85 protein-coding genes (1 of these 85 cut by a window edge) are annotated in these 94829 nt (G+C 54.4%); 36 read left to right on the top strand and 49 right to left on the bottom strand.

What is annotated here, in order from left to right; all coding sequences use genetic code 11:
* Positions 1–153: 153 nt before the first annotated feature.
* Positions 154–2877 (bottom strand): preprotein translocase subunit SecA, encoded by a 2724-nt coding sequence (gene secA / locus E1N14_RS02095; RefSeq protein ID WP_025010898.1) that lies wholly within the window; start codon positions 2875–2877, stop codon positions 154–156.
* A gap of 58 nt (positions 2878–2935) precedes the next feature.
* A complete protein-coding gene (locus tag E1N14_RS02090) occupies positions 2936–3835 on the bottom strand; it encodes a M23 family metallopeptidase (protein ID WP_028781130.1) in 900 nt (299 codons plus the stop codon).
* A 28-nt stretch (positions 3836–3863) separates the two neighbouring features.
* Between E1N14_RS02090 and E1N14_RS02085 the strand changes: the two genes are divergently transcribed.
* Entirely contained in the window at positions 3864–4316 is a 453-nt protein-coding gene (locus E1N14_RS02085; RefSeq protein WP_025010897.1) for a DUF721 domain-containing protein, read from the top strand.
* Positions 4317–4324: 8 nt separating this feature from the next.
* Here the strand turns inward: E1N14_RS02085 and lpxC are convergent, their stop codons facing one another.
* From lpxC to mraZ, 15 genes are all read right to left on the bottom strand, one after another.
* A complete protein-coding gene (gene lpxC, locus E1N14_RS02080) occupies positions 4325–5245 on the bottom strand; it encodes a UDP-3-O-acyl-N-acetylglucosamine deacetylase (protein ID WP_025010896.1) in 921 nt (306 codons plus the stop codon).
* A 178-nt stretch (positions 5246–5423) separates the two neighbouring features.
* Positions 5424–6596: a cell division protein FtsZ gene (ftsZ, locus tag E1N14_RS02075; RefSeq protein ID WP_025010895.1), complete on the bottom strand. Its 1173-nt coding sequence runs from the start codon at positions 6594–6596 to the stop codon at positions 5424–5426.
* A 35-nt stretch (positions 6597–6631) separates the two neighbouring features.
* Positions 6632–7867, bottom strand: coding sequence for a cell division protein FtsA (gene ftsA / locus E1N14_RS02070; protein WP_025010894.1), 1236 nt, complete (start codon positions 7865–7867; stop codon positions 6632–6634).
* A gap of 3 nt (positions 7868–7870) precedes the next feature.
* Positions 7871–8635 carry a cell division protein FtsQ/DivIB gene (locus E1N14_RS02065; RefSeq protein WP_101058279.1) on the bottom strand — a complete coding sequence of 255 codons (765 nt, stop codon included), beginning with the start codon at positions 8633–8635 and terminating at the stop codon, positions 7871–7873.
* A 96-nt stretch (positions 8636–8731) separates the two neighbouring features.
* The gene (gene murC, locus E1N14_RS02060) at positions 8732–10201 is read right to left on the bottom strand and encodes a UDP-N-acetylmuramate--L-alanine ligase (protein ID WP_025010893.1); all 1470 of its coding nucleotides are present in this window, start codon (positions 10199–10201) and stop codon (positions 8732–8734) included.
* Entirely contained in the window at positions 10198–11301 is a 1104-nt protein-coding gene (gene murG / locus E1N14_RS02055; RefSeq protein WP_037437115.1) for an undecaprenyldiphospho-muramoylpentapeptide beta-N-acetylglucosaminyltransferase, read from the bottom strand. Before murG ends, murC begins: the two co-directional genes overlap by 4 nt.
* Complete coding sequence (ftsW, locus tag E1N14_RS02050; protein ID WP_028781127.1) at positions 11298–12515, bottom strand: cell division protein FtsW; 1218 nt, start codon at positions 12513–12515, stop codon at positions 11298–11300. Before ftsW ends, murG begins: the two co-directional genes overlap by 4 nt.
* Positions 12505–13824, bottom strand: a complete 1320-nt coding sequence (gene murD / locus E1N14_RS02045) for a UDP-N-acetylmuramoyl-L-alanine--D-glutamate ligase (RefSeq protein WP_025010891.1) — start codon at positions 13822–13824, stop codon at positions 12505–12507. Before murD ends, ftsW begins: the two co-directional genes overlap by 11 nt.
* Positions 13825–13830: 6 nt before the next feature.
* Entirely contained in the window at positions 13831–14913 is a 1083-nt protein-coding gene (mraY, locus tag E1N14_RS02040; protein ID WP_028781125.1) for a phospho-N-acetylmuramoyl-pentapeptide-transferase, read from the bottom strand.
* Positions 14914–16290: a UDP-N-acetylmuramoyl-tripeptide--D-alanyl-D-alanine ligase gene (locus E1N14_RS02035; protein ID WP_025010890.1), complete on the bottom strand. Its 1377-nt coding sequence runs from the start codon at positions 16288–16290 to the stop codon at positions 14914–14916. It lies immediately after the preceding gene.
* Positions 16287–17756, bottom strand: coding sequence for a UDP-N-acetylmuramoyl-L-alanyl-D-glutamate--2,6-diaminopimelate ligase (gene murE / locus E1N14_RS02030; protein WP_025010889.1), 1470 nt, complete (start codon positions 17754–17756; stop codon positions 16287–16289). Before murE ends, E1N14_RS02035 begins: the two co-directional genes overlap by 4 nt.
* A complete protein-coding gene (locus E1N14_RS02025) occupies positions 17753–19489 on the bottom strand; it encodes a penicillin-binding transpeptidase domain-containing protein (RefSeq protein WP_025010888.1) in 1737 nt (578 codons plus the stop codon). The genes murE and E1N14_RS02025 overlap by 4 nt, the downstream gene beginning before the upstream one ends.
* On the bottom strand, positions 19486–19800 hold the full coding sequence (gene ftsL / locus E1N14_RS02020; RefSeq protein ID WP_025010887.1) for a cell division protein FtsL: 315 nt from the start codon (positions 19798–19800) through the stop codon (positions 19486–19488). Before ftsL ends, E1N14_RS02025 begins: the two co-directional genes overlap by 4 nt.
* Positions 19801–19808: 8 nt before the next feature.
* A complete protein-coding gene (gene rsmH, locus E1N14_RS02015; protein WP_025010886.1) occupies positions 19809–20750 on the bottom strand; it encodes a 16S rRNA (cytosine(1402)-N(4))-methyltransferase RsmH in 942 nt (313 codons plus the stop codon).
* Between the two features lie 29 nt (positions 20751–20779).
* Positions 20780–21238, bottom strand: a complete 459-nt coding sequence (gene mraZ / locus E1N14_RS02010; RefSeq protein ID WP_025010885.1) for a division/cell wall cluster transcriptional repressor MraZ — start codon at positions 21236–21238, stop codon at positions 20780–20782.
* 603 nt (positions 21239–21841) lie between these two features.
* Between mraZ and E1N14_RS02005 the strand changes: the two genes are divergently transcribed.
* Entirely contained in the window at positions 21842–22141 is a 300-nt protein-coding gene (locus E1N14_RS02005; protein ID WP_025010884.1) for a hypothetical protein, read from the top strand.
* A gap of 31 nt (positions 22142–22172) precedes the next feature.
* Here the strand turns inward: E1N14_RS02005 and E1N14_RS02000 are convergent, their stop codons facing one another.
* The 10 genes from E1N14_RS02000 to leuA form a co-directional block, all read right to left on the bottom strand.
* Positions 22173–23753: a nicotinate phosphoribosyltransferase gene (locus E1N14_RS02000; protein WP_025010883.1), complete on the bottom strand. Its 1581-nt coding sequence runs from the start codon at positions 23751–23753 to the stop codon at positions 22173–22175.
* Positions 23754–23765: 12 nt separating this feature from the next.
* Positions 23766–24632, bottom strand: coding sequence for a ribose-phosphate diphosphokinase (gene prs, locus E1N14_RS01995; protein WP_051547040.1), 867 nt, complete (start codon positions 24630–24632; stop codon positions 23766–23768).
* A gap of 152 nt (positions 24633–24784) precedes the next feature.
* Positions 24785–25498, bottom strand: a complete 714-nt coding sequence (locus E1N14_RS01990; RefSeq protein WP_025010881.1) for an NUDIX hydrolase — start codon at positions 25496–25498, stop codon at positions 24785–24787.
* Between the two features lie 89 nt (positions 25499–25587).
* Entirely contained in the window at positions 25588–27093 is a 1506-nt protein-coding gene (gene glpK, locus E1N14_RS01985; RefSeq protein ID WP_025010880.1) for a glycerol kinase GlpK, read from the bottom strand.
* Between the two features lie 26 nt (positions 27094–27119).
* The gene (locus E1N14_RS01980; RefSeq protein ID WP_025010879.1) at positions 27120–27590 is read right to left on the bottom strand and encodes a nuclear transport factor 2 family protein; all 471 of its coding nucleotides are present in this window, start codon (positions 27588–27590) and stop codon (positions 27120–27122) included.
* A 212-nt stretch (positions 27591–27802) separates the two neighbouring features.
* Positions 27803–29149 (bottom strand): outer membrane protein transport protein, encoded by a 1347-nt coding sequence (locus E1N14_RS01975; RefSeq protein ID WP_062793509.1) that lies wholly within the window; start codon positions 29147–29149, stop codon positions 27803–27805.
* 508 nt (positions 29150–29657) lie between these two features.
* On the bottom strand, positions 29658–30263 hold the full coding sequence (leuD, locus tag E1N14_RS01970; protein ID WP_025010875.1) for a 3-isopropylmalate dehydratase small subunit: 606 nt from the start codon (positions 30261–30263) through the stop codon (positions 29658–29660).
* A 1-nt stretch (position 30264) separates the two neighbouring features.
* Complete coding sequence (gene leuC, locus E1N14_RS01965) at positions 30265–31674, bottom strand: 3-isopropylmalate dehydratase large subunit (protein WP_062793510.1); 1410 nt, start codon at positions 31672–31674, stop codon at positions 30265–30267.
* Positions 31674–32768: a 3-isopropylmalate dehydrogenase gene (gene leuB / locus E1N14_RS01960; RefSeq protein WP_044733535.1), complete on the bottom strand. Its 1095-nt coding sequence runs from the start codon at positions 32766–32768 to the stop codon at positions 31674–31676. Before leuB ends, leuC begins: the two co-directional genes overlap by 1 nt.
* A complete protein-coding gene (gene leuA, locus E1N14_RS01955) occupies positions 32765–34333 on the bottom strand; it encodes a 2-isopropylmalate synthase (RefSeq protein WP_062793511.1) in 1569 nt (522 codons plus the stop codon). The genes leuB and leuA overlap by 4 nt, the downstream gene beginning before the upstream one ends.
* Positions 34334–34812: 479 nt before the next feature.
* On the opposite strand from leuA, the gene E1N14_RS01950 reads away from it, so the two are divergent.
* The gene (locus tag E1N14_RS01950; protein WP_062793512.1) at positions 34813–36576 is read left to right on the top strand and encodes a diguanylate cyclase domain-containing protein; all 1764 of its coding nucleotides are present in this window, start codon (positions 34813–34815) and stop codon (positions 36574–36576) included.
* Here E1N14_RS01950 and recQ read toward each other — a convergent pair.
* Positions 36558–38345, bottom strand: coding sequence for a DNA helicase RecQ (recQ, locus tag E1N14_RS01945; protein WP_418070052.1), 1788 nt, complete (start codon positions 38343–38345; stop codon positions 36558–36560). The two genes, E1N14_RS01950 and recQ, sit on opposite strands and share 19 nt — an antisense overlap.
* A gap of 201 nt (positions 38346–38546) precedes the next feature.
* Here recQ and E1N14_RS01940 point away from each other — a divergent pair, with 201 nt between their 5' ends.
* Both E1N14_RS01940 and rarD read left to right on the top strand, forming a co-directional pair.
* Complete coding sequence (locus E1N14_RS01940) at positions 38547–39011, top strand: thioesterase family protein (protein ID WP_025010873.1); 465 nt, start codon at positions 38547–38549, stop codon at positions 39009–39011.
* A 106-nt stretch (positions 39012–39117) separates the two neighbouring features.
* Positions 39118–40002, top strand: a complete 885-nt coding sequence (rarD, locus tag E1N14_RS01935; protein WP_025888142.1) for an EamA family transporter RarD — start codon at positions 39118–39120, stop codon at positions 40000–40002.
* 54 nt (positions 40003–40056) lie between these two features.
* Here the strand turns inward: rarD and E1N14_RS01930 are convergent, their stop codons facing one another.
* The 5 genes from E1N14_RS01930 to radC form a co-directional block, all read right to left on the bottom strand.
* Complete coding sequence (locus tag E1N14_RS01930) at positions 40057–40587, bottom strand: PH domain-containing protein (RefSeq protein WP_044733530.1); 531 nt, start codon at positions 40585–40587, stop codon at positions 40057–40059.
* Between the two features lie 115 nt (positions 40588–40702).
* On the bottom strand, positions 40703–42022 hold the full coding sequence (gene argA, locus E1N14_RS01925; protein ID WP_028781111.1) for an amino-acid N-acetyltransferase: 1320 nt from the start codon (positions 42020–42022) through the stop codon (positions 40703–40705).
* A 478-nt stretch (positions 42023–42500) separates the two neighbouring features.
* The gene (gene rpmG / locus E1N14_RS01920) at positions 42501–42674 is read right to left on the bottom strand and encodes a 50S ribosomal protein L33 (protein ID WP_025010872.1); all 174 of its coding nucleotides are present in this window, start codon (positions 42672–42674) and stop codon (positions 42501–42503) included.
* A gap of 6 nt (positions 42675–42680) precedes the next feature.
* On the bottom strand, positions 42681–42917 hold the full coding sequence (gene rpmB, locus E1N14_RS01915; RefSeq protein WP_028769274.1) for a 50S ribosomal protein L28: 237 nt from the start codon (positions 42915–42917) through the stop codon (positions 42681–42683).
* 122 nt (positions 42918–43039) lie between these two features.
* Positions 43040–43717, bottom strand: coding sequence for a RadC family protein (gene radC / locus E1N14_RS01910; RefSeq protein ID WP_025010870.1), 678 nt, complete (start codon positions 43715–43717; stop codon positions 43040–43042).
* Positions 43718–43845: 128 nt separating this feature from the next.
* Between radC and coaBC the strand changes: the two genes are divergently transcribed.
* The 5 genes from coaBC (at position 43846) to folE (ending at position 49058) form a co-directional block, all read left to right on the top strand.
* On the top strand, positions 43846–45042 hold the full coding sequence (gene coaBC / locus E1N14_RS01905; protein ID WP_025010869.1) for a bifunctional phosphopantothenoylcysteine decarboxylase/phosphopantothenate--cysteine ligase CoaBC: 1197 nt from the start codon (positions 43846–43848) through the stop codon (positions 45040–45042).
* Positions 45039–45497, top strand: a complete 459-nt coding sequence (dut, locus tag E1N14_RS01900; protein WP_025888140.1) for a dUTP diphosphatase — start codon at positions 45039–45041, stop codon at positions 45495–45497. The genes coaBC and dut overlap by 4 nt, the downstream gene beginning before the upstream one ends.
* Before the next feature lie 24 nt (positions 45498–45521).
* Positions 45522–46115 carry a nucleoid occlusion factor SlmA gene (gene slmA / locus E1N14_RS01895; RefSeq protein ID WP_025010868.1) on the top strand — a complete coding sequence of 198 codons (594 nt, stop codon included), beginning with the start codon at positions 45522–45524 and terminating at the stop codon, positions 46113–46115.
* A gap of 129 nt (positions 46116–46244) precedes the next feature.
* Positions 46245–48215, top strand: a complete 1971-nt coding sequence (locus E1N14_RS01890) for an alpha/beta hydrolase family protein (protein WP_062793513.1) — start codon at positions 46245–46247, stop codon at positions 48213–48215.
* A 192-nt stretch (positions 48216–48407) separates the two neighbouring features.
* On the top strand, positions 48408–49058 hold the full coding sequence (gene folE, locus E1N14_RS01885; protein WP_025010867.1) for a GTP cyclohydrolase I FolE: 651 nt from the start codon (positions 48408–48410) through the stop codon (positions 49056–49058).
* A gap of 105 nt (positions 49059–49163) precedes the next feature.
* On the opposite strand, the gene pyrE is transcribed toward folE, so the two are convergent.
* Entirely contained in the window at positions 49164–49805 is a 642-nt protein-coding gene (gene pyrE / locus E1N14_RS01880; protein WP_025010866.1) for an orotate phosphoribosyltransferase, read from the bottom strand.
* Positions 49806–49910: 105 nt separating this feature from the next.
* Complete coding sequence (gene rph, locus E1N14_RS01875; protein WP_025010865.1) at positions 49911–50624, bottom strand: ribonuclease PH; 714 nt, start codon at positions 50622–50624, stop codon at positions 49911–49913.
* A 180-nt stretch (positions 50625–50804) separates the two neighbouring features.
* Between rph and E1N14_RS01870 the strand changes: the two genes are divergently transcribed.
* Entirely contained in the window at positions 50805–51668 is an 864-nt protein-coding gene (locus tag E1N14_RS01870; RefSeq protein WP_025010864.1) for a YicC/YloC family endoribonuclease, read from the top strand.
* 186 nt (positions 51669–51854) lie between these two features.
* Here the strand turns inward: E1N14_RS01870 and E1N14_RS01865 are convergent, their stop codons facing one another.
* A complete protein-coding gene (locus tag E1N14_RS01865; RefSeq protein ID WP_025010863.1) occupies positions 51855–52970 on the bottom strand; it encodes a multidrug effflux MFS transporter in 1116 nt (371 codons plus the stop codon).
* A 154-nt stretch (positions 52971–53124) separates the two neighbouring features.
* Here E1N14_RS01865 and E1N14_RS01860 point away from each other — a divergent pair, with 154 nt between their 5' ends.
* From E1N14_RS01860 to E1N14_RS01845, 4 genes are all read left to right on the top strand, one after another.
* A complete protein-coding gene (locus E1N14_RS01860) occupies positions 53125–53901 on the top strand; it encodes an AraC family transcriptional regulator (RefSeq protein WP_025010862.1) in 777 nt (258 codons plus the stop codon).
* A 265-nt stretch (positions 53902–54166) separates the two neighbouring features.
* On the top strand, positions 54167–54424 hold the full coding sequence (locus E1N14_RS01855; RefSeq protein ID WP_025010861.1) for a YjhX family toxin: 258 nt from the start codon (positions 54167–54169) through the stop codon (positions 54422–54424).
* Positions 54425–54434: 10 nt separating this feature from the next.
* Complete coding sequence (locus E1N14_RS01850) at positions 54435–55154, top strand: SAM-dependent methyltransferase (protein WP_025010860.1); 720 nt, start codon at positions 54435–54437, stop codon at positions 55152–55154.
* A gap of 23 nt (positions 55155–55177) precedes the next feature.
* Positions 55178–56020 (top strand): class I SAM-dependent methyltransferase, encoded by an 843-nt coding sequence (locus tag E1N14_RS01845; RefSeq protein WP_025010859.1) that lies wholly within the window; start codon positions 55178–55180, stop codon positions 56018–56020.
* A gap of 79 nt (positions 56021–56099) precedes the next feature.
* Here the strand turns inward: E1N14_RS01845 and E1N14_RS01840 are convergent, their stop codons facing one another.
* The gene (locus E1N14_RS01840; protein ID WP_062793514.1) at positions 56100–58415 is read right to left on the bottom strand and encodes a zinc/cadmium/mercury/lead-transporting ATPase; all 2316 of its coding nucleotides are present in this window, start codon (positions 58413–58415) and stop codon (positions 56100–56102) included.
* A 549-nt stretch (positions 58416–58964) separates the two neighbouring features.
* Here E1N14_RS01840 and E1N14_RS01835 point away from each other — a divergent pair.
* Together E1N14_RS01835 and E1N14_RS01830 are read left to right on the top strand one after the other, a co-directional pair.
* Positions 58965–59861 carry an acyltransferase gene (locus E1N14_RS01835; protein WP_223828889.1) on the top strand — a complete coding sequence of 299 codons (897 nt, stop codon included), beginning with the start codon at positions 58965–58967 and terminating at the stop codon, positions 59859–59861.
* Positions 59861–60799 (top strand): acyltransferase, encoded by a 939-nt coding sequence (locus E1N14_RS01830; protein WP_025010858.1) that lies wholly within the window; start codon positions 59861–59863, stop codon positions 60797–60799. Before E1N14_RS01835 ends, E1N14_RS01830 begins: the two co-directional genes overlap by 1 nt.
* 72 nt (positions 60800–60871) lie before the next feature.
* On the opposite strand, the gene E1N14_RS01825 is transcribed toward E1N14_RS01830, so the two are convergent.
* Positions 60872–61369 carry a 2-thiouracil desulfurase family protein gene (locus E1N14_RS01825; RefSeq protein WP_062793515.1) on the bottom strand — a complete coding sequence of 166 codons (498 nt, stop codon included), beginning with the start codon at positions 61367–61369 and terminating at the stop codon, positions 60872–60874.
* Positions 61370–61786: 417 nt separating this feature from the next.
* Here E1N14_RS01825 and E1N14_RS01820 point away from each other — a divergent pair, with 417 nt between their 5' ends.
* The 6 genes from E1N14_RS01820 (at position 61787) to E1N14_RS01795 (ending at position 73347) form a co-directional block, all read left to right on the top strand.
* Entirely contained in the window at positions 61787–62512 is a 726-nt protein-coding gene (locus tag E1N14_RS01820; RefSeq protein WP_025010857.1) for a GntR family transcriptional regulator, read from the top strand.
* A 12-nt stretch (positions 62513–62524) separates the two neighbouring features.
* Positions 62525–63400, top strand: coding sequence for a methylisocitrate lyase (gene prpB / locus E1N14_RS01815; RefSeq protein ID WP_025010856.1), 876 nt, complete (start codon positions 62525–62527; stop codon positions 63398–63400).
* Between the two features lie 180 nt (positions 63401–63580).
* Positions 63581–64705, top strand: coding sequence for a bifunctional 2-methylcitrate synthase/citrate synthase (gene prpC / locus E1N14_RS01810; protein WP_062793516.1), 1125 nt, complete (start codon positions 63581–63583; stop codon positions 64703–64705).
* Between the two features lie 101 nt (positions 64706–64806).
* Positions 64807–67398: a Fe/S-dependent 2-methylisocitrate dehydratase AcnD gene (gene acnD, locus E1N14_RS01805; protein ID WP_025010855.1), complete on the top strand. Its 2592-nt coding sequence runs from the start codon at positions 64807–64809 to the stop codon at positions 67396–67398.
* Positions 67399–67483: 85 nt separating this feature from the next.
* Positions 67484–68683, top strand: a complete 1200-nt coding sequence (gene prpF / locus E1N14_RS01800; RefSeq protein WP_025010854.1) for a 2-methylaconitate cis-trans isomerase PrpF — start codon at positions 67484–67486, stop codon at positions 68681–68683.
* 227 nt (positions 68684–68910) lie between these two features.
* The gene (locus E1N14_RS01795; protein WP_025010853.1) at positions 68911–73347 is read left to right on the top strand and encodes an EAL domain-containing protein; all 4437 of its coding nucleotides are present in this window, start codon (positions 68911–68913) and stop codon (positions 73345–73347) included.
* A 60-nt stretch (positions 73348–73407) separates the two neighbouring features.
* Here the strand turns inward: E1N14_RS01795 and E1N14_RS01790 are convergent, their stop codons facing one another.
* Both E1N14_RS01790 and E1N14_RS01785 read right to left on the bottom strand, forming a co-directional pair.
* Entirely contained in the window at positions 73408–74499 is a 1092-nt protein-coding gene (locus E1N14_RS01790; RefSeq protein WP_062793517.1) for a branched-chain amino acid aminotransferase, read from the bottom strand.
* A gap of 105 nt (positions 74500–74604) precedes the next feature.
* Positions 74605–75963, bottom strand: coding sequence for an esterase/lipase family protein (locus E1N14_RS01785; protein WP_062793518.1), 1359 nt, complete (start codon positions 75961–75963; stop codon positions 74605–74607).
* A gap of 236 nt (positions 75964–76199) precedes the next feature.
* On the opposite strand from E1N14_RS01785, the gene E1N14_RS01780 reads away from it, so the two are divergent.
* Entirely contained in the window at positions 76200–76754 is a 555-nt protein-coding gene (locus E1N14_RS01780) for an outer membrane beta-barrel protein (protein WP_025010852.1), read from the top strand.
* 277 nt (positions 76755–77031) lie between these two features.
* Positions 77032–77310 (top strand): Rho-binding antiterminator, encoded by a 279-nt coding sequence (locus E1N14_RS01775; RefSeq protein WP_028781134.1) that lies wholly within the window; start codon positions 77032–77034, stop codon positions 77308–77310.
* On the opposite strand, the gene E1N14_RS01770 is transcribed toward E1N14_RS01775, so the two are convergent.
* The gene (locus tag E1N14_RS01770) at positions 77307–77654 is read right to left on the bottom strand and encodes a RidA family protein (RefSeq protein WP_028781133.1); all 348 of its coding nucleotides are present in this window, start codon (positions 77652–77654) and stop codon (positions 77307–77309) included. The two genes, E1N14_RS01775 and E1N14_RS01770, sit on opposite strands and share 4 nt — an antisense overlap.
* 202 nt (positions 77655–77856) lie before the next feature.
* Here E1N14_RS01770 and zapB point away from each other — a divergent pair, with 202 nt between their 5' ends.
* Positions 77857–78060, top strand: a complete 204-nt coding sequence (gene zapB, locus E1N14_RS01765; protein ID WP_025010851.1) for a cell division protein ZapB — start codon at positions 77857–77859, stop codon at positions 78058–78060.
* A gap of 2 nt (positions 78061–78062) precedes the next feature.
* On the opposite strand, the gene E1N14_RS01760 is transcribed toward zapB, so the two are convergent.
* From E1N14_RS01760 to E1N14_RS01730, 7 genes are all read right to left on the bottom strand, one after another.
* Positions 78063–78275, bottom strand: a complete 213-nt coding sequence (locus tag E1N14_RS01760; protein ID WP_025010850.1) for a DUF1107 domain-containing protein — start codon at positions 78273–78275, stop codon at positions 78063–78065.
* A 352-nt stretch (positions 78276–78627) separates the two neighbouring features.
* Positions 78628–79239, bottom strand: a complete 612-nt coding sequence (locus E1N14_RS01755; RefSeq protein WP_025889862.1) for a thiol:disulfide interchange protein DsbA/DsbL — start codon at positions 79237–79239, stop codon at positions 78628–78630.
* A 159-nt stretch (positions 79240–79398) separates the two neighbouring features.
* The gene (locus E1N14_RS01750; RefSeq protein WP_025010849.1) at positions 79399–80400 is read right to left on the bottom strand and encodes a serine/threonine protein kinase; all 1002 of its coding nucleotides are present in this window, start codon (positions 80398–80400) and stop codon (positions 79399–79401) included.
* The gene (locus E1N14_RS01745; protein ID WP_025010848.1) at positions 80397–80690 is read right to left on the bottom strand and encodes a DUF3630 family protein; all 294 of its coding nucleotides are present in this window, start codon (positions 80688–80690) and stop codon (positions 80397–80399) included. Before E1N14_RS01745 ends, E1N14_RS01750 begins: the two co-directional genes overlap by 4 nt.
* A 16-nt stretch (positions 80691–80706) precedes the next feature.
* Positions 80707–82179, bottom strand: a complete 1473-nt coding sequence (locus E1N14_RS01740) for a protein adenylyltransferase SelO (RefSeq protein ID WP_062793519.1) — start codon at positions 82177–82179, stop codon at positions 80707–80709.
* Between the two features lie 5 nt (positions 82180–82184).
* Positions 82185–82517, bottom strand: a complete 333-nt coding sequence (locus tag E1N14_RS01735) for a hypothetical protein (protein WP_025010847.1) — start codon at positions 82515–82517, stop codon at positions 82185–82187.
* Between the two features lie 113 nt (positions 82518–82630).
* Positions 82631–83635 (bottom strand): hypothetical protein, encoded by a 1005-nt coding sequence (locus E1N14_RS01730; protein ID WP_082813106.1) that lies wholly within the window; start codon positions 83633–83635, stop codon positions 82631–82633.
* 270 nt (positions 83636–83905) lie between these two features.
* Between E1N14_RS01730 and E1N14_RS01725 the strand changes: the two genes are divergently transcribed.
* The 5 genes from E1N14_RS01725 to E1N14_RS01705 all read left to right on the top strand — a co-directional run bounded on the left by E1N14_RS01725 (position 83906) and on the right by E1N14_RS01705 (position 88615).
* The gene (locus E1N14_RS01725) at positions 83906–84265 is read left to right on the top strand and encodes a DsrE/DsrF/TusD sulfur relay family protein (RefSeq protein ID WP_025011924.1); all 360 of its coding nucleotides are present in this window, start codon (positions 83906–83908) and stop codon (positions 84263–84265) included.
* Positions 84266–84404: 139 nt separating this feature from the next.
* A complete protein-coding gene (locus tag E1N14_RS01720; protein WP_025011925.1) occupies positions 84405–84791 on the top strand; it encodes a nitrous oxide-stimulated promoter family protein in 387 nt (128 codons plus the stop codon).
* Positions 84792–84848: 57 nt separating this feature from the next.
* Positions 84849–85706, top strand: a complete 858-nt coding sequence (locus E1N14_RS01715; protein WP_044733502.1) for a hypothetical protein — start codon at positions 84849–84851, stop codon at positions 85704–85706.
* Positions 85707–85774: 68 nt separating this feature from the next.
* A complete protein-coding gene (locus E1N14_RS01710; RefSeq protein WP_062793520.1) occupies positions 85775–87835 on the top strand; it encodes a S9 family peptidase in 2061 nt (686 codons plus the stop codon).
* A gap of 201 nt (positions 87836–88036) precedes the next feature.
* On the top strand, positions 88037–88615 hold the full coding sequence (locus E1N14_RS01705; RefSeq protein WP_028780964.1) for a lipid-binding SYLF domain-containing protein: 579 nt from the start codon (positions 88037–88039) through the stop codon (positions 88613–88615).
* A gap of 48 nt (positions 88616–88663) precedes the next feature.
* On the opposite strand, the gene E1N14_RS01700 is transcribed toward E1N14_RS01705, so the two are convergent.
* Positions 88664–89233, bottom strand: coding sequence for a hypothetical protein (locus E1N14_RS01700; RefSeq protein WP_025011926.1), 570 nt, complete (start codon positions 89231–89233; stop codon positions 88664–88666).
* A 336-nt stretch (positions 89234–89569) separates the two neighbouring features.
* On the opposite strand from E1N14_RS01700, the gene E1N14_RS01695 reads away from it, so the two are divergent.
* The 5 genes from E1N14_RS01695 to E1N14_RS01675 form a co-directional block, all read left to right on the top strand.
* Positions 89570–90532, top strand: coding sequence for a LysR family transcriptional regulator (locus E1N14_RS01695; protein ID WP_025011927.1), 963 nt, complete (start codon positions 89570–89572; stop codon positions 90530–90532).
* Between the two features lie 32 nt (positions 90533–90564).
* The gene (locus E1N14_RS01690) at positions 90565–90732 is read left to right on the top strand and encodes a hypothetical protein (protein WP_164489371.1); all 168 of its coding nucleotides are present in this window, start codon (positions 90565–90567) and stop codon (positions 90730–90732) included.
* A 9-nt stretch (positions 90733–90741) separates the two neighbouring features.
* The gene (locus tag E1N14_RS01685) at positions 90742–92184 is read left to right on the top strand and encodes a disulfide bond formation protein B (protein ID WP_025011928.1); all 1443 of its coding nucleotides are present in this window, start codon (positions 90742–90744) and stop codon (positions 92182–92184) included.
* Between the two features lie 116 nt (positions 92185–92300).
* Complete coding sequence (locus tag E1N14_RS01680) at positions 92301–94502, top strand: molybdopterin-dependent oxidoreductase (RefSeq protein ID WP_025011929.1); 2202 nt, start codon at positions 92301–92303, stop codon at positions 94500–94502.
* Positions 94503–94513: 11 nt separating this feature from the next.
* A protein-coding gene (locus tag E1N14_RS01675; RefSeq protein WP_062793521.1) for a 4Fe-4S dicluster domain-containing protein crosses the window boundary here: on the top strand, positions 94514–94829 show its 5' portion. It continues 233 nt past the right edge of the window; only the first 316 of its 549 coding nucleotides appear in the window; it begins with the start codon at positions 94514–94516; its stop codon lies beyond the right edge, outside the window.

Here is a 94829-nt window from a genome sequence, read left to right as displayed (position 1 = left end):
TTGCGATCTTTTTTGAGGCCATAGGGTTAGTCACACGTTAAGCACTTTTTACCCCCAGAGTTATCCACATTTGTGAGTTTGTGGAGCAAAAAACGCGTTTTAAAAGCAACAAAAAAGGCAATCCGGAGATTGCCTTTAATGACTTACAGTGTGTTAGCTTAGTTTGCCATGACACTGTTTGTATTTTTTACCTGAGCCGCAAGGACAAGGATCGTTGCGTCCAACTTTCTCACCATCACGCACAACTGGAGTATGTGCAGCAACTTCAGCATCGTGTTCGGCTTCATTCAAAGCTTCAGATGTGGCGTGCTGATATTGATGTTGGATCCGTGCTTCTTCTTCACGACGACGGGCTTCCATTTCATCTACATCTGATTGAGCCTGTACCTGAACCTTGGACAGAATACTGATCACATCGTGCTTGAGTGACTCCAACATCTGCTGGAACAGCTCAAAGGACTCACGCTTATATTCCTGTTTGGGGTTCTTCTGAGCATAACCACGCAGGTGAATTCCCTGACGCAGGTGGTCCATGGCAGCCAAGTGCTCTTTCCACAAACCATCCAGGGTCTGCAGCATCACGGCCTTTTCGAACTGGCGCAGCACCTCAGGGCCTACCATCTGCTCTTTGGCTTCATAGGCCTTGAGCCAGGATTCAATGATCCGCTCACGCAGGGTCTCTTCGTGCAGGTCTTCTTCTTTATCCAGCCACTCTTGCAGCGGCAAGTCCAGAACAAATTCCTGCTTGAGTCGCTGCTCGAGGCCGGGAACGTCCCAGAGCTCTTCAACTGACTGTGGTGGAATGTATTGATCGATAACGCCTGTGATCACGTCTTCCTGAATAGTCTTGATGGTATCTTCAATGCTTTCGGCATCCATCAGTTCGTTACGCTGAGCGTAAACCACCTGACGCTGGTCGTTGGCGACATCATCAAATTCCAGCAACTGCTTACGAATATCGAAGTTACGGGCTTCCACTTTGCGCTGGGCATTCTCAATCGCACGAGATACCCAAGGATGTTCGATGGCTTCGCCTTCTTCCATGCCCAACTTCTTCATCATGTTGGCAACGCGATCTGAAGCGAAGATCCGCATCAGGCTGTCTTCCATCGACAGATAGAAACGTGATGAACCCGCATCGCCCTGACGGCCGGAACGACCACGCAGCTGGTTATCGATACGACGGGACTCGTGACGTTCTGTGCCCAGAATGTGCAAACCACCGGCAGCAACCACGGCATCGTGACGCTCTTGCCAGTCGGCACGGATCTTGGCGATCTGCTCCTCGGTTGGGTTTTCCAGTTCCTCAACTTCCGCTTTCCAGCTGCCACCCAAGACGATATCCGTACCACGACCGGCCATGTTGGTGGCTACGGTTACCGCTCCACTACGTCCGGCCTGAGCAACAATTTCAGCTTCTTTTTCGTGGAACTTGGCATTCAGTACCTTGTGAGGGATCTTTTCCCGGTCCAACAGGTTGGACAACAGTTCAGACTGTTCGATGGAAACTGTACCAACCAATACCGGCTGACCACGTTCACGGCACCCTTTGATGTCCTGAATAATGGCGGCGTACTTTTCTTTGGCAGTGAGGTACACCAAGTCAGCCATATCGTTACGGATCATCGGCCGGTTGGTGGGGATGACTACGGTATCCAAACCATAGATATGCTGGAATTCGAAGGCTTCGGTATCGGCAGTACCTGTCATACCGGCCAGTTTTTCATACTGACGGAAGTAGTTTTGGAAGGTGATAGAAGCCAGAGTCTGGTTTTCATTCTGGATCTTCACGCCTTCTTTGGCTTCCACCGCCTGATGCAAACCTTCAGACCAACGGCGCCCCTGCATGGTACGGCCAGTGTGCTCATCGACGATGATCACTTCGCCGTCCTGCACAACGTAGTCAACATCACGTTCAAACAGGGTGTGAGCGCGCAGCGCGGCGTTAACATGGTGCAACAGTGAGATATTAGCGGCCGAGTAAAGCGAATCCCCTTCGGCCAGCAGTCCGGCCTGGATCAACAGGAGTTCAATTTTTTCCTGGCCACGTTCAGTCATGTGAACTTGCTTGGCCTTTTCATCAACACTAAAGTCACCCTCGCCGACATAGTCGTCCGAGTCTTCTTTATCCTGGCGGATCAGATTAGGGATCAGTGTGTTGACCTTGATGTAGAGCTCAGAGCTGTCTTCCGCGGCGCCGGAGATGATCAGCGGTGTACGGGCTTCATCAATAAGAATGGAGTCGACTTCGTCTATCAGAGCATAATGCAATGGACGCTGTACCCGCTCCTGTGGTGAAAACGCCATGTTGTCGCGCAGATAGTCGAAACCAAATTCGTTGTTGGTGCCGTAAGTGATATCTGAGTTATAGGCAGCTTTCTTTTCCAGCTGACCAAGACCGGCGACGTTAACCCCAACCGTCATTCCAAGGAATTCAAACAGTGGACGGTTAGTGTCAGCGTCACGGCGAGCCAGATAGTCGTTCACTGTAATAACGTGAACGCCCTTACCGGTCAGTGCATTGAGATAGGCCGGCAGCGTGGCGGTCAGAGTCTTACCTTCACCGGTGCGCATCTCGGCAATGCGGTTGCTGTCCAGCACCATACCACCTATCAACTGCACGTCGAAGTGGCGCATCTCGAACACCCGCTTGGAAGCCTCTCGCACAGTGGCAAAGGCTTCGGCCATGATGTCGTCAAGGGTTTCCCCTTTTTCGAGCCGATCACGGAACTCCTGGGTTTTGGCCTTGAGCTGCTCATTGCTGAGTTGCTCATATTCACCTTCGAGCGCGTTGATCTTGTTGACTATCTTGCCCAGGGTTTTAAGGGTGCGGTCGTTACGACTACCAAATACTTTTGTCAGTAATTTACCTAACATCTGAATCACTTATTCTGTTGTAGGCCAAGCCTCTTGCGAGTCTGGCGGCCAGTTCCAATTAACCTGCTTTGCGGTAGACGTACTTCTTGGGATCTATCTGCTGTCCACCCCGCAACACTTCGTAATGCACATGAGGTCCTGTCGAACGCCCAGTGCTTCCCATGGTGGCAATTTTCTCGCCCTTGGCGACCACATCACCTACAGTTACTGACAAAGCTTTATTATGGCCATAGCGGGTGCGCAATCCGTTACCGTGATCTATCTCCACCAACTCACCATAGCCAAACATATTCCCGGCCCATGTCACCACACCACCACCGGTGGCGATCACATCGGCTCCTTCTGTACCCGCAAAGTCTATGCCTTTATGCACAGTTCTGCGGCCATTGAAAGGATCATTACGTAAACCGTAGGGCGAAGATAACCAACCTTTATTGATTGGCCGCCCTGATATATAACGCTCTTCATCTATATGGAGATTGGAAGCCACTGTTTCAAGCAGTGACAACTGAGCATTATTGCTATCAATTCCTGATGCCAGCCGATCCATATCAGAGATCAGCTGCTCCAGCTCTATGCTGGTACCCAGCTCGCTTAGACCACCCAGACCTACCTCGGCGCCGAAATCGAACTGTTCTTCAAGTTGGTAATTCTGGGCAAGAGTTTGCCCGAGAGCCTCAAGCCGGGTCAGTTTGGCCTGCATTCTGGCGACATGCGCCACCAGAGTTGCCAACTGAGTCTCTGTTGCTTGCTTGAGTTCTTTGACTTGTTTCTGTTGCTGCTCACGAGCCTGACGCTCGTTGTCGACGTTAGCCTGTTGCGACTCAAATCGCTCGGCGTTGTAATGATAGAGCCCTGTGCCCGCAGCGAGGAGCAAAATAGGCAACAGCAACCAGCGTTTGCCCGGTTGCCAGCGCGTCACGCCATTCCGACCTTGAATAAAAACTGTTACACTCATAGCCTAATTCAGCCATCTTATTATCGTAATGAAGAAGCTCCCTCAGCACCTCAGCCAATTACTGCATCAGTCGGGACGTTTGCCCGATCTGGCCGAGAAAGCGGAGCTTTTGTTGTATCTGAACCAGCATGTCAAACAACTGCTGTCAGGCCCTGTCAGCGAACAGCTGAAAGTTGCCAATCTGCGCCAAAGTGTGCTGGTTATTGAGACCCCTTCCGCCGCTTGGGCCGCCAGGATTAACTTTCAAAAAACCAAACTTCTTGCCCAACTTCAGGCAGAAACGCTCCCAATGCTTACCGCTATTGAGGTTAAAGTCAACCCGGCACTGGCAACATCGGGGGCAAAACCCCAAGTGGTTCACAGACAGCTGAGTGAAACTGCAGCTTCACATATTAATGCACTGGCCGAACACACCGAGGGCGAGCTGGGCCAGAAACTAAAACGGCTGGCTGCATTAGCCAGCCGTAAAAGGCAGTCCTAGTTTTACGATTAAGCCATCACGACATTGGATGGCATCATAAAGCTGACAGGCACATCCGCTTCTTTTTCGAAGCTGACCAACTCCCAGGCATCCTGCTGGGCAAGCAATGCCCGCACCAGCTGGTTGTTCAGGGCATGCCCCGTCTTGTAGGCACAGAATTCTCCGACTATGGCGTGACCCGCCACATACAGGTCACCAAACGCATCCAGAATCTTGTGCTTAACAAATTCATCCTCATAACGCAGGCCATCGGGGTTGAGGACACGATATTCATCAAGCACAACCGCGTTTTCCATACTGCCGCCCAATGCCAGGTTGTTGGCACGCAGATACTCGATATCACGCATAAAACCAAAGGTTCTGGCACGACTGATATCTTTCACAAAGGCAGAAGAGGAAAAATCCATCACCATATGCTGTTGACTACGGGCGATTTCAGGGTGATTGAAATCGATGGCAAAATCGACTCTGAAACCTTTGAAAGGTCGCAGTTCAGCCCACTTATCACCGTCTTCAACACGCACTGTGCGCTTGATTTTCAGATATTTCTTGGCCGCTGACTGATCTTTGATCCCCGCGCTTTGCAGCAGGAATACAAAAGGGCTGGCACTGCCATCCATGATAGGGATCTCGGGAGCATCCACTTCAATAACGGCATTGTCGATTCCCAAACCCGCGAGTGCAGCAAACAGATGCTCAATCGTTGAGATGCGAACACCTTCATCATTGACCAGAGCCGTACACATAGTCGTTTCACGAACCTGCTCTGCCTTGGCAGCAATCTCCACTGCCGGCTGCATATCGGTGCGCACGAGTACGATCCCTGTATTGACTGGTGCGGGCTTGATAGTCAAAGTCACCTTATTGCCGGAGTGCAAACCGACACCGGTGGTCTTTACCATTTTTTCAACAGTTCTTTGAAAAATCATTTAGTTACCCGTATTCATCTCAACAAAAAGCCCTGCCTTTGACGATAAAATCGACACTCGTCAGGCGCGGCTGGTCGGATATCCTAGCATAAATTGGTAATTTCACAAAAATTTACCTGCCTTTGCTTAACAGAAACAAAGGAGATCACCCAATTTACACCAGCGATAACCGCCAGTATCAGTCGGCTTGCTTACGCAAAAACGCCGGAATATCCAAATAATCAAGCTCGTTCTTGTGCGGGTTGGGCGCAGGCTGTGACGCAGGAACCGCATTGCTCTTGTGAGATACAGGCGCAACGGCTTCTTCCTGAGGCACGTAAGCTTCGACCTTAGGCTCTGGCACAGGTTCCTGACGTGGAGCAGGTTTGGATACCAGCTGAATGTCAGGTTTTCTTTCCGAACCTATGCCGGTAGCAACTACAGTGACTCGCAGCTCATCGCTCATTTCCGGATCGATAACAGCACCAACTACCACTGTCGCGTTGTCAGAAGCGTAAGCCTTGACGTGGTTACCCACAGTCTCGAACTCTTCGATGCTCATATCCATGCCGGCAGTGATGTTGACCAGTACGCCGCGGGCGCCTGCCAAGTCGATATCTTCCAGCAGCGGACTGGCTACGGCCGCTTCGGCAGCTTCTTCGGCGCGGTCTTCACCACGAGCCACCCCTGTGCCCATCATGGCGTTACCCATTTCGGACATAACGGTTTTCACGTCGGCGAAGTCGACGTTAATCAGACCGGGACGGGTGATCAGCTCAGCGATACCCTGCACCGCGCCCAAGAGTACGTTGTTGGCGGCAGCGAAGGCATCCAGCAGTGATGTACCACGGCCCAATACCTTGAGCAGCTTCTCGTTGGGGATAGTGATCAGCGAGTCAACATGTTTGGCCAGCTCTCCAATACCCTGATCGGCATAGGCCATACGCTTCTTGCCTTCGAATGGGAAAGGCTTGGTGACCACGGCCACTGTTAATATCCCTTCTTCGCGGGCAATCTGCGCCACCACAGGAGCAGCACCTGTACCCGTACCACCGCCCATGCCGGCAGCGATGAAGATCATATCCGAGCCCTTGATGGCCTCACGGATATTTTCACGATCTTCTTCGGCAGCAGCGCGACCGACTTCCGGGTTGGCACCGGCACCCAGGCCCTTGGTGACATCACGTCCCAGTTGAATTGTGGTGCCCGCGGCAGACTTACGCAGTGCCTGGGCATCTGTATTGGTGGCAACAAACTCAACACCTTCGATGTTGTGTTTCACCATATGTTCGACGGCATTACCACCGCCACCACCGACGCCGATGACCTTTATCACCGCCTCGTCAGAATGAGTATCCATGATCTCAAACATGGTTGAATTCTCCGTATTACCTGCGTTTACGTAAGTTAAAACTCACCTTTAAACCAGCTCTGAACCCGATTCCAGAGACTGGTCACCCCTTGACGCTCGGGTCGTTCAAACTGACGTTCGATAACCCTGCGCGCGCCGTAATGTAACAGCCCAACACCTGTGGAGTAGATGGGCTGATCCACATATTCATACAAACCTTTCACCGGCAGCGGTGATGCCACCCTGACCGGCATGCCGAAAGTGGCTTCGGCAACATCCACCGCCCCTTCGATAGAGGCTGTGCCACCGGTCAACACTATGCCGGCGGCAATTTGATCTTCCAGGCCACTGTCCTTGAGCTCTTTGAATACCAACTCGAACAGTTCCTGATATCTGGGTTCAACCACTTCGGCCAGTGTATGACGCGACATGGTTCTTGATGGCCGACCACCTACGGACGGCACCTCTATGCTGTCCTCACGGCTCACCATGGAGCTGCGGGCACTGGCATGCTGCACTTTAATCTGCTCGGCATGCGACAGCGGCGTGCGGAAAATTTTGGCGATATCACTGGTTACCTGGTTGCCGGCCACCGGCACCACGGCACAGTGACGCAGAGCGCCATTGGTATACACAGCGATATCTGTGGTGCCACCACCGACATCCACCAGACAAACACCCAGATCTTTTTCATCATTGGTCAGTACCGCATCGGCCGAAGCGATACCGGAAAACACCAGGTCGTCCACCTTGAGGCCACAGCGCTCAACACTCTTGGTGATGTTCTTGGCCATATCATTGGCGCAGGTGACTATATGCACCTTGGCTTCCATCCGCATGCCGGACATGCCAATAGGGCTGCGGATCCCTTCCTGAACATCTATGGCATATTCCTGCGGCAGTACGTGCAAAATGCGGCGCTCGGTGGGGATCTTCACCGAACGGGCCGTGTGAATGACGTTGTCCACGTCTTCCTGGGTCACCTCTTCATCATTGATGGAGACCATGCCGTTTTCGTTCTGACAATCGATATGCTTGCCGGAAATGCTCAAATACACCGAAGACACCTGACAGTCTGCCATCAGCTCGGCCTGATCCAGGGCCCGCTGCACACTGCGCACGATAGAATCGAGGTCGTTGACCCCGCCTTTATCCATGCCGCGTGATGGATGATTACCCAGACCGACGACACTGATTTCGCCATCGGGCAAGACTTCACCTATGATCACAGCGACCTTGGATGTCCCTATGTCCAATCCGACGATCAGATTTCTATCTTGGTTCTTGGTCATTAATTAACGGCTCTCTTCTTGTGCGTCTTCCCAGCCTACTGCCAGACCCGTGTCATAGCGTAGATCCACTCTGGCGACACTCTTTTCCTGTTTAACCAACTCGGGATACACGTTGATAAAACGCTGTATCCGCGCCATCTTGTCCTCTCGTCCCAACTCCAGCATGATGCCGTTGCCCAAAGTCGCCTCCCAGGCATGTCTCGGGCTGAGACTCAATCTATCCAGCTTGAAGCTGTTTATCCGCAGCAGTTCATCCATCTGCCGAAAGGAGATCAATACCTCCTTCGCCATAGGTTCAGGTCCCGCCAACCAAGGCAGATTTTCCAGCCCGGGTTGCGGTGGCGCCAGGAACACCTCGCCGTGTTCATTGAGCCATTCATCCTGATTCCAGTGCGCCACGGCGACCTGCTCCTGCAGATAAACCTTCAGCTTGGCCGGCCATTCGCGCCGAACCGAGGCCCTGTATACCCAAGGCAGGGCCTCCAGCGCCTGCTGCACCTCGGCCACATCAGCGCTGAAAAAGCTACGCTGCATCAAGTCCTGCAAGGCGCCACGGATTTCCGCATCCGTGGTGTACTGGCGCTCGCCTTTTATCGCCACTGCCTCAATGGGCAAGGCCTCGGCATCATTCAGCACCAGTCCCAATTTCCAAGCCGCCAAGCCGAATGCCGCCAGTACCAACAGCAGAAAGCCAATCCCGCTGCAGAGATACCAATTGACCCCGGCTAGCCTTGCCCGGCCCTTGTGCAACCTGTCCTTCAGCGCCATGGTCCTGCCCGTTAGCTTGGCGGAAAACCGGCCATTATATAGGGCTGGTTTTCTTGGTCAAAAGATACTGTTTTCAAGCCATTAAGCGGCGAAAATCTATTCAGTAATCGTATCTTTCTTATCATCACTAAACCCCAGTTTGCTGCTCGCCAGTTGGCGCGCCAGGGCGCCTATATTGCCTGCGCCTTGGGTCATCAGCAGATCGCCGTCCTTGAGCACATCCGGCAGTATCTCCTGCAACTGCTCCGGCGTAGCGACATAGATAGGGTCGACCTGACCACGCAATCTGATGCTGCGGCACAACGCGCGGCTGTCTGCTCCCGCGATAGGTGCTTCACCGGCGGGATAGACCTCCAGCAGCAATAGACCATCGACCTGAGACAATACTTCGACAAAGTCCTCGTACAGATCCCGGGTGCGGCTATATCTGTGTGGCTGATAAGCCATCACCAGGCGCTTATTAGGCCAACCGGCACGAGCCGCCTTGATAGTGGCGGCGACTTCGCTGGGATGATGGCCGTAATCATCAACCAGCATCACCTCGCCCTTGGGAGTATCGAAGGCCCCCAGATGCTGGAAGCGGCGGCCAATTCCCTGGAACTCCGCCAGCGCCTGCACTATGGCGGCATCATCTATATCATCTTCACAGGCCACGGCAATCGCCGCCAAGGCGTTCAGCACATTGTGCCGTCCCGGCAGATTCAGCAGCAGCTCCAAGTCGTCCCGCCCCTTGCGACGCACGGTGAAACGGCATTGATGTCCTTCTTGGCTAAAGTTGAGTGCCTGCACATCGGCCTCATCACTGAAGCCATAGGTCACCATGTGGCGACCAATACGTGGCATGATCTCTTTCACCACAGGATCATCGATACAGAGCACGGCCACACCGTAGAACGGCAGGTTATGCAGGAAGTCGACAAAGGTGGTTTTCAACTTCTCAAAATCGCCGCCATAAGTATCCATATGGTCGGCTTCAATATTGGTTACCACACTCACCATGGGCTGCAGATGCAGGAAGCTGGCATCACTCTCATCGGCCTCGGCGATAAGGTAACGGCTGTGCCCCAAGCGAGCATTGGTACCGGCACTATTGAGCAGACCACCTATTACAAAGGTCGGATCCCGCTCGGCCTGGCCATAAACACTGGCGATAAGGCTGGTTGTAGTGGTTTTGCCATGGGTGCCGGCAATCGCCACCCCATGACGGTAACGCATCAGCTCGGCCAGCATCTCGGCACGGCGCACTATCGGAGTGCGGCTGGCTCTGGCGGCCGCGACTTCCGGGTTATCCGCTTTAATCGCGGTGGAAACCACCACCACATCAACGTTCACCACAGCCTCGGCACTGTGGCCGATAATGATGCGAGCACCCAGAGCCGCCAAACGCTCAGTCACGGCATTTTCGGCAATATCCGAACCACTGACCTGATAACCTTCGTTGACCAGAACCTCGGCAATGCCCCCCATGCCGGCACCACCTATGCCAACAAAGTGAATACGACGCACCCGGCGCATTTCCGGGATCATGGCGCGAAGCTGGGCGTATTTCTCTGCTCTGTTATTCATCTATTTCCTTTCTCTGCCAGTTCGATACAGACTTGGGCGACTTTATCGGTCGCATCCAGCACGGCGGCCGCTCTGGCTCTCTGCCCCATCAGGGCCAATTCATTTCTATCACTGCCTAGCAGGGCCAGCTTATTCGCCAGCCTGGGCACATCGACAATAGGCTGCGGCAACAGGAAGGCCGCGCCCGCATCCACCAACACCTGGGCGTTGCGGGTCTGGTGATCATCCACCGCATGGGGATAAGGCACCAGTAGGCTTGGCAGGCCAACGGCCGCCAGCTCGGAAACGGTTAAGGCTCCGGCGCGGCAGATGACCACATCGGCCCAGCGATAGGCGGCTTCCATATCATCGATAAACTCAGCCACTTTGACTCTGCCGTCTTGTCCCAGCTGCTGATATTCGGCTTCCACCGGCGCCTGATTGCCCTTACCCACCTGATGCCAAACCGTCACCGACTGTGACTTGCTGACCTCGGCAACCACGGCCGGCATAAGGTCGTTGAATACCTTGGCCCCCAGGCTGCCACCGACGACCAGAATTTTCAGCGCATCCTGATGCTGGGCTCTGGGCTGCCCACCCAGAGTGATAAGCTCCTGGCGAATAGGGTTGCCCACCACTTCGGCCTTACCCGGCTCGAAGGTGTTGGCAAAGGCGCACAGCACCTTAGTGGCGATACGGGAAAGCAGCTTATTGGTCATCCCCGGAATGGCATTTTGCTCATGCAACACCAACGGAATACCACTGAGCTTGGCGGCAACGCCGCCCGGACCGCTGGCAAAGCCACCCATGCCCAACACCACATCCGGCCGAAATTCGCGGATGACCCTGCGCGCCTGAATAATCGAGCGCAGTACCTTGAAAGGCGCTGCCAGCTTGCGCACTATGCCGTTACCGCGCACGCCCTTGATGTCAATAAAATCTATGTCAAAGCCGTGTTGAGGCACCAAGCGCGCCTCCATCCGGTCTGCCGTGCCCAGCCAACGCACCTGCCAGCCCTGCTGTGCCAGGCGTCGGGCCACTGCCAACGCCGGAAAAACATGACCGCCGGTACCACCGGCCATCACCAAAATACGTTTGTTATTCACATTATTACCTTTCATGACTTCAGCCTCCCCTGCACCGCCTGGATCAGGCTGAGACGCCGCTCATGATCTATCCGGATCAGCATCATGACCGCAGCCGTCATCACCCAGAGACTACTGCCGCCATAGCTGATAAAGGGCAGAGTCAGCCCTTTGGTCGGCAAAATGCCGATACTGGCGCCCACGTTCACCACAGTCTGGAAACAGATCCAGATCCCTATGGCGTAGGCCAGATAACCTTCAAATGCCCGGTCCATGGCCAGGCATTGACTGCCGAGACGAATTGCCCGCAGCGCCACAAACAGCAGTACCGCCAGCACAGCGATAATGCCGATAAATCCAAGCTCTTCCCCTATAACGGCGAAGATAAAGTCAGTGTGCGCCTCCGGCAGGTATTCCAGTTTCTGGATACTGTTGCCAAGCCCCTGACCAAACCAGTCACCACGGCCATAGGCCATCAGCGACTGAGTCAACTGGTAACCACTGCCGAACGGATCCTGCCAGGGGTCGAGGAAGGAGGTTACCCGCCGCATCCGGTAGGGCTCCAGCAACACCAAAGCCACAAAGGCCATGACCCCGGTCAGGATCAGCGCAAAGAAGTCCAGCAAACGGGCGCCGGCCAAAAACAGCAGCCCCACAGTGCCGACAAATAGCACCACCACGGTTCCCAGATCCGGTTGCATCAGGATCAAGAAGGCATAGACGGCAAAAACCGCAATCGGCTTGTAAAAGCCCTTGGCGTTTTCACGCACTTCCTGATGCCGCCGTACCAGATAACCGGCCATGTAGACCGCAAAAGCAAACTTGGCTATCTCGGCTACCTGAATTCTCACCGGCCCCAGAGACAACCAGCGGGTCGCCCCGTTTACCGTGGTGCCTACTGCCAGCACGGCCACCAACATAACCCCAACCAGCAACAGCATCAGCGGACTCAGTTGCTGCCAGCGCTGCATCTCTACCTGCAACACCACTGCGGCTATCACCACGCAACCCACCAGATAAAACAGATGACGGGTCACAAAGTGAAACGGATTACCTGTCAGGCTCTGGGCTTCCGGCATAGAAGCCGACATCACCATCACAAAGCCAAAGGCGATCAACGACAAAACGGCAAGCAGCAAACGCCGGTCATACAGTTGCATGCCCTGCGATTGCTTCTCACCGAACCAGTCGGGCCAGCGCCACTTGAGGCTGGTCCCGAACAGGCTGAGTTGTCGTTCATCACTGCTCATCCAGCGCCTCCACCAGTTGGCGGAAATCATCGCCTCTGGCCATAAAGTTGCTGTACATATCCAGGCTGGCACAGGCCGGTGACAACAAGACTATGTCTCCGGAACTCGCCAGCTCGGCGGCCTTGCTCACGGCTTCTGCCATGGAGCCAACCTTGATGGCGCCCTCTTTCAATGCCGCAATCTTGTCACCGTCTCGCCCCAGGGTAATAAGGTGAGTCACAGAGCCGAGCGCATTGGCAAGCGGCCGGAAATCGGCTCCTTTACCATCACCACCGGCAATCAGGATCACATCACCGAGGTAGTCGCTGAGCCCTTCGAGCGCAGCCACGGTAGCGCCCACATTGGTGGCCTTGGAATCGTTGATCCAGGTGGCGCCATTCTTGACCGCCACCAGTTCACATCTGTGCGGCAAGCCTTTGTACTCGCGGGCCACTCTGGCCATGGCTTCCTTATCCACACCGGCCGCATCGGCCAACGCCATGGCGGCCAGCAGGTTGGCGTGGTTATGGCTGCCGAGCAGCGCCACATCCATCAGATTCATGATTTCACTGCTGCCGTGGAAAATCTTGCCGTCGGTGATCCCCCACTCATCCCCTTCGGGGTTACCCAGACCAAAGCTGTTGTTGTTCATGGGTGACATGGGCTGCGTTTGCGGATCATCCCGGTTGAAAATCGCCAGTCGGCTCAGTTCATAGAGCCGCAGTTTGGCCTGACGATAGGCTTCCAGGTCGCTGTATCTGTCCATGTGGTCTTCAGAAATGTTCAGGCAAGTTGCCGCCAAACATTTAAGACTATGAGTGGTTTCCAACTGGAAACTGGATAGCTCCAGCACATAGTGGCTGACGTTTTCGCCCAAAAGCTCCAACGCCGGTACCCCTATGTTGCCGCCGATGGCGGCTTGCTTGCCACCGGCTTTGAGCATTTCACCGACCAGAGTCGTCACAGTCGACTTGCCATTGGAGCCGGTAATCGCCAGCACACATGGGCCCTTGTCGGCGATGGCGCGGGCAAACAGTTCCACATCGCCGATCACTTCTATGCCCATATCCAACGCTGCCCTTACTTCGGGGGTATCCATGGGGATCCCTGGACTGATGATGATCTGCTCGGCCTGCACCAGACCACGGCAATCGAAACCACCGAAGCAAAACTCCAGATCCGGAAACTCATTTTTCAGCGCCTCAGCACCGGGTGGATTGCGGCGGCTGTCCATCACCATAGGGGCATGCCCCTGAGCCACCAGATAGCGCACCACAGACAAGCCTGTGGCCCCCAATCCCAACACTATGTGCGAACAGCGACTCATCATGACTGTTTACCTCAACTTCAGGGTGGCCAATCCCAGCAGAACCAGGAACAAAGAGATAATCCAGAAACGCACTATCACTCTGGGCTCGGGCCAACCTTTCAATTCATAGTGGTGGTGTATGGGTGCCATACGGAAAATCCGTTGGCCACGCAGCTTATAGGATCCAACCTGAAGGATGACTGACACAGTCTCCATTACGAATACACCGCCCATGATCACCAGCAAGATTTCCTGGCGTACCAGCACTGCCATGGTGCCGAGCGCCGCGCCCAGTGACAACGAGCCCACGTCGCCCATAAACACTTGTGCCGGATAGGTGTTGAACCAAAGGAAACCAAGACCGGCACCGACTATCGCGGTGCAGACAATCACCAGTTCACCGGCGCCAGGCAGATGCGGAATATGCAGATAGCCGGCAAATTGCGCATGGCCGGAGAGGTAAGCAATAAGCGCGAACGCCGCCGCAACCATAACGGTCGGCATAATCGCCAAGCCATCGAGGCCGTCGGTCAGGTTAACCGCATTGCTCGAACCCACTATGGTGAAATAGACCAGTACCACAAAAAATAGCCCCAGCTGCGGCATCACATCCTTGAAGAAAGGCACCACCAATTGGGTTTCACCGGGCAGAGATGCAGTAGCGTAGAGATAAAAGGCCACAGCAATCGCTGCAAGCGACTGTAAAATGTACTTCCAACGGGCTACCAGGCCCTTGGGATCCTTGCGCACCACCTTGCGGTAATCATCGAGGAAGCCGATGAGGCCAAAGCTGCCCAGAACGAATAACATCACCCAGACATAACGGTTACCGAGATCGCCCCACAGCAGGACACTGATAAAGATCCCCGCCAGCACCAGCAATCCACCCATTGTTGGGGTGCCACGCTTACTGAAATGTGACTCAGGGCCGTCATTACGCACTACCTGGCCTATCTGCAAAAGCTGCAAACGTTCAATCAACTTGGGCCCCCACCAGAGCGCGAAGCTGAGGGCGGTTAACAACCCCAGAATCGCTCTGAAGGTCAAATAGGAAAACACGTTAAACCCGGTATAAAACTGGGTTAGATACTCCGCCAGATACACCAGCATCTACACTAACTCCCCACGCCCGAAGGCTGATTTAAGGGCCTCGACCACACGCTCCATACGCATGCTGCGTGAACCCTTGACCAATACAGTGACACTCCCTGACAACTGATTGATATATTTGATTAAACTTTCCACCAAACGCCCTTGGGTATCCAGATGTTCCGTACCAAACCCCTGGCTGGTGTTCTGGGTTAATTGACCGCAGCAAAACAGGGCATCTATCCCGGCCTCCCGGGCATACTCACCCAGCTCGCGATGCAAAAGGGGGGCATTGTCGCCTAATTCCCCCAAATCGCCCAGTACCAGAATGCGATTTCCGTGAATTTCGTGAAGCCAGTTGATCGCAGCCTTGACCGAGGCCGGATTGGCGTTATAGCTATCGTCGATCAGCTGCACCCGCCCAAGCTCAGTGGGCAGCATGCGTCCCTTGACCGGCTGCATCTGTTGCAAGCCAGAGATAATGCTTGCCATATCCAGGCCCAGCGCCAGGCAAACCGAAGTTGCCGCCAGAGCATTGGCCACCTGATGTCGGCCGGCCAACGGCAGCGCCAGCAGATACTCCTGTTGCTGCCAGCAAAGAGTGCAGCGATAACGCCCCGAGGCATCGGCCTGTAAATCTTTGGCTGTCAACTCGGCTGCTGCGTCAATGCCATAGCTTAACTGACGGTAGCCTAACGCAGCCTGACGCATTACCTCGGCGTATCTGTCATTGGCATTGATAATGGCGCAGCCGTCCGGGGCCAAGTGATTGAAAATCTCGGATTTGGCCGCCGCCACACCGGCCTCTGAGCCAAACCCTTCGAGGTGGGCGCTGGCAACATTGTTCACCAGGGCAACATCCGGGCGCACTATGGCCGAGGTGTAATCAATTTCACCCTTGTGGTTGGCACCAAGCTCAAATACCGCGTATTCGTGTTCAGGCTCCAGTCGCAAGGCTGTCAGCGGCACGCCTATGTCGTTGTTGAAGTTACCGGCGGTGTAGAGCACCTTGGCATGTTGCGACAATATGGTCGCCAACATCTCCTTGACGCTGGTCTTGCCGTTGGAGCCGGTCAAGGCAACACACTTGGGTGATACCAGGCTGCGTACTATGGCCGCCAGTTGCCCCAGGGCCTGGTGAGGATCGGCCACCAGCAGCTGCGGCACATCGAGTGCCAACTCGCGGCTGACCAGGAGCGCTGCGGCGCCATTTTTGACCGCCGTTGGCGCAAACTCATGGGCGTCGAAGCGCTCGCCCTTGAGGGCGATAAACAAACCTTTGGTGCCTATATCGCGGCTATCTGTGCTGACACTCTCAATCAACTGCTCTGCGGCAGTCGCTGGAATCAACTTGGCATTTAGCGCCGTGGCTATCTGTTGCAGAGTTAAAGGGATCATGCCTTGCCTCCGCTAAGTTCCAGCGCCAAGGCCCGCTCATCGTAGTGATGACGGCTTCCTGCAACTTCCTGATAGGTTTCATGCCCCTTACCAGCCAATAAAATCACATCTCCCGCCTCGGCCTGGGCGCAAACCTGTTTAATGGCTGTCACCCTATCGACACAGGAAAGTGCCGCCTCGGGGCGGGTCAGCCCGGCCATGACTTCATCAATGATGGTTTGCGGCTCTTCGCTGCGAGTATTGTCGCTGGTGACCATCAAGCGGTCGGCAAAAGCCTCGGCAGCGCGGGCCATCAGCGGCCGCTTGCCCCTGTCACGATCGCCGCCGCAGCCAAAGACACACCAGAGGCGGTTGTCGGTATGCAGCCGCAGCGCCTTGAGCGCTTGCTCCAGCGCATCCGGGGTGTGGGCATAATCCACCACCAGCGAAAAACCTTTGTTCGACGGGAAACACTCCATCCGTCCGGGCACGGGCTTAAGGGCCGGTGACAACGTCAGCAGCTTTTGCAGCGGATACCCCATGGCATAGAGCGCCGTCAGCGCCGCCAACAGATTGGAGAGATTGAATTCGCCCAGCAGCGGGGTTTCCAGCACACCTTTGCCTTCCGGCCAGTGGATCTCGGCGCGCACGCCCTTGGCGTGATATTGAGGATTGACAGCAACAACTGCCGCTCTGGGATCTTGATTAATGCTATAGCCAAGCAACTTGGCCTTGGGCAGTTCCTCGAACCAGGCCTGCCCTGTGGCGTCATCCAGGTTAATCACCGCGTGTTTGAGACAGGCAAACCGCATCAGCCTCAATTTGGCGGCGGCATAAGCCTCCATGGTCAGGTGGTAATCCAGATGATCCCGGCTCAGGTTGGTAAATACCGCCACTTCAAAGGGTGCGGCTTCTACCCGCCCCTGCACCAAACCGTGGCTGGATACTTCCATGGCACAGACGCTGACATCCATCAGCTCAAAAGCCTTGAGCTGGGCCATTACGGCCAAGGCATCACTGGTAGTATTGGTCGCTTCCTGGAGTTTCCCCAGCAAACCGTTCCCCAAAGTGCCCATGACACCGGCCTTTTCGCCGAGCAAAGACACCCACTGGGCGATTAGCTGGCTGACAGAAGTCTTGCCATTGGTGCCGGTAATCCCCACCAGACGAGGCTTGACCGCGTGAATGCCATAGAACTGGGCCGCCAGCGCCGATAGCTGCCGACTCAGTTGAAAAAAGTAGATGGTTAAGCCTTGCTCCCGCTCCACCTTGCCGTGGGCATCCGGATCGTCCGTATGCAGCAAGGCAGCCGCGGCTCCCTTGTTGAAGGCGGCGGCAACATACTCCCGACCATCGGCCTGATGTCCGGGAACGGCCACGAAAAGGCCGCCTTCAACCACTTTCCGGCTGTCGAGACAGGGCTCGGCCACCGCCTCCGCGCCGGAGTAATGAAACCAGGGAGCCAGCAGATCCCGCAATAACATCATTCTGCTCTCCTAGGTACCTGAGCCAGTTGCACGCGAGTATCATCACTCACAGGCTCCACATTCAACATCTGCAACGCGCCGGACATCACCTTGCCAAACACAGGTGCCGCCACCACGCCGCCGTAATATCTGTCCCCTTTGGGCTCGTTGATCACCACTACCATGGCGAGCCTGGGGTTATTGGCCGGCGCGACACCGGCAAACAGGGCAACATAATCATCGCCATAGCCACCGGCTATCGCCTTACGACTGGTGCCCGACTTACCGGCAACCGGATAGCCTTCAATGTGCGCCCGAGTACCTGTGCCGCCCTTCTCGGTCACGCCCACCAGCATGTTGATCACATCGCGGGCCACGTCCGGGGCTATTACCCGGGTGCCTTCCGGCGGTTGCTTCAGTTTAAGAATCGATACCGGGTAAAGCATGCCGCCGCTGCCCAGAGTGGCGTACATACGCGCCAATTGCAGCGGGGTAGCGGTCAGGCCATAGCCGAAGGACAGAGTCGCCCGTTCAAAGTCGGACCATCTGTGTCTGTCCTGCACCAAACCGGCACTCTCGCCGGTCAGGTTGATCCCTGAATAGTTGCCGAGCCCCATGGACTGATAGGTGCCCAGCAGCTGCTGCACCGGCATTTCCAGTGCCAACTTACTGATCCCCACGTTACTGGACTTGATCAAAATCTTCGCCAGCGACATATCGCCATAGTTGCGGGCATCCCGCACCTGTCGACCACCGATACGCATCCAACCGGGTGATGTCGGGATAAGCTCATCGCTCTTGACGATTCCGGCTTCCAGCGCAGCCACCACCACAAAGGGTTTCACCGTCGAACCCGGCTCGAAGGTGTCTGTCAGGGCACGGTTACGCATCCTGTGGCTCTGCAGATTTTCCCGCGAGTTTGGGTTATAGGAGGGGGTGTTGACCATCGCCAGCACTTCACCCGTGTGCACATCCAGCACCACCACAGAACCGGATGTTGCCTGGTTCATTTCGGTGGCACGCTTGAGCTCACGGTAAGCTAACTGCTGAATACGCTGATCTATGCTGAGCACCAGATCATTGGGGCTCTCGCCCTCCTGGATAATATCCAGCCGCTCAACCACCCGGCCGTCACGGGACTTGCGCACCTTCTGCTTGGAGGGAGTGCCGGTCAGCCAGCTGTTGTAAGTGTTTTCAATGCCTTCGATGCCAACATCATCGATATTGGTGATCCCGACCAGCTGAGCGCTGATCTCACCGGCCGGATAGTAACGGCGTGATTCGGACTTGAGGTAGATGCCGGGTAGCTTCAGTTGTTCGATATAGTGCGCTACCGCCGGGGTAACCTGGCGCTTGAGGTAGGTAAAGCGTTTCTTGGGGTTGGACTGCACCCTTGCCAACAGGTCATCCAGCGGCTCGTGCAATACATCGGCCAGTGCCCGCCAACGGCGCATATCATTGAAGCCATCCTTGTCGTGAACCACCTTGGGATCGGCGTAGACGGCACGCACAGGCACACTGACGGCCAGCATCTCGCCGTTGCGGTCAGTGATAAGCCCTCTTTGCACCTCGTTGGAGGTGGTTCGCAAAGTACGCATATCACTCTCATGACGTAGTTTTTCCGGTTCTATCACCTGGATGTAGGCGGCACGTCCAACAAGCGAGACAAACAACAGGCAAACAAAAGCCACCACCACCTGCAGTCGCCAGTGGATCAGTTGGGGCTTTTGAATCCTTTTAGCCTGTTTTCTCATGGGAGTCTCACTACCACCTCTTCATTGGGTAAGGGCCTTATCATGTCCAATTCCTTGGTCGCAATCCGAGTTATCCGGCTGTGCTCTGCCTGCGACTGTTCTTCCAGCAACAGGTTGCGCCACTCAATGTCCAGGCGATCCCTTTCCTGTAACAGCTTGTCCAACTCACTGGTTTGGGTACGGCTGATGTGGCTGGTATATACCACGGCAACCGCATTACCCAGCACCAGCATGCCCAGCAAGAGGATCCATTTGTGCTGCCAAAGATCCTGCAGCACTATGCGCGCCAGATTGAGTTGCGACTTACTCACCGTCAACCTCAGTAAGGCAAACGCTCGGCAATTCTGAGTACAGAACTGCGGGCCCGGGCATTAACGGCAATCTCTTCATCCGATGGTTTCATCGCCTTGCCTATGGGCAACAGCTGCCGCGAGCGGTTGAGCTCGGCCTCGGTCACCGGCAAACCGTAGGGCACTTCCTCGCCTTTGCTGTGACGGCGGATAAAACGCTTCACCATGCGATCTTCCAGGGAGTGGAAGCTGATGATCGACAGCCGCCCCTTGGGCGCCAGTACTTGCAGTGCCCCTTCCAGCGCCTGATCTATCTGATCCAGCTCGCTGTTGATATAGATGCGAATCGCCTGAAACACTCGAGTTGCCGGATGCTTGTTGCGCTCTTTGTGTTTGGTGATCCTTTCGATCAAGCCGGCCAAATCTTTGGTGCGCAAAAACGGCTTCTCATCACGGTCGGCGGCGATACAACGGGCGATATGGCGGGCGTTTTTCTCTTCACCATAGGTCTTGAATACCCAAGCCATATCTTCGACTTCGGCCCTGGCGAGCCATTGAGCCGCCGTTTCGCCCTGGCTGTTATCCATCCGCATATCCAGTGGACCATCACGCAGAAAACTAAAGCCACGCTCGGCATCGTCCAGTTGCGGTGATGACACACCGAGATCCAGTAAGACACCGTCTATCTTGCCCACCAGCCCAAGTTGCTCAACATAGTCGGCCAACTGGCCAAAACCGCCATGGACTATGGTGAAACGCGGATCATCGGCAAACTGTTTGGCAGCTTCAATGGCCGCCGGGTCTCTATCGATGGCAATCAGCCGCCCCTGTTCTCCCAGGCGGGAAAGGATCTGACGTGAGTGTCCGCCTCGACCGAAAGTGCCGTCGATATAGATGCCATCTGGGCGGATATTGAGCCCGTCTACCGTTTCTTGAAGCAGGACAGACAGGTGGGCAAAGTTTTGGCTCATCACTCTCTTCTTTAATCTGGTCTCACTCATCAGAGTGAGAAATCAGCCAGCCGCTCACTGGCGGTCAATCCCTGGCTCTTAATCATCTCCAGGCTGTCGGCCAGCTGCTGCTGCCAGACCTGCTCATCCCAGAGTTCGAATTTGTTCAACTGCCCGACCAACATGGTCTTCTTTTCCAAAGAGGCGTATTGCCTGAGCGGCGGAGTCAACAAAACCCGGCCGTTGGCATCCAACTCACATTCCTGGGCATAGCCCAACATCAGGCGCTTCATCGCCCGCTCCTGTGGTTGAAAATCAGACAGACCGAGCAGCTTGTCGGCGACTTTGTTCCATTCGTTTATCGGATAGATCAACAGGCAGGGAGATTGGATATCCACAGTGATTACCAGCTTGCCTTGATGATCGGCATGCAGAGGCTCGCGGTATCGCGTTGGCATAGCGATCCGCCCCTTGGCATCCAGATTCAAAGCACTTGCGCCGGAAAACACTTGGTTTCATCCTTGCTCAGTTAATAGATCCACAAATATCCACAAATTCCCACAGATGCTAAGTTTAGGGATAGTCAACAAGGATTGTCAAGCAATGCAAACTCGAATAAAGCCAGTCACCAAGCGGGTTAGCAGCGTGTCACAACATTTTTTGAACAGCCGAATTCCAAGTGGCAAAAAGTGGTGCTACCGCCCCTGGCAGTGGAAAATTTCAACACTGACAGGGGAGATTTTCACAGTGAAAAGAAACGATTGTGGAGAAGTTTCCCGGATCCGGGCATTCAGGAGTGCGATCCAGTGCAAACTTCTGTGGCGGCAAAACTCGGCCAGGATAAACCACTATGCCAACCTTACAGCTGTATCTGAGGGTTAAATGTTAAATCATGGTTAACTAAAATTTCTTGCCCATATCAGAGCGACAGGCTTTTCCTAAATAGTGTTCAGAGCCTGAGTCAAAGATTTCAGCACTGTTTTGATACAGCCGGAACCCCAAAGGATAAATTCAGTCTAATTTTTAGGCTAAACAGGCCGATAAAGGATACATAATAGGCTAACAGTTAAAGCATCTAACCGGCGCAAAAGCCGCCGGCACGGGGAACTCTAATGGGATTGGACAGCATTTACGCCATGTTGGCGCGCCCGGTCAAGGCGGTATTTCAGCCCAAACGCGAAGTGGAGCAGGTCAAGACCAGCTCCGCCATAGCGCCCGACAGCCACGAAGCCCCGCAATCGCAACTGCCTCCCGAAATAGACAAGCGTGAAAAAGTCGCTGATCGCCGCAAAGAGCAGAAAGGCTTTGCCCACGAGCGGCGTAAACATAACCGCCGCCAGGAAGATGAAGAAAGGGATGAGTCCAGGGCGCAGGAAGAAGGCAAGGGTCAGATCATAGATATCGATGTCTGACCCTGCCGGTGAATGTCATTGAATCAAGGCTTCATAACTGCGCCGCCACCCGCTGACGTATCTCGGCCAGATTGGTTTCGCGAAGTAGTTTGCCATCCTCATAAACGGTTTGCAGTAGCCCCTGGGCTTCTTCAGTCACCGAAACATCGTCTCTCAGCACCAGCTCACCGTCTTGCATAACCACTTGCAGTAGCCCCTTGGCGGAACGCTTTTGGCTATCTGTCTTGGGCGCCTTGAAAATCGCCAGCGGCTCGCCGTCTTTTATCACGTGGGTCGCCTTGACTGCCGAGCCATGGGTATCTCGGGTGACATATTGATAGCTGTATGAGCCAATCCCCAGCACGACTTTGGAAGCAAAACCTTTATCCATCAAACGCTGCAGTATTTGTCGTTGGCGCTCGAGCGTGATGGCATCGCCATAAATGGCACCCACATGGTTATCCAATAACTTGTAACCCTTGTCGGTCAAGGTGCCACCAAAAATGTCCCACAGGCACTCGATAAGCCCCTTCACCTCGCAGGCCATCAGGGTTTGGCGCTGCAGACCGATAAACTCACCATGCCAACTTATCGCCTCATAACCGTTATCGGCCGCCTTTTGCAATGCTTCATCCAGGCCACATTCGCGGATAAGTGATTCAGGCGCCAGCTTATAACCGCTGAGAATGGTCACGGGATCGCCGGAATCGGGACGGATCACCAGGGTGCCGTCACGCTCGAGGATCTCCTGCTTGAGTTCAGGTAAGTACTGAGTCACCAGAGTCCAGAAATCCCAGGTATCGGACACCACACTGAGGATCCCCTTGGGAGACTGGGTCTGCATCAGATAACGGAAGAAGGCGATCTCCCCTTCGAGGATCCAGGAACAGGTCACCGAGTGCTCAGTGGCATCCACTGAGGCGCCGACCAACTCCTTATCGACATCGGCACCATAGTACTTCTCGGCAAACAGCACCGCCGGAATGGTGTCGGTTCCAACAAAACCGCTGGCCAAATGGCCAAAACCACTCATGGCAGCGGCCTGCTTACCGAACATGCCGCGAAAACTGAAGTCATGCCCCTGAAACGCTACCATCTCGGCAGGCAGGCCTGTCTTGTCGGCGAACTCTTTAAAGGTACGCAGGTAAGCAACGGCCGTGGTGGCACTGGTTTGTATCGGCCAGTTTTCACAACTGAGCACGGTTTCTATCATGTTGGTCAACCAGGGGAAATCCGGATGGGTGTTGACTATGGTCAACGGCGGCACCAGATAAGGCACCAGAGTACCCTCTTCCAGCGCCTTGATCCTCAGCGGTAAATACCCAAGGTCGTGGAGTTTTTCCAGGTAAGAGACATCGACACTGTACCCCAGCATGGCACTGAGTATGCGCTTATGGGCGGCCACGGCCTGCGCCTTCGGCTGACTAAAGAAGCTGTCCCACTCCTCCATCAAATAGCTCTTGATAAAATACTGCAGTCCAATAAAAGCGACTTTGTCATTGTCTGCTATGTTGGCATTGCGACCGCTGCGGGAAGTGAAGTTGGCATACACCTCGGTCACCTGAGGATGATAGGCGCGACCATGAAACTCTTTGTAGACATCCTTCTGCATTGAGGGGGCGATGATACTCATAATAAACTCCTTTTATTCAAACAGTTTCAAGGTGTGCAGCTCGACAATTTGCGACTCAAACGGATGCAATGGACACACAGAATCTGTGGTAAACACGGCATCAATCAAGCCTTCCAGCGGCTCTATTCCGCGGGAAAACAGACCATGGGTCACATAGAGTCCCACTCGGGCGGCGCCCTTTTGTTTCAAAAGCCGCGCCAGCTCGATAAAGGTTCTGCCACCGTCACAAATATCATCCAGGATCAGCAGACTGCGGCCAGCGACATCGGCGTTCAACTCGGATGCCAATATGGCGCCCGTCGCCGGATCCCGGCGTTTACTGGCCTGAAAGACTTCGGCCTCAATCCCGGCGGCACTCAGCGCATCGGCAACCTTGGCTATCTTGTGGCTGGCGCCCTTGTCCGGCGCAAGCAGTGCCGCCTGGTGGGTTTGCAGCCACTGCTTCAGCTGCGTAAACTGACAAACCAGCTGCGCCTGATGTACCTGCTCAGCTTCCAGCAGTTGCTCACTGACCACCGAGTGCAGATCCCAGCAGCGGATCTGGCTGAAGCCGGCATTTCGCAGCAACCCCGCCATCACGGCGGCGGAAAAGGCCTCACCGGCGACGCAAACCCTGTCTTGGCGGGCATAGGGGAAATAGGGAAGTTGCAGTGAAACCTGAATGCCGGGGGCGGCGCGGTCCAAAGCATCTTTGATCAGCAGCAGCTGCATGATGGCATCACTGCTCTGCAACCTGGCGTAGATAATCGCGCTCTGTACCTGTTGTCCATCAAAACCCGCCAGACGCACATGCTGCTCACCACCGGCAAACTGCCATTGCTCAACAGTCAAAGCCTGTCGGGTTGCATCTTTGTTTACTAGCTCAATACTGATATCCATATCTCTCACCGTTAAGTGTCTTAGTGACACTTAATCTAAAGCAACGAGCTGGAGTGGTCAAGCTTATTTTGAGTCAAAAGGACACTTATCTAAAAAGAAGATTTAAAACAATGAATAAGATAGTGGTAAACCAAAGAAGCTCTAATGGAGTTTCAAGCTTCCAGGTTACGTACAAAGCGATAATCGGCAGCTTCAGGCAATACCCGGTAGAGCTGGGGTGGGCGACCGACTTCGACCCGGCCCTCTCCACAGGGGGCGAGCACGCCGGCCTGCTCTATCCGCCGCCGGAAAGATTTCTTCTGCAGTGGCTTACCCAGAATGGCCTCATGCACTCGTTGCAACTCGGCCAGGGTAAACAATTCCGGCAGGGCAAAAGCCGCCACCAGGCTGTAAAGCGCCTTTTGCCGTAAGCGCTCCTGTGCCAAGGCTATGATATCGGCGTGATCAAAGGCCAAGTGTTCAGGCAGCGACTGCAAGCTGAACCAGCGGCTCTCTTCAGAACCTTCCATGACGGGTTCAAGATGAGGCATCAGCGCATAATAGCTGATGGTGACCGACCAGCCTCTGGGATCCCGGCGGCCATTGCCTATACTCTGCAACTGCTCCAGGTAGGGTGGCACTATCCCTGTCTTTTGCTTAAGTTTGCGCTTGGCCGAAGCATCGATATCCTCATCCTGCAGCAGATCGATAAAGCCGCCCGGCAATGCCCACATCCCTTTGCAGGGAAACCCGGAACGCTTGACCAAGAGCACACACAATTGCCCTTCTCGCACACAGAGCAGCACGCTGTCGACACTGGTCAACGGCAGCGGATAATCATGGATACTGTATTGCGCCAGATATTCGGCTTCGGTCGTCACAGTCATGGATGGCTCACTTTGGTGTCTTTGGGGCACTATTTTGAGTCACTATTCAATGGGAGACAATAACAGCCGACAAGAAACCGCCCGGCACATCACAGTTCGTCGGTTTCATGCCAGTGGCGACAACGGTCCACCGCCTTTTGCCAACCACGGTAATAAAGCTCCCGCCGTCCTTCATCCATGGCCGGCTCGAAGCAACGTTCAACATCGCTCCGGTGAGAAAGATCTTCCACCGAGTCCCAGAAACCACAGGCAAGACCGGCCAAAAATGCCGCTCCCATGGCGGTAGTTTCGGTCAAGGCCGGCCGCAGTACTTGAGTATCTGTGATATCGGCCTGAAACTGCATCAGGAAGTCGTTACTCACGGCGCCGCCATCCACCCTCAGCTGCTTGAGTGCAACAGCGCTGTCTTTACTCATGGCATCCAGCAGATCCCGGCTCTGATAGGCGATGGATTCCAGCGCCGCACGTATGATGTGGTTGCGGTTTACGCCGCGGGTCAATCCTTGCAAAGAGCCGCGGGCGTTGGCATCCCAATAAGGGGCTCCCAGCCCGACAAATGCCGGCACCAGATAAACCCCATTGGTATCTTCTACCTTGGAGGCAAAGTACTCTGTGTCCTGGGCATCACGAATAAGCCCCAATTCGTCCCTCAGCCACTGTATGGTCGCGCCGCCCATAAATACCGAGCCTTCCAGCGCGTATTGCACCTCGCCCTTGGGGCCTACAGCCACAGTTGTCAGCAACCCATGCTCTGAGCGCACCGCCTTGTCACCTGTGTTCATCAGCAAAAAGCAGCCTGTGCCATAGGTATTCTTGGCCATGCCGGGTTCAACGCACAGCTGGCCGAACAGCGCCGCCTGCTGATCCCCGGCCATGCCGGCGATGAGAATTTCACTGCCCTCACCGGCAATCCGGGTTGTGCCATAGACAGCCATCGACGGCTTGACCTCGGGCAACAACGAAGCTGGGATGTCCAGCGCCTGTAACAGGGTCTGATCCCAGCATTGTTTGTGGATGTTGTAGAGCATGGTGCGCGACGCATTGGTGGGGTCGGTCACATGCACCTTGCCCTCGGTCAGCTTCCATACCAGCCAGCTGTCGATAGTACCAAAGAGCAACTCGCCTCTTTCGGCCCGCTCGCGGGCACCCTCGACATTATCCAGCAGCCACTTAATCTTGGTGGCTGAAAAATAGGGATCCAGTAACAAACCTGTATTGTCGCGGACATAGTCCTCCAGCCCCTCGGCCTTGAGCTGCTCACAGATCTCCTTGCTGCGCCGGCACTGCCAAACAATGGCATTGGCAACTGGCTTACCTGTGAGCTTATCCCAGATGACAGTGGTTTCCCGCTGATTGGTAATGCCGATGGCCGCTACTTCGTCACTGTGGATCCCGGCGCGGGCGATGACCTCTATCAGTGTCGAACTCTGGGATGCCCAGATTTCCATGGGATCATGCTCGACCCAGCCGGGTTGCGGGTAGTGCTGACTGAACTCTCGCTGGGAGACGGCCACGATATTGGCCTGTTGATCGAAAATAATCGCCCGTGAGCTGGTAGTGCCCTGATCCAGGGCAATAATATATTTCTTTTGCACGTGAAAGCTTTCTTGGGTTGGCTGAATTAATTTTGCTGCCAAGGCTGATCGCCTCGGGGTAAGCCGATTTCCGCTTCGGGAATATCACACTCCTGCGCCGGGTAATACCAGACGGCGGCAATCTTATCGCCCCTCAAGGTATAAACGCCCATATTACATTGGCTATTTTGCTCGCCATCCTGCTGCCAGCTGACCTTTTCCAGGGTGCTGACATAGTTACCCGAGCTCAGCGAGCCAAGAATACTGGCCTTGGCCCCCGGCAAAGTTTGAAAATAGTCGGTCATAGCCGCGCCCAATTCCGAATGCCCGGAAGCCTGCAGATCGACCTTGGCGATGCTGACATTAAACCAAGTCACGTCTTCCGTGGTTTGCGCCAACATCAGCTCAATCTTTTGCTCATTGAAACCTTGAATAAACATACTGACAGGATCTGACTCGGCCAAACTCGGCATTGAAATCAGAGAGATAGCACTGGCAAACAGGAATGGATATTTCATGGGCTTATTATTTTTTGTTGGCAATAGCATGAATATAAGCCCTGAGCTCGGCCACGCCAAGTATAAAACAGCCCTGAGCTCGCGCCCACCAGCGATCAAACAGCCCAGAGTGCAGCCTCGCCAAGTTTAACACCTCCTTGAGCCAGACTTGGCCTGATATGAAAAAGCCCCGCTTGGCGGGGCTCTTGTCTCATTCCTTGGCCGGAATGGTATTACATCTTATAGGTCACTTGCAGACCCGCCAACCAGACGTGGCCGCTGGCATCGCCCTGGAAGGCAACCTGAGCCAGACCCATCAGATCCTGAGTCTCGTTGATAGGGGCATCACCGTGGGCGCGGATATAGGTCAGACCCAGATCCACTGTCAGGTTCTTGCTGGGGGCATAACCGGCACCCACGCTGAACCAGAGACGGTCGGTATCTGGAATAGTGATAGTACGGTATTCATCGTCAACCGCTGTCTTATCCAAGGCCACACCGGCACGCAACAACCACTCGTTGTTCAGCTGGTAGCTGGTACCCAGAGCAAAGCGCCAGTTGTCTTTGAAGTTTTCTTCCTTCACCAGATCGGATTCCAGGCCGCCAATAGGCTTCTGCTCACCAGGGAAATAAGCCACCAGCTTGTTGAACACACTCCAGTCGGTCCAGTTGATGCTGGCGTGCATCGCCCAGTTGTCAGTCAACTGATGGTAAGAAGCCAGCTCGGCAAATGCCGGCAGCTCCAATGGCAGGTAGCCTTCAACCTCGGCTGTACCGCCGGTATAAAGGGCGCCACGGGCTTGGCCGTCCAGATCCAGCTCAACGTGGCTGTGATAGGCGATACCCAGGCGGTGATTAGCATTGATCTGCCAGCTGGCACCTAGCTGCCAACCATAACCAAAGTCATCACCTTCCAGATGCTTGAGCTCGGTGCCGGCGGCAGGCAGACGAGAAGTCACCTCTGCCGGCAAGCCAGGGATAGCACGAACACCTTCTATCCAGCCAGGAACAGATGCGCCTATCTCACCGTCACCATACACACCGCGCAGACCGGCACCCACAGTGAAGTGCTCATCAATGCGGTAAGCAATATTGGTGTTCAGCTCTACAGTAGTCACCGCGGTCTTGTTACCAAAAATGGAGGCAGCATGGGCGGCCGGCAGTTCGGTAGACAAACCATAGTTGGAGTTCAGTGCCAAACCCCAAGTCCAGCTGTCGTTGAGCTGGTTGGAGTAATAGAAGTTAGGCACTAAAGCGTTGTCAGCCACATCCAATGCATCGGCATTCATGGTCATGGCCTGAGGCAATAAAGGCGACGCCAACGAAACCTGACCCAAGGCGTCAACTTCCGGCATCACATAGATGGCACCGGCAGAGATCTGACGACCTTCAAGATAGCTGAGCATGGCAGGGTTACGCCCCTGAGCCGCAGGGTTATCGGCCATGGCCGCTTCACCGGCGAAGGCACGTCCAAGTCCGGTCGCTGAAGATTCTGCCAGTTGGAAACCAGCTGCTTGAACCTGAGTCGTTGCTCCCACAAAGCTGGCCGCAATGGCGACAGCAATAAGTTGTTTCTTCATTGTTATTCTCTGTCTGTTTATTTAGCAATTTCTGAATAGAGTAATAACTCCATTTTGTTGCGGCGCAGTTTACTGACACAGAATATCTTTGCAAGCAGCAAGCAAAAAACAGGATAAACAACCACAAAAATCAACAAAGAAAGACAAAAAAGTGACACAAGTCACTCTATAGGTGCTTAAAACAGAGAGGAAACGGCATTAATGTTTGCTGAAAAGAATTGAAACCCAAAAGGAAACAAAAACTATTAACTTGAAAAATAAGTATAAATTATTAAGTAACCATAAAAACACTTGTTCACTTAATTTAAATCAGACAAACAGCATAAATCACTAAGCATTCAAGGTTGCAGTCTACCTCCCTATGAACAAAACCTATAACCAAATGTTTTTAAAAAATAAATTATAGGTAACTACAGTCAACATACTTGTTTGGAACACAAGAGAGCAGACCTGTTACCAAGCCACTGGTCTGCTCTTGTACATGTGTACGCTGAAATAACAGGCGGGACTAGGCGCGCCAGCCCGGCAGCCCGGCTTCATAATCGGCGATGGCCTGCTCATGGGACAGAGTCAGGCCGATGGCATCCAATCCATTGAGCAGCTTATGACGGGCAGATTCAGCCAGTTGAAATGCAAAGTGTTTCCCGGAGGGTGAAACAACCTGGCACTGCTGCAGGTCGACTTTGATTTCACTGCCTTCGGTCGCCGTTACCTCCTCAAACAACTGTTGCACCTCAGCGGCCTCAAGGATCACCGGCAATAACCCATTATTGATGGCGTTGCCGTAAAAGATATCGGCAAAGCTGGGCGCAATAATCACCCGCAAACCATAGTCGGCCAGGGCCCAAGGCGCGTGTTCACGGCTGGAGCCACAACCGAAGTTTTCCCGCGCCAGTAAAATAGAGGCTCCCTGATATCTGGGCTGGTTCATCACAAAGGCAGGATCCGGCTGCTCACCGGCATCATCCAGATAGCGCCAGTCGTGAAAGAGATGGACACCGAAGCCATCCTTGGTGACCTTGGACAGAAACTGTTTGGGGATGATCTGATCTGTATCCACATTGGCGCTATCCAATGGCACCGCAATTCCCTGATGAATAGTAAAAGCCTGCATTTTATTTCTCCTGGCCAGCGTGGCGGATATCGACAAAGTGCCCGGCAATGGCGGCAGCGGCTGCCATGGCAGGACTCACCAGATGGGTACGGCTGCCGCGTCCCTGCCGCCCCTCAAAGTTACGGTTACTGGTTGAGGCGCAGCGATCGCCGCTTTCCAGGCGATCATCATTCATCGCCAGACACATGGAGCAGCCCGGCAAGCGCCACTCAAACCCGGCCTCGACAAACAGTTTGTCCAAGCCTTCGGCTTCGGCCTGAGCCTTCACTTGTCCCGAGCCCGGCACCACTATGGCGGTCACGCCGTCAGCCACCCGCCGACCACGGATCTGCGCCGCGGCGCTACGCAGATCTTCGATGCGCGAATTGGTGCATGAACCGATAAAGACCTTGTTGATGGCCACATCCGTCATCAGGGTGCCCGGCGTCAAACCTATGTAATTCAGCGCCTTTTCCATACTGCCGCGCACTGTGGCATCGGCCTCATCGGCGGGGTTGGGCACAGGTTTATCTATGGCCACCACCTGGCCAGGATTAGTGCCCCAGGTCAGTTGCGGCGCGATTTCACTGCCTTCCAACTCCACATAAGCATCGAAGATGGCATCTTCATCGGACTTGAGCATCTTCCAGGCTGCCAGGGCGGCATCCCAATCGGCGCCCTTGGGCGCAAACTGACGTCCCTCAAGATAGGCGAACGTGGTTTCATCCGGCGCGACCATGCCGGCCTTGGCACCCATCTCAATCGCCATGTTGCACAGCGTCATGCGCCCTTCCATCGACAGGGCACGAATCGCGTCACCGCAAAACTCCACCACATAGCCGGTGCCGCCATCCATGCCTATCTTGCCGATAATCGCCAGCACCACATCCTTGGCGGTAATGCCTTCACCCAGTTGCCCCTTGACCTCGACTCTCATGGTCTTGGCCTTAAGCTGCCGCAGCGTTTGGGTGGCCAGCACATGCTCCACCTCCGAGGTGCCAATACCGAAGGCCAGCGCGCCAAAGGCGCCGTGGGTAGCGGTATGGGAATCGCCACAGACAATAACCGTACCCGGCAGGGTAATGCCCAGCTCAGGCCCCATCACATGCACTATGCCCTGATTGGGGTGGTGAATGTCATAAAGACGCACACCGAATTCGCGACAGTTCTGTGCCAGGGTTTCAACTTGAGTGCGCGCCATGGGGCTCAAGGCGTCCAGACTGGCGCTCTTGGTCGAGGTGTTGTGATCCATGGTGGCAAAGGTCTTGTCCGGTGCCCGAAGTTGGCGCCCGGCCATCTTCAGGCCACTGAAGGCCTGGGGTGATGTCACTTCGTGCACCAGATGACGGTCGACGTAAATAATCGGCGCTTCTCCCGCCGGCGTCGCCACCAGGTGGGCATCCCACACTTTTTCATACAATGTCTTGCCCATTACACCCCCTCCCGAATCGCATTGGCGATATAGTCGCCCATCTCTGCCGTGGTCTTGGCATTATCCCGCTGCTCCGGCGCCAGCAACTCACAGGTAAAGAAGCCATCTGCCAGCGCTTTGCCTACGGCGCGCTCTATCGCTGCCGCCGCCTCTTCCTGCTGCAAGCTGTGGCGCAACATCAAGGCCGCCGACAAGATCTGCGCTACCGGGTTGGCAATCCCCATGCCGGCAATATCCGGGGCACTGCCACCGGCCGGTTCATAGAGACCAAAACCACTGCTGTTGATGGAAGCCGATGACAACAGCCCCATGGAGCCGGTCAACATGGCGATTTCATCGGAAAGTATGTCGCCGAACAGGTTGGAGCACAGCATCACATCAAAATCCCAGGGACGACGCAGCAATTGCATGGTGGCATTGTCGATATAGATATGTTCCAGTTCTACATCCGGATACTCGCTCGCGACCTGCTCCACCACTTCACGCCAAAGTACCGAGCAAGCCAGCACGTTGGCCTTGTCGACCGAAGTCACTTTGCCGCGGCGGCCGCGGGCGGCCTCGAAGGCGATATGGGCGATACGGCGGATCTCGGCGCGGCTGTATCTCATGGTGTCAAACGCCTCTTCGCTCTCGCCCTCCCCTTGACGCCCCTTGGGTTTGCCAAAGTAGATACCGCCGGTCAGTTCACGCACGCACAGCACATCAAACCCTTTGGCCGAGATATCGGCGCGCAGCGGCGACAGATGTTCCAGTCCCTGATGTAACTTGGCCGGTCTCAGGTTACTGAATAAGCCGAAATGGCCCCTCAGTGGCAACAGCGCGCCGCGCTCGGGCTGTTCATTGGGAGGCAGTTTTTCCCATTTGGGGCCGCCGACCGAGCCAAACAGAATCGCATCTGCCGCTTCACAACCGGCCAGGGTCGATGCCGGCAACGGGCAGCCATGGTTATCTATCGCTATGCCGCCGACATCATATTCGGCGTACTCCATTGCCAGGTCAAAGCGTTGCTCTACCGCCGTCAGCACCTTACGGGCCTGGGCCATGACTTCCGGGCCTATGCCGTCGCCGGCCAATACCGCTATCTGATAACTCATACGCCACCCAACTCCTTTCTCTGTTGTATTTTCTGTTTATGATCCGCCACCTGGTCGGCGCGCTGAATAAGGTTCATCACATGCACCAGGGCCGCGGCCGAAGCCTCGACCACATCGGTAGCCAAGCCGACACCGTGGAAATTGCGCCCCTGGTACTGAGCCGTGATATCCACCTGCCCCAGCGCATTCTGGCCTTCGCCTTTGGCGCTCAACTTATAGCTGCAGATATCTACGCTCTGGCCGCTGGCACGGGCTATCGCCTTATAGGCGGCATCCACAGGGCCATTGCCGGTGGCGGCTTCGGTCACTACCTCACCGGCGGCTTCAATACGTACAGTGGCGGTGGCCATGCCCTCGGTAGAGTCGGATTGCACCACCAGCTGCTGCAACTGGAAGTGGTCGTCGGCCGCCGCCCGGCCCTCCATATACACCAAGGCTTCCAGGTCATAGTCGAACACCTGACCCTTCTTGTCGGCCAGTTTCAGGAAGGCGTCGTACAGTTGATCCAATGAATAATCCTGCTCTGAATAACCCATCTGCTCCATTCGATGCTTGATCACATGGCGGCCGGAGCGTGAGGTCATATTCAGGTGATTGCGATTCAGGCCTATGCTCTCAGGTGTCATGATTTCATAGGTGTTTTGCGCCTTTAACATGCCGTCTTGATGGATACCGGATGAATGGGTAAAGGCATTGGCGCCCACTATCGCCTTGTTGGCCTGGATCGGCATATTGCATAGCTGGCTCACCATGGAGGAGATGCGGTGAATTTCCTGAGCCTTGATGCCAGTCTCCAGCCCCAGGATGTCTTTGCGGGTCGCCAGGATCATGGCAATCTCTTCCAGTGAGCAGTTACCGGCCCGTTCACCTATGCCGTTGATTGTACACTCAATCTGCCGGGCTCCCTGTTGCACCGCCATGATGGAGTTGGCGACCGACAGCCCCAAATCGTCATGGCAGTGCACAGAGATCACCGCCTGATCGATATTGGGCACCCGGTTGAACAGGGTTTGAATAATGCCGCCGAACTCGCTGGGAATGGTATAGCCCACTGTGTCCGGAATATTGATGGTGCGGGCACCGGCTTCGATGGCCGCCTCGACCATGTGACACAGATTATCTATCGGGGTCCGGCCGGCATCTTCGCAGGAAAACTCCACATCATCGGTAAAGCGCCTGGCATACTTCACCGCCCCTACCGCCATCTCCAGCACTTGGTCGAAGGAGCGCTTCAGCTTGCTCTGCACATGGATATTTGACGTTGAAATAAAGGTATGAATGCGGAACTGATCCGCGACCGACAAGGCCTGGGCCGCAGCGTCGATATCTTTCTCCAGTGCCCGCGACAGGGCGCAGACCCTGCTGTTTTTGATGGTACGGGCTATGGTCTGTACCGACTCAAAGTCGCCGGGAGAGGAAACCGGGAACCCCACCTCCATGATGTCGACCCCCAGGCGCTCGAGAGCCATGGCTATCTGCAGTTTTTCTTTCACTGTCAGGCTGGCAGCCAGCGCCTGCTCGCCGTCCCGTAAGGTGGTATCGAAAATAAACACTCTGTCAGACATCTGGATTCTCCATTCAGGGGTTTCGATTGATTTTTCCCGTGCCAGAAACAAAAAACCCCGCGGTTTCTGGCGCGGGGTTTTGAGTTCTGGCTTGCTAATCGACGTGCAAGTCTAGCTCCTCCGCGCAGGGACTGCGAGAGTAAGGAGGAGGAGAGACAGTTGCATTTGTGGGTTCATTTAGCCGTTCTATACCAGATAAAAATTCATTTAAAGTGGGTTTATATTCTTCCCACCGGGTTCAAGAAGTTCAATAATTAACTGCCTCCTTGCTCGCTGTCAAGCCTATATTTCTCAGCATCAGTTGAAAATTTCGGCTTAACGTGCTGATTTGCACCATTCAAGCCTTGGTGATCCAAAGCTAAATAGATGAATAAAATCTTGCCGATAGCATCATTTTTTGTGCCAAAAATGATAAAAAATAGTTATTATCTCAACACGGTTACGCCCGGCAAAACTCACCTTCACTCAGCGGAGAAAAAATGGATTTTCGCCTCTTGGCACTGAGCTTGCTCCTGTGGTCATTTTCTTGTGTGCTTTGGGCCGCGGAGCGGTTGGACACTCTGGCCAACACCCTCTATCAATATCCTACGCTGGCGCTGACCCAAATCAATGAGCTTGAGCGTCAAACCTCAGAATTGAGCCAGGCCCAAGTGCTGAGATTACAGTTATTTAAATGTGAAGCACTCCTGCAATTAGGAGACAACGGCGCCGCCATCAATCTGGCCGAACTGGGAGAAGCCAGAGCCAAGCAACTAAGGCTGGAACAGGCAGACAGTTATTTTCAAATTTGCCGCGCCGATGCCTATGCCAATTTCGACGATCTTAAACAATCACTGCTGTTACTCGACGGCGCCATTGAACAGGCCAAACGCCACAACCAACCCCAGGCTCTGGTCAACGCCCTGAGACTCAAGGGTCAGCTGGAAAACGACCTTGGCAACTATGGCACCGCCATCGAAGATCTGCGTCTGGCGCTGGACATCTACCCGGATATCAGCAGTCAAAATCCGTCCTGGCTATGGCCACCTCTGGCCTATGTTTACGGCGACATGGCCAGCCTGATGTATTCCACCGGCGACCTGCGCCAAGCGGCCTACTATCTCAAGTTGGCACTGGACACAGATGAAGCCAAAGGCAAGGTGCGCCATGTGCTGTTATTAATGGCCGCCAGAGTCGCGCTGGCACAGGAGGATATGGCCCAAGCCGACAGCCTGCTGAAACAGTCCAAAATACTGCTGCCTGAGATAGGCTCACCGCTGGAGCTTGCCAACAGTTACAGCCAAATAGCCGTGATAGAACTCGCCAGGGGCAGAACCGAGATTGCCGACGAGTTAGTGGGTATTGCCCTGCAGACCTATGAAAAACAAGGCAAAGTAAACAACTATATGCGTGCTACCCGGCTATTGGCCAGGGTGCGTCTCGCCCAGCGCAACGACGATGAAGGCATAAGGCTGTTGATGCAGGCGGCGCAGCAGGCCGAGCAGCTGCAACTGGCCGATGAAGTGGCCTATACCCAACAGCTTATCAGTGACTATTACGCCGAAAGAGCAGAGTTCAAACCGGCATACGAGGCGATGAAACTGGCGGCCCAGGCCGCGGCCGAGGCCCAAAAGCAGCTCAACAATACCCGCTTTATGCAATACAAGGCCAGGCTCAGCCAGCAGGAGCAGCTGCAGGTAGAAACCCAGCAGAACATTCGTCTTGCCAGTGCCGATCAGCGCTCCAAACTGAGCCAGGCCTACGGCACCATCTCTGTGCTGGCACTCGCCATCATAGGTGCGCTGATCTGGTTGGTCAGTCGCCGTAACCGCTGGCAACAACCGAGTACCGAGGCACTGGAAAAACTGCCTGCGGCCCAGCAGCTGGATGCCATGCTCAGCAGCGCCAAGAAGGGCAACTACCCCTTGAGCCTGTTGTTGCTGAGTACCAGCCATATACGTCAGGTGGATCTTTCCGCCCTGCAGCGGGCGCTGGAACAGAAACTCAGAGAGCAAGACAGACTGCTGCGCTACAGCATGGATGAGATGGTGATCCTGCTGCCCTACACCTCGGTCCAGGGCGCCTTGCAGGTCAGCGAGCAACTCAAGCCGATAGTGCAGAGCTGGCAAGTGGCTCATGCCGTGCGCATTGGAGTGGCCTCGCTGCAGCAGCCCGATACCCTGGATAGCCTGGTGAAGCGTGCAGGCGTCAACCAACTCAGTCAGCAGAAAGCCGCCGAGCAACATCAGTCACCGGCGAGATAAGCCTCTATCTCGTCGAGGAACTGATCGCCAAAGCGGGCCAACTTGCGCTCACCAACACCATTGACCGCCAACATCTCGCCCTGGCTGGTAGGCAAAATCGCCGCCATTTCCGCCAGGGTTGCATCGTTGAATACCAAATAGGGTGGTACGTCCTGCTCTTCGGCTATGCTGCGCCTTAACTGCTTGAGGCGGGCAAACAGCTTGCGATCGTAGTTGAGTGGCGCCTTGCTGCTGACGTTGCGCCTGCGGGTAACATGCAAGTCAATTCTGGGTTCGGCCAACATCAGTGCAACTTCGCCCCTGAGCACAGGCCTGGCGGCCGGATTCAGGCGAATACTCGAGCCACGGGTAATATCCTGGCTCGCCAGCCCCAAATGGATAAGCTGTCTGGTCACACTGAGCCAGTGTTCATGGCTCTTGTCTTTGCCGACACCCCAGGTGGATAACTTGTCGTGCCCCCGGTCGACCACGGCGGCCGATTTGGAGCCTCTGAGCACCTCTATCAGCTGGTTCATGCCAAACTTCTGCCCCAAGCGATATATGCAGGACAACACCTTCTGTGCATCCTCGGTGCCGTTGTAGCGTTTCGGCGGATCCAGGCAGATATCACAGTTGCCGCAAGGCTCCAGCGCCGGCTCATCGAAGTAGTGCAGCAACACCTGGCGGCGGCAGGTCTGAGCTTCGGCAAAGGCCGCCATGGTATTGAGTTTATGCAGTTCCACCTGTTGCTGCGGCCCGGGTTCACCCTGCTCAATCAGGTGGCGCACCCGGCCGATATCGGCGGGCTCGAACAGCATAAAGGCTTCGGCCTCGAGACCATCTCGCCCGGCGCGGCCGGTTTCCTGATAGTAGGCCTCTATGCTCTTGGGCAGATCATAATGCACCACAAAGCGCACGTTGGACTTGTTGATCCCCATGCCGAAGGCGACCGTGGCCACCACTATATCCAACTGTTCCTTGAGAAATCTGTCCTGAACACTGGCGCGCTCGTCGCCGCTCATACCGGCATGATAGCCTTCGGCGGCATAGCCCTGTAACCGCAGCCTTTCGGCTACTTCATCGACCCGGCGACGGCTGGAGCAATAAACAATCCCGGCGGCGCCGTTCTGCGCGGCAATAAACTGGCGCAATTGATTGGCGGCGTTAAGCTTTTCCGCCACTGTGTAGCGAATATTCGGCCTATCAAAGCTGGAAAGAAGCACATAGGGGGCGATATTGAGCCGCTGGCAGATATCATCCCGGGTCGCCTTATCGGCGGTGGCGGTCAGCGCCATTACAGGCACGCCGGGAAACAGCTGTTTCAGGCGGCCAAGCTGGGCATATTCGGGGCGAAAATCATGGCCCCACTGGCTGATACAGTGCGCCTCATCCACGGCAAACATCGACAGCTGCAGGGATTGCAGTCGCTCAATAAATTCATGTTGCAGCAAGCGCTCCGGCGAGACATACAGCAGGCGGATCTCCCCCTGATGCAACTGGCGCAGCACCTTGAGGCTCTGCTCCCTGGGCAAGGATGAGTTGAGATAAGCGGCATTGACCCCGGTCTGCAGCAGGCTGTCGACCTGATCTTTCATCAGGGAGATCAGCGGCGAAACCACCAGAGTCAGCCCTGGCATCAACAATGCGGGCAGTTGGTAACACAGACTCTTGCCGCCGCCGGTGGGCATGATCACCATGCAGTCTCCCCCGGCCATCACACGTTCAATCACCTGGCGCTGCCCTTCACGGAAAGTGCGGTAGCCAAATACCTGCTGCAAGGCTTGCTGCATAGGGTCTTGGGGATGATTGAGGCTCTCGGGAGCGATATTCAGCGGCTGATCCATGACTGTCTGTGTCCAAAGAAGAGGCCGCTATTCTAAATGAAGCCAACACCAGAGTGCCAGCCAAGAGGGGATTTTTCCGCCTGGACTAGGCAAACGGCCATATTAGCGTTAGATTGATTGCTCTAAAAAACAACAACAGGAAGCCCCATGAGCCAGGACATTCAAGCCGAGGTGCTCGCCAAGGTTTCAGAAGTATTTGATAAGCATGTGCCTTTTCACAATCTTCTCGGCCTTGGGATCCGCCGATACGACGCCTCTGGTGTCGAAGTGGAGATCAAAATGAAGCCGGAGCTAATCGGCAACATACATCAAAAAATACTCCATGGCGGGGTTACCGCAACCGTGCTGGATGTGGTTGGCGGCCTAACGGCATTCTCCGGCTTAGTTATCAGTCGCGACAACTGGACAGTGGAGCAGCTGCAACAGCGACTGCAAACCCTGAGCACCATAGATCTCAGGATCGACTATCTGCGCCCCGGCTGGGGAGAAGTCTTCAGCGGCACAGGAACAGTGATCCGTGCCGGCAACAGGGTCTCTGTCTGTCGAATGGAGCTGCATAATGAAAAAGGCAGCCATATCGCTTTTGGTACAGGGACTTACATGGTCGGCTGAGTAGCTGTTTAAAACTCAAACACTGAATCTGTTGTCGATAACTTGAGCCGAGGGGCTTTGCCCCCTACAATCGCCCTTCTCTCCTTTTCGTCATTGTGTAGTACCTATGCCTGAAACCGAATACCGCAAGGGGGTCATTCTCGCCCTTTGCGCCTATATTTTTTGGGGCTTTGCGCCGCTGTACTTCAAGTTGTTGCATCATGTCTCGGCCCCCGAGATCTTGCTGCACCGCATCATCTGGTCCTTCGTCTTTATGGGGATCCTGATGCAGTTTATCGGTGGTTTCGGACAGCTCAGGCTGTTGCTCAAGCGCCCGAAACAGTTGGCGGTACTGCTGCTGACTTCGATTCTTATTGCCGGCAACTGGCTGCTGTTTATCTGGGCGGTCAACAATGATCATATGCTGGATGCCAGCCTGGGCTACTTTATCAACCCGCTGTTCAATGTGTTGCTCGGCATGCTGTTTCTGGGGGAGCGGCTCGGGAGACTACAATGGGTGGCGGTAACGCTTGCCGCCGCCGGGGTGGTGATCCAGCTGGTTTCTTTCGGCTCGATTCCGCTGGTATCCCTGGGGCTCGCAGCCTCCTTCGGTTTCTACGCCCTGCTGCGCAAGAAGGTCAATGTCGACGCCAAGACTGGCCTTTTGGTCGAAACTGCAGTGTTAATGCCGGCAGCGCTGGGCTTTTTACTGCTGGGCACCGGTGAAGCCGGCGCCAATATGCTCAGCAACAGTTGGGATCTCAACCTGCTGCTGATGGCCGCCGGTATCATCACCACCATCCCCTTGCTGTGCTTTGCCGGTGCAGCAGTGCGGATCCCGCTGATCATGCTGGGCTTCTTCCAGTACATAGGCCCAAGCATCATGTTTATCATGGCAGTGACCCTGTTCGATGAACCCTTCGATATCGAAAAGAGCATTACCTTCGGCTTCATCTGGGCCGCCCTGGTGGTGTTTACTTTGGATATGCTGCGAAAACGCTCTCGCAGGTAACAAGTACAACCGGCCCGGATAGAGTTTCCGGGCCGGTTAAGCAATATCCAACGTTTATCCCGGCAGGTTCTGACCCAGCCCCTCAAGCAAACTCTCTGCTTCAGGCATACTCAGCAGCAGGCTGTAACCAAGGTCGGTCGGCAGTAACAAGACGCTATCTTTTTCCGTCAGAACCACAAACGCTTTGCTGCCATCGTTGAGCCGATACCACCCCAGGGTGTAACCGGGCAGACCTATGCCCTGGGTACGCATGCCAAGCCTGGGGCCGCTGGCATCGCCGAGATTAATCACTTTCGCCTCTGAGATACGCAGATGCTCTGGAGCCAGGCTCTGGCCGTAGAATGGCACCTCGACCACCAGGCTCTGAGCCGTCAATTCCACCTTGGATGCCTGCGCCTGCCAAAATACCCATACAGATCCCGCCAGTGTTACCAACAGCAAACCCGAGGCGGCGCTCTTGGCCGTTGCCGGCATCTTCCGAATGCGGATCAGCAGCAAGATGGCCGCCAACATCAGTATCAAGGCGATAAAACTGCCACTGGCGACGCCGGTCAATGGCGCCAACTCGTAACTTCCACTGTTCATCTCTTGCTCCTTAATGGATAGGCATAAGTGGGCTTAGCTTAGGAGTTAAAGACATAATATGTCAACAAATGGAATATACCTGCTTACAAAAAGCCCCGCTGAGCGGGGCTGGTTTTTACAGGTCAAGCGCCAAAATTTTGGAGCGACGCTGGTAGTTATAGAGCTGCTTCTTCTTATTCGGCAAGGCATCTACCTCCACCAGCTCAAAGCCGTGTTCCAGGAACCAGTGAATGCTGCGGGTCGTCAGCGCAAACAGCCTGGAATAACCACGCACCTTGGCCTGGCCTATGATGTTCTGCAACAGCAGGCTACCGCGATCGGCGTCGCGATAGTCAGGATGCACTACCAGACAGGCAAACTCGCCGGCGTTGTCCTCTTCAAAGGGATAGAGCGCCGCGCAGCCTATCACCAGGCCATCACGCTCAATCAGCATAAACTGCTCTATTTCTATCTCCAGTTGCTCGCGGGAGCGACGCACCAGGATCCCCTGCTCTTCCAGCGGGCGGATCAGGTTGAGTATGCCGCCAATATCGGCAATGGACGCGCGCCGCAAGCGCTCGGCACTCTCTGTGACTATCTGGGTACCTATGCCCTCACGGGAGAAGAGTTCCTGCAACAGGGCACCATCTTCCAGATAGCTGACCAGATGGCAGCGGGGCACGCCACTGCGACAGGCATCAATACTGGCCTTGAGAAACGCCATGGTGCCGACACAGCCTTCACCCTGGCCGGCCAGTTTATCGAGAATTTTTTGGGCATCGTTGGGCATCAGCTCGGCAATCACATCACCGTTGCGATCCAAAATACCATTCTGGGAGCTGAAGCCTATCATCTTGTCGGCCTTGAGCTTGATAGCCACCTGAGTCGCCACTTCTTCGGCGGTGAGGTTAAAGCTCTCGCCAGTGACCGAGGCCGCTATCGGCCCCATCAGGATGATGCAGTTGTTTTCCATCTGCCGTTTGAGTCCCTGAACATCGATACGGCGCACCTTGCCTGAGAGGCAATAGTCAATACCATTGTCGACCCCCAAAGGCTGGGCGATGACAAAGTTACCACTGACCACGTTGATCTGTGCGCCCTGCATCGGCGTGTTCGACAGGCTCATGGACAACCTGGCAGTAATATCAAACTGCAAAGAACCGGCTACCTGCTTAATGACCTTGAGAGTGGCTTCATCGGTGATCCGCACGCCTTGATGGTAGGCAGGCTCAATCTGATTGTTAGCCAAGGCTTCGTCTATCTGTGGCCGGGCGCCATAGACCAATACCACCTTGATCCCCAGGCTATGCAGCAGAGCAACATCATTGATGATGGAGCGAAACTTAGGCTGAGCCAACGCCTCGCCCCCCAACATCACCACAAATGTCTTGCCCCTGTGAGCATTGACATAGGGAGCAGAATGACGAAAACCATCAACCAATTCTGTGGTACGCACCTTGGGATTTACCTCACACTCGTTAAAGCCGACATAAAATGAGTGCCACCCCCGTGGCACGGACAACATAATAATGCATTTAAATTCACTTAAAAAGAATTTATTTGCACAAATGATTATTTTAAATCTCTAACTATTCACATGAAGGGTAAGTCATATCCAGCATCTTCCCCCCTGAGACTCAAACCGAGTAAATATTCGCCGCTGCGGTTCAAGTGATTGCATAGAAAGGTATAGCAGGGATCTGTTTAGAAAGTATGAATCCACCTGAACCGCAGAAGGCCAGCAGCCGGATCCTTACGCGGAATAACTCAGGACTAAAGTGGATTGAAGGTGATAGAGGCTACTTGGTGACAAAGGAGATAAGCTTAAGGGCAACGAGAGCCAAACCGGCTCGACTACAGCCGCGGCGGCCAAATTCAAATCAAAAAAAAGCCCCTGCGAGAGGGGCTTTCCAAGAATTCAAATACCAAGTGAATTACTTGATTTTGGCTTCTTTGTAGATAACGTGCTGACGAACTACGGGATCAAACTTTTTGATCTCCATTTTCTCAGGCATGTTACGCTTGTTCTTGTCGGTAGTGTAGAAGTGACCAGTCTTGGCGCTTGAAACCAGCTTGATCTTCTCACGATTGCCTTTAGCTTTAGCCATTTTCTATTACACCTTCTCGCCACGGGCACGAAGTTCAGCAACAACGACTTCGATACCTTTCTTGTCGATAATGCGCATACCCTTGGTAGAAACGCGCAATTGTACGAAACGCTTTTCGTCTTCTAACCAGAAACGGTGGTTCTGCAGGTTAGGTAAAAAACGACGACGAGTTGCGTTTTTTGCGTGCGAACGGTTGTTACCAACCATTGGTCGCTTGCCAGTAACTTGGCATACTCTTGACATGTCAATCTTCTCCAAAAAACAATTTTAACGCTCGAGCATTAATGTGCCTCGTATGGCCGTCGCCCGAGGCACAAAGAGGGCGCATGTTATACAGGATAACTGAGGAAAGATCAAGCGATGGATCAATCCATCCATCCGCGTTCTGCGAAGGAAACTATCTCGCAATCCCCTACAACCATATGATCCAGAAGTGAAACATCTATGGTTGCGAGCGCACATTTCAACCGCTCAGTAATTCGCCTGTCAGCCTGGCTGGGCTCAGCCACGCCGGACGGGTGATTATGGCAAACTATGACCGCCGCGGCCTGTTTTTCCAGCACCAGCCTAACCACCTCTCGTGGGTAGACAGATGCAGAGTCCAGGGTGCCATGGAATAATTCCACGAATTGGATCACTCGGTGCTGGCTGTCCAGCAACAGAATCGCAAACACCTCGGTGGCACGGTCCGCTAATTGTCTCATTAAATAGTCGCGAGTCAAATCAGGATTTGTCAAAACCGTCCCTCTTTGCAGCTTTTCCCGGGAAATTCGCCTCGAAAGTTCGGCGGCCGCCTGCAATTGGGTATATTTTACCGGTCCCATTCCCGGAATTCGGGCAACCTGATTCAGTGGTGCCACCAAGAGTTGCCGCAGTGAACCGAATGCCGCGAGCAAATCTCTGGCCAATTCGACCGCACTCTGCCCCGCCAGGCCGTTACGCAGCAATACTGCCAGTAACTCGGCATCACTCAGGCCCTTGGCTCCCTGCTGCAACAACTTTTCCCTCGGTCCCTCGCCCGTTGGCCAGTCTCTGATCCCCATCCTTGGCTCCCATCCCTGTGCCCTATACTTTGTTTCAATTATGGTCGAGATTTTTGAAGCTGCATCCTGCCAAGTCGGGGGAGCTTTGTGATATCTTAGCCGCCAATTACCATCAGTTGATTGTTTCTATGAGCCTGAAGCATAAAAAAATCCTCTTGGGGATTGGCGGTGGCATTGCCGCCTACAAGAGTGCCGATCTGGTGCGGCGTCTGCAGGACAGAGGTGCCGAAGTCAGGGTCGTCATGAGCCAGAGCGCCATGGAATTCATCACCCCGCTGACCTTGCAGGCGTTATCCGGCCATCCTGTGGCCTCAGATCTGCTGGATCCTGCGGCCGAGGCTGCCATGGGGCATATCGAGTTGGCCCGCTGGGCCGATCTGGTTATCATTGCCCCCGCTACCGCCAACCTGTTGGCCCGCATTCGTGCCGGTATGGCCGATGAACTGATCACCACCACCTGCCTGGCAACGGCGGCTAAGGTGGTGCTCTGCCCGGCGATGAACCAACAGATGTACCAAAACGTAGCGACTCAGGAGAACCTCAAGGTGCTGGCCGAGCGCGGCTATGGTATCTGGGGCCCGGATAGCGGCAGCCAAGCCTGTGGTGAAGTCGGCCCGGGGCGTATGCTGGAACCCAATGATATCGCCAAGCGAGCCGCCGCTTGCTTTGAGCCACAGCTTTTGGCAGGCCAAAAGCTGCTGCTGACTGCAGGACCGACCCGCGAAGCGATAGATCCTGTGCGTTATATCTCCAACCACAGCTCAGGCAAGATGGGGTTTGCACTGGCCACCGCTGCGGCGCAGATGGGCGCCGAAGTGACTCTGGTCAGCGGCCCGGTTAATTTGGCGACCCCGGCAGGGGTGACCCGAGTCGATGTGCAATCGGCCAAAGAGATGCTCGATGCCGTGATGCACCGGGTGGAACAGCAGGATATTTTTATTGGCTGCGCCGCAGTGGCAGACTATCGTGTCGCCGATGTCGCCAAAGCCAAGATAAAAAAATCTTCCGAAACCATGGCATTGGCACTGGTGCGTAACCCGGATATTCTGGCAACGGTCGCCAGCCATCCTATCCGGCCCTTTACCGTGGGTTTTGCGGCAGAAACCCATGAGGTGGAGACCTATGCGCGTGACAAGCTCAAGCGCAAGAAACTCGATATGATTGCCGCCAACGATGTGTCTGTTCCGGGTCAGGGTTTCAACGCCGACCGGAATGCCCTGAAAGTATTTTCTGCAACAGGTTGTGATGAACTGCCGGCCACCGACAAGTTGAGCCTGGCCAAACAGTTGCTGATCCTGATAGCGAAGCATAAAAACAACTCATGAAAACACCCATAGAACTGAAAATTCTCGACTCGCGTATTGGCAGTGAATTTCCGCTGCCAAGCTATGCGACCCCAGGCAGTGCCGGCATGGATCTACGCGCCATGCTGGACACCAGCATCACCATAGCCCCGGGTGAAACTGTATTGATCCCGACCGGAATTGCGGTTCATGTGGCCGACCCTTCTCTGGCGGCGGTGATCCTGCCCCGCTCGGGTCTGGGCCACAAAAACGGCATAGTACTCGGCAACCTGGTCGGCCTGATCGACTCTGACTATCAGGGCCCGCTGATGGTTTCCTGCTGGAACCGCAGCCAGACACCTTTCACCCTGGAGATAGGTGACCGCTTGGCCCAATTGGTGTTTGTGCCCGTCGTTCAAGCCCAGTTCAAACTGGTGGATGAATTTGACACCTCGGACAGAGGCGAAGGTGGCTTCGGCCATTCAGGCACTCAATAATTCCTGCCACTGACAGAGCGAAACATGGCTGTAAAAGAAAAAATCAATCGTCGTGAACACATACTCCAATCCCTTGCCAGAATGCTGGAAACCAATCCGGGGCAAAGGATTACCACCGCCAAGCTGGCCTCGGAAGTTGGCGTGTCGGAAGCGGCGCTCTATCGCCACTTTCCCAGCAAGGCGCGGATGTTTGAAGGCCTGATTGAGTTTATTGAAGACTCTCTGCTGTCACGCATCAACCTCATCATGGATGAGGAGAAAGACACCATGAAACGCTGCCAACAGGCACTGCAGCTGTTATTGGTGTTTGCCGAGCGCAACCCAGGGATCTCCCGGGTACTGAGCGGTGATGCCCTGCTGGGCGAAAATGAGCGTCTCAGAGAAAGGATCAACCTGTTGTTTGCCAAGTTGGAAACCCATCTGAAGCAGATCCTGCGGGAAAAATCCCTGCGAGAAGGGCAAAAATTCGCCCTAGATGAAGCCATTCTGGCAAACCTGCTGTTGGCCGTGGCCGAAGGCCGTATTGCCCAGTTTGTTCGCAGTGAATTCAAGCTCAAGCCAACGGCTCACTTCGAGGAGCAGTGGCAGTTTATTCAAAGCCAGTTATTACAGAGCTGAGCCCTCTATTTTCGGGATCAAGGACGGTAAAAACCGTCCTTTTTTTATGGATTTAGCCTTGTCCAAACCCAAGCATTTCATTAACATTAAACAAACATAAACCGCCAATAATAAATACAAGGATGTCAAATGAAGTTCCAACCTTTGTTGGCTAGCACGTTACTGCTGGCACCCACTCTCGCTTTGGCCCAGAGCAATCAAGCACCCACGCCGGCAGAAATTTTCAGCCAGGGTGCGCAATACACCAATGTCAAAATCTCCCCCTCAGGTGACTATCTCAGCGTGATCATGAATCACGAAGGAAAAGATAAGCTACTGATCCTGAATACTGAAGATCTCAGTGCCAAGCACATTGTTTATTTCCCGGGCAACGCCCAAGTGGGCAGTTATTCCTGGGTCAACGATGAGCGTGTCGTGGTCGCCAAGGAATACCTCAAGGGCTGGGATGATCGCCCGCTCTACTATGGTGAGTTGATGGCGGTGAATGCCGATGGCTCCAAGGCCGCCTATCTGTTCGGTTACAATTCGGGCCAGCAGCAAACCGGTTCCCACCTGAAGAAAAACACCGCTATCCAGGCCACTGCCTATGTACTCGATCCCCTGCCGGATGATGACCGCTACATGTTGGTCAACGCCATCCCCTGGAACGGCGGTCGCAGCCTGGATTATGAACAGTTGCAGGATGTCTATCAGGTTGATGTCTACCGCGGCACCCGCAAGAAAATCACCCGCTCTCCCATAGGTATGGCCAGCTTCATGACAGATGATGACGGTGAAGTGCGCTTTGTTGCCGGTCAGGACAGAAGCAACAACACCCGTATTTTCTACCGTAACGACGGCGAATGGATTGACACAGACAAGCTGAACATAGGTTTGAAGGACTTTACCCCTATCTCCTTTACCGAAGATCCCAACAGTGTCTATGCCTCCGCCTCCCTGGCCGGTGAGCCCAAGGCCGTGTATCGGGTCAACCTGAAAACCGGTGAAAAGCAGCAGATAGTCAGTGATGCCAGAGTCGAGCCGGACAACTTCTGGATCAACGGCCAGAACAAACAGCTCTACGCGGTGGAATTTGCCAACGGTTACCCAACCTACGCCTTTGTTGACTCTGAAGATCAGCATGCTGTGTATCTGAAGCAACTGCTGGCCAGCCTGCCGGGGCACCAGGTACGCATCGTCAGCGAGACCCGTAACGCCGACAAGATGGTCATTCTGGCCTTCAACGACCGCAACCCGGGCGACTACTATCTGTTTGACACCAAAGCGGTCAAACTCAGACACCTGCTGCGCACCATGGGAAGCATAGATCCGGCCAAAATGGCCGAAGTGAAACCCATGGATATCAAGGTGCGTGACGGCATGACAATTCAAGCCTACCTGACCTTGCCACCCGGCAAAGATCCCAAACAGTTGCCTCTGGTGGTCAACCCGCACGGCGGCCCACACTATGTCAGGGATAGCTGGGGCTTTGATCCTCAAAACCAGATGCTGGCCAATCAGGGCATAGCCGTACTGCAGGTTAACTTCCGCGGTTCGGGTGGTTACGGCGAAGCCTTCCAGCAAGCGGGCTACCGCAAGTGGGGCAGTGAAATTCAGTACGACATCATAGACGCCACCCGCCATCTGATAGAGCAAGGCATAGTGGACAAGAAGCGCATCTGTATCGTCGGCGGCAGCTTTGGCGGCTACAGCGCGCTGCAAAGCTCGGTCATGGAGCCGGATCTGTTCAAGTGCGCCATCGGCTTTGCCGGGGTGTACGACCTGGAAATAATGTTTAAAGAAGGTGACGTGCAGGAACGTGACTCGGGGACCAGCTACCTGCGAACTGTGCTTGGTCAGGATCAGGCCGTGCTGCGTGCCATGTCGCCCACTCGCAACGTCGACAAGCTCAAGGCCAATCTGCTGCTTGTGCACGGTGGCAATGATGAGCGCGCTCCCATAGAGCAGTTTGAAGCCCTGGAAGACGCACTCAAGAAGCGTAACTACCCCTACCAGAAAATCATCATGGATGATGAGGGCCACGGTTTCTACGATGAAAGCCACAGAGCCATCTACTATCAGAAAATGCTAAACTTCCTGAAGCAGAATCTGGGCGTTTAAGTTTAACAGCCGTAAACAAAGCCGCTCTCCAGGGAGCGGCTTTTTTCGTGCTATGGGGCTTTTCTGGTATGAATTTACAGCAAATAGCGGTATCCTCCGCTTCCCGCAGATAAATGTGAAAAGCGTCACAGCTTGCGCGGACAGTAACAAACGGATGGCGCTGGCTTGGCGTCTATCCGCCGGAGGAAAACAATGGCATTGAGTGAAGCAGCTTTGATGGTTCAGACCGCGCTCCTGGAGCGAGGACTCGAGACCCCCATGGTACCCTGTGGCTTGTCGGCCGAGGAGCGCAAGGAAAAAATAGAGGCCCATATGAAGGCCATTTTGACCTTGATGTCGCTGGATTTGAGCGACGACAGCCTGATGGATACGCCGAAACGTATCGCCAAGATGTATGTCGACGAAATTTTCTCCGGCCTCGACTATGCCAACTTCCCCAAGATCACTGTTATCGACAACAAGATGGGCTTCGATGAAATGGTGCGGGTGCAGGACATCAGCCTCACCAGCACCTGTGAGCACCATCTGGTGACCATAGATGGCACTGCTACTGTGGCCTATCTGCCGCGGAAGAAGATCATCGGCCTGTCGAAGATCAACCGCATAGTACGTTTCTTTGCCCAGCGGCCACAGGTGCAGGAGCGCCTGACCCAGCAAGTACTGGTTGCGTTGCAGACCCTGCTGGAAACCAAAGATGTGGCGGTAAAAATGGATGCGGTGCATTACTGCGTTAAATCCCGCGGTGTGATGGATTCCACCAGCTCCACCACCACTACGGCTCTTGGCGGCGTATTCAAGTCCAACCCGGCCACCCGCGCCGAGTTTCTGCATCAGGCCAAATAGCCTCTCCGCCATAAAAAACGCTGCCAAGGCAGCGTTTTTTTTATGGACTGTACAGAGAAAGTTACTCAAGCTTCTGTAAGAGCTGAGATTCTATCCTGGGTGGCATTAAATACCATACTGTTCACGATAGGCGCTAACGGCGGCCAACTCCTGCTCCATCCCCGGTTTCTCGGCCAAGTAGGCAATCAAATCGGCCAGCTTGATGATAGCCACTATCTGGCAACCAAAGTCGCGCTCCACTTCCTGAATGGCAGACAGTTCGCCCTTGCCCTTCTCCTGACGGTCGAGTGCAATCAATACCCCGGCCAGAGTCGCGCCATTGGCCTGAATGATCTCCATGGACTCGCGAATAGCGGTACCTGCGGTGATCACATCATCCACCAACATCACCTTACCCTTGAGCTCGCTGCCAACCAGGTTGCCGCCTTCGCCGTGGTCTTTCTTCTCTTTGCGGTTAAAGCAGTAAGGAATATCCAGATCATGGTGTTCGGCCAAGGCTACAGCCGTGGTTGTGGCGATGGGGATCCCCTTGTAGGCCGGGCCAAACAGGAGATCGTAGTCGATACCGGCATCCACCAACGCAGCAGCATAAAAACGGCCCAGGCGGGCCAGATCCCGCCCAGTGTTAAACAGACCGGCATTGAAGAAGTATGGGCTCTTGCGGCCGGACTTCAGGGTAAACTCACCGAATCTCAACACCTGACGCTCAAGGGCAAATTCAATAAACTCGCGCTGATAGGCTTTCACGATCTCTCCTCTTGTGATTATGGGTAAGCCCTTAAGGCTCACGGGTACGAACAAGTACTCTCTGGAGTACGAAAAAAAGGACCCTCATGGGGTCCTTAAAAAAACTTAACTCAATGCAGCCTTCTGCACATCGATAATCTCACGAATGCCATGCTTGGCCAGCTCCAGCAGACTCAGCAACTCTTCATGGCTGAACGGCTCGCCTTCGGCGGTGCCCTGGATCTCGATGATCTTGCCGGTTTCTGTCATCACCACGTTCATATCGGTTTCGGCGGCGCTGTCTTCGATATATTCCAGGTCACAGATAGGCTCACCTTCAAAAATTCCCACGCTCACGGCGGCGATAAGGAACTTGAGCGGATTGGCCTTGAGAATACCCTTGGCACGAGCCCAATTAAGCGCATCCACCAGAGCCACACAGGCACCTGTGATGGCTGCGGTGCGGGTACCGCCGTCGGCCTGAATCACATCACAGTCGATCACTATGGTGTTTTCACCCAGCAGCTTCATATCCACAGCAGCGCGCAAAGCACGGCCGATGAGGCGCTGAATTTCCTGGGTACGACCAGACTGCTTGCCCCGGGCCGCTTCGCGATCCATACGGCTATGGGTAGAACGGGGCAACATGCCATATTCTGCCGTCACCCAACCTTGGCCCTGGCCTTTGAGAAATCTCGGCACCCCTTCGGTAAAACTGGCGGTACAGAGCACTTTGGTATCGCCGAACTCGACCAGCACAGAACCTTCCGCATGGGCGGTAAACTGGCGAGTGATTGAAATGGGGCGGGTTTGAGCCGGAGTTCTGTTGCTGGGACGCATAGTGAATTCCTGTATTTTGTCGTCTGGACTGAATTGGCTGCATATTATAGGGCCTTGCGGCGCTTGACGCCATGGCGGATCCGTATCGAACCGACAAAGTGTATACACTTCACTTTAACCCCGGAGGCAAGCTGTCTATAATCCTCTGCTACACCCGTCTTCAAGCAACTGGAATATCTGATGATCCACAGCATGACCGCCTACGCCCGTATCGAGCATAAAGCCGACTGGGGCACAGCCTCCTGGGAAATCCGCTCAGTCAACCAGAGATATCTGGAAACCTATCTGCGCCTGCCGGAACAGTTCCGCAGCCTGGAGCCTGTGCTGCGAGACAGACTGCGCAAGCGTCTCAATCGCGGTAAGGTAGAAGTCAACCTGCGCTACGAGCTGAGCGATCAACAAGGTACCCAGCTGAATATGAATCAGGACTTGGCACTGCAACTGTTGCAGGCCGCCAACTGGGTAACACAGCAAGCCGGCCAGGGGGAGCTCAACCCGGTGGATATTCTGCGCTGGCCTGGGGTCATGTCCTCATCCGAGCAAGACATGGATGCCATTGCCGCCGAACTGCTCAAAGCCTTCGACGGCGCCGTCGATCAGTTTATCGAAGCCCGCGGCCGTGAAGGCAGCGCCATCAAAGAGATGCTACTGACCCGCCTGGATGCCGTTGAAGCCCAGATCGCCATAGTCCGCGAGCACATGCCCAAGGTCATGGAATGGCAAAGGGAAAAACTCAGCAACCGCCTGGCCGAAATCCAGGGCGAACTGGACCCAGCCAGACTGGAACAGGAAATGGTATTGCTGGCCCAAAAACAGGACGTGGCCGAAGAGATGGACCGCCTCGAAGCCCACGTGGTCGAAGCCCGCCGGATCCTCAACAAGGGTGGCAGCGAAGGCCGCAGACTGGACTTCATGATGCAAGAGTTCAACCGCGAATCCAACACCCTGGCCTCCAAGTCAATCAGCAGCGAAATCACCGCCGCCGCAGTCGAGCTTAAAGTGCTGATTGAGCAGATGCGAGAGCAGATCCAAAACGTAGAGTGATATTCCACGCTGTTAAAAACGTTCAAAAATTCAGCAAGCCCCATTCCAAAAAGCCCCTTCAATAAGGGGCTTTGTCATTTCTAGATCCTACCTAATAGCTGGTCGCCGCAAATGAACACTAACACCGGAGACAGGGCCTAATAACGCAAACTCTGCATTGAACAGTGGCCAACTGCAGCAAACTCATCAGCGAACCCGGCTTACCAACAGCGCCATACTGCCGCAGGCGATCAGTATCCATCCCAAGTGCTGCACCGCGCCTGCCAGAGCAAGGCCGCTGCCGATGAGTAAGTAGTACATCAAGCCGAACAGGGCACCGGCGCTGCCGGCCTGCTGCCGGTACTGAGTCAAGGCTATGCTGAGCACATTGGGGATCGCTATTCCGAATGCAATAACCACAAGTAGCATAGGCGCCAGAAACCCGATGGAGTTCAGCGAGAGTTGTACTCCCATGGCTCCCAGAAGCAGTAATAAAGCAGCGCCTTGCAGGAGTTTGCCTTGAGAGACTCCCTTGGAGATCAAGCGTTTATTGCTGTAGCTGCCAACCAGTGAACCCAGGCCAAGGATCAGGCCGCTGTAACCAAACTGTTCCGGCGTGAACCCAAGCCTGGCAAAATTGAATCCACCGAGTTGGTAGTAAGAAAACAGGGCAACGTTATAGGCAGTAACCAAGAGTGCAGATTGCCAGATTTGCCTGTCACCGAGCATACGTTTACTCAAGGCGACCAGTTGCAAATTCTGCCTGCTGGTTTGGGTTTCCGGCAACCTGATAAAACAATAGGCGAATAAACCCAAGGCCATAATAAACAAAGCCAAAAACACCGCATGATGACCACCCACCTTGACCAATTGGCCACCGGAAAACATGCCGATAACAGGGCTGATGGCAATCCCAAGTCCCATCACACTGAACACTTTCGCCAACTCTTCGCCGCTGAAGGCGTCACGCAGCATGGTTTGAGTGACGATTGAGCCGACAGCAATACCAAAAGCGCTGCTGGCTCTGGCGGCCATCAGCACCGCGAAGCTGGTTGTTGACATAGCCACCCAGGCTGCGACGCCATAGATAAAGAGTCCCAGCAACATGGTCGGGCGACGGCCCCAACTGTCGGCCACTATGCCCCACACTGCCACGCCCAAAGCGAAAGCCAGAAAATAAACCGATAGAGTTTGCGCCGCCTGAGGGTAGGACACGGCAAATGTCTGCGAAATCGCCCCAAGGGCCGGGCTGTAAATGGTTTCCACTATTTGCGGGAACATTAGTAGCGCCAGCATCAACCATAACGAAGGTTTGGTTTTCATCTCTTATCCTTATCACAATCAAGCAAGCTGCGAACAAGCCCTGTTACTCTATGCAGGCTTGATCCGCGCTTTTCCAAGTCGGCGCGCAGTGTATACTCGTGATGAAACAGCACGTTAACGACATAAAGACAAGAAACATCAAAATAGGGACATCATGGCGATTATTGAGCAGGAAACTGAGTTCGATGCGGATACCTTTCCAGCCAGTGTTATCGGCATTGCGGCCGATGTTGGCCAGCACGATTCGGGCATGCACCAACACCATAAAGGGCAACTGCTTTATGCCCCCCACGGCTGCATGAGCTTTGCATTGGAGAATGCCATCTGCATCTTGCCACCCACCAAAGCCGTGTGGATCCCGCCCCGTATTTCGCACCGCGCGGTAATGACCAATGTGGTGGCCTATCGCTCTTTGTATTTTGATTGTGCCAGGTTCAACACTCCGGCAGAGCTTCGCATGATAGAGGTCAACGCCCTCTTGAAAGCCTTGATAGACAAAATGGCACTGTGGCCTTGGGACACGCCGGAGCAGAATATGGCCAATAGCAGTGCGTTATTTTGGGAAGAGTTTTATGCCGCCAAGAAACATTCATTTCAGCTGCCACTGCCACGGGATCGCAGGTTTCGCCGATTCCGCCAGCAGCTTATCAAGGAAGAGTTTCTCGCGCCTGATATAGGCCGGCTTGCCGGCAGTGTTGGCGCCAGCACCAAGACAGTCACCCGGTTATTCAAGGCTGAAACCGGTATGACTTATCAGCAATGGCGCCAACAGTGGCGCCTTTTGAAGGCCATTGAACTCCTATCCGGCCCCAGATCTGTCAGTGAAGTGGCCCACAATCTGGCGTTTTCTTCCGACAGCGCCTTCATTGCGTTTTTTAAAAAGCAGACGGGCCAAACGCCTTTGAGCTTTATTCACAATCCAACCAACTGAAAACAAGAGTAAAATGCACAAACAACAGCCTAAAATCACAGTTCCCCAACCGGTTGATTTACATCTAGCATCCTTAGTGGTAAAAATTGAGCGGTAAAGCTACTTTCAACTCTCATTGAGGTATTGATGCTGGAGATTGTAATCATCAGATAATCAGTTAACTGACCTTCCAAGGCCGGTCTGATTATCAATGCGCGTAAATCAAAGGTGGACACTGACAAGTGCCCGCATGTTTTGCTCATGATGATTATCGAGTTTTTCCAGTATGAATATATCCCGTCAGGAACAACGTACCCTGCACGTCCTCGCCAAAGGCGGACGCATTTGTTATTTCCGCGACACTTCAGGTCGCGTCACAGCCGTTGAATGTTATAGCCGCGAAGGGCTTGTTCTTTGCGACTGTACCCTCGCCATTTTCAAAAAGCTCAAAGCCAAAAAACTGATCAAATCTGTCAAAGGTCAGCCCTATCGCATAACCACGGCCGGCTTGCACAATGTGCGCGCCCAACTGGACAACCGTTGAGGAAAGAAAGATGAATACACTATTTTCCCGTGACTATATCAACAGCAATATGATGGGCCCCAACGCCCTGCTGCTGGCCGAAGAAGTCTGCCGGTCACTGCAACTGCAATCAGGGATGCGGGTGCTGGATTTGGCCTGTGGCACAGGCATGACCTCCATCTATCTGGCGAAGGCCTTCAACCTCGAAGTCACCGCAATGGATCTTTGGATAGCGGCCGAAGACAACCAGGCAAGATTCAAGGCCGCTGGCCAGGAAGACAGGATCACAGCGGTAAACTTTGACGTAACCCAGATGCGGCCGGGACATGCCCCATTTGCAGAAAACAGTTTCGATGCCGTCTTGTCCATCGATGCCTACCACTACTTTGGTGCCAGTTCAGCGTTTTTTGACACCCACCTCGCCCCTTTCATCAAGCCGGGCGGCCAGGTCGCCATAGTGGTACCCGGGCTGAAAAAACCTTTTCCACCGCAGCAAAGCGTTGCCCCTGAGCTGGCCCCCTGGTGGCAGCCCGGGATGAACTTTTTCACCGTCGACTGGTGGATGCAACTCTGGCAACAGAGCGCATTTTTACAGTTGGAGCTGTGCGAAGAGAGCGGGCAGTGCACCCAGGCATGGCAGGAGTGGTTGGCATGCGACAACCCTTATGCCGTACGGGATCGCGAGATGATGGCCGCCGAAAACGGCCAGTGGTTCAACTTTACCAAAATGGCAGGCCGTATACACAAGTAGGCTTTATAAAAGCAAGGAAATGTATGAATATCAATAAGCTAATCAGCCAGCATTTGCCAATAAGGCTGTCGCCGAACGAAAGCAAAATTCCCTGGAATGATGCCGACTTCAGCCAGCGAATGCTCGAAAACCACCTCTCCCAGGAGCACGATTGGGCCAGTAGAAAACTGGCGGTGATTGAGCGCCAGGTAGATTGGCTCTGCAGCCAACTGGCTCCTGGTGCACAAGTGCTGGATCTGGGTTGTGGTCCCGGCTTTTACACTCAATTGTTGGCAAAACGCGGTTTTTGCTGCACCGGCGTCGACTTCTCACCAGCCTCTATAGCCTACGCCCAACAACAAGCGCAGGCGGCTGGACTGGATATCGACTATCAACTGCAGGATGTCAGAAGCTACCGGCCGACCAAGAAGTTTGACTTCATCATGATGACCTTCGGTGAGCTGAATGTTTTCAGCGCAGCGGATGCCAAGAGTTTACTCAAGCATTGTGCAAACTGGCTGATGCCGAATGGCAAACTACTTGTGGAAGTTCACAGCTTTGATGAAGTCAAACGACAGGGACAGGCAGAGCCAAGCTGGCAAAGGCATTCACAGGGCCTATTTCTCGATGCTCCCCACCTGCTACTGACGGAGCATGCTTGGGACGAGGCACTCCAAACCAGTTCCACACTGTTTTGGGTGATTGAAGAAAACGGCAAGGTGGCGCGATTCGGCAGCCGGATGCAGGCTTGGCAAGATGAGGAATATCTGCAGCTGTTAAACGAGTGCGGCTTCAACAAGATTCAGCGGATAGACACTGCAGTGTGGCCCAGCAGCAATACCTTTGAGGGCAAGCTCTATACACTAATGGCATGCTCCAAGGCATAACCTGAGTCCGTTTGAAAGAGGAAGGTGTTAAGGTCTAAGGTACCTTCCTCTTTTTTATTGTTATCAACACCAATACATTTCAGTAGCGCTTTCTAAGCAGTCTCAAGGCGTTGGCAGTTACCAACACAGTTGCGCCTGTATCGGCCATCACCGCCAGCCAGAGGCCGGTGATCCCCAGTAAGCTGGTCACCAGAAAAATCGCCTTCAGCCCCAGCGCCAAGGCTATGTTCTGGCGGATATTGCTCAGAGTTGCCCTGGCCAAGTGGATCATTGCCGCCACCCCTCCCAACTGATTATGGGTCAGGGCCGCATCGGCGGTTTCCAGCGCGGCATCGGTTCCGCCGCCCATGGCAATGCCGATACGGGCTCGCTTCATTGCCGGGGCATCATTGATACCATCTCCCGTCATGGCCACATTGCGGCGCTCGGCCAATGCCGCCACCTCAGAAACTTTATCTTCCGGCAGCAGCCCGGCGCGCCAGTCGATGGCCAGCTCCTCGGCAATCGCCTTGGCGGTTCTTGGGTTATCACCTGTCAGCATTATGCTGTCGATACCGAGATGGCGTAGCTTGGCTATGGCTTCGGCGGCCTCGGCGCGCAGCTGATCCCTGAGGGCAATGATGGCCACAGGAAAAAGTGGCTCCTGCTCGGCATCACACAGTACGACCAGGGTTTGCCCCTGCTGCTCCAGTTCTGTGACACGTTGCAGCAGCTCAGGTGCTAAACTTGGCAACCTTGAAGGGGCCAGCAGTCGCCAGTTTTGCGAATCGACCCGCCCTTCAACGCCCATACCGGGTAAAGCCCGAATAGCTTCTGCGCCTGGCAGTTCCAGCTGCTGCGCTTTGGCATGATTGACTATCGCCTGTGCCAGGGGGTGATGTGAGCCCAATTCAATGGCGGCGGCCACCCTGAGCCACTTGGTCGCATCCTGCTCAGTGAGGCTCTCCACCAAGGTAACTTCAGGTTTACCTTCTGTGAGGGTGCCCGTCTTATCGAAGGCGACGGTATCGACATGTGCCAGTGCTTCCAATGCCGCGCCGCCCTTAATCAAGGCTCCCTGACGGGTTGCGGCGGCCAGCGCAGAGGTTACCGCCGCCGGCGTCGAAATTACCAAGGCGCAGGGGCAACCTATCAACAACAGTGTCAAACCACGGTAGATCCATTGCTCCCAAGGCTCGGCGTACAGCAGAGGTGGCAACAGCACAGTCAACAAGGCCAGCAACATGATGGCTGGAGTGTACCAGCGACTGAACTTGTCGATGAATCTCTCTATCGGTGCTCTTTGCCCTTCGGCCTCTTCAATCAAATGCAGGATGCGGTCTATGGCGTTGCTGCCGGGCTCGGAGACAACCTTCATCTTCACCAGCCTATCGGCTGCCAGGCAGCCGGCGGCGACCCGTTCGCCCTTAACCCTTTCTACCGGGATAGATTCTCCCGTAAGGGCGCTTTCATCAAATGCCGCCGAGGCATCAAGCAGTTCGGCATCGGCCGGCAGGCGAGCTCCAGGCGCAACTTCTATGATATCGCCCGGGCGCAGCTCAGAGGCGGCCACCTCTTGCCTCTGGCCATCTTGCAACCTCAATGCCTTATCCGGCACCAATGCCATCAAGGCGCTGACTCCGGCGCGAGCGCGGCCGGCCGCAAACGATTCGAGCTGCTCACCGAGCATAAACAGGAGCAACACCATGGCCGCCTCGGCTGTTTCGCCCAGCAACATGGCACCTATGGCGGCAACTGTCATCAGGGTTTCAATGGCAAAAGGGGTGCCGCTGCGAATAAGGGCCCAAGCCTTGCGGGCAATAGGCAGCAGCCCCCAAACTGTAGCCAGAGTGAACAGGCTGGTGCTGATACTCGCAGGCGCCAGAGCCGCCAGCAGCATTAACAGTGCCAGTGACAGGGGTTGCCAGTATTTGCCAAGCCGGCTCCCCGGGCCGGGCTTGGAACCTTCCTTACCTGCCTGAGTCTGCTGCTTAAGCTTAAAACCGGCCGCATGCACAGCATCGACTATGCCTTGGGGCGAAACGCCGGGCGTCAGTTCCACCAGCAGCTTTTCGGTGGCAAATACCACCCTGGTGCTGCAAACGCCGCTCACCCTGGAAACCGCAGTTTCGACTTTACGGGCACAGCTGGCACAGTCCATACCCAGTATTTGCCACTGATGCTGCTCACCTTGAGCAAGCCTGGCAGTGTTGACTTCGGCAGCGGAGTCGGCTTGATGGGACTCATGATGATCATGGCAACAAGCCGAATGACAGCCAGAATGCTCGTTGGAATGACTGACAGCGTTACTGACTATGTGACCATCTGTACAACTTGCTGTGCAATTTGCCGGGTCCTTAGCCCCCGCCTTTACAGGCTCGGGCGTGGGTTTGGGATCACAACAGGAATGACTCATAACTGTGCCTCATGCTATGGCTCAAATGATGCCTCGGAACTCAAATGTGACTATCCGGGCCGTTTGTTATTGCCAAGGAGTGTAAAGCTTGGAGTAAGCTCCAGAGTCAAGCTTCTGTGCCAAAGTATTTGCCCGGCCCGAAAACCAAGCCCTATCAATTAACCAGCCATAGCCGCTATGCAGCCCTAGCCTATAACGGCGCCGATTGTCCCATTTACCGGCGCCAGTGTTGCGCTTGACAGTCAACCGGCTTCCACCAAAAATGCGCCGGGGATTTAAAGTGCCAGGCGCAGTTTCGCCACAAAGCAACATACGGGTAAAGGCTCAGGAAGATGCTGAAAGACGCTGCATTGCAAGCCATCTTCTGTACAGCGCAGAGATATAGATGGCGCAACTTATACGGCTGAAGCAGGCTAAACCTCTTGTACCAATGCTTATGTGAGCAGGCCCTAACTCCCTGTCAACGCCAGCTTAAGATTGAAGCCTGGTGGCGACTGCGGTTAACATAGTCGGTCGATTTTTCTTTTTATGATCCTGAGGGAGCCCAAGTTGTCCTTGATTCGAGGTTGTCTTGCCTTTAGCGGCTATGTTATCAACACCCTGTTTTGGAGCCTGCCAATTCTGCTGGGCAGCCTGATAAAACTGCTTCCAATAAAGCCATTACAGCGCCTATGCAGCCACGCTTTGGATTTCTGCGCCAGTGCCTGGATCAGTGTTAACGGCGGCATAGAAAAGCTGCTTCATCCGCTGAAGATGCATATAGACGAGCTTCCGGAGCTGTCAGAGCAGGAGTGGTATATGGTGGTAGCCAACCACCAGAGCTGGGTCGATATTTTGATCCTGCAGCGACTGCTTAATCGGCGGATCCCTTTTCTCAAGTTTTTCCTGAAAAAAGAGCTGATTTATGTGCCCGTACTTGGGCTGGCCTGGTGGGCGCTGGACTTTCCCTTTATGCGCCGTTACAGCACGGCTGAGTTGAAAAAGAACCCGAAACTCAGAGGCAAAGACATTGAAATTACCCGTAAGGCCTGCGCCAAATTCAAGCACAAGCCGGTGAGCGTGATGAACTTTGTCGAAGGTACCCGCTTTCAGCCCAGCAAGCACCAGAAGCAAAACTCACCGTTCAAACACCTGCTCAGACCCAAGGCCGGCGGCATGGCCTTTGCGTTGTCGGCCATGGGCGAGCAGATCCACAAACTGGTGGATGTCACCATCTATTATCCCGGCAAGATCCCCAGTTTTTGGGACTATATCAGCGGCCGTTTGCCTGAGGTTTACCTCCATTTGGAGGTCAAGGAGATAGACTCGGGGATGCGGGGTGACTACGCCAATGATCGTCAGTTCAAACAAGCCTTTCAGGAGCGGCTGAACGCCCTCTGGCAGCACAAGGATGAAGTGCTGGAACAATTGGCCGCCAAGGCAAACCATTCTCAAGGGGACTCCTGATGTTGCACTTCCTGCCCGGGCCTGTGCTGTTTATTCTCAGCCTGAGCTTGCTGATCATCAATACCGCCGTTTGGGGGTCGCTGGTGTGTATCGGCGGCCTGTTCAAATTGTTGCTGCCCTGGAAGGGTGGCCGCATCGCCATGACCCGGTTAATGAACCGGTTCATGTGGGCCTGGGCCAGCTGTAATGGCGGCATACTGCACCTGATAGCCAAGGTCGAATGGGATGTGCAGGGACTTGAAAGCCTCAAGCCAGATGGTTGGTATCTGCTGATCAGCAACCACCTCAGTGGCTTTGATATTGCTGCGCAGACCTATATCCTGCGCAACAACATCCCCATGCTGAAGTTCTTTCTCAAGAAAGAGTTGCTGTATGTTCCCATTATGGGCCTGGGTTGCTGGGCGCTGGACATGCCCTTTATGAACCGCACCAGCCCGGAAAAGCTGAAGAAAAACCCCAAGCTCAGGGGCAAGGATCTGCAAACGACCCGGCGCTCCTGCGAAAAATTCAAAGACTTGCCCACCTCCATCATCAACTATGTGGAAGGCAGTCGCTTTACCGAAGACAAACGGCAGCGGCAAAAATCCCCCTACAAGCACCTGCTGCGGCCAAAAGCCGGTGGCATTGCCTTCACCTTGTCAGCCATGGGCGAGCAGTTTGATGCCTTGCTGAACGTGACAGTGCTTTATCCCGATGCCCCCAAGGATATTCTCGGCGCCGTGATGCAGGGTAAAGTGCACAAAATTGTGGTGCGAATCGAGGCTCTGCCCGTGCCTCAGGTGGATTCTGTTCGCTACTTCAGCGAGCCAGAGTACAGGGTAGAGTTTCAACGCTGGCTCAACGACATCTGGCAACAAAAGGATGCCCAAATAGACCAGTTGCTGGCCGAATGCCATCCCGCCGACGACTACAGCAAGCTGGCACAAAAAAGCCACTGACAGTGATTGTCCAGGACAAAACAATGCCGGGCCTAAGCCCGGCATTGTTGTTTTAAAACTGAGTATTTCGACTCAAGCGCTTTTATCGCATTCAGTCAGATACTTCTCGGCAGCATCCAGCTCAAATTCGCTGAACACTTGAATACCATGGCGCATCAGCAAGGCGGCGGTCACGCCGTCGCCCTCTATGAGTTGGCGGGAGAAACTGCCATCGTAAATCTTGCCTTTGCCACAGGAAGGGCTGCGGGCCTTGAGAATGGCCGCAACCACTTGCTGTTGCTGCGCCTTGGCCAGTGCCAGCTCGGCGCCTCGCTCAAAGGCCTCGGTCACATCCTCACCGTCACAGGTCAGCACTCGTCCCTGTATCTGTTCGGCCGGAGCTCTGGGTGTCGGCAAGCCGCCGGCGCACTCGGGGCAGAAAGGCACAAACCGCCCTTGGGCCTGCCATAGCAGCACTCTGGCATCATTGAGCAGGTTATGACCACCGTCATAGCGTACCTCTTGCCCCAACAAACAGGCACTTATCAATATCCGATTCGGTTTTGTTGTGTTGATGATTTCTGCGCTCATGCTTTGCCCACTCTTATCACTCTTGCCTCTCTCATCACTCGGACGATTCACTCCGGGCAACCGCCCTCGCCTAATTGGCAGTGGCTCATGCTCTCGGTTTAACGGCCCAGGGTCTGGGACACTGCTACGGATAACAAGCTTCGCTCTTTTCCTTGTCTGCCGCTGACAAGGAGCATTCTATCAGTCGCCCCTCAAGAAAACTGTTTAAAACGGGATTGTCGACAATAGTTGCAATAGCAAGTGTAAACCCATGCTAACAGCAAGTTTAAAAAATAAACCCAAGATATTGTTAAATAAGGGTTCAATTATCAAAAACACCAAAATATTAGACTTACGTCTAGGTAAAGACATTGTTGACAATGAGTTAGATCACATCTAATGTCGAACCATTGTTAACAATCGAGCGAAACTTAAGCAGTGACTCAGGCACCTGTATTGGACAAAAACGGCGTTGATAAAGCCACTCCGGAGAAGAGCAGTACCCTGGTGGATCAGATCCTGGTGCAAATTCAGACCAGCATCATCAAGGGTGAGTTGGCTCCCGGCAGCAAGATCAACGAGCAGGCGCTGGCACTCAAGTACGGTATCAGCCGCGGTCCAACCCGCGAGGCCTTGCAGATCCTCGAGCGTCAGCGCTTGGTAGTACGTATCCCCCATGTGGGCGCCAGAGTCGCCGCCATGACTGTGGCTGAACTCAACGACCTCTACGAACTGCGCAGCACGCTGGAAGCCATGGCCTGTGGACTGGCCGCCAAACGGATAACCGATGAGCAGCTCGACCAGTTGTGGCAACTGCTGGCCCGTCAGGAAGCGGCGCTGGCAGAAGGCGATACCTATTTTCAGGAAGAGGGTGATGTGGACTTTCACTACCAGATCATCCGCGCCAGCGGTAACAAGCACCTGCAGGAAACCCTGATCGGCGGCTTATATCACCTGCTGAGAATGTATCGCTATCAATGCACCAATAAGAACCGCCCGGTCAAAGCCATTGCCGAGCACAGACGCATAGTCGAAGCCATAGCCCAGCGCGATGCCGAACTGGCCGGCTTGCTGATGCGCCGTCATATCGAACAGGGACGGCGCAATACCGAACTCAGACTCAAACAGCTTCAGGCGGAGCATGCCGCCCTGGACTCAATATAAGGAAGCAAACAGATGACTCGCAGCGCAGGACTCAGATTCCGCCAGGCTCTGGCCAAGGCCAAGCCGCTTCAAATCGTGGGAACCACCAATGCCTATTTCGCCCTGATGGCCGAGCAATCCGGTGTTCAGGCCCTGTACCTTTCCGGTGCCGGTGTCGCCAACGCCTCTTACGGCCTACCGGATCTGGGCATGACCTCAATGAACGATGTGCTGATCGATGCCGGCCGTATCACATCGGCCACCGAACTGCCGCTGTTGGTCGACATAGACACAGGCTGGGGTGGCGCCTTCAACATTGCCCGCACCATCAAGGAATTTGAAAAGGCCGGTGTCGCCGCCGTGCATATGGAAGATCAGGTGTCACAGAAGCGCTGTGGTCACAGACCCAACAAGGCCGTGGTCAGCACCGAAGAGATGGTTGACCGTATCAAGGCTGCCGTGGATGCCCGCACAGATGAGAACTTCGTCATCATGGCCCGCACAGACGCGGTTGCCGTGGAAGGGCTGGATGCCGGTATCGAACGCGCCCAGGCCTATATCGAGGCGGGCGCCGACATGATCTTTGCCGAGGCGCTGACCGAGCTGGATCAGTACCGTCGATTCAAGGCGGCCGTCAACGCCCCGATCTTGGCCAACATGACCGAATTTGGCAAGACAGAACTGTTCAACAAGGAACAACTGGCCGAAGCCGGTGCCGACATGGTGCTCTACCCACTGAGCACCTTCCGCGCCGCCAACCTGGCCGCCCTGAAAGTGATGCAGGCACTGATGACCGACGGTCATCAACGCAATGTGGTCGATGCCATGCAAACCCGTGAAGAGCTGTATAAGTTCCTCGGCTACCACCACTACGAAACCAAGCTCGATGAGCTGTTCAGCCAAAAGTAACGGCTGAATCCAGGGATGATTGACCGGCGCAGACGCGCCGGTTGCAGGGGTTGCCCCAAGAAACACCCGGGGTTGCCGCCCTACACAGCGCCCCAGAGCGCTGAAAAAGGCAACCGCATACCAGACCAGCCATGGCTGGCCAACAAATTGACAAGAGTGTAACGGAAGAGGGAATGCATTATGACTGACAAGAAACTGAGCGGCGCCGGATTACGCGGCCAAAGCGCAGGCGAAACTTCACTGAGCACAGTCGGTAAGTCCGGCTCAGGCCTGACCTACCGCGGCTATGACGTCAAAGATCTGGCCGAAAACGTCAGCTTCGAGGAAGTGGCCTACCTGATCCTCTACGGCGAACTGCCCACCGAAACGCAACTGGCGGCCTATCGTCAGAAACTCAAAGGCATGCGCGGCCTGCCACAGGCATTGAAAGAGGTGCTGGAGCGGATCCCGGCCGATGCCCATCCTATGGACGTTATGCGTACCGGTTGCTCCATGCTGGGTAACCTGGAAACCGAAAAAGATTTCTCCGAGCAGAGTGAAGTGGCCGACCGTCTGCTGGCGGCATTTCCTTCCATCATCTGTTACTGGTATCGCTACAGCCATGACGGCGTGCGTATAGACACAGAAACCCATGACGACCAGATAGGCGCCCACTTCCTGCACCTGCTGCACGGCGAAGCTCCATCTGCCCTACATGCCAGGGTTATGGATGTGTCACTGATCCTCTACGCCGAGCACGAATTCAACGCCTCTACCTTCACCGCCCGGGTTTGTGCCTCTACCCTGTCTGACATGCATTCCTGCATCACAGGCGCCATTGGCTCACTGCGCGGCCCTCTGCACGGCGGCGCCAACGAGGCGGCGATGGAGCTGATTCAGGATATGCGCGATGAAGACCATGCCCGCGAAGTGCTCAAGGGCAAGCTGGAGCGTAAAGAGAAGATCATGGGCTTTGGTCACGCCATCTACCGCGAGTCTGACCCCCGCAACGTGATCATCAAAGAGTGGTCGGAAAAGCTGGCGCAGGAATATGGTGATGAACGCCTCTATCGCGTTTCTGTTGCCTGTGAAGCCCTGATGTGGGAAGAGAAGAAACTCTTCTGTAACGCCGACTTCTTCCACGCCAGTGCCTATCACTTCATGGGGATCCCCACCAAGCTGTTTACCCCCATCTTCGTTTGCTCCCGCCTCACCGGCTGGGCCGCGCACGTGATGGAGCAGCGCGCCAACAACCGCATTATCCGCCCGAGTGCCGATTATGTTGGAGTTGAGCCACGCAAGGTGACGCCTCTCAGCGAGCGTTGATCCCGGCGGCCAAACGGCCGCCCGATGAATGAGCAAGAGCGGGCACCCAAGTGAGCACGGGCCCGGCTCTTTTTGCAGTTGCTTCTCAGTGGACAGAACTCATGAATACCAATTACCGAACTCCCCTGCCCGGCACCAGCCTCGAGTATTTCGATACCCGCGCCGCAGTCGAGGCCATCAGCCCCGGAGCCTATGCCAAACTGCCCTACACCTCGCGGGTGTTGGCTGAAAACCTGGTCCGCCGCGCAGAGCCAGGCAGGCTCAACGACTTCCTCGAACAGATTATCGAACGCAAACGGGATCTGGACTTCCCCTGGTTCCCGGCGCGGGTGGTGTGTCACGACATTCTCGGCCAAACAGCACTGGTTGATTTGGCCGGTCTGCGTGATGCCATCGCCGACAAGGGCGGCGATCCGGCCAAGGTTAACCCTGTGGTGCCGACCCAACTGATTGTGGATCACTCTCTGGCGGTGGAGCACCCCGGCTTTGAAGCGGATGCCTTCGAGAAAAACCGCGCCGTTGAAGACAGACGCAACGAAGACAGATTCCACTTTATCAACTGGACCAAGACGGCCTTTAAAAACGTCGATGTGATCCCACCCGGCAACGGCATCATGCACCAGATCAACCTGGAGAAGATGTCCCCCGTGGTCCAGAGCCGCGACGGTGTCGCCTTCCCGGACACCTGTGTCGGCACCGACAGCCACACACCACACGTGGATGCCCTCGGGGTGATCGCCATAGGCGTGGGTGGCCTGGAAGCCGAAAGCGTGATGCTCGGCCGCGCCTCCTGGATGCGCCTGCCGGACATAGTCGGCGTCAAGCTGACCGGCAAGGCCGCTCCCGGCATTACCGCCACGGATATAGTGCTGGCGCTGACCGAATTCCTGCGTAAAGAGCGGGTGGTGGGTGCCTATCTGGAATTCTTCGGTGAAGGCGCCGCCAGCCTGACCCTGGGTGACAGGGCAACCATCTCCAACATGACTCCCGAATATGGCGCCACTGCCGCCATGTTCTATATCGATCAGCAAACCATAGATTATCTGCGCCTCACCGGCCGTGATGACCAGCAGGTGGCACTGGTGGAAAACTATGCCAAGACCACGGGTCTGTGGGCCGACAGCCTCGAAGGCGCCGAATATGAGCGGGTGCTGGAGTTTGATCTCTCCTCCGTGGTGCGCAACATGGCCGGTCCTTCCAACCCGCACGCTCGTTTGGCCACCAGCGACTTGGCCGCCAAAGGCATTGCCGGCAAGGTAGATCAGCAAGAAGGTCTGATGCCGGATGGCGCCGTAATTATCGCCGCCATCACCAGCTGTACCAACACCAGTAACCCGCGCAATGTGATTGCCGCCGGTCTTATCGCCCGCAACGCAGTGGAAAAAGGTCTGGTGCGCAAGCCTTGGGTCAAGACCTCTCTGGCGCCCGGCTCCAAGGCGGTGGATCTCTATCTGCGCGAGGCAGGGCTATTGCCTTACCTGGAACAGCTGGGCTTTGGCATAGTCGCCTTCGCCTGTACCACATGTAACGGCATGAGCGGCGCGCTGGATCCCAAAATCCAGCAGGAAGTGATCGACAGAGATCTGTACGCCACCGCGGTATTGTCCGGTAACCGTAACTTCGATGGCCGGATCCACCCCTATGCCAAGCAGGCATTCCTGGCCTCGCCGCCTTTGGTAGTGGCCTACGCCATTGCAGGGACTGTGCGTTTCGACATAGAGAAAGACCCACTCGGCACAGATCAGAATGGCAACGCCGTTACCCTCAAGGACATCTGGCCCAGCGACGAAGAGATAGATGCCATCGTCAAGTCATCGGTCAAGCCGGAGCAGTTCCGCAAGGTGTATGAGCCCATGTTCAATATCGCCGTGGAATACGGTGATGGGGTCGACCCTCTGTATGACTGGCGCCCAATGAGCACCTATATCCGCCGTCCGCCCTACTGGGAAGGCGCCCTGGCCGGTGAACGTGCGCTCAAGGGGATGCGGCCACTGGCGGTACTGGGTGACAACATCACCACAGATCACCTGTCGCCGTCCAACGCCATTCTGCCATCCAGCGCCGCCGGTGAATACCTGGCCAAGATGGGCTTGCCGGAGGAAGACTTCAACTCCTACGCCACCCACAGGGGTGACCATCTGACGGCTCAACGGGCCACTTTTGCCAACCCCAAACTGTTCAACGAAATGGTCAAGGACGACAGCGGCAAGGTGATCCAGGGCTCGCTGGCCCGTATCGAGCCCGAAGGGCAACAGGTACGCATGTGGGAAGCGATAGAAACCTACATGGAGCGCAAGCAACCCCTGTGCATCATAGCCGGTAAAGACTATGGCCAGGGCTCCAGTCGTGACTGGGCTGCCAAGGGCGTGCGTCTGGCCGGAGTCGAGGCGATTGTGGCCGAAGGCTTCGAACGCATTCACCGAACCAACCTGATAGGTATGGGCGTGCTGCCGCTGGAGTTTTTCCCTGGGACCGACAGGCTGACCCTGGGCATAGATGGCACAGAAACCTTCGACGTTCTCGGCGAGCGCACTCCCGGCGCCACTCTGACCCTGTTGCTGCATCGCAGCAATGGCGAAACGATGGAAGTACCTGTGCGCTGCCGCCTGGATACCGCTGAGGAAGTAACCATCTATGAAGCCGGTGGTGTACTGCAGCGTTTCGCGCAGGACTTCTTGCAGGGCAATGTTTAAGCCGGCCCTTGATGCGTGACCAAGTCGGCCATAGCCAAGGTTATGGCCGACTGATAAAAATATTTATGTCAAAGGATCCAATGCCATGGCATTTAAACCACAGATAAAAATTCCCGCCACCTATATGCGCGGCGGCACCAGTAAGGGAGTGTTCTTCCGCCTGGACGATCTGCCTGAGGCGGCCAGAGTGCCCGGCCCGGCCCGCGACGCCTTGTTGATGCGGGTCATCGGCAGCCCTGACCCCTACGGCAAACACACAGACGGCATGGGCGGCGCGACCTCGAGTACCAGCAAATGCGTGATTATGAATGCCAGCCAGGTTCCCGGCCACGATGTGGACTACCTCTATGGTCAGGTCTCCATAGATAAGCCCTTTGTCGACTGGAGCGGCAACTGCGGCAACCTTTCCACTGCGGCAGGCGCCTTTGCCCTGCATGCCGGTCTGGTTGCCCCGGAACGGGTACCGGAAAACGGCATCTGCGAAGTGCGGATTTGGCAGGCCAATATCGGCAAGACCATTATCGCCAAGGTGCCGGTCAGCGCCGGTGAAGTGCAGGAAACCGGTGACTTTGAGCTCGACGGTGTCACCTTCCCCGCCGCCGAAATTGTGCTGGAATTTATCGACCCTGCCGATGATGGTGAAGACGGCGGCGCCATGTTCCCTACCGGCAAGCTGGTGGATGAGCTGACGGTTCCCACCCAAGTACACCCCAGCGGTAAAATTCAGGCAACGCTGATCAACGCCGGGATCCCGACCATTTTCGTCAATGCCGCCGATCTCGGCTATCAAGGCACCGAGCTGCAGCCGGAGATCAACGGCGATCCCGAGGCGCTGGCTCGCTTTGAGCTGCTTAGGGCACACGGCGCGCTGGCGATGGGGCTGATTAAGGAGCTATCCGAAGCCGAAACCCGCCAACACACTCCCAAGGTAGCGTTTGTGGCCAAACCGCAGGCGCATCAGGTTTCCAGTGGCAAACAGCTGGCCGAAACCGATGTCGACCTCCTGGTTCGCGCCCTGTCCATGGGTAAATTGCACCACGCCATGATGGGCACGGCGGCAGTGGCCATAGGCACGGCCGCGGCCATCCCGGGCACCCTGGTTAACCTGGCGGCCGGTGGCGGTGAGCGCAGTTCGGTACGCTTCGGCCACCCATCTGGCACCTTGAAAGTCGGCGCCGAAGCCGAATTCAAGGACGGCCAGTGGCAGGTGACCAAGGCCATCATGAGTCGCTCGGCGCGTATCCTGATGGAAGGCGCAGTACGAATTCCGGACGACAGTTTTTAACAGTAGCTTGGCTTTCGATGGCAGTCGTTGATAACACAGCTGTCGATTGCCTCTCCCCCTTTCCAAAAGGCTCCGCTTCCTCCCTTCCGGCGGGGCCTTTTTTCCTTTCTGTTATCAACTGGGCAACAAAGTAGGATAAAGTGCGATAAAGTTTGCCAAACTGAGAAAAGAAATCTGTTATAAAATAAATTCTCACCAATCAAAAACCTACTGAAAAAGAGGGCCTCTTGTCTCGGATCTGCTGCCTACTCGCCGCTCTACTGTTATCTGTCTGCCTGTTTGAGCTCAGGGCAGAACCTGCGCCCCAGCTCAGATTCCAGCATGTCAGCAGCATGAATGGCCTGAATCAGAACAGCATCACCAGCCTCTACCAGGACAAGGCGGGCATTTTGTGGATTGGCACCCAGGATGGGCTGCACAGTTACAACGGCATCGAATTTACTCTGTTTCAACATGACCCCTACCACAGCCAGACATTGTCGGATAATCATGTCACCGACATACTGCAGGATAGCCGGGGACAGTTGTGGATAGGCACCTTCAACGGCGGACTGAACCGCCTGGATCTGCAGACGGGAGTATTCACTCCCGTTGGCCGTGACAAGGGGATCAACAGCAAAAGAATCAACCGTCTGACTCTGGTGGGTGAGACACTCTGGGTCGGAAGCGGCAATGGACTCTACGCCCTGGATACGGTCAGCGGCGAGCTGCATGAGTTGTCACTGGGGCAAAATATCAGCGCTGATATCCGGGTACTGACTCCCATAGGAAAAGATGCTCTGCTGATTGGCACCCAAAGTGATGGTTTGCTGGTTTTGCGTAATGAAGGACTCAAGCCCCTGCCCTTACCCGATGCCGAACATGGTCATCCGGTACAGGCCCGCCAGAGCGAAGATGGCGCCCTGTGGCTGGTTATCGATGATGCACTCTGGCGTTATCCGCCCGGGCTGAAAAACCCAGAGTTCATCTACCGGCTGCCAACGCCCAATCGGGGCATTCTGGAGTTTATCTTTGACAGCAGGGGCGGCATCTGGCTAGGGGGCCAACAGACGGGGCTTATCCAGCTACAGCTTAAAGAAGGCCAGTGGCAAGCCAGGCACTATCGCTATGACCCATCCGATCCCAATAGCCTCAGCGATAATGATGTCTACAGCCTGCTGCAGGACAACAACGGTATTCTGTGGATTGGCAGCCTGTTTTCAGGCATAGACAAGGTGAACCTGGCCCGGCAGTACTTCGAGCATATCTACAACAATCAACAACCCCTGGAGCGCCAGCGGGACAACAATATCCGCGCCATTTTCCGCTCCGGCGACGGCTTGCTGTATTTGGGCACCGACAGGGCCGGCATATTTCATATGGATCAAGATGGCCGATTTTTCTCCCACAACAGCCAGCTCGCCAAACTACTTGGCCAGGATGAGTCCTTTTTGGATCTCACTATCAGGGCGATTACCGAGGACAGCAGCCGGAGGCTATGGCTGGCCAGCAGTGAAGGCTTGATAAGACTGAACAAAAGCGGCCAAATGCAGCTGTATCGGCCCCCGGGCAACGAACCCGGTATTCGCGATTTGATCATCAGCCCAGATGAACAGATCTGGCTCGGTGCCGGCAACACTTTATACCATTTCGACCCGGATACCGGTGTTTTCCAGGCCCACTTTGTCAACGAGTATCTTGAAGAAGGGCCACAGTCGCAGATGATCCTCAGCCTGACCACGGCCAACAATGGCATCTGGGTCGGCACCACCAATGGCGCTTACTGGCTGCAACCTGACACGGGCCAACAACAGATCATCCGCGGTGATCGCCTGGCCAATCCCATGGTGCGGGATATTCTCAGAGACAGGGACGGCAATATCTGGTTTGCCACTCACGGTGGCCTCAGTCGCCTGCGCCAGGATGAGCTGCAACACTTCGGCCGTAATCAGGGATTACCGGGCAATACCGTCTATGCCATGGAGCAGGACAAGAGCGGCGACCTCTGGCTCAGCAGTAATTCAGGGATCAGCCGCTTTGCCATCGACAAGGAAAAGGTGCTGACCTTCAACGAATATGAAGGTTTGCAGGCGCTGGAATTCAACGGCAATGTCAGTTGGCAGGACAAGGATGGCAGTATCTGGTTTGGAGGCATCAATGGGTTGAACCATTTCTACCCTCAGCAGGTGCCCAAGGTACGCAAACAACCCAAACTTGCCCTGGCCGGTTACCGCCTGGGCAACAGCTATTTTCCCAGGCTGGATCTTGGCCATATACCCGAGCTGACGATTCCCTATAGTGAGCAGTTAATAAGCTTTGAGATCACTGCACTGGATTTTGCCTATCCCCAACGCCACAGATTCAGCTTTTTCCTTGAGGGCTGGGACAAGAGTTGGCATCCGGCCCAGTCGCTGCACGAGATCAGCTATACCAATTTGGCGCCCGGCGACTATCGGCTGTTTGCCCGCCATCAGTTGCAGCACAATCCCGAAGGACATGAGCAACTGTTGTTAAAACTCACAGTGCCGGCCCCTTTTTACCGCACCACCCTGGCTAATCTGTTTTATCTGGCACTGGCGCTGTTGTTGTTTGGCCTCTGGCTAAGGCGTTTCCTGTCGCAACGTCGTCTCGAGCAGCAAACACAGTCCAATATCCAGCTTTCTGAAGAGAGGCTGAAACTGGCGCTCTGGGGCTCGGGTGACCGGATGTGGGACTGGCAGTTGGAAGACGATCGCTTCTTCGTTACCGGCCCCAAACAAGGCTCAGAAACACCACTGGAAACCAAAGCCAGTCGGCAGATGGCGCTGGTACATCCCGACGACAGGCCCCATGTTCAAGCGGCACTGGAGAGCTACCTCCAGGGGGATGCCGAATTCTTCGAGGCCGAGTATCGTATCAAGCTTGGCAACACGCACTGGGGCTGGGTGTTGGATCGCGGAAAAATAGTCGAACGCGACCGTAGTGGCAAACCACTGCGCCTGGCGGGCACCTACACGGATATCAGCATGCGCCGTGGCCAGGAAGAGGCGCTGCGGCTATCGTCCCAGGTACTGGAAAGCATGAATGAGTCTGTGGTGGTCTGCGATCTCAACTACCGCATCATCTCGGTCAATCCGGCGTTTTGCAGCACTACCGGCTTCAACGAACAGAAGATCTCCGGCAAGTCTTTCCTGTTCCTGACCCGGAGACTCTACGCCAGAAGCTTCTATCAGCAGATAGAGCATCAATTGCTGAACCAAAAACACTGGTCCGGTGAAGTGCAGATCCGCACCCACAGCAAGCAGCCGCTGCTGGTATGGATGGAAGTCAATCAGGTGCTCAACAGCCAGGGCGAAGCCAGTCATTTCGTGGTGGTATTTACCGATATCACAGACCGCAAACAGGCCGAGGAAGACCTGCGCCTATTGGCCAACTATGATCAGCTCACCGGCCTGCCCAATCGCACTCTGTTCCAGGACAGACTGGATCATGCCCTGCGCCAGGCACACCGTAACCGTAACATGGTCGCCCTGCTATTTCTGGATCTGGACAGGTTCAAACACATTAACGATTCTCTGGGCCATCATGTGGGTGATCAACTGCTGAAAGCGGTTTCCTCCAGACTGACCCAAGCGATAAGAGATGGAGATACGGTTGCCCGTCTGGGCGGTGACGAGTTCATCATCATCCTCGAAGGCCTGCAAAAAACCAAGGCGGCGACCGTTATCGCCGAAAAACTGCTGGCGGCGTTCGAACGCCCCTTCGCACTGGAGAACTTCAGCCTCAATGTTTCACCATCCATAGGTATCAGCCTCTATCCGGATGATGCCGAAGAGGCGCTGGAATTGCTGAAGTTTGCCGATACCGCTATGTACCATGCCAAGTCGCTGGGGCGCAATAACTTCCAGTTCTACACAGCTAAACTCAACGCCTATGCGGTGCGTCATGTGCAGCTGGAAGCCGGGCTGAAACAGGCGCTGGATCGCGACGAATTCTATCTGCTGTACCAACCCAAATTCTGCGTCCATACCGGTAAACTCACCGGCATGGAGGCCCTGCTGCGCTGGGAAAGCCAGGATCTGGGGCCTATTTCTCCGGCGGAGTTTATTCCGCTGGCCGAGGAAACCGGCCTGGTCAACGCCATAGGTCAGTGGGTACTGCTGAGTGTCTGCAGTCAACTGGAGCGCTGGCAGAATCAGGGGCTGGAAGCGGTTCCGATAGCGATCAATATCTCCGCCAAACAGCTGCAGACTGACATTATTTCCAGCATAGAGGTTGCTCTTGCCATGCATGGTCTGGCTGCAGATCTACTTGAGATAGAGCTGACAGAGTCAGCGGTGATGCAGCAACCGCTGGAATCAGTGGAAATACTCAATCAACTGAAGGGGTTGGGGTTAAGCCTGGCGGTCGATGACTTCGGAACCGGCTACTCCAGTCTGGCCTATCTCAAGCGTTTCCCGCTGAACACCTTGAAGATTGACCGCGAGTTTGTCCGTGATATCACCAAAGATCCTGATGATGCCGCCATTACCAGCGCCATCATAGTCCTGGCTCACAGCCTGGAGTTACAGGTGGTGGCAGAAGGGGTAGAAACCCAGGCCCAGCTTAACTTCCTCGCCGCCCAGGGCTGCGATCAGGCCCAGGGCTTCCTGCTGGGGCGCCCAATGACAGAAGCGCAAGCACAAACATTACTCGGCCGAAAATAGCATCACCCCATAAAAAACGCGGCTCAACTGGCCGCGTTTTATCAATAATTAGTTATTGGCTTATGCCTTCTCCAGCCTGGGTACTTTGCAAATCCAACCTTGTGGGCCTTGTCTGTGCCCTTTCTGGATTTCGGTGAAGATTCGGTAGATGCGACTGACATGTTCACCGACCTTGCCGTCACCGACAGTGACCACCCGGCCATCTTCAAAAATGTAGGAGCCGACCGGAGAAACCACGGCTGCTGTGCCGAAACCGCCGGCTTCGATGATCTCGCCCGACTCGACACCTGCAATAAAATCATCCAGTTTGACCTGCTCCTGGCGGACATCACAGCCAAGCAGTGGCGCCAACTCAATAATAGACTGTGAGGTGATCGACTTGAGAATGGTATCGGTAAACTCAGGGATGATCACTGTGCCATCCTTGAGAATATGGAAGTGGTTCATCGCCCCGGCTTCTTCGATATATTCATTGGTCGAGTCCAGATACAGCACCTGGGAAGCACCGTGAGCCGCGGCAGCCTTACCGGCACGCAGTGAAGCGGCATAGTTGCCGGCGGCCTTGGAGGCACCGGTACCACCGGATACTGCACGGTGGAATTCTTTACTGATCAGCAGGCGAATGGCATTGAGGCTCTCACCATAGTAGGCGCCGCTGGGGCTCATCACCACACAGAAGGTGTAGCGGTTGGCCGGGCTGACTGACAGTCTGTCTTCGGTGGCAAAAATAAAGGGCCGAATATAGAGGCAAGCCCCGTCCTGCATGGGGAACCAGAGACGGTCGACATCGATAAGGGCATTGATCGCCTTAAGCTGCATGGCTTCATCAATATTGGGAATACAGACGATATCGGCAGAGCGGTTCATGCGTTCGGCATTCTTGTTGAGACGGAAGGTATAAATCTCACCGTCTTCATGCATAAAGGCCTTGGCGCCCTCAAAAATACTCTGACCATAATGCAGCGCCATCGCGCCGGGAGCCATCTCAAACGGACCGTAGGGGACGATGCGGGGATCCCGCCACTCGCCATCATAATAATCCATCATGAACATATGGTCGGTGCGCAGACGACCAAAGCCAACATTACCTTCAGGGCAAAACTGCTCTGAGCGACGCTCTGCGGCGGGCTTTAACTGATACTTGATTTCCATTGCTTACCACCTTGACTATTGTTCAAGCAGACTAGGGAGCGCCCGGAATAATGTCAAGAGGGCCAAGGCCTGCGTCCAGCAGGAGTACTGTAAAAAATTTAGCCATCAAATATCGGTAAGTTCCCCCTGGGGAGCTAAGCGGGAAAAGTCGCCGCCCTCTTCAGGGCTGATCAGAGTAAACAGCCCTGCATCCCTGTGCCGCTTAAGCAAGAGATCCACTTCCAAAGTGGCGTCCTCCTTCAGCAGCCTGGATACCGCGCCGGCATCAGACTGGAACTCAACCGCACGATAATAACAGGCGCCATCATCTGGGCGCGGTACCAACTTAAAGCCGATTTTCCCTTGAGGCAGGGTCTGCATCTTGGCGGCATCCAGATACAGGGTCAGGCAGTTGGGGCTCTGCTGGTTGCGCTGCTTATCCTGCATAAAGCCTCTTGGCAGAATACCCGGCAGATACTGCTCGCCACTGAGCAGATAAAAATCGAAATCCTCTATGGCGGCGCCGGTATCATCCCACACCCGAATCACCAGCATGGTGTAACGCTTCTTGGTGGTCCGGCTTTGGGTTTGCCGCGTAAGCTCCTGACAGGCACGGCGGTAAGCCTCTACCGAGTCGACCTTCAACCAATTCAGAATCGCCTGCACTACCGGCTTGTTGGCAGCGTTTCTACGGCTGACGGAACGCATGATCCCCATTTTCTCTTTGCTGTGGCTGGCCTTGGGAATAATGCCGAAGCCACTGACAGGGGCCTGAATGAAACTTTCCGGCGCCAGCTTGGCCACGCAGGCACCATCAAAGCTGTCACATTCCTGTGCCTGCTCCACCAATTGCAAGCGAGCATAATTCATATTTGCCGCGGCGACCCGCACGACACCATCCGAGCCCGGCTCGGCGGTATAGGAGTTGAGATAATCATAGAGGGACGCATCTATACTTTCGCCGGTCAGCACCAAGGGCCAAAGCCGAGCGGCCTCAAAATCATAGTTCAACCAGGCTTTACTTAAAGCAGCCTGCCCCAGGCTGCCCAGCTCCAACCAGTCGAGGATCTTCTGCCCCGGCTCCAATCCATCGAACCAGGCCTTAATCCTGGCGAGGCGCGACTTGCCAAGCTGTGCCAAGGCGGAGCCGTGGTTGGCCGGTGCCAGCATGATCATATGAGTCACGGGACAAGCCGCCAATTTTTGGGCTCCGAAGAAGGTCTCCAACCAGCAACGTATCACGGCTGCTCCAGTGCTGTGGGTGATCACCGCGAAAGGTTCATCCCCCAGCACTTCACGTCTGGCAGCCTCGAAGGCCAGCGCAACGTCCTCCAACTTCACCTGGTCCTGAAAACTGATATAGCGTCCCAGGTGCAGATGACTCACCTCAAGCTCAGTGTCTGCCAGCTTGGCCAATGCCTGCGGCAAATAACCATAGGTCTCTGTGGACGTCACACTCCAGCCGTGTACAAATACCAGTCTCATCCCTTTTCCCTCAGGTTAACAGTCTATTTTTCGACCACAAACCCATCACTGACCCACAACAATTGGAATTTCTAACATCAGGTTTTTTAACACAAAAAGCCAATACATACGATTAAAAACCCGATCCAGCTCTCATTCAGGTGGAGTTCAGTAAAGCGGTCCTAACCTGCCGATGAACACAAGTTGACCCGGCTTAAAAACAGCCATCCGGACTTTCCCGGATCCAGGAGTAAATTATGAAAATTCAATCTCTAGTACTGGCTTCCGCTGCGGCTCTCGCTTTCTCAGCCCCTTCTTTTGCAGCTGACTGGTTTGTTGGCGGCGGTGTTGGTGCGCAGCAAAATGACTACTCTCATAAACCCACTGATGGCGGCAAGTTCAGCGATGATGATCGCAATGCCGTCTACATGCTGCGTGGTGGTGCCTTCCTGACCCCCAACCAGCGTCTCTACGCGACGTACAGCTACAACAGCGATGACTTTGCCAAGCAGCAGATGGGGCTGGTTTCCTATGACTACCTGATAGGTTTGGATCAGGCCAACAAACTGAACTGGTTTGTCGGTGCCAGCGCCGGTATCAACCACACGGCACCGGATAGCGGTGCCCTGGAATCAGACAATAATTTTGTCTGGGGTGGTCAGACAGGTCTGGTGTATAAGCTGAGCGACAATCTCAATACCGAGATAGGTTATCGCTATCTGAAGCAGGACTATGACAACAAGATAGACTCAGGCAAATATGCACTGGATAACACCCAGCAACTGTACCTGAGTGTCGACTATCGATTCTAGCCAAACTCCAGCCTCTAAAAAGCCCTATTTATGGGGCTTTTTGTTTAATATCTCTTCTTGAATCGAGTGGCGTGGTTAACAGCCACGACGATACAGCGACTTTAGCAAGCCACTCCCCTACCAGGTTCATGTCTCACAATTTACTGCAAGTTATTTTGGTATAAGTGAAAATTCGAACTACTTTTATACCATTCTGCATGGAAGCAGGTGCAACTTTGGATAGCTCAAGCTTCCATCTGGAAGCGCATTATTTAACTTCAAACTAAAAGACCAAGATATGAAACCTTACCAAGCCATAGATTGCGGCCGCTATGATTACCTGGAGTTGGCCTGTATTCGCGGTTATCCGCTGAAAATAGAGCTGTTGCAAGGAGAGATACTGCATGGCAAGGCGCTGATCACCGAGACCCGTCCCGACAAGAGCGAGTGGCTGCTGGTGCAAACGGCCACCAGCAACCGCGCCATTCGAATGGATCAACTGTTGGCTATCACACCTGAGCAGGAAGGCGCCGAGTTTGGCCGAGTGCTGATTGCCTCGGCAGGCTGTGAGATTTAAATCGCCGCAATAACCGAGACTTCCACCAGATACTCGGGTTCGGCAATAGCCGCCTCCACACAGGCTCTGGCCGGTGCATGCCCCGCCGGTAGCCAGGCATCCCAGATAGCATTCATGGCATCATAATCGCTCATCTGTTTCAGGTAGATAGTCGCAGAGAGGATCCGCTCACGACTACTGCCTGCCCGCTTGAGCAGTTCATCCACCTCTTCGAGCATGGTACGGGTCTGCTGCTGAATATCGGCAAACTTATCCTTGGCAACCTGACCACAGAGATAAACCGTGTTGTTGTGGATCACTATGCTGCTCATGCGCGGATTGGTATCGATACGTTGAATTGTCATCGGCTTGGTTCCAGGTGAAAACCGTTATTTTATCCGGCAAAAGTCGGCTTGGGACAGTTGTGGTTCAGATAAGTGAAAAAAACTGCCAAACAGCCAATTTTATCGCATATTTTTTGGACACTTGGAGATAAGAGCTATTCCTTAAGCCAGCGGCACTGATAGAATCAATATCTCATTCGCCCAACTATTTAAGGACTCCTGTATGAGCCTAGAATTACTGTCCAAACTGGAGACCAAGATCCAGGCCGCGCTCGAAAATATTGAGCTTCTGAAAATGGAGCTGGAAGAAGAAAAGCAGAAGAATGCCCATCTGATAGAGCAAAACCAACAACTTCAGCAAGATCTCAACTCGTGGAACGAGAAAGTCACCGGCCTTGTTGGTCTGCTCAACGACGAAGTCAACTGAATCTAAACGGTTTTAGCTTGGCTATTCTGAGTTTCAATGAGTTCGTTCAATTCCATGATAGCCTGCTTTACCTTTGGCAGGCTTTTTCTCGGCAGCAAAAAGCGCCCTTTATCAAACTCTAATCTTCCCAGATCTTTCACCCAAACGGCGCCGGTCAAGAATATCCTTACGTGTTTGACAATCAGCTTGGGAGCATAGACAGGAAATACACGCACGAGAAACCTCCTTTAGTTGATTTCCGATCCCGAAGTTTTGACCCCCCAACCCGGTGGAAGGTTTCATTTCAATCCGGGAAAATGAGTCAAAATTCGCAAATATGCGCCTTTGTTCTAAAAATCTTGCTGTTATACCTCTCGCCCAGGTGAATTAGTCAATAAAGCAACACTTGCCAATTTTTTGACGCACTGCTAGAGTAAAGCCGTTACTCAGGGTAAAAACTGAGCCCTATGGCTCTAATCCGTGCTTCTTGCGACCAGGGAGTACGGTTTTTTTTTTGCTTTATGCCCAGCTGTTTTCCGGGTAACAAAAAAGGGCCGTTAAGGCCCTTTTTTGTATTTAGATGCTAAATTATTTCAGCTGAGTCAGATAGATAGCAATATCCAACATCTCGTCATAAGACTTGATGGCACCGGTTTCAACCCGATACTTACCATTCACCACCAGCGCTGGAACACCTGAGATCTTGGCGTTTTCTGTGTTGCGCTTCATGTTAGCCACCATGCTGTTGACCATAAAAGAGTTGGCCGCAGAATCAAACTGCTTGGGATCCACACCATTGGCAACAAAGATAGCCTTGATGTCATCACGATTGGTGAAGTGCTGCTTCTTGTCCTGAATCGCGCTGAACATGGCATGATTGACTTTATCAGACACCTTCAGTACTTCGGCAGTGGCGAAAGCACGGGACATCTCAACACCCATCTCGCGGCCGATAAAGTCGACATGGTTTTGCTCAAAAGCCACACCTTCGGGCAGACGAGCCTTCAGCTTGGGGATCACGTTCTTTTCAAAGTTATAGCAATGAGGACAGTAGAAAGAGAAAAACTCTGTGATTTCAGGCTTGGCGGAGGCGGGGCCTTCACTAACCACAGTATAATGCACGCCTTCTTTGTACTGGGCCGCTGTGGCCGCCAGGGGAAGCAGCAAAAATGCCGCCGCCAACATCAGGATTTTCTTCATTGGAGTTCCTTGTTTATTAAAATTTCAGCCAACACTGCTGGAGTTGCTGAATAACATAATCTTCTTTTTGAGTCGAACTCAAGCTCTGAGTTCCCTTTTTGTTAAATCCAAATGCCGTGCGGCCATATCCTCAACACCCGGCACTTGTTCGATGCAGCCTCAATAAAGAATAAGACTCAGTGGCGGCTCATCCAAGCGCTGTTGCTGTTCTTTAAATGCCTGCAACTGCTGTCGCCAGTATTCTTCGGTCGCAAACCAGGGGAAGTGGCGCGGAAACGCGGGGTCGTCCCAGCGCTTGGCCAGCCAGGCGTTGTAATGCAGCATTCGCAGGGCCCTGAGTGGCTCTATCAACTGCAGCTCTTTGGTATCGAAGTTGGAGAAGGCCTCGTAGGCCTCCAGCAAGACTTCCAACTGCAACGTCTGTTGCTGCCTGTCGCCGGACAGCATCATCCACAGATCCTGCACCGCAGGGCCGTTGCAGGCATCGTCGAGATCAACAAACCCGGGGCCATTGGGGGTCCAGAGAATATTGCCGGGATGCAGATCGCCATGCAGACGCATACTCTGGTATTCGATACCTTGCCAACGCCGCTGCAGCTCAGAGAAGAGGCTTAACGCCGCCTCGAGCAGATGTTCCCGCAAAGCGTTCGGGATCAGCTCTGTGCACTGCAATTGCTCCAGCGCCGGAGTCCCCAGGGTTGTCGGCGTCAGGTTCAAACGCTGCTTGAACAGGCTGCCACGGGAATACTGGTGCAAACGGCCGATGAACTGGCCGGCGCCCTCTATCTGATCTAGGTTGTCCACCTCAAAGCTGCGACCGCCTATGGAAGGAAACAGCGCAAAACGCCACTCTTTGAAGTGATGCAGACTGCGGCCATCGAGCACCACAGGTGCAGCAATGGGGATCTCGGCTTCGGCCAGCTCGAACGTAAATTTATGCTCTTCCAAAATCTGGGCATCGGTCCAACGCTCGGGGCGATAGAACTTAACCACGTACCTCTGGCCGCGATCGCAACGAAACTGATAGACCCGGTTCTCATAGCTGTTGAGTGGCGTTAGCCCCGTCTCGGGGTAAATCGCCAGACTTTCAATGGCATCCAAAATCAGTTCAGGGGAAAGATCCCGATAATGAAACGCCGCCGTGGCCCGCTTTTCTGTCATGCCTGTGACTCCAGTAAGTGCTTCAGGTATACCAACACATCCCAGTCTTGTTCACTCTGGCAGCTCAACCAGCACACATCGCCGTAGAACTCATAGTTGAGCCACAAGAGACTGCCTTCAAAATCCAGCAGCCATTGGTGACGATCAGCCCCCCATTGCCGCTCCAGCACCTTGGCATCGAGCGCCCGGCACAGGGGCTCGGCAAAGCTGTCGAAGGCTTCGAACTCGACCCCAGCCGTCATCGACAGGGTTTTATGCTCGGGATCCAAGCTAAGATTTTGATACTGCATTTTTTAATCCTATTTCTTAACTGCTGCAGGACATGATCAACCCCTGACCCCAATCCGGTGGTCGCTTGGCAAACTCCTGCATCTCAGGCTGCTCATCGAACGGGCGCCTGAGGAGCTGGTACAACTGCTCAAGCGGCTGGCTATTGCCCTCCTCTTCGATGGCAATTATCGCTTCCTGAGCCAGATAGTTGCGCAAGATATATTTGGGGTTATGGGCCCGGCGCTCGGCCTGCCACTGTTCAAGTCCCTGACGGGTATCGATACGGCGCCGGTACTCGGGCAGCCAGTCATCCCAGCCCTGACGATTGATAAAATCATCCCTCAGACTACTGTTTTCTGCCTTGGGATCCAGCTCGCCGAAGCGGCGCAGGCTCTGGGTGTAGTCCAAGGCGTTTTGTTCCAACAAGCCGGTAAAGGCACCAATAAGCGCCAGGTCCTTGTTGTCCTGCTCCAGCCGGGCATCACGGCTTAAATCTTCGGCCAAAGGTGCCAGCCCCAACTTGGCGCGCATCAAGCCAAGATATTGCTGCACTAACTCATGCTGATAGCTATTGAGCGCGGCTATCAAATCATCGGAAGCCAGCACTGGCGTCAACGCCTGCGCCAAACGTTGCAGGTTCCACAAGCCGACGCCGGGTTGCTGACCGAAGGCGTAGCGTCCCTCGGGATCAGAATGGTTACAGATAAAGTCTTCCTTGAAGGTATCGAGGAAGGCGAAGGGGCCAAAGTCGAAGCTGTCACCAAGAATCGACATATTGTCGGTATTCATCACCCCGTGGGCAAAGCCCACCGCTTGCCAGTGGGCTATCATACGCGCGGTATCACGTACCACCAGAGCAAACCAGGCCTTGTAGCCCTCATAGTCCAGGCTGAACTGGGGATAATGTTGGCTGAGGGTGAAATCGAGCAGCTGCTTGAGCTTGTCGGCCTGACCCTTCTCGCTGTAACAGAAATACTCGAAGTGGCCAAAACGTATATGGCTGCGGGCCAGGCGCACGGTAATGGCGCCTTTTTCCAGCGACTCGCGCCACACCGGCAGCTCAGAGCCGATCACCGCCAACGCCCTGGTGGTGGGCACGCCCAAATGATACAGCGCCTCGGAAACCAGAAACTCGCGCACCGCAGAACGCATCACTGCACGGCCATCACCGTGACGCGAGTATGGCGTGGGTCCCGCGCCCTTCAAGGCCAAATCCCAGGCACCGTCAGGCCCCTGCGCCTCACCGAGAATGATCGAACGGCCATCGCCCAACCTGGGGCTGTAACCGCCAAACTGATGTCCACTGTAGACTTGGGCGTAATATTCGGCGCCCGGCATTCTCTGGTTGCCGGCGAGTTGCTGCAGCAGGGTTTCATTGGGGGCAGTCAGGCCCAAAAGCGCCGCCGCATCATCACTCCAGGCCAACCAATGGGGCGAAGGTAGCCCGGCAGGCAGTACCTGCTGGTAAAATCCCGCCAGGCGGGTGAAGTAATCCTGTTTAAATTTCATGTCCCTTAGGGGCCGTTATTGTGCCATTGGTCACAGATTATCATATCCCTGTCGTCGAGACGGCAGTTGTGACCACACTCGAAGCTGCCCTTGCCCTCATTGAGGCGCTGCATGCCTCTGCCCTTGTCCTGGCACTGCTGCAGGGTTTGATAATAACCGGCAATGGCGTGGTAACGATCCAACGTCTCGGCCGTTTGCGGCTCGACGTCCGACTTATCTCTATTCGGCTGCTGTATATCCGTATCCGGATAGTAAAACAGGGTCCATTGCGGCTGCTTGCTGCAGGCTGCCAGCAGCAACAGCGAAGTGAGGGCAACCCATAAAGTCGCTGGTTTCATTGCGGCTCTCCATCAATAAAAAAGCGAACCCGCAGGCTCGCTTGGGAAGGAGTGAAAAAGCACTATGCCCCTCACTCCTTGCTTGATTCTACACATTGAATCGGCTTTTGTACTCAGGCTGAGGCTTTATCCCTGGCCTTTTCTATCCGCTTGATACGACCTTCAAAGCCCGTAACTGTGCCATCTTCCAGCCCATATTCAATCGCCTTGTTGCACAGAGCTATGGCGGCATCGAAACGGCCTGCATCGCTGCACAGGGTAGAAAGCTGCATAAATCCTGTGCCCTTGAACTCGGCCTTGGGTGATTTGCTGAGTACTTTCTCCCGACTGGCGGCAAACAGGGCGCTATATGCGGTATCGTACTCTTGCCCCAACTGCAGATACTTGCTGTTTTTCCGCTGCTTGTAGCATTCACTTATCACGGCCAGTAAAGCATCATGCGCTTCGATAGCGCCTTCAGAGGCCTGATACTGTTCCATCGCCCGCTTGAGGGTAATATTGCCCCAACTGATATCCGGCGCAGCCGCCTTGACTGGCTCTGGCTCTGGCTCTAGCTCTGGCTCTGGCTCTGGCTCTGGCTCTGGCTCTGGCTCTGGCTCTGGCTCTGGCTCTGGCTCTGGCTCTGGCTCTGGCTCTGGCTCTGGCTCTGGCTCTGGCTCTGGCTCTGGCTCTGGCTCTGGCTCTGGCTCTGGCTCTGGCTCTGGCTCTGGCTCTGGCTCTGGCTCTGGCTCTGGCTCTGGCTCTGGCTCTGGCTCTGGCTCTGGCTCTGGCTCTGGCTCTGGCAGGACAGTCTCGACCTCGGCACGGCCAACTTCCACCTCTGGGGCGATATTTTCCGCTCGAGGTTCAAGCTCAGGCGATTCTGCGACCGCTTGCTCAGCCGATGGCTGAGGCTTGGGTTCGGCTTGCTCTTTCGATTCGGCAAAGTCCAGATCGACACTCTGGTGCTCCTCCTGAGTCTCGTTTTCCGTCTCGGCCTGTGGCGCCTGAGGCATGGCCGAAGCTCTGTCTTTGAGCTTAAGCGCCTCATCACGCTCCTCTTTTGCCAGCCGCTGCGCCCGGTTATAGAGGAAAATACCCGCTGCGACCAACAGTACTACGACCAGGATTTTAAACATCTTCGTCCACCATTTCTTGAGTGCCGGGCCAACTGGCGGCCCTGTTTTGTGGTATTGGCAATCCGCCAAAGCCACCCCGCTCTGCACAGAGTTTAACCGATATTAATAGAGTATCGTCTTAGTATAAATCAAGTATTTATGCTTTTTCTGCTCGCTTTTAGGCGCTTTTTGCAATTGAAACTCAGTCTGTGAAGCCTGGCGCGCCATCGACAGATACAAGCTGGTACACTCCTAGGGTTTTGATCCCAAGAATGGCAAACAAGGATTCAGATGCAAAAATTACTGATAGTGGCTCACGCCAGCCCTTATGGCACAGAAAAATTATTCAACACTCTGCGTATCGCCCTGGCGCTGAAAGACCAGGAGCAGACCGAAGTGGAGCTCAAGTTATTCCTGATGTCAGACGCTGTCTTTGGCGCAGTAAAAGGTCAGAATACCCCTGATCTCAGCTACAACCTGCAGCAGATGTTTGAAATCCTTACTGCTCAGGGTGTGCCCTTGCTGCTGTGCAAGACCTGTGTTGAAGCCCGCGGCGTAGTGGCCGACATGCTGCTGGACGGTGCCGCCATTGGCACACTCGGCGATTTGAGCCGCTGGACCCTGGAAGCCGACAAGGTTATCCATATCTAGGGTCAACTTGTCATTTGACCTTGGGTGCGCATAAAGCTTCATTTTGTGCGCACCTTCATAATTCCTGCCACTGACTTTGAACCCTGCCCCGCCTCAGGACTAAGATGACCATAGTTGAGTTATTTACTAAGGTAAGGCTATGGAACTGCTGCAAGGAAAACTACTGACCGAATTCCGCACTGTTTCTGCCATGGTGTGGATCTACTGCCGTGACCATCACCCCAGAACTGAAGATGGCAGCCTCTGCCCCGACTGTCAGGCCTTGATGGAGTACGCTCACACCCGCCTCGACCGCTGCCCCTACGGTGAAAGCAAGCCCACCTGCAACAAATGCCCGGTACACTGCTACAAACCTGAACCCAAAGAACAGATGCGTCAGGTGATGCGTTACGCCGGTCCCAGAATGCTGTTGAGCCACCCGATACTGGCACTGCGCCACCTCTGGTGCGAGCGCAAAGCCGCGCCGGGCAAGCCTCCGAAGGACGCCTCCAACCGCCATAAGCGCATGCAGTGCGCCAAAAACTGACTATTTTTTGTTGCACCCCTCAAGCGGCTGAGATAAGAATGTCGTTAAGGGGGCCAGATGACAGCATTCAGCGACATTTTTACCCAAGCTTACTGGTGGCTGTCGCTGCTTGGAGGCCTGCATTGCCTGGCGTTGTCCATCTACGCCCGCTTTGTCTATCAGGACAGCCATAGCCAACGTCGACTGCTCGCCGGCATCTTTGCCTTGATGGCACTCTATTTCTTTACCGGCCTGTTCAATAGTGACAATACCCCGGCGCCTATCCATTTGCTGTTTCTGTTATTACTGCCGCTGTACTTCCTGTTGATGCCGGCACTGTATCAATACCTGAAGCAACAACTCAGGCCGACTGTAGATGCAAGGTTGCCACTCAAGCATCTGTTGCCGTCCATACTTGCCATGTTTCTGGTGGTGTTGCTGTGGCTATTCAATCCCAGCCTGGTCACAGGTGTGGCTCTACTGGGCTACCAGCCCAGCCTGAGTTGGGGTTCCCTGCTGTTGCCATTGTTGCTGTTACTGCAAACCACCCTGTACCTGGTATTGGTGCTGCAGCTGATGAAGCGCCACTTTCATGCATCGGCTCAGCAGGACAACAGATTGCAACAGCTGCGCAGTAACTGGCTGCTGGTATTGACCCTGGCACTGATACTGAACTGGTTGGTTCGTAACATTGCCGTGCTCTTGACTCTGTTTCTCGGCGATCAGTTTTCGGCTGTGGCGCAGGCAATCCCGAGACTGGCACTGCTACTGACCCTCTATCTGCTGGCCATCTACGGCCTCAATCAGCTCACCCGCGCCGCCTATCTGCGTGGACGCGAATCCCGTGCTCAAGCCGCCTCTGTACCCAAACAGCCTCTCGATAAGGAAGAACTGGATTTTCTCAATGAGATACTGCACGAAAAAAAAGATAAGTAACATCGCCCAGGCTGTGACCTTTACGTTAATCTAATGCGGCTTTTAATAACAAAAACAAAGGAACAGAGATGGGATTGCCTAACAGCTACAGCCTGCTGGCCCTGTGCCTTATCGGTATGGGAACCCAGGTATTGGCCGCAGAGCGGCAGCATAAAATAACCAACCAGGACTTTTTCGAGATAGCCAACATGGGCCAGGTAGTGCTCAGCCCGGATGCCAAAATGGCCGCCTGGCTGGAATCGCGCTGGGACAAAAATCTGGATAAGGCCCAGAAAGACATCTGGCTGGTCGACAGCAAGAGCCGCCAGAGCAAACGACTGACCTTCAGCAACGAGAGTGAAAGCGCTATCAGCTGGAGCCCGGATGGCCAATATATCTACTTTCTCAGCAGCCGCGGCAATGCCGAGCAGCCGGCGCCCTTCAACGCCAAACCGCAAATTTATCGTCTCTCTATCCAAGGTGGTGAAGCTGTTCCCGTTACCCAAGAGGCCGGTGGCGTCAAGAGTTACCAGCTGAGTGACGATGGCAGCCAGCTCTATTTCCTGACCCATAAGACCCTGACAGACAAAGATCCCTGGGCCGGTATGCGCGCCGCTCACCAAGGCCCTGAGTATGCTCACGGCAGTCGCGATACCAATCCCCTGTACCGCCTGGATCTGAACCATTTTCGCAAGCAGTTGCTGCTGGATGATGACAAAGTGGTTTGGGAGTTCAGCGTCAGCCATGATGGCAATAAACTGGCGCGGATCACCACAGAAGACAACGAGTTGGTCAATCTGGAAGGTTGGTCCAAGGTAGAAATCTTCGATATCAAAAACGCCGGCAACCAGGTTCTGGCCGACAAGCTTTGGCGTGAACAGGCGCCCTCTCCTTACGGCTGGCTGCTGGGGCTGAGTTGGGCCGAAGATAACCGCCGTCTCGCCTTCAGAATCGATTTTGACGGCCATCCCGGCAGGCTGTTTATCAGTGATACCAGTAAACCCGAACAGGCACCTTTGAGTGTTAAACGCCAGGGTGATATGACACTCAGCGGCGGCGACATCCATTGGCGTCCGGGCAGTGAAGAAATCTGCTATCGCGGCGCCGATTATGCGCTGGTACGCCTCTACTGCACTGAAATCAATGACCTGGAACAGGGTGACACCCGGACTCTGCTGCAGGATGATACCGTCATCGGCAGCTACAGTTTCAGTCACAACGGCAAGCAACTGGCGTTCAGCTATAACGGCCTGGATCACTTCTACGATCTGTTTATCGCCAACGCCGAGAAACGCAAAGCACCGGCCAAACGCCTGACCAATATCAATCCGCAAACCGATTCCTGGTTGCTGCCACAACTGAGCATAGTCAAGTGGCAAGCCGCCGATGGCACTCAGGTTGAAGGCATACTGGAATTACCACCCGGCTACCGCAAAGCCGATGGCCCCCTGCCACTTGTTGTGCAAATTCACGGAGGCCCCACTGCTGCTACCCCGTTTGCACTGCAACACAGATCCTATGGCCGTGCTACTTTCGCCGCCAACGGCTGGGCCTTGTTGTCGCCCAACTACCGCGGCTCTACCGGCTATGGCGACAAGTTCCTCACTGATCTGGTGGGCCATGAACACGAGATTGAGGTAAACGACATCATGGCCGGTGTGGACAAGCTGATTGCCGAGGGCCTGGTCGATGCCGACAAGCTGGCCGTCATGGGCTGGAGCAACGGCGGCTATCTGACCAATGCACTTATCGCCAGCAGCGACAGATTCAAGGCTGCCAGTTCAGGGGCCGGAGTATTCGATCAGCGCCTACAATGGATGCTGGAAGATACGCCCGGACATGTGGTCAATTTTATGCAGGGCTTGCCATGGGAAAAACCCGAGGCTTATACCCATGGCTCGTCGCTGACGCATGCAGACAGAATAAAGACCCCGACACTTATCCATATCGGAGAGAAAGACGCCAGGGTACCTTTAGGGCACGCCCAGGGGCTATATCGCGCCCTCAAGCATTACCTGAATGTGCCGGTGGAACTGATTACTTACCCGGGTGAAGGCCATGGTTTGAGCCGCTACAAGCACAAACAAGCCAAGATGGACTGGGATCAGGCCTGGTTTGAACATTATGTTCTCGGCAAACCCTTTCCTTAGCAGCGCTGTATAGGAGATGGGTTAACTGAACTCTAGTTAACTGAACTTTGGCTGACATTCACTCCAAAAAGCGCCGTTATCGGCGCTTTTTTAGTCTCCCCCTCTGTATTTTTGCTGCCGGACAAGTAAGCTCAAGAGTACCTACAGGTACCCAGTCTCTCATTGACGGGGAGCTTAAGACTCTCAATTTGGAGGTTCATCATGAAAGCCATTTCAAGTACCTTGTTTGCCTTATTAGCCCTGGCGAGCAGCCTGCTGCTGATCCCGACGGCCAGTGCCAATGACAGCTACAGCAGTGCCATAGCTACCTTCAAACAAGCCAGTGAAACCCATAAATTCTTCGACTCTGCCTATGGTTACGCCATATTTCCCACTGTCGGCAAGGGAGGTCTGGGCATAGGGGCGGCCTATGGTAAAGGACGTGTCTATCGCGGCGGCGTTTATACCGGTGAGTCGAGCATGACTCAGGTTTCCATCGGTTTTCAAATCGGTGGTCAGGCCTACAGCGAGATTATTTTCTTCAAGGATGAACAGGCCTACCGCGACTTTACCAGCGGCAGCTTTGAATTCGGCGCCCAGGCTTCCGCCGTAGCCATCAACGCCGGTGCCAACGCTCAGGCCGGTACTACAGGCAACTCGGCCGGAGCCGGCCAATCCGGCGGCAGTCAGGCTGCCAAGGCCTCCTATATCAACGGCATGGCGGTGTTTACTGCTGCCAAGGGTGGCCTCATGGTTGAAGCCGCACTTGCCGGACAATCATTTACCTTCGAAGCGCAATAAGCTGATTGGCGAGGCGGCTCTGGCCGCCTCACCCATTTGCCCGTTTTATCAATGTCCCCATGGCGCCGGAGGTGGCGTTACTTCATTGCTTAAGTTGAACTGCAACAGAAAATCGCGCTTCTCCCGGGTCAGGCGATAACTGAAATTCTGCTGATCCAGCCCCAGATGCCAAACATTGGTTACCGACTGGGCCAGACTATGCTGTTTGAAATTGGCAATTGAAAATTCATCGACCGGGAATGACTGCCAGGACTCGGTTCCCTGACTGCGACTGTCACCGCCATACTGGGTTACGGCATCTTCGCTGCCATCCTGATGACGATGATCATGCTTGAGCCTAAGGCCATCGGCCGTCTTGCTGATCACCCAGGTGCGGGATCTGTCCTCTCCCACATGCAACGGAATACGGATCTCGGTTGTTGAGCATTGGCGCACATGCATCACCAGCGGCTGGCCCGTAAAACCATCGCCGCTGCTGCCCCCCTTGATCAACTCACCACTGTAGGCCTTGCCACACAAACCGGATAAGTGGTTAAAAAACTGCTCGGCAGCAGTCAACTCCTGCCCCTGTACCGTCGTTGCCAGCAGCAAGGATGCCATCAGTCCCAACCGTTTCATTATTCTTGTTCCTTCTCCATTAAATGAACGACTATAACGGCGCAGTTTGAAACCAAACTGAATCCCTATAACAAGTTTTTGCCAAGCGCAAGTAGCAAAGTCACAAGTGAGTATCTCGAAAATACTTTCACTGTATTACTTGAGTAAATTCACACCCTGAGAATAAAAATAACCCTATGTTAATTTCGTCTGCGGAAATAAGGTTTTTTCGCTTAGCTAAAAATAGGAAGCAATTCATGTTTCAAATAATTAACTATTTCTCAATGTGATCTTAATCTTGGCAATAGGCCAACAATGAATTCATAGTAATGTCTCAGCAGTGTGGGGAGCGATTACATGAAAATTGACAGCCTTAATTACAACCAATTAAAAGTTTTACTCGCTGTATATAAACATGGTCAAGGAAGCTTGGCCGCAGCCGAATTAGGTATATCCAGTTGTGCCGTCACCCGTACACTAAATGCGCTACGTGATGTTTTTATGGACTCTTTATTTGTCCGTAAATCAAATGGATTAATTCCTACACAAAAGACCGAAGAGTTAATCCCACACGCCAAATTATTGGTAGAACAATATCAACTGCTTGAGCGGCAACATTCTGTCTTTTCCCCCAGCCAATCCGGCGGTCATTTTGTTATCAGAGCCTATGATGAATTTGTCTATGCGGTTCATAAAGTCATAGATAACTATATTCTTCCCGAAGCCCCCAACTTGCGTTTCGACATTCGTACACTCAGCCATGACTGCAGCAATGAGCTCATTGGTGGCGGCGTCGATTTCGTGGTGGTCTACGAAGGCTTCGATGACACCCGGCTCAACTATGAAATCTTCTCTGAGACAGGTGATATCTACATTCTGGCCAGAAAAGATCATCCAATTCTGTCCGAATCCATGTCATTGGAGCAGCTATCCCACTATCCCTTGCTGGAAATCGACAACTACAACGACCTGACCTGCCCTTTGCTGGTCAATCTGTGTCGGGACAACGGCCTGCAGATGGATGTCGCCGGTTATACAGACAGTGTTGCCACCGCGATGCAGATCCTTGCCGAGTCGGACAATATAACCCTCAGCTGCAATCAATTTACCCGCAAGTTTGTCGACATGTTGCCGGCGGTCAGTTATCGAAGATTATCTGACAACATGATTGAAAATATAAAAGAAATCCGTAGCGAACATCGTACCGTCGGCAATTACATTCTTTATGGAAATATTAATAATTCCCCGGCATTCAACTGGGTGAAATCAAAACTCGTTTATGGACTGGAACGGGAATGGCGTTTGGCTGCGGCCACATAGAGATAAATCACAAGTGAAACAAGAGGTATCCAATGGAGTTCACACTATTTTGCATTACGGCCTATGCCGCTTATCTGGTTTATAAGAAACCAGAAAAAGAAAAACTGGCAGATAAACTTCTTTTCGGTTGTATCGGAATGAGTTTCTTTATTTGGATCATGATGTCCTGGGGCATTTTACTTCCAGTCGGAAATTACTAAAGAGTCGTTATGAAAGAGCATATATTCAACAAGTTGGCATCCTTCGCCGCTATTGTCATCATGGCCTTACCCGTAGGTATTGCCTGTTTCTTTTTCGGATTTATTCTCCTGGATAACCCTTGTGCATTTTGCTGGCAAGAACGTACGGCAATGATTCTGGTGGCGCTGACCGCTCTGTATATTGTGCGCTTTGGCCTCAAGCCGAAATACATTGCCGCGCTGGTTTGGCTGGGTATTTATGGTGCCTTTATGGCATCCGTGCATACTTCCATCAACCTCGGCAGCGACATAGGCCAGGGCTTCTCATTGAAGATCATGGGCGCCCATACCTACACCTGGGCACTGCTGGTCTTTATCGTGGTCCTTGTGGTTGTTGCTCTGCTGATGCTGACCCTGGGCAATAAATTTCCCGGCAACGCCTATGGCAAACAGCCGCTGGACACTCTGCCAAAATTGGCCTGCGGCGTATTCCTGGTGGTAATAGCCGGCAACATAGTACAGGCCTTTACCCAAACCGGCCCGATTCCCTTCGTCGGCCAGGACAGTCCAGGCCGCGTATCCTTCAATCCCAAGTTCATGAGCTGGGAACTGGACCACTGGCCAACCTATGCCCCGGATGCCCGCGGCGCCTATGCCATCAGCAACCCGGATATAGAAAGTTGGAACAAGACGGCTGCACTGTTTACCTCGGCTCCAGAAGCCAGACTACTGAGCCAAACGGCATTGCCGGAAGCGATTTCCGGCCGGGTAACCGCCATCGACTACCAGCCTGAAAGCCAGCTCTACGCCCTGACCACTTCAGACAACTGGGTCTACATACTCGACCGTCAGTTCAAACTGCTCACTCAGGCGCAAATCGACGGCATGTATATGCTGCACATTGAAACCTTGAGCGGCGTCAGCTTTACCTCGGCCAACAGCCTGTTGGTGATGGGGTTCAACAAGGCCTGGGCCGAACTGGTAGTGGATCCTGAGCAAAATTGGGAAATGAACTATCGCCGCTTCAATCAGAGCAGCGACGGCATAGGCGAAACGGCCCGTGGTCAGTTCAGCACTGTCAGAGCCAAGACCAGTTATAGCCTGGCACTGGGTTACAGCAAAGCGCTGGATCAATACGTCACTGTCACCACCCGCAACGAACTCAGCGATGCCTTGGTGGTATCCCGTTTCGACAAGGGTGACATGACACTGTCTGCCGAAGCCAATCTCAAGGGGCTTGAAGGCAAGGCGCTGCCACAACTGACGGGTATCAGCGTCGATGGCGAGCAAGCCTGGCTGCTCAACAATGATGCGAGTGAAGCCATGCAACTCAACCTGCTCACAGGTGAAGTTCACTCAGGTGTGAAACTGCCTGGCACAAACAACCCACAGGGCTTGCTGGTTCGCGATGGTCAACTGCTGACTGTCAGCCTGGTGAATGGCCGTAACCAACTGCAAACCTTTGTAATGTAACGCACCTTAGCTCCGGGGGGTATCCCCCGGGGTAACGCCGGGAAACCGGCACTATAAAGGCCCTTGGGCCAACAATCATAACGGACCCAGGGTCCAAATTATGGTGAGTGATGACTATGAAAATCAACAGACGCACATTTCTACAGGGGGCCAGCGCCACAGCCGTGCTTTCCTCCCTGTCAGGGTTGACTCCCGGTGTTGCCAATGCCAAAGAGGCGGGAGCCAATTCAGGGTTGCTGGCCAAGCGTAACGGCAAAGTCGTGTACCACAGCTGCCTGCGTAACTGCGCCGCCCGCTGTCTGCTCAAGTTCCGGGTTCAGGACGGCAGAATGACTTATGTCACCGGCGCCGAGGAACAGGCCAAGACTGGCAAGGCACCCTGCCTCAAGGGGCAAAGTTATGTTCAGTACACCTATGCCGCCGACCGTATCCTGCATCCCATGGAACGGGTGGGTAAGAAGGGTGAAGGCAAGTGGCGCCGGATCACCTGGGATCAAGCCTACAGCAAGATCGCCAGCCGCTTTAAGCAGATCATCAATGAGCACGGTTCGGAAGCAATTCTGCCCTACAGCTATTCGGGTAACTATGGTGCCATCGGCATGTCGGCCTCCGGCGAGCGTTTCTGGAACCGTATCGGTTCCTCCATTCTGGAACGTAAGGTATGTACCTACGCCGCCTACGACGGCCTCAAGTCACTCTACGGCACCTTCCTCGGCCCGGATCCTGAAGATGTGCTGCTCAGTGACGTCTATCTGACCTGGGGACACGATGAAGTCGTTTCCAACACCATAGCCATCAAGCTCATCAACCAGGCCAGGGATCGCGGCACCAAGCTGCTGGCGGTCAACCCACAGCGCACACCTTTGTGCTCTCAGGCCGACATCTACCTGCAACCTCGCCCCAGCACAGACGTACAGTTGTGTGCCGGTATCATGAAGTATCTTGTAGAAAAAGATCTTGTTAATCATAAATTTATTGCCGAACAGACCATAGGCTACGACGAGTTGCTCAAGCGCCTCGATGAAATCAGCTACGACGAAATCGAAGCCATTACCGGGGTACCCAGAGCCAAGATGTTTGAATTTGCCCAGGTACTGGGTGAAAACGAAAAAACCATGCTGCGTATGGGTTATGGCTTCCAGCGCAACTTCAACGGTGCCCGTATGTCTCGCGCCGTCGCCATGCTACTGGCGGTCACAGGCAATTTCGGTAAGCGCGGTAACGGCCTTATCTATGACAACGTTCATGCCGGTGGTGGCTTGAATCAGTACCAGGCCAGCGGCAAATACATGCGCCCGAATCCGGATGCCCAGCGGATCAATATGACAGAGCTGGCCAAGGCGCTGCATCCAACCAATCCCACCAGCCACGACAAGCCCAGCAAGCCGATCCACGGGATGATCATCTACAACGGTAACCCTGTGGTTGTGGCACCCGATACCAATGCGGTGCTCGAGGGGATGAAGCGCGAAGACCTGTTTGTTGTCGGCCACGACATGGTAATGACAGACTCTCTGCAGTACTGCGACATCATAGTCCCGGCTGCCAGCCAGTTTGAAACCGATGATATTGTCGGCGACTACCACGGCTACTATGTACAGGTGTGCCAGAAGGTGATTGAACCTCTGGGTGAAGCCAAGTGTAACTGGACCTTCTTCCGCGAGCTGGGCCAGGCAATGGGCTTTGAAGACCCCGCCTTCCAGGCAAGCAATGACGATGTGATCCGCGAACTGCTGGATACCGACTCCGAGTACTATAAAGGAGTAACCTATGACCGGCTGATGAAGGAAAAATACATCAAGCTGGACATTCCTCAGCCCGTATTGGCCGACGGTAAATATGAAACCCCAAGCGGCAAGATTGAATTCAGTTCTCAGTTGATGGCCGATGCCGGTTTCCATCCGGTACTGGATTGGGGCCTGCCAGAGGATGAGATGGAACCCAGAGAGCGAGAGTTGCCATTCCGCTTGCTATCTTCCGGGGTACCACAGCGGGTTAACAGCTCCTTCTACAACGTGAAATATATCCGCGCTATTCCAGCCTACTACGTCAAGATCAATCCCAAAGATGCCCAACAATACGGCATTGCCAACAACGACACAGTCAAACTCAGCAACCACAGAGGTGAAGCCAAATTTGTGGCCATGGTCACCACAGGTGTGCCAGAGGGCTCGCTGATGACTCCCAAGTGTAACTGGCTCAGGCTCAATCCCAACGGCACCGAAGGCTGCACCAACTCGTTGACCACAGACAAATTGACCGATATGGGCGGCTGCTCGGCCTATCACTCAACCCGCGTGGCACTGGCCAAAGCCTGAAGGAGATCCTCATGGAAAACAAACATCAACTCGGATTCGTCTTCAGACAGGAAAACTGTGTCGGCTGCCAGGCCTGCACCATAGCCTGCCAGATCCACAATGAGCTGCCGGAAGACGTGCGCTTTCGCAAGGTAGACCGCTACGAAGTCAAACGTGACGACGGCATGGTGGATATGTGGCTCAGCCATTCCTGCATGCATTGCGGCAACCCGGCTTGTCTCATGGTGTGCCCGGCTCAGGCCTATACAGTGCGTGACGATGGTTTGGTAGTACTCAACCGCGAGAAATGTACCGGTTGTGGCCTGTGTGTCAGTGCCTGCCCTTATG

The sequence above is a fragment of the Shewanella algae genome (assembly GCF_009183365.2).
Taxonomy (GTDB): Bacteria; Pseudomonadota; Gammaproteobacteria; order Enterobacterales; family Shewanellaceae; genus Shewanella; species Shewanella algae.
Note: the sequence above shows the minus strand (reverse complement) of the source record. Positions and strands in the feature narration are given on the sequence as shown.

What these genes read in the sequence shown, in the direction of transcription:
- E1N14_RS02000 (WP_025010883.1), bottom strand. Translation starts at nt 23,753, where the DNA reads ATGAGTATCATCGCCCCCTCAATGCAGAAGGATGTCTACAAAGAGTTT.
- lpxC (WP_025010896.1), bottom strand. Translation starts at nt 5,245, where the DNA reads ATGATTTTTCAAAGAACTGTTGAAAAAATGGTAAAGACCACCGGTGTC.
- murG (WP_037437115.1), bottom strand. Translation starts at nt 11,301, where the DNA reads ATGAAAGGTAATAATGTGAATAACAAACGTATTTTGGTGATGGCCGGT.
- zapB (WP_025010851.1), top strand. Translation starts at nt 77,857, where the DNA reads ATGAGCCTAGAATTACTGTCCAAACTGGAGACCAAGATCCAGGCCGCG.
- prpF (WP_025010854.1), top strand. Translation starts at nt 67,484, where the DNA reads ATGGCATTTAAACCACAGATAAAAATTCCCGCCACCTATATGCGCGGC.
- E1N14_RS01990 (WP_025010881.1), bottom strand. Translation starts at nt 25,498, where the DNA reads ATGACTGTGACGACCGAAGCCGAATATCTGGCGCAATACAGTATCCAT.
- rarD (WP_025888142.1), top strand. Translation starts at nt 39,118, where the DNA reads ATGCCTGAAACCGAATACCGCAAGGGGGTCATTCTCGCCCTTTGCGCC.
- murC (WP_025010893.1), bottom strand. Translation starts at nt 10,201, where the DNA reads ATGAATAACAGAGCAGAGAAATACGCCCAGCTTCGCGCCATGATCCCG.
- E1N14_RS01725 (WP_025011924.1), top strand. Translation starts at nt 83,906, where the DNA reads ATGCAAAAATTACTGATAGTGGCTCACGCCAGCCCTTATGGCACAGAA.
- prpC (WP_062793516.1), top strand. Translation starts at nt 63,581, where the DNA reads ATGACTGACAAGAAACTGAGCGGCGCCGGATTACGCGGCCAAAGCGCA.
- E1N14_RS01715 (WP_044733502.1), top strand. Translation starts at nt 84,849, where the DNA reads ATGACAGCATTCAGCGACATTTTTACCCAAGCTTACTGGTGGCTGTCG.
- rpmB (WP_028769274.1), bottom strand. Translation starts at nt 42,917, where the DNA reads ATGTCAAGAGTATGCCAAGTTACTGGCAAGCGACCAATGGTTGGTAAC.
- E1N14_RS01950 (WP_062793512.1), top strand. Translation starts at nt 34,813, where the DNA reads ATGGATTTTCGCCTCTTGGCACTGAGCTTGCTCCTGTGGTCATTTTCT.
- E1N14_RS01750 (WP_025010849.1), bottom strand. Translation starts at nt 80,400, where the DNA reads ATGACAGAAAAGCGGGCCACGGCGGCGTTTCATTATCGGGATCTTTCC.
- prpB (WP_025010856.1), top strand. Translation starts at nt 62,525, where the DNA reads ATGACTCGCAGCGCAGGACTCAGATTCCGCCAGGCTCTGGCCAAGGCC.
- mraY (WP_028781125.1), bottom strand. Translation starts at nt 14,913, where the DNA reads ATGCTGGTGTATCTGGCGGAGTATCTAACCCAGTTTTATACCGGGTTT.
- E1N14_RS01975 (WP_062793509.1), bottom strand. Translation starts at nt 29,149, where the DNA reads ATGAAGAAACAACTTATTGCTGTCGCCATTGCGGCCAGCTTTGTGGGA.
- recQ (WP_418070052.1), bottom strand. Translation starts at nt 38,345, where the DNA reads ATGCAGCAAGCCTTGCAGCAGGTATTTGGCTACCGCACTTTCCGTGAA.
- E1N14_RS01680 (WP_025011929.1), top strand. Translation starts at nt 92,301, where the DNA reads ATGAAAATCAACAGACGCACATTTCTACAGGGGGCCAGCGCCACAGCC.
- dut (WP_025888140.1), top strand. Translation starts at nt 45,039, where the DNA reads ATGAAAACACCCATAGAACTGAAAATTCTCGACTCGCGTATTGGCAGT.
- E1N14_RS01890 (WP_062793513.1), top strand. Translation starts at nt 46,245, where the DNA reads ATGAAGTTCCAACCTTTGTTGGCTAGCACGTTACTGCTGGCACCCACT.
- E1N14_RS01780 (WP_025010852.1), top strand. Translation starts at nt 76,200, where the DNA reads ATGAAAATTCAATCTCTAGTACTGGCTTCCGCTGCGGCTCTCGCTTTC.
- E1N14_RS02005 (WP_025010884.1), top strand. Translation starts at nt 21,842, where the DNA reads ATGGGATTGGACAGCATTTACGCCATGTTGGCGCGCCCGGTCAAGGCG.
- slmA (WP_025010868.1), top strand. Translation starts at nt 45,522, where the DNA reads ATGGCTGTAAAAGAAAAAATCAATCGTCGTGAACACATACTCCAATCC.
- secA (WP_025010898.1), bottom strand. Translation starts at nt 2,877, where the DNA reads ATGTTAGGTAAATTACTGACAAAAGTATTTGGTAGTCGTAACGACCGC.
- E1N14_RS02065 (WP_101058279.1), bottom strand. Translation starts at nt 8,635, where the DNA reads ATGGCGCTGAAGGACAGGTTGCACAAGGGCCGGGCAAGGCTAGCCGGG.
- E1N14_RS01860 (WP_025010862.1), top strand. Translation starts at nt 53,125, where the DNA reads ATGGCGATTATTGAGCAGGAAACTGAGTTCGATGCGGATACCTTTCCA.
- E1N14_RS01685 (WP_025011928.1), top strand. Translation starts at nt 90,742, where the DNA reads ATGAAAGAGCATATATTCAACAAGTTGGCATCCTTCGCCGCTATTGTC.
- ftsW (WP_028781127.1), bottom strand. Translation starts at nt 12,515, where the DNA reads ATGAGCAGTGATGAACGACAACTCAGCCTGTTCGGGACCAGCCTCAAG.
- leuA (WP_062793511.1), bottom strand. Translation starts at nt 34,333, where the DNA reads ATGTCTGACAGAGTGTTTATTTTCGATACCACCTTACGGGACGGCGAG.
- E1N14_RS02090 (WP_028781130.1), bottom strand. Translation starts at nt 3,835, where the DNA reads ATGAGTGTAACAGTTTTTATTCAAGGTCGGAATGGCGTGACGCGCTGG.
- leuC (WP_062793510.1), bottom strand. Translation starts at nt 31,674, where the DNA reads ATGGGCAAGACATTGTATGAAAAAGTGTGGGATGCCCACCTGGTGGCG.
- E1N14_RS01700 (WP_025011926.1), bottom strand. Translation starts at nt 89,233, where the DNA reads ATGAAACGGTTGGGACTGATGGCATCCTTGCTGCTGGCAACGACGGTA.
- E1N14_RS01790 (WP_062793517.1), bottom strand. Translation starts at nt 74,499, where the DNA reads ATGGAAATCAAGTATCAGTTAAAGCCCGCCGCAGAGCGTCGCTCAGAG.
- acnD (WP_025010855.1), top strand. Translation starts at nt 64,807, where the DNA reads ATGAATACCAATTACCGAACTCCCCTGCCCGGCACCAGCCTCGAGTAT.
- E1N14_RS01740 (WP_062793519.1), bottom strand. Translation starts at nt 82,179, where the DNA reads ATGAAATTTAAACAGGATTACTTCACCCGCCTGGCGGGATTTTACCAG.
- coaBC (WP_025010869.1), top strand. Translation starts at nt 43,846, where the DNA reads ATGAGCCTGAAGCATAAAAAAATCCTCTTGGGGATTGGCGGTGGCATT.
- E1N14_RS01755 (WP_025889862.1), bottom strand. Translation starts at nt 79,239, where the DNA reads ATGAAGAAAATCCTGATGTTGGCGGCGGCATTTTTGCTGCTTCCCCTG.
- E1N14_RS01775 (WP_028781134.1), top strand. Translation starts at nt 77,032, where the DNA reads ATGAAACCTTACCAAGCCATAGATTGCGGCCGCTATGATTACCTGGAG.
- ftsZ (WP_025010895.1), bottom strand. Translation starts at nt 6,596, where the DNA reads ATGTTTGAGATCATGGATACTCATTCTGACGAGGCGGTGATAAAGGTC.
- murE (WP_025010889.1), bottom strand. Translation starts at nt 17,756, where the DNA reads ATGATGTTATTGCGGGATCTGCTGGCTCCCTGGTTTCATTACTCCGGC.
- folE (WP_025010867.1), top strand. Translation starts at nt 48,408, where the DNA reads ATGGCATTGAGTGAAGCAGCTTTGATGGTTCAGACCGCGCTCCTGGAG.
- E1N14_RS01850 (WP_025010860.1), top strand. Translation starts at nt 54,435, where the DNA reads ATGAATACACTATTTTCCCGTGACTATATCAACAGCAATATGATGGGC.
- rph (WP_025010865.1), bottom strand. Translation starts at nt 50,624, where the DNA reads ATGCGTCCCAGCAACAGAACTCCGGCTCAAACCCGCCCCATTTCAATC.
- E1N14_RS01940 (WP_025010873.1), top strand. Translation starts at nt 38,547, where the DNA reads ATGAGCCAGGACATTCAAGCCGAGGTGCTCGCCAAGGTTTCAGAAGTA.
- E1N14_RS01720 (WP_025011925.1), top strand. Translation starts at nt 84,405, where the DNA reads ATGGAACTGCTGCAAGGAAAACTACTGACCGAATTCCGCACTGTTTCT.
- rsmH (WP_025010886.1), bottom strand. Translation starts at nt 20,750, where the DNA reads ATGAGCCAAAACTTTGCCCACCTGTCTGTCCTGCTTCAAGAAACGGTA.
- E1N14_RS01870 (WP_025010864.1), top strand. Translation starts at nt 50,805, where the DNA reads ATGATCCACAGCATGACCGCCTACGCCCGTATCGAGCATAAAGCCGAC.
- E1N14_RS01730 (WP_082813106.1), bottom strand. Translation starts at nt 83,635, where the DNA reads ATGTTTAAAATCCTGGTCGTAGTACTGTTGGTCGCAGCGGGTATTTTC.
- E1N14_RS02025 (WP_025010888.1), bottom strand. Translation starts at nt 19,489, where the DNA reads ATGAGAAAACAGGCTAAAAGGATTCAAAAGCCCCAACTGATCCACTGG.
- leuB (WP_044733535.1), bottom strand. Translation starts at nt 32,768, where the DNA reads ATGAGTTATCAGATAGCGGTATTGGCCGGCGACGGCATAGGCCCGGAA.
- E1N14_RS01695 (WP_025011927.1), top strand. Translation starts at nt 89,570, where the DNA reads ATGAAAATTGACAGCCTTAATTACAACCAATTAAAAGTTTTACTCGCT.
- E1N14_RS02035 (WP_025010890.1), bottom strand. Translation starts at nt 16,290, where the DNA reads ATGATCCCTTTAACTCTGCAACAGATAGCCACGGCGCTAAATGCCAAG.
- rpmG (WP_025010872.1), bottom strand. Translation starts at nt 42,674, where the DNA reads ATGGCTAAAGCTAAAGGCAATCGTGAGAAGATCAAGCTGGTTTCAAGC.
- E1N14_RS01745 (WP_025010848.1), bottom strand. Translation starts at nt 80,690, where the DNA reads ATGCAGTATCAAAATCTTAGCTTGGATCCCGAGCATAAAACCCTGTCG.
- E1N14_RS01825 (WP_062793515.1), bottom strand. Translation starts at nt 61,369, where the DNA reads ATGAGCGCAGAAATCATCAACACAACAAAACCGAATCGGATATTGATA.
- E1N14_RS01980 (WP_025010879.1), bottom strand. Translation starts at nt 27,590, where the DNA reads ATGAAATATCCATTCCTGTTTGCCAGTGCTATCTCTCTGATTTCAATG.
- E1N14_RS01710 (WP_062793520.1), top strand. Translation starts at nt 85,775, where the DNA reads ATGGGATTGCCTAACAGCTACAGCCTGCTGGCCCTGTGCCTTATCGGT.
- E1N14_RS01930 (WP_044733530.1), bottom strand. Translation starts at nt 40,587, where the DNA reads ATGAACAGTGGAAGTTACGAGTTGGCGCCATTGACCGGCGTCGCCAGT.
- E1N14_RS01690 (WP_164489371.1), top strand. Translation starts at nt 90,565, where the DNA reads ATGGAGTTCACACTATTTTGCATTACGGCCTATGCCGCTTATCTGGTT.
- ftsA (WP_025010894.1), bottom strand. Translation starts at nt 7,867, where the DNA reads ATGACCAAGAACCAAGATAGAAATCTGATCGTCGGATTGGACATAGGG.
- E1N14_RS01770 (WP_028781133.1), bottom strand. Translation starts at nt 77,654, where the DNA reads ATGACAATTCAACGTATCGATACCAATCCGCGCATGAGCAGCATAGTG.
- E1N14_RS01840 (WP_062793514.1), bottom strand. Translation starts at nt 58,415, where the DNA reads ATGAGTCATTCCTGTTGTGATCCCAAACCCACGCCCGAGCCTGTAAAG.
- radC (WP_025010870.1), bottom strand. Translation starts at nt 43,717, where the DNA reads ATGGGGATCAGAGACTGGCCAACGGGCGAGGGACCGAGGGAAAAGTTG.
- prs (WP_051547040.1), bottom strand. Translation starts at nt 24,632, where the DNA reads ATGGATATCAGTATTGAGCTAGTAAACAAAGATGCAACCCGACAGGCT.
- E1N14_RS01785 (WP_062793518.1), bottom strand. Translation starts at nt 75,963, where the DNA reads ATGAGACTGGTATTTGTACACGGCTGGAGTGTGACGTCCACAGAGACC.
- E1N14_RS01830 (WP_025010858.1), top strand. Translation starts at nt 59,861, where the DNA reads ATGTTGCACTTCCTGCCCGGGCCTGTGCTGTTTATTCTCAGCCTGAGC.
- E1N14_RS01855 (WP_025010861.1), top strand. Translation starts at nt 54,167, where the DNA reads ATGAATATATCCCGTCAGGAACAACGTACCCTGCACGTCCTCGCCAAA.
- murD (WP_025010891.1), bottom strand. Translation starts at nt 13,824, where the DNA reads ATGATGAGTCGCTGTTCGCACATAGTGTTGGGATTGGGGGCCACAGGC.
- E1N14_RS01705 (WP_028780964.1), top strand. Translation starts at nt 88,037, where the DNA reads ATGAAAGCCATTTCAAGTACCTTGTTTGCCTTATTAGCCCTGGCGAGC.
- leuD (WP_025010875.1), bottom strand. Translation starts at nt 30,263, where the DNA reads ATGCAGGCTTTTACTATTCATCAGGGAATTGCGGTGCCATTGGATAGC.
- E1N14_RS02085 (WP_025010897.1), top strand. Translation starts at nt 3,864, where the DNA reads ATGAAGAAGCTCCCTCAGCACCTCAGCCAATTACTGCATCAGTCGGGA.
- E1N14_RS01845 (WP_025010859.1), top strand. Translation starts at nt 55,178, where the DNA reads ATGAATATCAATAAGCTAATCAGCCAGCATTTGCCAATAAGGCTGTCG.
- E1N14_RS01865 (WP_025010863.1), bottom strand. Translation starts at nt 52,970, where the DNA reads ATGAAAACCAAACCTTCGTTATGGTTGATGCTGGCGCTACTAATGTTC.
- E1N14_RS01735 (WP_025010847.1), bottom strand. Translation starts at nt 82,517, where the DNA reads ATGAAACCAGCGACTTTATGGGTTGCCCTCACTTCGCTGTTGCTGCTG.